The organism is Bacillus horti (assembly GCF_030813115.1).
In the GTDB taxonomy this organism is placed as follows: Bacteria; Bacillota; Bacilli; order Caldalkalibacillales; family JCM-10596; genus Bacillus_CH; species Bacillus_CH horti.
In genome coordinates this window covers 1-115,343 of the sequence record NZ_JAUSTY010000007.1, presented here as the reverse complement: position 1 = coordinate 115,343, position 115,343 = coordinate 1, and the positions used below count along the sequence as shown (strand labels likewise).

At 40.1% G+C, this 115,343-nt stretch carries 115 protein-coding genes, 2 tRNA genes, 1 rRNA gene and 2 other annotated features (1 of these 120 running past the window's edge); of the genes, 11 read left to right on the top strand and 107 right to left on the bottom strand.

Annotated features, from left to right (window positions below):
- On the top strand, window positions 1–2,129 hold the 3' portion of the coding sequence (locus J2S11_RS09965; RefSeq protein ID WP_307394124.1) for an nSTAND3 domain-containing NTPase. 1,300 nt of this gene lie to the left of the window's left edge; the window shows 2,129 of its 3,429 coding nt (coding positions 1,301–3,429); its start codon lies beyond the left edge, outside the window; it ends in the stop codon at window positions 2,127–2,129.
- A gap of 442 nt (window positions 2,130–2,571) precedes the next feature.
- Here the strand turns inward: J2S11_RS09965 and J2S11_RS09960 are convergent, their stop codons facing one another.
- The 24 genes from J2S11_RS09960 to cntE form a co-directional block, all read right to left on the bottom strand.
- On the bottom strand, window positions 2,572–4,038 hold the full coding sequence (locus J2S11_RS09960; RefSeq protein ID WP_307394122.1) for a hypothetical protein: 1,467 nt from the start codon (window positions 4,036–4,038) through the stop codon (window positions 2,572–2,574).
- A gap of 4 nt (window positions 4,039–4,042) precedes the next feature.
- The gene (locus tag J2S11_RS09955; protein ID WP_307394120.1) at window positions 4,043–5,110 is read right to left on the bottom strand and encodes a nucleoid-associated protein; all 1,068 of its coding nucleotides are present in this window, start codon (window positions 5,108–5,110) and stop codon (window positions 4,043–4,045) included.
- Window positions 5,111–5,143: 33 nt separating this feature from the next.
- Window positions 5,144–5,368: a hypothetical protein gene (locus J2S11_RS09950; RefSeq protein ID WP_307394118.1), complete on the bottom strand. Its 225-nt coding sequence runs from the start codon at window positions 5,366–5,368 to the stop codon at window positions 5,144–5,146.
- A gap of 557 nt (window positions 5,369–5,925) precedes the next feature.
- Window positions 5,926–7,527 carry a protein kinase family protein gene (locus J2S11_RS09945; protein ID WP_307394117.1) on the bottom strand — a complete coding sequence of 534 codons (1,602 nt, stop codon included), beginning with the start codon at window positions 7,525–7,527 and terminating at the stop codon, window positions 5,926–5,928.
- 91 nt (window positions 7,528–7,618) lie between these two features.
- A complete protein-coding gene (locus tag J2S11_RS09940) occupies window positions 7,619–9,667 on the bottom strand; it encodes an ATP-binding protein (protein WP_307394116.1) in 2,049 nt (682 codons plus the stop codon).
- 103 nt (window positions 9,668–9,770) lie between these two features.
- Complete coding sequence (locus tag J2S11_RS09935; RefSeq protein ID WP_307394114.1) at window positions 9,771–11,438, bottom strand: DNA adenine methylase; 1,668 nt, start codon at window positions 11,436–11,438, stop codon at window positions 9,771–9,773.
- A gap of 303 nt (window positions 11,439–11,741) precedes the next feature.
- The gene (locus tag J2S11_RS09930; protein ID WP_307394113.1) at window positions 11,742–14,495 is read right to left on the bottom strand and encodes an ATP-dependent DNA helicase; all 2,754 of its coding nucleotides are present in this window, start codon (window positions 14,493–14,495) and stop codon (window positions 11,742–11,744) included.
- Between the two features lie 482 nt (window positions 14,496–14,977).
- Window positions 14,978–16,786, bottom strand: a complete 1,809-nt coding sequence (gene glmS, locus J2S11_RS09925; RefSeq protein ID WP_307394111.1) for a glutamine--fructose-6-phosphate transaminase (isomerizing) — start codon at window positions 16,784–16,786, stop codon at window positions 14,978–14,980.
- 919 nt (window positions 16,787–17,705) lie between these two features.
- Window positions 17,706–17,897, bottom strand: coding sequence for a DUF6199 family natural product biosynthesis protein (locus tag J2S11_RS09920; protein ID WP_307394109.1), 192 nt, complete (start codon window positions 17,895–17,897; stop codon window positions 17,706–17,708).
- A gap of 258 nt (window positions 17,898–18,155) precedes the next feature.
- On the bottom strand, window positions 18,156–20,129 hold the full coding sequence (locus J2S11_RS09915; RefSeq protein ID WP_307394108.1) for a DNRLRE domain-containing protein: 1,974 nt from the start codon (window positions 20,127–20,129) through the stop codon (window positions 18,156–18,158).
- A gap of 20 nt (window positions 20,130–20,149) precedes the next feature.
- Complete coding sequence (locus J2S11_RS09910; protein WP_307394107.1) at window positions 20,150–21,460, bottom strand: hypothetical protein; 1,311 nt, start codon at window positions 21,458–21,460, stop codon at window positions 20,150–20,152.
- 93 nt (window positions 21,461–21,553) lie between these two features.
- On the bottom strand, window positions 21,554–24,037 hold the full coding sequence (locus J2S11_RS09905; protein ID WP_307394106.1) for a LamG-like jellyroll fold domain-containing protein: 2,484 nt from the start codon (window positions 24,035–24,037) through the stop codon (window positions 21,554–21,556).
- A gap of 24 nt (window positions 24,038–24,061) precedes the next feature.
- The gene (locus J2S11_RS09900) at window positions 24,062–28,015 is read right to left on the bottom strand and encodes a LamG domain-containing protein (RefSeq protein WP_307394105.1); all 3,954 of its coding nucleotides are present in this window, start codon (window positions 28,013–28,015) and stop codon (window positions 24,062–24,064) included.
- Window positions 28,016–28,366: 351 nt separating this feature from the next.
- A complete protein-coding gene (glmM, locus tag J2S11_RS09895) occupies window positions 28,367–29,716 on the bottom strand; it encodes a phosphoglucosamine mutase (RefSeq protein ID WP_307394103.1) in 1,350 nt (449 codons plus the stop codon).
- A gap of 2 nt (window positions 29,717–29,718) precedes the next feature.
- Window positions 29,719–31,008 (bottom strand): CdaR family protein, encoded by a 1,290-nt coding sequence (locus tag J2S11_RS09890; RefSeq protein WP_307394102.1) that lies wholly within the window; start codon window positions 31,006–31,008, stop codon window positions 29,719–29,721.
- Window positions 31,001–31,819 (bottom strand): diadenylate cyclase CdaA, encoded by an 819-nt coding sequence (gene cdaA / locus J2S11_RS09885; protein ID WP_307394100.1) that lies wholly within the window; start codon window positions 31,817–31,819, stop codon window positions 31,001–31,003. Before cdaA ends, J2S11_RS09890 begins: the two co-directional genes overlap by 8 nt.
- A gap of 335 nt (window positions 31,820–32,154) precedes the next feature.
- Window positions 32,155–32,784, bottom strand: a complete 630-nt coding sequence (locus J2S11_RS09880) for a zf-HC2 domain-containing protein (RefSeq protein WP_307394098.1) — start codon at window positions 32,782–32,784, stop codon at window positions 32,155–32,157.
- Between the two features lie 99 nt (window positions 32,785–32,883).
- A complete protein-coding gene (gene sigW / locus J2S11_RS09875; protein ID WP_307394097.1) occupies window positions 32,884–33,450 on the bottom strand; it encodes an RNA polymerase sigma factor SigW in 567 nt (188 codons plus the stop codon).
- 275 nt (window positions 33,451–33,725) lie between these two features.
- Entirely contained in the window at window positions 33,726–34,625 is a 900-nt protein-coding gene (gene rocF, locus J2S11_RS09870) for an arginase (protein ID WP_307394095.1), read from the bottom strand.
- A gap of 150 nt (window positions 34,626–34,775) precedes the next feature.
- Entirely contained in the window at window positions 34,776–36,317 is a 1,542-nt protein-coding gene (locus tag J2S11_RS09865; RefSeq protein ID WP_307394093.1) for an AbgT family transporter, read from the bottom strand.
- A 286-nt stretch (window positions 36,318–36,603) separates the two neighbouring features.
- Window positions 36,604–37,377 carry an ABC transporter ATP-binding protein gene (locus J2S11_RS09860; RefSeq protein WP_307394091.1) on the bottom strand — a complete coding sequence of 258 codons (774 nt, stop codon included), beginning with the start codon at window positions 37,375–37,377 and terminating at the stop codon, window positions 36,604–36,606.
- Between the two features lie 79 nt (window positions 37,378–37,456).
- Window positions 37,457–38,518 carry a FecCD family ABC transporter permease gene (locus tag J2S11_RS09855; RefSeq protein ID WP_307394089.1) on the bottom strand — a complete coding sequence of 354 codons (1,062 nt, stop codon included), beginning with the start codon at window positions 38,516–38,518 and terminating at the stop codon, window positions 37,457–37,459.
- 2 nt (window positions 38,519–38,520) lie between these two features.
- A complete protein-coding gene (locus J2S11_RS09850; protein WP_307394088.1) occupies window positions 38,521–39,540 on the bottom strand; it encodes an ABC transporter substrate-binding protein in 1,020 nt (339 codons plus the stop codon).
- 260 nt (window positions 39,541–39,800) lie between these two features.
- Window positions 39,801–40,988 carry a staphylopine family metallophore export MFS transporter CntE gene (gene cntE, locus J2S11_RS09845; RefSeq protein WP_307394086.1) on the bottom strand — a complete coding sequence of 396 codons (1,188 nt, stop codon included), beginning with the start codon at window positions 40,986–40,988 and terminating at the stop codon, window positions 39,801–39,803.
- A 253-nt stretch (window positions 40,989–41,241) separates the two neighbouring features.
- On the opposite strand from cntE, the gene J2S11_RS09840 reads away from it, so the two are divergent.
- The 3 genes from J2S11_RS09840 (at window position 41,242) to J2S11_RS09830 (ending at window position 45,330) form a co-directional block, all read left to right on the top strand.
- Window positions 41,242–41,592: a YjgN family protein gene (locus J2S11_RS09840; RefSeq protein ID WP_307394084.1), complete on the top strand. Its 351-nt coding sequence runs from the start codon at window positions 41,242–41,244 to the stop codon at window positions 41,590–41,592.
- 535 nt (window positions 41,593–42,127) lie between these two features.
- Complete coding sequence (locus tag J2S11_RS09835; RefSeq protein ID WP_307394082.1) at window positions 42,128–43,864, top strand: DEAD/DEAH box helicase; 1,737 nt, start codon at window positions 42,128–42,130, stop codon at window positions 43,862–43,864.
- Window positions 43,864–45,330 carry a hypothetical protein gene (locus J2S11_RS09830; RefSeq protein WP_307394080.1) on the top strand — a complete coding sequence of 489 codons (1,467 nt, stop codon included), beginning with the start codon at window positions 43,864–43,866 and terminating at the stop codon, window positions 45,328–45,330. Before J2S11_RS09835 ends, J2S11_RS09830 begins: the two co-directional genes overlap by 1 nt.
- Window positions 45,331–45,457: 127 nt before the next feature.
- Here J2S11_RS09830 and J2S11_RS09825 read toward each other — a convergent pair.
- From J2S11_RS09825 to J2S11_RS09810, 4 genes are all read right to left on the bottom strand, one after another.
- Window positions 45,458–45,532: transfer RNA gene (locus J2S11_RS09825), tRNA-Thr, on the bottom strand.
- 5 nt (window positions 45,533–45,537) lie between these two features.
- Window positions 45,538–45,612 (bottom strand) — tRNA-Asn (locus J2S11_RS09820).
- 271 nt (window positions 45,613–45,883) lie between these two features.
- The gene (locus tag J2S11_RS09815; RefSeq protein WP_307394078.1) at window positions 45,884–46,108 is read right to left on the bottom strand and encodes a hypothetical protein; all 225 of its coding nucleotides are present in this window, start codon (window positions 46,106–46,108) and stop codon (window positions 45,884–45,886) included.
- An 81-nt stretch (window positions 46,109–46,189) separates the two neighbouring features.
- Window positions 46,190–46,864, bottom strand: coding sequence for a stage II sporulation protein M (locus tag J2S11_RS09810; protein ID WP_307394077.1), 675 nt, complete (start codon window positions 46,862–46,864; stop codon window positions 46,190–46,192).
- Between the two features lie 184 nt (window positions 46,865–47,048).
- Here J2S11_RS09810 and pdaB point away from each other — a divergent pair, with 184 nt between their 5' ends.
- Window positions 47,049–47,819, top strand: coding sequence for a polysaccharide deacetylase family sporulation protein PdaB (gene pdaB, locus J2S11_RS09805; protein ID WP_307394075.1), 771 nt, complete (start codon window positions 47,049–47,051; stop codon window positions 47,817–47,819).
- 143 nt (window positions 47,820–47,962) lie between these two features.
- On the opposite strand, the gene J2S11_RS09800 is transcribed toward pdaB, so the two are convergent.
- Entirely contained in the window at window positions 47,963–48,577 is a 615-nt protein-coding gene (locus J2S11_RS09800; RefSeq protein ID WP_307394073.1) for a KinB-signaling pathway activation protein, read from the bottom strand.
- Window positions 48,578–48,784: 207 nt separating this feature from the next.
- Between J2S11_RS09800 and gerD the strand changes: the two genes are divergently transcribed.
- A complete protein-coding gene (gene gerD / locus J2S11_RS09795) occupies window positions 48,785–49,489 on the top strand; it encodes a spore germination lipoprotein GerD (protein WP_307394072.1) in 705 nt (234 codons plus the stop codon).
- Window positions 49,490–50,054: 565 nt separating this feature from the next.
- Here gerD and J2S11_RS09790 read toward each other — a convergent pair.
- Both J2S11_RS09790 and cwlD read right to left on the bottom strand, forming a co-directional pair.
- Window positions 50,055–51,125: an Mrp/NBP35 family ATP-binding protein gene (locus J2S11_RS09790; RefSeq protein ID WP_307394070.1), complete on the bottom strand. Its 1,071-nt coding sequence runs from the start codon at window positions 51,123–51,125 to the stop codon at window positions 50,055–50,057.
- A 256-nt stretch (window positions 51,126–51,381) separates the two neighbouring features.
- On the bottom strand, window positions 51,382–52,095 hold the full coding sequence (cwlD, locus tag J2S11_RS09785) for an N-acetylmuramoyl-L-alanine amidase CwlD (RefSeq protein ID WP_307394067.1): 714 nt from the start codon (window positions 52,093–52,095) through the stop codon (window positions 51,382–51,384).
- A 187-nt stretch (window positions 52,096–52,282) separates the two neighbouring features.
- Between cwlD and J2S11_RS09780 the strand changes: the two genes are divergently transcribed.
- Window positions 52,283–52,798, top strand: coding sequence for an SMI1/KNR4 family protein (locus tag J2S11_RS09780; protein ID WP_307394065.1), 516 nt, complete (start codon window positions 52,283–52,285; stop codon window positions 52,796–52,798).
- Between the two features lie 47 nt (window positions 52,799–52,845).
- Here J2S11_RS09780 and J2S11_RS09775 read toward each other — a convergent pair whose 3' ends face one another.
- Both J2S11_RS09775 and J2S11_RS09770 read right to left on the bottom strand, forming a co-directional pair.
- Entirely contained in the window at window positions 52,846–53,130 is a 285-nt protein-coding gene (locus J2S11_RS09775; protein WP_307394359.1) for a GNAT family N-acetyltransferase, read from the bottom strand.
- Between the two features lie 8 nt (window positions 53,131–53,138).
- Window positions 53,139–53,306, bottom strand: coding sequence for a histone acetyltransferase HPA2 (locus J2S11_RS09770; RefSeq protein ID WP_307394063.1), 168 nt, complete (start codon window positions 53,304–53,306; stop codon window positions 53,139–53,141).
- Between the two features lie 175 nt (window positions 53,307–53,481).
- On the opposite strand from J2S11_RS09770, the gene J2S11_RS22290 reads away from it, so the two are divergent.
- The 4 genes from J2S11_RS22290 (at window position 53,482) to J2S11_RS09755 (ending at window position 55,112) form a co-directional block, all read left to right on the top strand.
- Window positions 53,482–53,571, top strand: coding sequence for a putative holin-like toxin (locus tag J2S11_RS22290; protein ID WP_370875491.1), 90 nt, complete (start codon window positions 53,482–53,484; stop codon window positions 53,569–53,571).
- Between the two features lie 340 nt (window positions 53,572–53,911).
- The gene (locus tag J2S11_RS09765; RefSeq protein ID WP_307394061.1) at window positions 53,912–54,238 is read left to right on the top strand and encodes an ArsR/SmtB family transcription factor; all 327 of its coding nucleotides are present in this window, start codon (window positions 53,912–53,914) and stop codon (window positions 54,236–54,238) included.
- 35 nt (window positions 54,239–54,273) lie between these two features.
- Complete coding sequence (locus tag J2S11_RS09760; RefSeq protein ID WP_307394059.1) at window positions 54,274–54,939, top strand: aldo/keto reductase; 666 nt, start codon at window positions 54,274–54,276, stop codon at window positions 54,937–54,939.
- Window positions 54,924–55,112, top strand: coding sequence for an aldo/keto reductase (locus tag J2S11_RS09755; protein WP_307394057.1), 189 nt, complete (start codon window positions 54,924–54,926; stop codon window positions 55,110–55,112). The genes J2S11_RS09760 and J2S11_RS09755 overlap by 16 nt, the downstream gene beginning before the upstream one ends.
- Before the next feature lie 217 nt (window positions 55,113–55,329).
- On the opposite strand, the gene rpsI is transcribed toward J2S11_RS09755, so the two are convergent.
- The 74 genes from rpsI to rrf form a co-directional block, all read right to left on the bottom strand.
- Window positions 55,330–55,722: a 30S ribosomal protein S9 gene (gene rpsI / locus J2S11_RS09750; protein ID WP_307394055.1), complete on the bottom strand. Its 393-nt coding sequence runs from the start codon at window positions 55,720–55,722 to the stop codon at window positions 55,330–55,332.
- A gap of 29 nt (window positions 55,723–55,751) precedes the next feature.
- Window positions 55,752–56,189 carry a 50S ribosomal protein L13 gene (rplM, locus tag J2S11_RS09745; protein WP_307394053.1) on the bottom strand — a complete coding sequence of 146 codons (438 nt, stop codon included), beginning with the start codon at window positions 56,187–56,189 and terminating at the stop codon, window positions 55,752–55,754.
- Between the two features lie 343 nt (window positions 56,190–56,532).
- Entirely contained in the window at window positions 56,533–57,327 is a 795-nt protein-coding gene (truA, locus tag J2S11_RS09740; protein WP_307394051.1) for a tRNA pseudouridine(38-40) synthase TruA, read from the bottom strand.
- A 79-nt stretch (window positions 57,328–57,406) separates the two neighbouring features.
- The gene (locus J2S11_RS09735; protein ID WP_307394049.1) at window positions 57,407–58,213 is read right to left on the bottom strand and encodes an energy-coupling factor transporter transmembrane component T family protein; all 807 of its coding nucleotides are present in this window, start codon (window positions 58,211–58,213) and stop codon (window positions 57,407–57,409) included.
- The gene (locus J2S11_RS09730; protein WP_307394047.1) at window positions 58,210–59,124 is read right to left on the bottom strand and encodes an energy-coupling factor transporter ATPase; all 915 of its coding nucleotides are present in this window, start codon (window positions 59,122–59,124) and stop codon (window positions 58,210–58,212) included. Before J2S11_RS09730 ends, J2S11_RS09735 begins: the two co-directional genes overlap by 4 nt.
- Complete coding sequence (locus J2S11_RS09725) at window positions 59,100–59,990, bottom strand: energy-coupling factor transporter ATPase (RefSeq protein WP_307394046.1); 891 nt, start codon at window positions 59,988–59,990, stop codon at window positions 59,100–59,102. The genes J2S11_RS09730 and J2S11_RS09725 overlap by 25 nt, the downstream gene beginning before the upstream one ends.
- A 151-nt stretch (window positions 59,991–60,141) precedes the next feature.
- Window positions 60,142–60,507 (bottom strand): 50S ribosomal protein L17, encoded by a 366-nt coding sequence (rplQ, locus tag J2S11_RS09720; protein WP_307394044.1) that lies wholly within the window; start codon window positions 60,505–60,507, stop codon window positions 60,142–60,144.
- Window positions 60,508–60,543: 36 nt separating this feature from the next.
- Window positions 60,544–61,488 (bottom strand): DNA-directed RNA polymerase subunit alpha, encoded by a 945-nt coding sequence (locus J2S11_RS09715; RefSeq protein WP_307394042.1) that lies wholly within the window; start codon window positions 61,486–61,488, stop codon window positions 60,544–60,546.
- A 115-nt stretch (window positions 61,489–61,603) separates the two neighbouring features.
- A complete protein-coding gene (gene rpsK, locus J2S11_RS09710) occupies window positions 61,604–61,999 on the bottom strand; it encodes a 30S ribosomal protein S11 (RefSeq protein WP_307394040.1) in 396 nt (131 codons plus the stop codon).
- A 23-nt stretch (window positions 62,000–62,022) separates the two neighbouring features.
- A complete protein-coding gene (gene rpsM, locus J2S11_RS09705; RefSeq protein WP_307394039.1) occupies window positions 62,023–62,391 on the bottom strand; it encodes a 30S ribosomal protein S13 in 369 nt (122 codons plus the stop codon).
- Between the two features lie 134 nt (window positions 62,392–62,525).
- Window positions 62,526–62,639, bottom strand: coding sequence for a 50S ribosomal protein L36 (rpmJ, locus tag J2S11_RS09700; RefSeq protein WP_090842670.1), 114 nt, complete (start codon window positions 62,637–62,639; stop codon window positions 62,526–62,528).
- A 57-nt stretch (window positions 62,640–62,696) separates the two neighbouring features.
- Window positions 62,697–62,915 carry a translation initiation factor IF-1 gene (infA, locus tag J2S11_RS09695; protein WP_307394036.1) on the bottom strand — a complete coding sequence of 73 codons (219 nt, stop codon included), beginning with the start codon at window positions 62,913–62,915 and terminating at the stop codon, window positions 62,697–62,699.
- Between the two features lie 4 nt (window positions 62,916–62,919).
- Entirely contained in the window at window positions 62,920–63,234 is a 315-nt protein-coding gene (locus J2S11_RS09690; protein ID WP_307394035.1) for a KOW domain-containing RNA-binding protein, read from the bottom strand.
- A gap of 10 nt (window positions 63,235–63,244) precedes the next feature.
- Window positions 63,245–63,991: a type I methionyl aminopeptidase gene (map, locus tag J2S11_RS09685; RefSeq protein ID WP_307394034.1), complete on the bottom strand. Its 747-nt coding sequence runs from the start codon at window positions 63,989–63,991 to the stop codon at window positions 63,245–63,247.
- 1 nt (window position 63,992) lies between these two features.
- Window positions 63,993–64,643: an adenylate kinase gene (locus J2S11_RS09680; protein WP_307394032.1), complete on the bottom strand. Its 651-nt coding sequence runs from the start codon at window positions 64,641–64,643 to the stop codon at window positions 63,993–63,995.
- Window positions 64,644–64,658: 15 nt separating this feature from the next.
- Window positions 64,659–65,954, bottom strand: coding sequence for a preprotein translocase subunit SecY (gene secY, locus J2S11_RS09675; protein ID WP_307394030.1), 1,296 nt, complete (start codon window positions 65,952–65,954; stop codon window positions 64,659–64,661).
- The gene (gene rplO, locus J2S11_RS09670; RefSeq protein WP_307394029.1) at window positions 65,954–66,394 is read right to left on the bottom strand and encodes a 50S ribosomal protein L15; all 441 of its coding nucleotides are present in this window, start codon (window positions 66,392–66,394) and stop codon (window positions 65,954–65,956) included. Before rplO ends, secY begins: the two co-directional genes overlap by 1 nt.
- Before the next feature lie 28 nt (window positions 66,395–66,422).
- A complete protein-coding gene (gene rpmD / locus J2S11_RS09665; RefSeq protein WP_307394027.1) occupies window positions 66,423–66,611 on the bottom strand; it encodes a 50S ribosomal protein L30 in 189 nt (62 codons plus the stop codon).
- 60 nt (window positions 66,612–66,671) lie between these two features.
- Entirely contained in the window at window positions 66,672–67,169 is a 498-nt protein-coding gene (gene rpsE, locus J2S11_RS09660) for a 30S ribosomal protein S5 (protein ID WP_307394025.1), read from the bottom strand.
- An 18-nt stretch (window positions 67,170–67,187) separates the two neighbouring features.
- A complete protein-coding gene (gene rplR / locus J2S11_RS09655; protein ID WP_307394024.1) occupies window positions 67,188–67,556 on the bottom strand; it encodes a 50S ribosomal protein L18 in 369 nt (122 codons plus the stop codon).
- A gap of 33 nt (window positions 67,557–67,589) precedes the next feature.
- Entirely contained in the window at window positions 67,590–68,126 is a 537-nt protein-coding gene (gene rplF / locus J2S11_RS09650) for a 50S ribosomal protein L6 (RefSeq protein WP_307394022.1), read from the bottom strand.
- 31 nt (window positions 68,127–68,157) lie between these two features.
- Window positions 68,158–68,556: a 30S ribosomal protein S8 gene (gene rpsH / locus J2S11_RS09645; RefSeq protein WP_307394020.1), complete on the bottom strand. Its 399-nt coding sequence runs from the start codon at window positions 68,554–68,556 to the stop codon at window positions 68,158–68,160.
- A gap of 30 nt (window positions 68,557–68,586) precedes the next feature.
- Window positions 68,587–68,772 (bottom strand): type Z 30S ribosomal protein S14, encoded by a 186-nt coding sequence (locus J2S11_RS09640; RefSeq protein ID WP_307394018.1) that lies wholly within the window; start codon window positions 68,770–68,772, stop codon window positions 68,587–68,589.
- A gap of 267 nt (window positions 68,773–69,039) precedes the next feature.
- Window positions 69,040–69,582, bottom strand: coding sequence for a 50S ribosomal protein L5 (gene rplE, locus J2S11_RS09635; RefSeq protein ID WP_307394016.1), 543 nt, complete (start codon window positions 69,580–69,582; stop codon window positions 69,040–69,042).
- 22 nt (window positions 69,583–69,604) lie between these two features.
- Window positions 69,605–69,916 carry a 50S ribosomal protein L24 gene (gene rplX / locus J2S11_RS09630; RefSeq protein WP_307394014.1) on the bottom strand — a complete coding sequence of 104 codons (312 nt, stop codon included), beginning with the start codon at window positions 69,914–69,916 and terminating at the stop codon, window positions 69,605–69,607.
- A 53-nt stretch (window positions 69,917–69,969) separates the two neighbouring features.
- Window positions 69,970–70,338 carry a 50S ribosomal protein L14 gene (gene rplN, locus J2S11_RS09625; protein ID WP_307394012.1) on the bottom strand — a complete coding sequence of 123 codons (369 nt, stop codon included), beginning with the start codon at window positions 70,336–70,338 and terminating at the stop codon, window positions 69,970–69,972.
- Window positions 70,339–70,396: 58 nt separating this feature from the next.
- Window positions 70,397–70,660, bottom strand: a complete 264-nt coding sequence (gene rpsQ / locus J2S11_RS09620) for a 30S ribosomal protein S17 (RefSeq protein ID WP_307394010.1) — start codon at window positions 70,658–70,660, stop codon at window positions 70,397–70,399.
- A gap of 17 nt (window positions 70,661–70,677) precedes the next feature.
- The gene (rpmC, locus tag J2S11_RS09615; protein ID WP_307394008.1) at window positions 70,678–70,881 is read right to left on the bottom strand and encodes a 50S ribosomal protein L29; all 204 of its coding nucleotides are present in this window, start codon (window positions 70,879–70,881) and stop codon (window positions 70,678–70,680) included.
- Window positions 70,871–71,305, bottom strand: a complete 435-nt coding sequence (gene rplP / locus J2S11_RS09610; protein WP_307394007.1) for a 50S ribosomal protein L16 — start codon at window positions 71,303–71,305, stop codon at window positions 70,871–70,873. The genes rpmC and rplP overlap by 11 nt, the downstream gene beginning before the upstream one ends.
- Before the next feature lie 2 nt (window positions 71,306–71,307).
- Window positions 71,308–71,967, bottom strand: a complete 660-nt coding sequence (gene rpsC, locus J2S11_RS09605) for a 30S ribosomal protein S3 (protein WP_307394005.1) — start codon at window positions 71,965–71,967, stop codon at window positions 71,308–71,310.
- A gap of 3 nt (window positions 71,968–71,970) precedes the next feature.
- Complete coding sequence (gene rplV / locus J2S11_RS09600; protein ID WP_307394003.1) at window positions 71,971–72,312, bottom strand: 50S ribosomal protein L22; 342 nt, start codon at window positions 72,310–72,312, stop codon at window positions 71,971–71,973.
- 25 nt (window positions 72,313–72,337) lie between these two features.
- Window positions 72,338–72,616: a 30S ribosomal protein S19 gene (rpsS, locus tag J2S11_RS09595; protein ID WP_307394000.1), complete on the bottom strand. Its 279-nt coding sequence runs from the start codon at window positions 72,614–72,616 to the stop codon at window positions 72,338–72,340.
- An 87-nt stretch (window positions 72,617–72,703) separates the two neighbouring features.
- Window positions 72,704–73,534, bottom strand: a complete 831-nt coding sequence (gene rplB / locus J2S11_RS09590; RefSeq protein ID WP_307393998.1) for a 50S ribosomal protein L2 — start codon at window positions 73,532–73,534, stop codon at window positions 72,704–72,706.
- 27 nt (window positions 73,535–73,561) lie between these two features.
- Window positions 73,562–73,852 carry a 50S ribosomal protein L23 gene (rplW, locus tag J2S11_RS09585; protein ID WP_307393997.1) on the bottom strand — a complete coding sequence of 97 codons (291 nt, stop codon included), beginning with the start codon at window positions 73,850–73,852 and terminating at the stop codon, window positions 73,562–73,564.
- Entirely contained in the window at window positions 73,852–74,475 is a 624-nt protein-coding gene (gene rplD / locus J2S11_RS09580) for a 50S ribosomal protein L4 (RefSeq protein ID WP_307393995.1), read from the bottom strand. Before rplD ends, rplW begins: the two co-directional genes overlap by 1 nt.
- 24 nt (window positions 74,476–74,499) lie before the next feature.
- Window positions 74,500–75,126, bottom strand: coding sequence for a 50S ribosomal protein L3 (gene rplC / locus J2S11_RS09575; RefSeq protein WP_307393993.1), 627 nt, complete (start codon window positions 75,124–75,126; stop codon window positions 74,500–74,502).
- A gap of 54 nt (window positions 75,127–75,180) precedes the next feature.
- Window positions 75,181–75,489 (bottom strand): 30S ribosomal protein S10, encoded by a 309-nt coding sequence (gene rpsJ / locus J2S11_RS09570; protein WP_025028107.1) that lies wholly within the window; start codon window positions 75,487–75,489, stop codon window positions 75,181–75,183.
- Between the two features lie 384 nt (window positions 75,490–75,873).
- Complete coding sequence (tuf, locus tag J2S11_RS09565) at window positions 75,874–77,064, bottom strand: elongation factor Tu (protein ID WP_307393990.1); 1,191 nt, start codon at window positions 77,062–77,064, stop codon at window positions 75,874–75,876.
- A 130-nt stretch (window positions 77,065–77,194) separates the two neighbouring features.
- Window positions 77,195–79,273 carry an elongation factor G gene (gene fusA / locus J2S11_RS09560; RefSeq protein ID WP_307393988.1) on the bottom strand — a complete coding sequence of 693 codons (2,079 nt, stop codon included), beginning with the start codon at window positions 79,271–79,273 and terminating at the stop codon, window positions 77,195–77,197.
- A gap of 100 nt (window positions 79,274–79,373) precedes the next feature.
- Window positions 79,374–79,844, bottom strand: a complete 471-nt coding sequence (gene rpsG / locus J2S11_RS09555) for a 30S ribosomal protein S7 (RefSeq protein ID WP_307393986.1) — start codon at window positions 79,842–79,844, stop codon at window positions 79,374–79,376.
- 62 nt (window positions 79,845–79,906) lie between these two features.
- Window positions 79,907–80,329, bottom strand: a complete 423-nt coding sequence (rpsL, locus tag J2S11_RS09550) for a 30S ribosomal protein S12 (RefSeq protein WP_307393983.1) — start codon at window positions 80,327–80,329, stop codon at window positions 79,907–79,909.
- A gap of 108 nt (window positions 80,330–80,437) precedes the next feature.
- On the bottom strand, window positions 80,438–80,689 hold the full coding sequence (locus J2S11_RS09545) for a 50S ribosomal protein L7ae-like protein (RefSeq protein ID WP_307393982.1): 252 nt from the start codon (window positions 80,687–80,689) through the stop codon (window positions 80,438–80,440).
- A 237-nt stretch (window positions 80,690–80,926) separates the two neighbouring features.
- Window positions 80,927–84,559 carry a DNA-directed RNA polymerase subunit beta' gene (rpoC, locus tag J2S11_RS09540; protein WP_307393981.1) on the bottom strand — a complete coding sequence of 1,211 codons (3,633 nt, stop codon included), beginning with the start codon at window positions 84,557–84,559 and terminating at the stop codon, window positions 80,927–80,929.
- A 35-nt stretch (window positions 84,560–84,594) separates the two neighbouring features.
- Window positions 84,595–88,134 carry a DNA-directed RNA polymerase subunit beta gene (gene rpoB / locus J2S11_RS09535; RefSeq protein WP_307393978.1) on the bottom strand — a complete coding sequence of 1,180 codons (3,540 nt, stop codon included), beginning with the start codon at window positions 88,132–88,134 and terminating at the stop codon, window positions 84,595–84,597.
- Between the two features lie 227 nt (window positions 88,135–88,361).
- Complete coding sequence (locus tag J2S11_RS09530; RefSeq protein ID WP_307393976.1) at window positions 88,362–88,970, bottom strand: class I SAM-dependent methyltransferase; 609 nt, start codon at window positions 88,968–88,970, stop codon at window positions 88,362–88,364.
- A gap of 100 nt (window positions 88,971–89,070) precedes the next feature.
- On the bottom strand, window positions 89,071–89,433 hold the full coding sequence (gene rplL, locus J2S11_RS09525) for a 50S ribosomal protein L7/L12 (protein WP_370875490.1): 363 nt from the start codon (window positions 89,431–89,433) through the stop codon (window positions 89,071–89,073).
- Between the two features lie 65 nt (window positions 89,434–89,498).
- Window positions 89,499–89,987, bottom strand: coding sequence for a 50S ribosomal protein L10 (rplJ, locus tag J2S11_RS09520; protein ID WP_307393975.1), 489 nt, complete (start codon window positions 89,985–89,987; stop codon window positions 89,499–89,501).
- Between the two features lie 42 nt (window positions 89,988–90,029).
- Window positions 90,030–90,188 (bottom strand) — a sequence feature (ribosomal protein L10 leader region).
- Window positions 90,189–90,264: 76 nt separating this feature from the next.
- Window positions 90,265–90,960 (bottom strand): 50S ribosomal protein L1, encoded by a 696-nt coding sequence (rplA, locus tag J2S11_RS09515; protein ID WP_307393974.1) that lies wholly within the window; start codon window positions 90,958–90,960, stop codon window positions 90,265–90,267.
- 110 nt (window positions 90,961–91,070) lie between these two features.
- Window positions 91,071–91,496 carry a 50S ribosomal protein L11 gene (rplK, locus tag J2S11_RS09510; RefSeq protein ID WP_307393972.1) on the bottom strand — a complete coding sequence of 142 codons (426 nt, stop codon included), beginning with the start codon at window positions 91,494–91,496 and terminating at the stop codon, window positions 91,071–91,073.
- 238 nt (window positions 91,497–91,734) lie between these two features.
- Entirely contained in the window at window positions 91,735–92,268 is a 534-nt protein-coding gene (gene nusG / locus J2S11_RS09505; RefSeq protein ID WP_307393970.1) for a transcription termination/antitermination protein NusG, read from the bottom strand.
- A 53-nt stretch (window positions 92,269–92,321) separates the two neighbouring features.
- On the bottom strand, window positions 92,322–92,534 hold the full coding sequence (gene secE / locus J2S11_RS09500) for a preprotein translocase subunit SecE (protein WP_307393967.1): 213 nt from the start codon (window positions 92,532–92,534) through the stop codon (window positions 92,322–92,324).
- A gap of 78 nt (window positions 92,535–92,612) precedes the next feature.
- Window positions 92,613–92,762 carry a 50S ribosomal protein L33 gene (gene rpmG / locus J2S11_RS09495; RefSeq protein WP_307393965.1) on the bottom strand — a complete coding sequence of 50 codons (150 nt, stop codon included), beginning with the start codon at window positions 92,760–92,762 and terminating at the stop codon, window positions 92,613–92,615.
- 504 nt (window positions 92,763–93,266) lie between these two features.
- Window positions 93,267–93,917 carry an RNA polymerase sporulation sigma factor SigH gene (gene sigH, locus J2S11_RS09490; RefSeq protein WP_307393963.1) on the bottom strand — a complete coding sequence of 217 codons (651 nt, stop codon included), beginning with the start codon at window positions 93,915–93,917 and terminating at the stop codon, window positions 93,267–93,269.
- 74 nt (window positions 93,918–93,991) lie between these two features.
- Complete coding sequence (locus J2S11_RS09485; RefSeq protein WP_307393961.1) at window positions 93,992–94,501, bottom strand: NYN domain-containing protein; 510 nt, start codon at window positions 94,499–94,501, stop codon at window positions 93,992–93,994.
- A gap of 12 nt (window positions 94,502–94,513) precedes the next feature.
- Window positions 94,514–95,257 (bottom strand): 23S rRNA (guanosine(2251)-2'-O)-methyltransferase RlmB, encoded by a 744-nt coding sequence (gene rlmB / locus J2S11_RS09480; protein ID WP_307393959.1) that lies wholly within the window; start codon window positions 95,255–95,257, stop codon window positions 94,514–94,516.
- Window positions 95,250–95,684 (bottom strand): Mini-ribonuclease 3, encoded by a 435-nt coding sequence (locus J2S11_RS09475; protein WP_472924669.1) that lies wholly within the window; start codon window positions 95,682–95,684, stop codon window positions 95,250–95,252. Before J2S11_RS09475 ends, rlmB begins: the two co-directional genes overlap by 8 nt.
- Window positions 95,681–97,078 carry a cysteine--tRNA ligase gene (cysS, locus tag J2S11_RS09470; RefSeq protein WP_307393958.1) on the bottom strand — a complete coding sequence of 466 codons (1,398 nt, stop codon included), beginning with the start codon at window positions 97,076–97,078 and terminating at the stop codon, window positions 95,681–95,683. Before cysS ends, J2S11_RS09475 begins: the two co-directional genes overlap by 4 nt.
- Window positions 97,059–97,724, bottom strand: a complete 666-nt coding sequence (gene epsC, locus J2S11_RS09465; protein ID WP_307393956.1) for a serine O-acetyltransferase EpsC — start codon at window positions 97,722–97,724, stop codon at window positions 97,059–97,061. The genes cysS and epsC overlap by 20 nt, the downstream gene beginning before the upstream one ends.
- A gap of 80 nt (window positions 97,725–97,804) precedes the next feature.
- Window positions 97,805–98,082, bottom strand: a binding site (T-box leader).
- 57 nt (window positions 98,083–98,139) lie between these two features.
- Window positions 98,140–99,618: a glutamate--tRNA ligase gene (gene gltX / locus J2S11_RS09460; protein ID WP_307393954.1), complete on the bottom strand. Its 1,479-nt coding sequence runs from the start codon at window positions 99,616–99,618 to the stop codon at window positions 98,140–98,142.
- Between the two features lie 82 nt (window positions 99,619–99,700).
- A complete protein-coding gene (gene ispF, locus J2S11_RS09455; RefSeq protein WP_307394353.1) occupies window positions 99,701–100,177 on the bottom strand; it encodes a 2-C-methyl-D-erythritol 2,4-cyclodiphosphate synthase in 477 nt (158 codons plus the stop codon).
- A gap of 62 nt (window positions 100,178–100,239) precedes the next feature.
- Complete coding sequence (ispD, locus tag J2S11_RS09450; RefSeq protein WP_307393952.1) at window positions 100,240–100,935, bottom strand: 2-C-methyl-D-erythritol 4-phosphate cytidylyltransferase; 696 nt, start codon at window positions 100,933–100,935, stop codon at window positions 100,240–100,242.
- Between the two features lie 113 nt (window positions 100,936–101,048).
- Window positions 101,049–102,146 carry a PIN/TRAM domain-containing protein gene (locus J2S11_RS09445; protein WP_307393950.1) on the bottom strand — a complete coding sequence of 366 codons (1,098 nt, stop codon included), beginning with the start codon at window positions 102,144–102,146 and terminating at the stop codon, window positions 101,049–101,051.
- A 318-nt stretch (window positions 102,147–102,464) separates the two neighbouring features.
- Complete coding sequence (locus tag J2S11_RS09440) at window positions 102,465–102,959, bottom strand: CarD family transcriptional regulator (RefSeq protein ID WP_307393948.1); 495 nt, start codon at window positions 102,957–102,959, stop codon at window positions 102,465–102,467.
- 115 nt (window positions 102,960–103,074) lie between these two features.
- A complete protein-coding gene (gene pssA, locus J2S11_RS09435) occupies window positions 103,075–103,812 on the bottom strand; it encodes a CDP-diacylglycerol--serine O-phosphatidyltransferase (protein ID WP_307393947.1) in 738 nt (245 codons plus the stop codon).
- Between the two features lie 81 nt (window positions 103,813–103,893).
- Complete coding sequence (disA, locus tag J2S11_RS09430; RefSeq protein ID WP_307394351.1) at window positions 103,894–104,973, bottom strand: DNA integrity scanning diadenylate cyclase DisA; 1,080 nt, start codon at window positions 104,971–104,973, stop codon at window positions 103,894–103,896.
- Complete coding sequence (gene radA / locus J2S11_RS09425; RefSeq protein ID WP_307393945.1) at window positions 104,973–106,355, bottom strand: DNA repair protein RadA; 1,383 nt, start codon at window positions 106,353–106,355, stop codon at window positions 104,973–104,975. The genes disA and radA overlap by 1 nt, the downstream gene beginning before the upstream one ends.
- A gap of 244 nt (window positions 106,356–106,599) precedes the next feature.
- Window positions 106,600–109,047: an ATP-dependent protease ATP-binding subunit ClpC gene (gene clpC / locus J2S11_RS09420; RefSeq protein ID WP_307393943.1), complete on the bottom strand. Its 2,448-nt coding sequence runs from the start codon at window positions 109,045–109,047 to the stop codon at window positions 106,600–106,602.
- Window positions 109,044–110,153 (bottom strand): protein-arginine kinase McsB, encoded by a 1,110-nt coding sequence (locus J2S11_RS09415; protein ID WP_307393941.1) that lies wholly within the window; start codon window positions 110,151–110,153, stop codon window positions 109,044–109,046. Before J2S11_RS09415 ends, clpC begins: the two co-directional genes overlap by 4 nt.
- 14 nt (window positions 110,154–110,167) lie before the next feature.
- Complete coding sequence (locus tag J2S11_RS09410; protein WP_307393939.1) at window positions 110,168–110,683, bottom strand: protein-arginine kinase activator protein McsA; 516 nt, start codon at window positions 110,681–110,683, stop codon at window positions 110,168–110,170.
- A 106-nt stretch (window positions 110,684–110,789) separates the two neighbouring features.
- Window positions 110,790–111,251 carry a CtsR family transcriptional regulator gene (locus J2S11_RS09405; RefSeq protein ID WP_307393937.1) on the bottom strand — a complete coding sequence of 154 codons (462 nt, stop codon included), beginning with the start codon at window positions 111,249–111,251 and terminating at the stop codon, window positions 110,790–110,792.
- A 268-nt stretch (window positions 111,252–111,519) separates the two neighbouring features.
- Window positions 111,520–112,176: a TVP38/TMEM64 family protein gene (locus J2S11_RS09400; protein ID WP_307393935.1), complete on the bottom strand. Its 657-nt coding sequence runs from the start codon at window positions 112,174–112,176 to the stop codon at window positions 111,520–111,522.
- 111 nt (window positions 112,177–112,287) lie between these two features.
- On the bottom strand, window positions 112,288–113,010 hold the full coding sequence (locus J2S11_RS09395) for an MgtC/SapB family protein (protein WP_307393933.1): 723 nt from the start codon (window positions 113,008–113,010) through the stop codon (window positions 112,288–112,290).
- A gap of 431 nt (window positions 113,011–113,441) precedes the next feature.
- The gene (locus J2S11_RS09390) at window positions 113,442–114,800 is read right to left on the bottom strand and encodes a stalk domain-containing protein (protein ID WP_307393930.1); all 1,359 of its coding nucleotides are present in this window, start codon (window positions 114,798–114,800) and stop codon (window positions 113,442–113,444) included.
- Between the two features lie 448 nt (window positions 114,801–115,248).
- Window positions 115,249–115,343 (bottom strand): 5S ribosomal RNA (rrf, locus tag J2S11_RS09385); the annotation flags it as partial.

The following is a 115,343-nucleotide window of genomic DNA, read 5'->3' as shown; positions in this document are numbered from 1 at the left end:
AAAAGTATATTCATTTCTATTCTTCTCAAATGTCGGTTAAAAACCTTGGAGATTGTGTTATAGAACTTGAAAAAACCATGATTACGTCAGTTTACAGTGATGATTTTGAAGATATTTTACTAAAATTTAGTTTGCCAGCTGTACAAGACTTCTTATTTGCTCACTTAAAAGAGAATTGTGAACAATGGGTTCCAAAGCTATTAGCATGCTGCTCCTACTATAATCAACTTCAATTTCTACTAGAGTATTTATCAAAACATTGTAGTGACACAGTCAATGACTTAATTATTCAACAGTGTATCATGCATTATCACGATTATGCTGTAAGTCTTATAGAGTATGATGGCAGTTGGAACTGGGATTATGAATCAATTGAAGAAAGAGATGGACGCTTAGATCGATTCTTAAACTTACTTCGTATTTTTAATGCCAAAAGACACCCTAAATTATGTAATTTTCTAGAAGGTGAGATAAATCACTACTGTTTAACCATGGGGAAAGGCGATTTATTAGAAGAACAATATAATGACCTATATAATTTACCTGATATTATAGTTCGTTGTATAGAAATAGGCATGAATTTTAATGGACAAGAATTAATTATAAGTTATTACAAGAATGCATTTAGCGCACATCACTACTCAGCAATGCAAAAGTTCCAAAAAGTATTTCCTGATGAGTATGTTGTGTTTCATAAAAAATACTATCCTAAGATCAGAAAAGAATTAAAGAATATTATTCTTTCAGAGCTAGAATTACTTGTTGAAAACTATATGCCTATGGAATTAGATATGTTAATTGATAGTATTCCTGATTTACTTAAAGAATTCAATCTACGCTATACAAAAGAGTTCGGAAAAAAAGTATATTCTATGTGTGGAAGAGAACCCTCCTTAAAAAACAGTAATGTAAAGCCTTACAAACCTTTACACGGTGAACTTGATTGGGATGAAAAACCTCTTGAAATTGTCAAAGACGATGCTGGGAAGTGGCTTTTTGGACCTCAAGAGACTTACTTAGATGATGATGAAATTAATAATTTAATTTCAAAAAGTAATCTTCTTTTGGAAGTTAAAGAAAAGCTAATTAAGGCACTAGACAATACGACCATCCCACACATTAATAATTTGTTACAAACGCAAGAATCTATTGACTTATTTATTAGAACATTATATTCTTCTGAACCGCAAATTCTTGAAAAAGAAAGCCATATATACTTAAAAATGCTGTTTCATATCGTAGAAGGAGATTCAACTCTACTACAGAAGCTTATAGGCTTTTGTGCAGAGGGCTTATCCATTTTTATATACTACGATGAACCAGTAATACGTAAAAATCTATTCTTAAAGGACCCTGTCTATGAAACTTATTTAAAAAATGATGAGAAGCTTCGCGAAACCGTATTTCAATATTTAATTATGGAAGATGATCAATGGATATATTTCTCTCATGTACCTCTCTTCATCTTTTGTTTTGCTAGCGTTATTTGTTATAGTCCAGATGCTGAGGATTCAGAAGAGTTTTATCCAAGTATTTGGGGTGATAACTTTTATAAATTTAAAAAAGTTGTGTGGCATACTTCAAAGAAACAAACTAGTATTCTTTATGCAGATTTTGGTCCCTACAACTTCAAAAACTTTGAGTGGGAAGCATGCATGTACAGATTGTTCGAAGAACTAAACCCTAAACATTTCAATGAAATATATGTTGCTCCTGTAATCAAACGTTATCTCAATGAACTAGGTGATGGAGACAATTTGAGCAGATTACTTAAACATATCTCTCTTAGTGGACTGATATTTGAATATAAAAAATCTGGAGCTCCCGATTCTCTCATTTGCGAATTGAGTGATGAGCTCTCTATGATTGAACACCTAGGAATATCAGAAATTTGGGGTGATGTATTTCCAGTAAAAACAACAAAGGCAATGTTAGTTCAGTTAAAAAAAGACGGTATTGTACATCAATATAATAACAAGTGGAGTGTTGCAGTACACAAAATCACAGATGTTGAATTACTTAAGACATTCGGTGTTTATGATGCTGCAAGTGAATTTATAAGTAAAGTAACAGCAGTGCACAATCGATTTGAAACTGGTGATTATTCATTTATAAAGAGGCTTAGTTAAAGGATTTAGCTAAGAAGCTTGAGAATTTTTTACTAAAAACCCCTTTGACTATTAAACAAAGGGGTATATTTTCTAAGTTTCATTTTCAACTGTACGTTTTTTAACTTTTTAACAACAACTTGAAGAACCACCATTACTAAGTGCCTCTCATTACATTAGTAGCTATCATTGGTTTGAATTTAATTTAGTGCCTATTACTTCATAATGGCTCAAAAAACACGACACAAAAAGTGCAGGTTTTCTTTTCTCCCTTGAGCCTACTTTTACAGCCATTTTTGTCTTTTATTTTTAAAGGGAGTCATTTGAACTAGTTAAATAGGATGTATATGAAATTCAGGACTCAGGATATAAAGGTAACTCTCATAATTATAGGTTATTAAGCGAGCCCTCTTAGAAATAGAAAATTATTTAAAAATTATTTTTGTTCAAATTGAATTATGATTTAGGAAGTTGTTGTTATATTGAGGACCTCTAAAATGTATTCCAAGTTGACAAGACCGTATAGGAGTGCACAGATTATCATCAAGCTTAAGAGCAATGAAATTGTCCAAAATATATAAAATAAACATAGTCTATTTTTTATCACTGAACCTTTCAGTCTCTTTAAATCATTCTCTCCGAAAGTTCTCAAAAAATAACTAAAGGAATGTTCAATATTATTAGTAGTCTGTTTAATAAGCACCATAGTATAAGTCAAATAATAAAGACCAAATATACTCGATAAAATGAGATAGATAATTAGACTGAATTTAACAACATTAAGATTTGGAATAGTCACATAGGACACTATTGCTCCTAAGATTGTTAAAAGTAACCCTCCAAAATTCTTAGTAATATAATTAGTTACTGCATTTATTTCAGATGTAATTTCATTTAGTTTTAGTTGTATAAAATCCTCTACTTTTTTCCTTTCATCAAAATATAATTTTATATTATTCTCTAGATAAATCTTATAATTGGAAATCGATGCTTCCTGAATAATTGACGCTGAGTCACACAGTAAAAGTAGGTTTTTATTTGAGTTCTCACTTAAATTTAAACTTATTAAATTTCTTACTAGTCCAAGTTTATCAGGGGTTTTTTCTTCATATGACCATTTAAATAAGTCATACAAATCTCTACCGGATTCAAGGTTTATATTCCCTGACATATCTACTTTTACTGGTTTATATCCATGAAAGTGACAAATTATATTGCTGTTCTCATCTCGTTCTGAAATGTTTGATAAATATATTAATGATAGAATAATTAAATACCTGTCTAATATATCCTGTAAATCTCTATTTGTTTTTTGTTTAAACACAAACATATCTGGAGTGATGTTTGTGCTAAATCCTGTCCATTTACAATTATTATTACGTTTTTTTATAACATCAAGAGTATTACCATATACTTGCCTAACATATTTATCTAAGTGTTTAAGTGATGTTATAGTTATATACTCATTTTCAAGGGTGATGATATCTTCAAAAATTACAATAAATAATGTTGGTTTATCCTCTTGAAATAACTTGTTTGAGTGTATCACTCTATCTTCTCTTAAATAATCAATCAAGTAATTTAGCGTTGATGATACATGAACCCTAAAATCACTTAAATAACAGGGTGGTAAAAGGGATAGTTTATTTACATGGAGATTAATGTCTAATTTGTAGTTCTCTGAAAAGAATTTTAATTCAGATTTAATATTATCTTCCTTAAATGGTAACTCTATGATCCTATATGTTTCTTCTTGTGAAATATTTAAAACCGCTTTTCCAAGATTACATTTTAATGTCTTAATTTCATCTAATAATTCTAGCAGTTCGTTATAATACAAATTACCATTAATTGATAGACCTTCATCAGTTTCAAAAGGTTGTACTCCGAGCTTATCTGAAAACGAATTGAATAAAGACTTTATGTCCATAGCTTCACTCCACTTTTTTTATTCTAGCATTTTTAAGTGTGATATTAGCAATATGTGAACTTTCGTCTACCCAAGTTAATTCAAATCGACTTTCATCTTTATATGCAGTATAGTCAGTGAGGTCAAGGTTAAACCAAGTACCCTGTATCCTAACTTTTTTAGTTAATACTTCAGCATACTCGGTGTCTTTTGTAAAAGACATTCGTGTTAAACCTTTTGAAGATAAGAAATCCATGTATTCTATAACTTCTTGTGATCCTTCTCCAAAATGCATATTAGAAAATTCCTCTATATCTATTTCTTTTGCTGTAATAACTAAATTTCTTGCTGCATCTTTTATTTTTTGAGCCTTAACAGGAGGAATTTCATTTGCATCTACAAAATCCCTTGTGAAATTAATAAAGCCTTTAGTATGGATGAACTCATCAGCTATTAGTTGAATATTTAAGAATTGTTCTGCAAAAAATACTGCGATATCATCACTATCCCTCCTAGTTTGCCTATCTAATACATATAATTGAAACTCTTGATCTTGTATTTCTGGAAGAATGAACATAGCCTTTTGAAGCCTCGTACCAAGCTCAGGCCATCCAACCCCTCGATGTGATAATGTTAAAAATCTTTTTCCATTATCATCTACTTTTACTTCCGACATATAATGATCTTTATAATCAAGCTTCAGCATACCTAAGCATAAATTTCCACTTTCAATGAATAATAAGAAAACCAAATCAGCAGCAGAAATATTGCTGTTTCCTCTCATAAACTGAAACAATCGCCTTGTCAATATGTGGCTAACCTCAATAAAACTGACTTCGTTATTGAAGACAGAGCTAGAAGCGTTATATACCTCATTAATTTCCTTATCCAGAAAAAAAGCTTGTCTATTTTTTTTATCCTTCATTGCATTCATGGCATGACCTGTTACTACATCAAGTATTTGAATGGCTTGATCCTTATTTAGAGCCTCTAATAAACCAAGCTCAGAGAGAACAAGCTGTTCCTTCCCTTTTGTATTATCTGCACGATGAATAATAAGTTCTTTTATTTCGATGTTATTAAAATTCCTCAAAATATCCCCCCCTAATCATTAGATATCTCTAATTTATTCTCTATACTGGACATATTTCCCTTCCATTGTTTGCACTTCTTTATAATCAAGATTCAAAGAGCTGAGATCATCTACATTATCAGGACCAACAATCTCCTGTAACCTAATTAAGTATTTGCTTCGAAACATGTTCATTGCATCTGGTCCACCTTTAGCATAAACGAATCCAACGGAATGCCATCTCTCCTCAAATTGTACAAATACCTGAAATAGCAACATATATCTTACCTCCAATTAAAATATCCTAATAATATTGTATGTATTAAATTGGCTAACTATTATTAAAGATCCCCCCTTTACACGGGATTCCTATCATTATAATAGAACATGTGTTCTATTTTTTCAATATGATTCTTTATATTTTTTGATTAACTCTTATAATCTCTATCAATAGACCATATTTAATCAATAAGAATCTTTGTATAAGTGAATGAAGAGACAAAAGAGTGATCCTTTGTTTAGGATTGAATTGATAAAAAAAAGGGCTATTATGCTACCTTTTGAATTCTATTGTGAACCATAAATAAAGAAGCTATGCTATTCGTTAGCATAACTTCTTAACTTACAGAACAATAGGCATTTTTCCATTAGTCATTAAAATTAATCATGGTACAATATCTGAAGTTCATCTTATGTGTAGTAATAATAAAGTTGTTTAATTTCTCACCTAAAGAATTACGGTAACCGCCAGATAGTATGTTTAAAAGTTGTTTGGAAGTTGTTTAAAAATTATTCCATATACAATTTCACATCAATTTAATAAACAATAAAGTTGTTTAATTTTTTGTATCTTTTCCCAATTTATTTTCCAACTCTTCAGCCGTCATTGATATAGTTTGCCTTAATTCCACAAATAAATTTTCTTTGAAAGGATCCCTATTAGCTATATCCCAGAAATAACTTTTTAATATCTCGTGGTTATAAATATACTGTAAGATTTCCATATATTCTCTAAATTCTTCTGCCTTGAACTTAGAATGTCGTCCATCGTATGTGTTTTGAATACTATTATATATAGAATTTTTAGGTACTATTAAAAATGAGCCATTGAACCATCTAGTAACACTACACGATGTTATTTCATCATCCTCGCTATAAGCCTCATATTCTCCACTACTATTTACAATCAAATCCTCCGAAAACACTTTATTTACATTTTCGATCTTTTGATTTTTCATCCATTTTTCTAAATCTTGAACCGCACTTGGATATATAGGATTTACTCTATCGAATTCTAAACGAAAGTAGCTAAATTCGGGATCATTGTTTGGTAGTTCCCATATTAATTTGTTCAACTTAAATACATGCTTCATATTAAAACCAAAGCTAAGTACTATCATATCTTCCTCTATTTCTTCAAACAGGTCTGTGGCTATTAAGTCCATTCCTCCCCCCTCAGAAAGGAATGTATGATTAAAGTTTAATTTAGATAGATTCTTAAGAATATCTACTACTTGTAATTTATCTCTCCAAATGACTGTACTTGGATTTTTCTGTTTTACAATGGTTTGTTCTAAAAATCTCCATAGACTTTTATCTGCTGCTCGTTTATCTTGGGTAATACTTTCCCACTCAAGCAATCTATTTAAGAATTCTTCTATGGTGGGCCTTTTTTCTGGATTTTCAGCTGTCGAATCAGCTAATAGTTGATGCAATTCAACGAAATGTTGCTTATCGTATTTATTTTGTAACTTATTATTTTCATAGAAATTAAATTGACCATCAAACGCAAATTCCTCGTCACATAGTATAATCCATAATGTTTTAGCAAATGAATACACATCCGATGGGCGAGAATCCTCCACAGAAAACGCATTTCTCATTTCTGGTGCCATTGTTTTTCGATTTCCTACTGATTCTTTTATCTTTGTTAGATCACCTTTTTCTGGGAAATCGATCAACCCAAAGTCTCCAAAACAGTATTTATTTTCTAAGGATAAGATGTTCTCAGGTTTAATATCTCTATGAGTTATATTTTTGTTATGTAAATCAACTAATGTCTTAGCTAATTCCTTGAAGACTTCTATTTTCTCCTTTAAATTCATATTACTTTGTAACTTAGTTAAAGGTACTGCTTTAGGCATTACAAAAAAATATTTCCCACTTTTTTCACAAGGTAGTTCATAATGATAGACTGGAATTATCCCTTCCTGTCCACTCTCAGTCAATTCAAATATTTTTACAGCTTCAGTTTTAAATCTATCTAGTCTTAATTTACTAAATGGGTCATCTGGATTTTCTATTTTTGAAACTTTTACTGCAACACTATTCTTTTTAGAGTCTTTCATAAGAAGTACTCTGCCATTGCCTCCTTGACCCAATTTTTTTATATATTGATAATCTGAATAACTAATATTTATCTCCCTCCTTACTATCATAAAATATACGAGACTCTAAAATTGTTACTATTTTGAAGCTACCAATGCAATCATTTTACTAATATATTGTTGTTAAACACCTGCTATTAAATTAAGTATTATTTATAATTAGATTTATTAATGAGTACATACCCCCATTAGTTATTCCCTCTAGGGTAGAAGACGTTGCACGAATTAGCCCTGGATTATGAATATTAGAATTTAAAAAGTCTCGAGATCTGATAGATATTATATTACCAAAAGCTCTTCTCATGTCTTTGTCAGTAAATACCGATTTAATATTTTGCTTTATGTGAGTTTCTATGTTACTGAGCATTGGAAAGTTGTTTTGTTTTGTTAAAACATTCCATTGTCCAACCCTTTTTAAGTGAAGTATTAATGCTTGTTCATATGCTGTTCGAAGTAGCATCCCAGCACTCACAGGGAAAACACTGTAAAGCTTTTCTTCACGTTTATCCTCTTTAATTTTCTTTATGGACATCTTATGTAACTCATTCAATGCAATTATTAGACCTTTGTGATTATTGTCGTTTGGATTAAGTTTACCGTCCCACGAGATGTATTCAAAAAAAGTCCCGGGAGCATCCCCACTAGGAGTTGGCCCTCCTGTTTGGTTACTATTTGTTTGATTTGCATCAGAATGGTTCGATCCCGTTTGATTTGTATCAGTTTGTTCTGATTCCGTTTGGTTTGCATCAGTTTGTTCTGATTCCGTTTGATTTTGTCCAGTTTGGTTTGATTCCGTTTGGTTTGCATCAGTTTGTTCTGATTCCGTTTGATTTTGTCCAGTTTGGTTTGATCCAGTTTGACTTGCATCGGTTTGATCTGATGCAGTTCCGTTTTCTGATAAACCTTCGAATGTCGTACCTTTATTTAAACTTTGATCATAGTGTTTCAAATATTCTTCAGTAAAATATTTATCCCTATCGTTTTTGTTCCTTGCTGCAACATCAATATTAAAGGTTAACAAAGTTACTACGTTATAGACCATTTCATAGAAAGTTCTGTACGGGGTTTTATCATAAAAATGAGATCTCTCTTTAGAGATTTTCAATTCTTCATCCGGTTCTATAAAATGATTAAATGCAATGTACCCAATTGTATTGTTAGGTTTTATTCCACTGTTTTTCACATTTGCCGTTAAGTAAGAAAGCTTAAGCCAATCCTTTTCACGCTCTAAATAGTTGTACATTCCAAATCCATTGACATACATTCTTACAGCTGGTCCAAATTTAGATACTTCTTTAAATCCTTTATTACCTTCTCTTATGTAAAAAGCTCCTTCGAAATCACTCACTGTATTTGCTTCAAGAGGTAAAAACATAAAATCCTCTTTCCGTTCAACTCTTTTAATACTATAATGGTTGAGCAGTAAATCGCCTATTTCAAAATCTCTATCGAACTTAATTACAACTGGTTTAGAGTTAATAATAGTTTCATTTTTTCTTATATATTGATAAGTCAATTCTCTTTTGATTTTATTATATGAAAATTCTATTTTAGATTTAAAGTTACATGTATCCGAGTTATATAAATCTTCCACAAATGGGGATGTTAAATCTTGGGTTATGCCATCAACTTTAACATTTAGCTCAAACAAGTAGTATTCTTTATTGTAATTGCATAAAGAAATATGCTTTAATTTATCCATTTTAATATCTTCAATTAATACCTTAATATCTGATTTTCCGACATTTATTAAAGAAACTTTTGTTCCTTCTTCAATTCTATCAAAAACCCTATCATAAGATATTTTTTCTGGATCTCCAAAGATAATAAATTCTCCATCTTCCCCTTTGGTTATTATTTCAAACCTATCTGCTATTGAAAAGATTGAGAACAGACCTATCCCCATACTTCCAGCAAACACTTTATTGTGGGCATTCAAGTTCCTATTATTTCGCTTTTTATAAGATTGCCCTGGTTCAGCAAGCATTTTAATTGATTCTTCTGAGAATCCATAACCAGTATCTATAATCTCAATTTCATTGTTCACAGTATCTATTTCTACTGTTATTTCTTTTGCGCATTCATCAAAAGCATTTTTTATTAACTCTGTAATTACGACTAGTGGGCTCGCAACTTCACTTATGACTTCTAATTGTTTTTGATATGGTATTTTTATGTCCATTTCTACCATAATCTATATCCCCTTCCTAAAATCATTAATGAAAATTTTTCTAAAATTTACTTACTTTAATTCTAATAAAAAAAGAGAGATTTTTCACCTCTCTAATAAGAAATTATTTATTTTTTTGTACTATTAATATATATTCTTGTAACATAGTCTGAATTTCTTCATATCTAAGAATTGTAGAGTTTATACTTAACGGTAGACGTTTAAAGGAATACTCTCTACTGAGCGAAGTAATATTTTTGTAACCTAAGCCATCGAACCAGTCCGATAAAATCTTTTCAAAGTTTATATTTATATCGCCCATTACAGTCCTATGTCCCACTATCCATGCTTGGATTCCTTTATCTTTTAATACCTCATCTGTCCGTAAGACTACTTCATACAAGTCATCAAAAAAATGCATAACTTCTTCCAATCTTTTCTTAAAAGAAGCAATTTTTCTATTAATTGTTTCCCGAACCCTCGGAATAATATCACTGATAAAAGGTAAAGTTTCTAAAAACTGCTGATTGTCACCTCTATATAATACAATGGTTAATAAATATGTTGCCAAAAATGATATTCCTTTGACCTCTTTGTCACTTTTTTCATCCTCATGTCTCAATTTTTTAGAAATACTTAACCTTATTCTTTGCACTATTATCCCTGCGAGCAGCTCATTATCATTTAAGTATTCTAAAAATCTCTCTCGATCTATATCGACTAAACTTTTTTCTACTTCCCCAAGCTTTTCTAACGCTTGCCTATAATTACTTTCTTCTTCTCTAACCTTACTCTCCATTTCGTGATAAAGAGCCTGTAATGTTTGAGATCTTTCTAAAATTTCACTTCTATTTATAACAGCTTTTGATTTTTTTCCACCTAATAAGTGTTCATCACAATTATCTTCAATATAACTTATATTTAAATATTCCTTCATTAAATCAGAAAGCCATTGTATTGAGAGCCTAGAAAACTGCCCATATGCCACTGTACTCCTTGAATCACCGTATGGAGGTGAGGTTAATATTAGATCAACTTTTTTATCCTTTAAATAACTAAGGTCTTTAGCATTATTTATGTATATTTCTGGTGTGTTATCTGTAATTCCTTCAATATCAATTCTTTCTAATAAGTCTAAAATAACTTCTACGTTTTCTTTAAATAGTTGTATTGAATCAAGTTTTCCATGCTCTTTTATTTTATTTGGAGACATCCGAAATAATTTAAATTCACTGTTCCTAGTTAGAGATACTTGTCTAATAGTTGAACTTAGTGCCGTTAATAAAATTAATGTAAACTGTTCCCTATATTTAAATGGTGTATCTTTGATAAATTTCTTTACCTTTCCTTTTAAAAATGATAGTTCATGAATATGCTTCTGCAAGAACCAATAACTAATATTTTTAAAGTTTACGATATCCACCATGTTATTAATTTCTAAGTTGTCTTTAAGGAACTGATTTATCTCGTTAATGGTGTATTCAGTTTCCTCTACAGTAAGGACTTTAGTTTTAGATAAGAGAATGGATAATGGATTTAAATCAGATCCATAGAATTTTAAACCTAAATATTTTGATTCAAGTGCAACAGTACCACTGCCAACAAACGGATCTAACACCGTTTCTATACCATAAGTTTCACGTATCAAACCTAGGAGTGTTTGAACCATCTGAGGGACTGCTTTAGCAGGATAAGTATGAAAATTACCTTCTGTACTAAAAAATGATGAATACTCATTTTCACCCTTATAATCCAAATCTACATCCCATAAATTCACAATAGGGTTGTTCATAGTCATTCCACCCCTTCTATTTTAATTATGTATAAATTACTAAATATTCATTCTGTTCTTATAAAGTAATATTTCTTCTTCACGAGAGAACTGAGTGATTTTATTGAAAATTCTGCATGTTTCTATTTTCAGAAACTAGCTTTTTAATACTACATTCAAGGATTAGCAACTAAAGAAAGTTATTTCATAAAATTAATACTTATAGCTCGGAGTCCAGGAGTAAGCCGCACACAAAGATATGTTGTGTACGGCTTACTCTTCTATTAAATATATTATACTGTATTTGCCAAATGAATATCAATATTATTTAAGACATGCATCTTTAAAGTTACACCCTTTGCATATAGGGTTGTCCTTTCCATAGTCTTTAACTTTTTGGAACTGATATAATTCAATACTTTCCTTAACACCCATAATTTTTTTTTCAATATTCTCCAACAGGGCCTCATTAACTGTAATTTGTTTTGGATAGTTGTTCTCAAGAGTATATGACTCCACATAATTAGGAGACAAACCAGTTAATTTTTTATATCCTAATGCATAAATCGCTAATTGATCAACAATGAGCTCATCAGATTGGGTTGAAGTATCAGATTTAAAATCAATAATTGTTGTTGTATTTGTCTCAGTATTTCTTACTAAATCAATCCTACCATTTACAAATACTTCATCAGTTAGGCTTATCTCTATTTGTTTCTCTACATAGATAATCTGATTAAACTTATGTCTATTTAATCGAATGTAATTTGTCATATCCCTCCGTGCTCTAAGTTCCATAGAATCCTTAAGTTTTCTTGCAGCATATGGGATGTGAAAATGCTTATCTATTAATACATTAACTAATTCATCAACAGATTGTTTGCTATCTCTAAAATTTTTATGTAAATCCTCTAGCATATTATGCATTGATTTTCCAAATCCCATTCTATAACTTAGCGGTTGAATAAACCCATATATAGAAGAGTATTTAAACCTTAAAGAACATTCGAAATAGTCCTTTAAAGTAGAGAAATCTAAATTAATAACGTCTTTATTTATTTTATCAATTACCGGTGCGTTCTCTAATTTAGAATGGTCAAAATTTGGATCTTGATTAACATAATTAGAATGTAAAATTTCAATAAAAGCTTTAGCAGGCTTACTGTAAAATCTGGAACCATCACCTATTGGATGCGGAGATTGTGACATAAAAAGAAACTTTTTACTTCTTGTAACTCCCACATAAAAAAGTCTACGCAAATCCTCATCATTACTTTCATATTCAGTCTTATTTAATATATTCCCTATAATAGCCCACTTATTTTTTCCACCTTTTTTTGGAGGAAACATAAATGATTGTGTCAAAAAAGGCATTATGACAACCGGGAACTCTAAACCTTTAGCTTGGAAAAAGGTCATAATCTTTAATCCTTTTGTACTTCGATATGATGGCGATAACCATCCCTCTGGATAATAATCTGATGCAGCATACTTAAGAAAACTACAAAATCCAATCACTTTGTTTATTGGTGAATTTCTCATATGAATTGTCTCATAATCATTAATAACTTCGGTAAACTTAGCAAAATTATACAACGTCCTATCATATTCATTCTCATCAAGATTAAATATCCCCACTTGTTCAAGGAATTTTTTATAGATATCTTGTAATATGAAATCTTCCCATGCACTACTTTCCATTTTAACTTTTAAACTGATTAATTCTTGAACTGCCTTATCTAGGGAGGTTTTGTCAACTGAAAATGTTTGATTACTCCAATCATTTAATAAATCATTTAAACTATACTGATCTGCTAAAAAGTAAAATATATTAACACTTGCTTGGATTTCAGATGCCTCAAATAAATTCTTCATTCCTTCAACTACAAATTTAATATTTTCTTTAGATAATTGCTCAATAAGGTATTTAGGAATTTTTTTTACGGAATACACTAATATTGCAATATCACTGTAAGAAAGACCTCTACCTGGTTCTTTAGGATTGTCATTGAATTTCACACCTATAAGTTGTTTGATTTTTCTAACTATGAAGTCTATTTCATCCTTCTCTGAGTTAAAGCTATTTCCCAATACATCAAATTTATCATAATTTTGATTATTCGCACTAATCATTGTTTTTGCTAGTCTATCTTGGTTATGATTTATTAATAGTGCTGCTGTATTTACAATTCCTTTACTGCTCCTAAAATTTTCTAGCAACTCTATTTTTTCAACATTCTCATATCTGTTACTGAAATTTACTATATTTTCAGATTTACTACCCCTCCAATGATACAAAATTTGATCATCATCTCCTACTACACAAATGTTTGTTTTAAGAGAATAGATAGTATTAATCAATTTTTCTTGTATGGGATTAACATCTTGATACTCATCAATTATTAAGTGGTTCAATTCGTTCTTTACTTTTTCTTTAACCTCATTATTATTTTGAATTAAAGCAATTGCTTTTAACAATATAGATGTGTAATCAAAATAAAAATTGTTATCTAAAGCTTGTTCATACATTTTAACAGCTTTAAGAATATTAGCTGGTATACTAACATGAGGAATTTCTAATATATCAGCTTCTCTTATAGTATTCACGACTTCTAAGTACAAAGCAGTATCAATAAATCGCTTTAAGCTTGAAACATTCTTTTGCTTATCAGTATACTGGATTTCTTTAAACCCATTTATATTATAAGTCTTATCTACAAATAGTTTTGTTTGTATTTCATTTATTATTTCATATTTAGTATATTCACTACTATATTCCTGTAAGAGATTTAAGCAATATCCATGGATTGTCCCTATATAAATTTCTGCTAAGCCAGTAGTATTACCTAGTTTTTCATTTACAACTTTGTAAGCTCTTTCTTTTAATTCGTTAGCCGCTTTATCAGTAAAAGTAAACGCAACAACATTTTTGGGATTAATATCTGGTTCTTTTAATAAATTTATTATTCTTTCAACCATTGTTGTTGTTTTTCCGGAACCTGCACATGCAATTATCTGCACATTTTTTTCAATCTCTTGACTAGCTTTATTTTGAGGGCCTGTTAATGGATTAGACATGATTACCTCCATGTTTGGATTTTATAATTACCTTAATTATACTATATATACTTTTTAAAGGGCATATGTTTAGTTTGAGTAGTAATGTTTTGTAAAGAATACTTATTTCATAAGGTTTCTGCAATTTAAGATTAAGGATTTTTTGTATAGTTAATTGATCTTGAGTTTTTATTTTTTTCAGTTCTGAGTTTGAAATATTTATTAACTTTATTCCTGCACCCTCGTAAGATTTTCTTATTGTAGTAAATTTACCATTTCTCTGAAATCTCATTAATAATTTGTTCTCTTTTGGTTTCCTTTTGGTCATAAAGTCTCCTTTACAGACAAAGAGCTACACCAAGGTTTCTAATGAAAAACCTAAGGTGTAGCTCTAAGGCTATTGGTTAGTTGTCTAACAGTGCGAACAAACTTTTATTATTTAAACGACATTATTAACTTTTAAACTTTTTTATTACCAACTACCCAACTCCGGAATGAAAGGGTTACTCCACCGTAACAGACTTAGCCAAGTTACGAGGCTTATCAACATCACAGCCACGTTGAAGGGCTGCGTAATAAGAAATTAACTGTAGCGGGATAACAGACACAAGTGGTGTCAATAATGGATTCACTTTAGGCAGTACCCAAGCGTCTCCTTCTTCTTCACTGCCTTTAGCAGAAATGACACATGTATTAGCTCCACGAGCTTTAACCTCTTGGGCGTTGCTTCGTGTATTCTTAGCAACATTGTCATCTGTAATTACAACAAAGACCGGTGTTCCATCTTCAATAAGAGCAATCGGTCCGTGCTTAAGCTCTCCACCAGCATAGCCTTCAGCTTGAATATAGGAAATCTCCTTCAGCTTCAAAGCTCCCTCTAAGCAAACGTCGAAGTCAGATTGACGTCCAATAAAGAACGTAGTTTGGTGACCAGTCAGATAATCATCAACAATTTGCTTCGCCTGCTCCTTCATGTCCTTCAGCGACTCCATCGCAATAGAGATGGTACGAAGCTCTTGGAACATATCAATTGTTCCTTCTAGACCTTGCTGTTCAGAAAGGTAGATAGAGAACAGTGCTACAACAGCGATTTGAGCTGTATATGCTTTTGTAGAAGCTACGGCGATTTCAGGTCCAGCGTGAGTTAAGAGCTTGTAATCTGCCTCACGATATAGTGTGCTTCCTTGTACGTTTGTGATCGTTAGCGTACGGTAGCCTTGCTGCTTAATTTGATTTAGAACTCCACGAGAGTCTGCTGTTTCTCCAGATTGACTAAAGAAGATAAATAGGGAATCTTTTTCAATCAACGGATCTTTGGCATACAGATACTCAGAAGCGATGTGCACCTCAGTTGGAATGCGAGCGATGTTTTCAAGGAGCTTTTTCCCTACTAGTCCTGCATGGTAGCTCGTTCCACAAGCCACGATGTAAATGCGTTTAGGTACAGTAAGTCCTTCTAGCTCTTGACCAATATTTAATTGCCCTTGATCATCCTGATACTTACCGATAATGTTACGGATAACGGTAGGCTGTTCATCAATTTCTTTTAACATGAAGTGCTCATATTGTCCTGTCTCTACAGAGCTTACGTCCCAATCTACTGTATATGTTTCACGAGTTAGCTCTTTGCCTTCATAGTCTTTGATGACAAGCACATCACGATCAAACACGACATACTCATAATCCTTCAGCTCTTTAAACTGATTCGTAACATGAATCATAGCTGTAGCGTCACTAGCCACCATGTTTTCCCCTTCACCGATACCGGCTAATAGAGGGCTTTTATTTTTGGCAGCATACAAACGACTAGGATCCTCTGAATCCACTAAGGCAATAGCGAAAGAGCCTTCAAGCAGGTTCAACACATGACGGAACGCTTCCTCTGTGCTTTGACCATCCTGGCTGAAGTGATCCACTAAATGAACGATAATTTCTGTATCTGTTTCGCTTAAACGCTCGATTTGAGGGACATACGTCTCCATAAGCTCTTTATAGTTCTCAATAATTCCATTATGAACAAGGGTAAAACGTCCAGAATAACTACGATGAGGGTGAGCATTAATTTGTGTTGGTGCTCCGTGAGTGGCCCAGCGTGTATGTCCGATACCTACTGTCCCCTCTACTTTTGCGTCCCCAATTAGTTTTTCTAGCTCTACGATTTTTCCTTTTTCTTTATATATAGTAACCTGCTCTCCTTCAGGCACGACACAGATCCCCGCTGAATCGTATCCACGATACTCTAATCGTTTTAATCCTGTAAGGACAACATCCTTTGCTTGTTTCTCTCCAATATATCCAACAATTCCACACATAATTTACGTTCCTCCTATTATTAGAAGGGGACGCAAAACACGCTGCTACAATGCTATAGCTAAAAAAGCATACTAAAAAACCATAGCTTTCCTAACTATTTTGTAATACAGGGGATCACGTCCCCTATCATTCCGTATAATCCGTGCCATGGTATTGTCTAAAGGGTCACCCCTATGATTTGTCCCATGACTTTACTGTAGCGGTATCTACAGGAAGGTCCCCGCCGAAAATCCGAACACCTTCACCTCGTCAACTAAAGGTTTTTCCGTCCACCTTTAGTCCTGGCGCTTTTTGCTTTTTACAAAGCTAGTGTAACCTCGATCCACCTTTCTATTCTTGAGTAAGGTACTGCTCAGCTACAAGGATTAACTTCTAGCTGGAACGTAAATGAATCAAATCATAAATGTACCAAATCTGATCCAGTTACTTTTCCACTATACCACGAGAGATTTTCCATGTACATAGTCATCTATTTATGTGAACTAGTACACATCCAATATACCAAGCTTCTAGATATAGTTCTATGCTATACATCACTTAGCGAAATGAATTAGGCAACTAGTTATTCAATATAGTAAATGATATAACCCTCACGGCATGCCATATTTACTTATTTACGTACACAAGTATTCAGTACATGTCACCTTAAAGCTTTCGCTAGAAAAAGGCACATTTATGACTGTACCCGTTTTGTTGTTTGTTAAGCCTGCTGAACTAAGCCTTAGATATTTCAGATCACCATGATTGCATCTTATTCAGATAAGGTTCTTAAAGTGCTATAACTAGTCGACCCTTTTTCAAATCGAAACTTTTTTCATACCTCATGCAGGCTGTATAGATGCTGGTGGCAATATTCTTTATCTCGCTTGTAAGCACATTTGTCCTTGTCGTGGCAGAAGCCACCTAATTATGGACATGTTAACGTTGAAAAAACATAGAGATACTTACAACCAGAAAAACAAGTCCAGTAATACGATGCACAAATAATGAAACTTGACTTGGCTCTGCCTCGCCTTGAAATCTCCACCAATTGGATATGAACCAGGATGCCTTAGGATAGATGGCGCCAATTAAACCTAAGACGAAGAGGACAATGATGAATAACCACACAATAAATGACACTCCTCTCAAGTTCAAAATACTACTTTATTATACCAGAAATTTCCTACACCATCCAATATGCTACTTTAAAATTCCCTTTTTAATATTTCACTTGGCGTAAAAAGATGTTTTACTGTTTATCCGAAGCATTTCCAGAACATATAATCTGAAAATTTTATATTGCACTAACTTTTATACTATTTTATGATTTGAAAAGTTAGACACGAAAAAAAGCCTCTCCGTTTTATCAAACAGACTATTCTTCGTTTACATGATGAAAGCATATCCACCACTATCTGTAGGCAAGCCCTTAACTACAAGCACACAGGGTAGATTTCTTGGGTTTTGAATCAAGATAGTTGATGTCAGCTCATTAATCATTCTCACATTAACAACTATGTTTGCATGTAAACCATCGGAACCGTAACCCGCTATAGCTATTTTAGAAGGTAAGTAGGGAGAAACAACATTGATAATTGAAGGAAGGTAGCTAACTGGCTCAACTTTAAGCTTGGCTAGTAGTTTTCTTCTATGCTTTATGACGATTTCTGAATCAAGTCCTACCCTATTCTTTATAGTGATTTTCCCGTTAAAAGTTTGATACTCAGAACCTAGGATACCGACAATTCCTTTGAGATCAGCATTGGATATACCACGTACTCTTAGTCTAGAAAGCATATCAGGACGGCTTGTAACGATATTAGACAATAAAAACGATGCTTGGACCACTGTCATTCTTCCTGAAAGAGGCGGGGCTGTGTGTTTTGTAATCAGCTTTCCTGCCATCGTCCAAGTATCTTCCCTAGCGATCTTCAACTCAGCATACAATGATTTCTGCGCTCTAACCTCAACTCTACCTAATAAATGCTTCCTCATAACTTGGATCGTAAATGGGATTTGAGAATAAGCCTTGTTTGAAACTTGAAGTTGAGCACTGAGCTCTGTTTCGTAAGCTACCCTAATCATACCGTGTAAAAGTCTTCTATTAATTGCTATGGTACTTTCCTGCTCATCAAAATCTTTTCCAGGAATCGTAATTGTACCTGTGATCCCTAAATCATCAAGTTGTCTAGTATAAAGAACACCTTTTACTTTTCGCTGTGATATCGTAATTGTACCGACTCTGTAATTTGGATTTACTACAGTTATAGTGGAAGATAACCCATTAGAACCAAAAAAGCTTCTAATTTCAATTCTAGATCTAAGATCTCCGTTTACATGTTGGCGTACTACGATATTTCCTCTTAGAGGGACTCTTCCCAAACTGACAATCAAATTTCGATCATAATACCTTAAGTCAAGCTGCGGCCTTTTATCGGGCATGTGGTACTCTCTAGTAAAAAACGATTGCGTTATCATTTGGAGTTCTTCTTCCAATGATCTCAAGGCAAAGCCAAAGTTTGGCTCTTTCTCTTCCGTCCACTTTTGCACCAATTCTAGAACGTTAATCTCTAGTGTATCTGAACCTTTTATGGACTTGCCTGTAACAGAATCCTCACTGACATCTGGTTGGTTCACCCAGGCTACTGATGTTTCTGACCAATCACGTAGGTTGAGGAACACCTCATACATTTTTTCCCTAAGCTCTTCCGTGGCATGTAGAGTGTGTAGCCTTAAAACCGCTCTTTCTATTTCAACATTATCTGGAAGGTGTGAGAGATCGAATTGAAGCACGGAGCGTAAAGCTTCAAAGCCATCTTCCGTATAGGAGCTATCCACTAGTACTCCTACAGCCATCGCATGTTCTTTACCGTAGTTTATTCGTATAACTCCACTTCTAAAGAAAGCGTCTTTAGTAGGAGTTAGGATTTCCTCGACACGAGGTATGGGCTGAACGTCCAGCAAACCAAACATTCGATTTCTAGGGGATAATTTAATTCTCCCGCGGATGTCGTTGTGTATCCTTACAACTATGGTTCCCTTGATTATAGACTCTCCTACGCCATAAACATCTACCTCACCCTCCATACGATTATAGATAACTTCGTTTGAAGGGGTAGTGGTATGTAACTCATTTTCTCTAGGAACTTTACTATTTTGGATAAAGGTTTTGTTCTTAGGTACTATAGGTTTGTGGTGCAGATTATATTTAGTTGTAGTTGCCGGTTCAACGAAATAAGTGGAATTAGCAGAATGGTTTTGATTCGAAGGACTACACTCCTCTTGATTCTTTTTAGAGCAACCATGTTCAACTTGGAATCTAGATGTCCACAATATTAAGCTTTTGTTCTCTTCAGACACCTATACCACCTACCCCTTACCTATTTAGGTATAACGTTTACGTTTACTCGAAACGCCCCTCCTGTTTCTAAACCAATATCTGTATCTACCTGTGCATACAGCTTCATTTCATCAAAGTAATCTAACTCATCAATGATGGTTAGCCGATCTAAATCCTCAAACGGCTCTTCAGTACGACTGAGCTTAAGACGGGTTTTATCAGATATCCCTACGTTCCTTATCCAAGATATATCTATAACCCTTAATGCTACGAGGTATCTACTCCTTAACGTGATTTCCATTATTGAAGATCTAGACCCTGCCACTATATATCCAAAGTCTAAGGACGTTATTTCTGTGTTAGTTGGAACATCAATTAGTTGCATTCTATTTTGTATTTGGTGTGATAGCTTAGGAAAATACCCATTGACGGTTGTCCATGTCTTTATTAGGTTACCTTCATCATCCTCGTGATAAGCTGAATCCCATGCGGTAAAGTGCTTGGATTCCTGCATTTGTTCTGTTGTTAAAGGGGTTCCTGTTGTTTGATCAGGTCCACTTCCTGGATTTCCTGCGCTACTCTCTATACTACTATCCCAAAAACAATTTACAATTCTAGATGTGCTTGATATATCACCAACCAAAGCACCTGCATTGATCGAGTTGGAACCTAGAGAAATAAGCTTTACTCTAGCATAACAATTTTCCACAATATAACGGGAAGTCGTTCTTCCTATCACCCCGCCGACAAAATACTCACCTGTAGGATACACTATAGATCCTGCAGCATAACAGTTAGACACCACAGGATAATCTGAATTAGAAGCACCTAAGGTTCCTCCAGCTATGAGACTTATCCTAGATGAAGTTTGTACTGAATTAGATAATGAAGTATTTGCAACAGCGTTGATAACTCCCCCTTCTACTGCACACCTCTCTATTCTAGAGGTTGGATTTAAACTAGAGGATATTACAGCTATTCTGAAATGTCCTGATCCAGCTCCCGTTCTTGTATAATCTAATATAGGTTTAACAAATGTAAGACCTTTAATGACACCTGAAAGATTCGTCAAAAAGCCTACTTGATGGTTTGTTGCGGTCGCGCCCACCCTGTGTTGAATATATAAGTTGAAAATGTAGTGCCCATTACCATCTAGAACACCTTCAAAATTATCTATAGGTGACCAACTATCTACATTAGGATAATTGGAGAAATCTATATCTCTAACCATTTTGTAATGTGATCTACGCATTGCCGCATTGGAACGTATAGCATTCAAATCCCACAAATCCTCAATCAAATAAGGGTTTTCAGGAGTACCGTCCCCTCCCCCAAAATTTCCATTAGCCATGTAAATGCCCCCTGTCTACTCAATCTAAAAATATTATAAGTATTAGCGGTCGTAATATAACTAGAAAGTGTTAGATAGAAAAAAAGACAAACCCTACACAGGATCTGCCTTTGCCCAAACCTCAAATATCCCCCCTTGAGTAGTCGAGGCTCTTGTAGCTACACGCACATAAAATACAATCTCATCGTCGTAATTAAGCACTTTATCACCATATTCTAGTGAGTCGCTCGCAATGAAAGGTACTTCTTCATCACAAAGCTGTATAATTACACCACGCAGTTCTAACTCATCCTGCCAAACCCCTACATTTGTAATTTCAAAGGGATACTTATTTATCAATTTCACGGGATATATGAGTGAAGTAGTTCCTGCCAGCATAGGCTCCATTATTAAATAGGTAAGGAGCTCTCCTAAATCCGTCGAGTAGAAATTATTATGAATATCGGCAAACATCAAGCCCATATACTCAGCTTCAAAGAGAAGCTCTTCAACTGAGCCTCTGCCATATGAATCCTCGGCAATAACCTCAAGTTTGTTCTGCTCTCCTATTAGAACTTCATTGCTCAGGAATAGCCTAGAAATAATCGATTCCTCTTCAAGGAAATCAGTAAAGGATCCTTCCCCTAAAGGCAAAACCTGCTCACCATTCAGAAGTACTCGATACCTATAAGGATCATTCTCTAAATCAGATATGGACGCTTTTAACTCTAGGCCATTCATATCTATCTGAATTACAGGTGGACTGTTATATAAATAGAGAGTCCCTTCCTTTTCTACAGTATCTCCCAATCCATTTTCAACTGTTATTTTTATTACATGCTCAACATCTTGTCCAAACAAACTATCCCTAATCTCTATAGAGTAGCTTGCCCGAGCACCATCTACAAAATCTGTCCAATCTCTTAAGATGGTCTCATAAGGCTGTATCAGCTCTACTTTATACCTATGCTTTGGTATAGGGCTTACATCCATTTCAATAATAGGTATGGTCTCTCCATCAAAAATTCTTCTTCCCACGATCTCGAACTCGCTCGGAAGAAGATCAATGGGTCTTTCTCCCTCACTACCTTCAGTAAGTGAGCCTACTGGGTACAGGCCATAATCATTAAAAAAGTCTCTTGGAGGCAGGGAAGGTGAAACAATCTCCCATAAGCCATTGGTGTATGCCTTATACCCTTCTTTATCCCTAACTAAGAACTTAACAGGAGGACCTCCAATTAGTTCTATCTCATTTAGAGTTGCACCCCATGTTCCTTGCCTTGTCAGCTCGAATCGAATAAACCTAACTTGAAACGGTACGTTGATATCATGCTCTCTAGATATTCCGGGGGGTATATAGTTAGCATTTGAGGGGGTGTGATGGTTCATCACCCAACCCGTTATACTAGTCCAATTGACACCATTCTCAGAAACAGAGATACGATAGTTAGAAGAAGTATCTGAACGAGAATATGGAAAAATACGCAATCTTGTTAAATAAAACTCATCCATGACGGTTGATAAATTGAAAGTAAGTGTTCTGGTACTATTTCCAGTAGTGGTCATCCAATACTGTGAAGCTGTTGTTCCATAGCTTCGATTGAATAGATAGGCTAAGTAGTAGTAAGTACTGTTGACGTAAGTAGGATCAGATGATGTAACAACGACACCATTCACTGCCGTATAGACTGTACTCCTATCGAAATTCCCTCCACGTAAGTCTAGCATGCCTGTCTCTGATACATACTCTCCTTGATTCAGCCTAATCGCATGTATATCAGACCATTCATTCTTATTAATACTTACAGCAAACGTGTCTCCACTCTGCTGAAAATCTCGAGTTACAGTAAGTTGACCCAACCCATCGTGAATATCAAATTTGTAGTCATAGGGTTCACCTCTGTTAACAATCACAGGATTTTCATGTAGATGTATTCTTGTTTGGGACTTAATCGGGATCTCACCCTTCACCCAGCTTGGGGAAGTTATTTGACCATTATGCTTAAAAGGAGAGGAGTCAATGGCCACAGTACCTTGACCTTCATCAAAATTCCAATAACCAACCAATCCTTTTTCTGTCCCTAAAAGCTGATAATACATATTCTCTTTAATCTCTTCATGCGTTCTTGCAACTGACCAAATTCTAAATTCATCCATATCCCCTTGGAAATTGCTAACATATCCTGAGCCTATAGTTGCATTAAGATTGGAAGGAGCTGCTTGTGCATACAATGTATTTGCTTGATTGACTAGCTCTCCATCTCTGTACCAGAATAGTCTGCCTTCATCAACGTCTCTAACGACAGCAAGATGGGTCCACACACCTGCTCGAAGTGGGCTGTTCATGGAAAACCCTTGGTATGGGTTTCCGTTCACACCGCTTGTTCCCCAATAAAAATTCACAATACCAGTAGTTTCTATTGTTATAGTTCCTTCTCCGCCGTATGCCTTGGCATAAGGATTTCTTCTAGCACTTAGATTAGATACTTTGATCCACATCTCTATAGTCATGTTCCTAGTCAAGCTTAGGTGGGCAGGATTTCCTAGATTAATACTCGTACTCCCTGTAAACCTTAGCATATAAGGATTTTTTATCATACTCTAACCTCCTAACGAAAAGTGTCACTCCTCGCCCTCTCTTACAGGTGTCGCCATTGCTACAACACTAAAACGCCCCTTCCCCTTAGCTTCACTTGTGCTAAAAAATTGAACAAAAAAATCTACCTCATTCATATAATCAAGAACCCCGTCATAGAAAAGCTCATCCTGAGGCATAAAAGGTTCAGCTGATTTACTAAACTTAAGAATCGTATGAGGAATTTCCTCATCATAACCCAGCGACAAGCCTATATCTCTAACTTTAAAAGGCTGTTGATTAATAAGTCTAACTCTATAAATGTCCGATATCTGACCTGCCTTCAACGGTCCAATGATCAATCTTTTGAGGACACTACCTAATTCTGTTGAGTAGAAGCTACCTGCCTCATCGGCAAACATAATGCCGTAATAGACCCCTTCAAAGTGATAGGTCTTCGTTTCACTATCTCCCCACGAATCTGTCGCTGTCACCTCAATGACATTCTCTCCACCTATGTTAAAGAAGGAGCTGTCAAATCTACGTGTAAATATTACTTCAGTATCAGTCTCAGCCCACTCCCCATCAGTCGGTGAGGGTACTATGACTTGTCCATTAAGCTTAATCTGGTAAGTAAAAGGATCTTCTTCACTGTCTTTTATCGTAACCTCTAGATCATATTGATTCATGTTTATCGTCACGTTAGGTGGTGTGTTGACTAAGGTCATCACAATGCCACCCTCTTCCACAAAATCTCCATACTCACTCTCTGCGCGAATAGTAAAATGTTTAGGAACAGTATCAGCAAAAAAGTCATATGGAACCGTTAAACAGAATTCTCCATCACCTTTAACAAACTCTGAAACATACGAGTATTCCATTCCATATTTTTCAGAAATTGAATGCTTATGCGGAGCAGCTACTATACCTACCACCTCAACATAGATCTCCTCTTGTCGGGGAGACCAAAGCAGTATTTCAAAATCCTCAGAAATACTATTTATAGGAATATTAAAAAGAGTTTCCATACCTCTTAAAGCAAATTGATTGATGTCAGGTAGCTCAGTGGATAGCTTTTCCCAGCTTTTTTGGGATTGATTGTAGGTTTGGTAGTATCCATCAAAATATAGGAGTATTCTACCTAACTCCTCAAAAACGAGTTCAGTAGGAGCGGTAACAGGCTGAGGATACAAAATAGCCGGCGGAACAGTGTTAGATTGAATAATAATATGTCCTCCTGCTCCGCCACCACCTCCACCAACATGCCCTGAGTTAAAGGCTTTTCCTGCTTGGATTGGAGACCCACCCTCACCGACTTGTCCTTGGGTAGTCGTAGTAGAAGCTCCACCTCCACCCCCACCATTAGATTGGAAGGGGTAGCCACCTCTACTAAAATAGTTACCTCCAATAGTAAGACGGGCGGAATTAGTTACAGTACCACCCTGACCTGCCCCTTGGTTAGTTCCATCGTTTCCTAATGCTCGCGAGTCTCTAGCATAAATACCTCCCGAGCCCCCTCCTCCTGTAGCACCGAGACAGAAGTTCGTCAAGTTAACTATGCCATGGCAATCTAAGCGTATTGTTCCACCTGCACCACCACCTGCTCCGCCAGTAGTTGTCCTTGTCGAGGTTTGCCCTCCCCCAAAGCCATTGGCACATATTGTACCAAGGTGAAGTGTTCTAGCTGTAATGTGAACGATTCCACCCCCGTTGCCTCCTGGAGCCTCCCACCAAAATCCTGTGTTAGACCTGGAATCTCCTCCCTTTCCTCCAGCACCACCGAAATACATTTTCTTATCTTCAGCTAGGCTTTGAGAGGTACCCACAGATTCACCTCCATACGACTCTCTACTACCGTCATCCGGTGCTCCGTCCCCACCTCTAAACTGATTGCCTCCGCCTGCACCACCATTCTCAGCATTGTTATAACGGTGAGCCCATTCACCATTGTTAGGAGACAGGGAAGCATCCTCATCTCGATATCCGCGTCCACTTACATCAATCATGCCCTTGAGATTGAACTCTCTTTTGACATCAATAGCTACAATCCCACCACGTCTGCCGTTATATGGCTCAGCAACAATCTTTCCCCCAGCAGCCTCTACCGTTAGCCTGACAAACTCAGGAACTTTCACAGCTTGTACAATCCTATCTTTTAGAGAACTTTGGTTAATAAGCTGATTTACAGATCCATCTAGAGCTAGAAAATCTCCTTCGATCCCTGTTATTCTAAAATACTCGTACCTTCCAACTATTTCTGTGTCCACTCCACCAGAGACATGAATCATAACCTTATCACCAACAGCAAACTTGCCATATAAACCTTCAAAAACATCACTAATAACGATTCTATTTGATTCAAGGATTTCTATCACTTGCGCGTAAGAGTTTACACATACCTCTTGGTCTATAACATCTTCACTATACTTGTTCAGACTTACTCTAATAATTTCTGCCCAATTACTTTTATCGAAGTTTCCCCTATACAAACTTCCTGTATAAGGCCAATAGGAGGCAGTCAACGGATAGGTTTGAATATCTGTAGACACTCTTGAAGCCTTAACATCAATACAAACCGAGGGATTTGTGTTTCTAAGCACGGCAATATCCTTAGGCTCCTTTACTTTCATTTCTATTTTCGAAGCCATATGTAGCTCACCTTCAATCCATAAAGCGCCTACAGTTCTACCATGATGGCTATCTACATAGCTATTCCCTAACGTAGCTCCTAGACCTTCATCCATCTTCCAATGACCCACCATGTCCTGTTCATCCTCAAGAGACAGAAGAAATCTACTATTTTGTATAATCTCTTCTTGAGATAGAACCCTTCTCCACACTCTAAAGTCATCTATCTCCGCATGAAGCTGGTGGGCTAGCGTTAGATTCCCGTCCCCCCCATAGTTAGCATCATTAGAACTGACATTAGTTTCACCACAGAGTACCCCGTCCAAATAAAGCTTTAAAGTGAAGTTGCTTCCGTTACGGTGATGGGTAAGACATAGATGATACCATTTTCCTATTGTTAGATTTGTTGAATGAGTAATGGCTCCCGTATTATGTGTCCACCTAGCCCAAACACGATCTGACCTAAGCGCAATGAAACTCTCATTAAAGTTTCCATCACTGAAAACAAAGGAATCCTGTGTTGAAAGGGATAATGGCTTAACCCACAGCATCATTGTAGCGTGACCCCTATAGTTATTTTCACCAAACATATTTTGAAAAGTATTAATTAGTATAGTGGAATTGTTAACTCTCAGAGCATGTGGGTTATTTAGAGCTTTTAGAAAGGGGGGACGATCATATTCGATTGGAACATCCCCTTCTATTCTGAAGTCAACCTCTCCATTAACCCAAGCGGGACTATCGTTAATAAAGGTGAAGCTCTCTCCCGTTACATGACAAACAGTGTATTTACCTAGATCGTCGAATCTAAAAAGTCTCTGTAAACCTTCGCTTTGAGGATCTACGAGGACATTCATATTGCTCTTTATTTCTTGCTCTGTCCTCGCTCTCCCCCAGATACGAAGATCCTCATAAATGGCATTTCCTCTTGTGGCGGTATTGTTATTTGAAGCACTGTTTATACGCAAATACTGTCTAGTTGATTGATTTGCACCATTCCCTGTGCGCTCCAAAATCCCCACCATTTCTCCATCAACATAGAATTTTGCTTCCTGAGTATCCTGCTTCCATGTAAGAGCATAATGAGCCCATTCATTAGGCTTGAATAATGAGCCTGTTGGATTCAGAGAGTAATAGGCTGTTCTTGTTCTTACACCTACCAAATTACCACTTGCTGTTCTATAGGACATAAACATACCTGTATCAGTAGTCTGTGCCCCAGAGGACATAAAGTACTCACCCCCTCGAACATACATCCAGCATTCAACAGTGAAATCACCTAAATCAGGATCATCAATAGCTAAATCTTTCACATCAATATCAAAATAAGCTCCTGTACCCATACTAAGAGAACGAGGATTATTAATAGCCATACTCACTCACCATCCAATAAAATAAAATTTATGTACCTTCGAAGCTATCTTCTTAACCTTGAAAAACCCTCTGCCTTCTTATCTTTATAAGCATTATAAGTATCGACTTTTAGCACCTTAACAAGGAGATGTTTAGATAAAATCAGAAAGTTTAATATGGCATTAACATTTCGCGTATCTATGGGACAGAATTATGGGAAATATCATGAGGGTATGCTCTCTGGTTCACCTGCAGCAAATCTGGCTACAACAGGACCAAAAAAATTGAAATATAGACATAACTAAAAAGGTCATTGCCCTCAACTAAGAGGAACAATGACCTGAATGACCAACCATCATTTAGCAAAACACCTATACATCTAATCCCATTTCAGTCTGAACCACCTGAGCAATGCGATCCACCCACTCGTCGATACGGTTCGCATCCTCTGCCTCAGCCATCACCCGTACAAGAGGCTCCGTTCCAGATGGGCGAACTAGCACTCGTCCCTTGCCGTTCATTTCCGCTTCTACCTGCTTAATGACTTCATCTACGGCCGCATTCTCCGTCACTCTATGCTTATCGGTCACACGAATGTTGACCATTTTTTGAGGATAGATCACTAAATCCTTAACGAGCTCGGATAGGGATTTGCCTTTTTCCTGCATGATGTTCACTAGCTGTATCCCTGAAAGCATGCCATCGCCTGTAGTTATATAATCGAGGAATATGATGTGCCCCGACTGCTCACCTCCGAGGGTATAGCCAGCCTTTCTCATCTCCTCCATGACATAACGGTCCCCAACCTTTGTCGTTACGGCCTGAATATCCTTCGCTTCAATCGCCTTATAGAAGCCTAAATTACTCATAACGGTAGCCACAACGGTATTATTTTTAAGTGCTCCCTTATCCTTCATAGCTGCCGCGCATACGTACATGATTTGGTCGCCGTCCACAACGTTCCCTTTTTCATCCACAGCGATCAGTCTATCCGCATCCCCGTCGAAGGCCAGTCCAATGTTCGCCTTTTTATCAAGAACCGCTTGTTGTAGCTTTTCTACGTGTGTCGAGCCTACCCCGTCATTGATATTCAGCCCATTCGGATTTGTACCTATGGTAGAGATTTGAGCGCCAAGTGCTCCAAAAAGCTGAGGAGCTAAGGATGAAGCCGCACCATGAGCACAATCTAATACTACATGAAGTCCATCAAACTCCTCTGATACCGTAGACCTCAGGTAAGACAAATACCTCTGTCCTCCTTCTAGGTAATCACTGACAATCCCTACTTCCCCGCCAACTGGACGTGGAAGCTCATCCTTTTCGGCATCTAGAAGGCGTTCAATTTCCTCCTCCTGCTCATCCAATAGCTTAAAGCCATCTGGTCCAAAAAACTTAATGCCATTATCCTCTACAGGATTATGTGAAGCGGAAATCATAACTCCGGCCTGTGCACCTAGCGCTTTTGTAATATAGGCAACACCTGGTGTAGAAATGACGCCTAGACGCATCACTTCAATTCCCACAGAAAGAAGCCCTGTAATAAGAGCACCTTCAAGCATCTCACCAGATATTCTTGTATCTCTCCCCACGACAACCTTAGGTTGGCTCTGCCCTTGTGTGAGCACATGCCCTCCACAGCGTCCTAGCTTAAAAGCCAGCTCAGGGGTCAATTCTAAATTTGCGACACCACGTACCCCATCTGTACCAAAATACTTACCCATTCTTATGATCCTCCTTCTTCATTATCCTCTTCTTCTTCCTCTCCATCTTCAATCTCGTCCCCAATGGCTTCTTCCCCTTCATCCCGTTCGGTTATCCTAATGCGAAGCTGATTTGTTTCGGCTACTTCAAAGCCGTCTGGTACTTGAATAGTAAGGGATACTCTATGATTGCCTGGCCCAAGGCCTTCTACATTAATACTTATAGCAATATCCGCGTTCTGCAGGGCCCCAAGCTCATCCTGCAGGCCCAGAACACGGATATCATATCTTCCGCTTTGAGGATCTATAAATTCTAATTCAAGGTCATCCGTTAAGCCGTTAACCTGGATAGGAAGCTGGTTAAAGGTTCGAGATTCTATGGGTTCAACCTCGATTGTAATATTGACCACGCCTGGATCGACTGCAATCCAATCTCCATCCACTGGAATACGATATTCAATCGTTCCAGAGGAGGTGATTTCCGACAGATCTAGTGGCAGAACGATCTCCTGCAGCTCCTCCAGGTCCTCTAGTGGTGCAAACACTTCAACGGTATTTATATCTGTTGTTATAGCGTTTAGTTCAAAGCCATCTGGCAAATCACTTGTCGGATTGACCCGAATCGGTACCTGCTTACTAGGGCTTCTTATTGGAATATATACCTCTACAGACGCTGGACTAACCTCAGCATCAATTTCATTCCCTAGCTGGTCATATACCCTGAGCTCTACTGTTTCGGTGATCTCTTCATCGGCTCCATTAACATTCACAAAGCCTCTGACGAGAGCAACCTCGTCAATGACTGAGGACGGGGCTATGACATGAACCTCATCGGGACTCACAACTGGATTCCCTAATTCAAATCCTTCACGAGGAGCACCTGTCGTCTCGATCTGCACGTTAAACGCTCCTAGCTCCTTCTCCTCTAATACCACCTGGATATGGCTAGGAATAACGTCTACCTCAAGCTCCGACGGAAACCCCTCATACTGCACCGGAACGCGATGTGTCCCCGCTTCTAGGTTAGTTAAGTCCACATATAAGCGGTAGGGATCGGCTCGAAGCTGGTTCAAATTAAGCAATGCTCTTCGTCCGGTAAGTAAGATTTGCACCCGATCCTGAATATCAGCGACAGAATACAGCTCCTCATCATAAATCGCTTCAACGATGACATTATCTACAGTCAGCTCTCCTGTCTGCTGTCTGACTGGAGTATAAGGCTGATCATCCATACGAACGATAAGCCAAAGCATCAAGGCAAGTAGGATCGCTATAATTTTGGCAACGGTGTTATTCTGCAGAAATTTATCCATTGTTTTTCCCCCTTGTCCAGAAGGAAGAAGTGGCTTTGGTTTGCTGCACTAAGCTGACCTCAAGCTTCTCTGTCAGCTCTTCCTGAGTGAGCTCCCTGTGTACCTCTCCATTTTTGGAAAGCGAGATATTCCCCGTTTCCTCTGAGACAATGATACAGATGGAATCGGTCAGTTCACTTAGCCCTAAAGCGGCTCTGTGACGTGTTCCGAGCTCCTTGCTGATAAAGGGATTCTCAGACAACGGAAGATAACAGGCAGCAGCCACTACCTTTTCTTTACGTACAATCACCGCTCCGTCATGGAGGGGCGTATTCGGAATAAAGATATTAATCATCAGCTCAGAGGTTAGCTTTCCATCAATCGGAATTCCTGTTTCAATATAGTCTCCTAGACCTGTTTCTTTTTCAAAGACAATCAATGCCCCTATTCTACGCTTAGCCATATACTGCACAGCTTTGACTGTTTCCTCAATAACCCCACTCATCTTTTCTTCATCCTGATAGTTGCTACGTGCGAAAAACTTCCCTCTCCCAAGCTGCTCCAAAGCTCGCCTTAGCTCTGGCTGGAAAATAATCATCACAGCCAAAACCCCATAGGTCATCGCTTGGGACATGAGGAAGGAAAGTGTGTTTAGACCAAATGTAATACTTAATAGCCAGCCTGCCACAATGACGAGCATCCCCTTCAAAAGCTGAACTGCTCTCGTGCCACGTATTAGTGTAAATAATTTATAAATTACATAGCTGACTAGCAGAATATCTATAATTTCAATTATGTAGTCCATAAATGACAGCTCAGTTAACCAGCTCATGTCTTGATCCCTCGTTTCTGTGCCACACGCCCTACAAAAATAAGAGTTCGTCACGTGTCTCTATTTTGGTTACGGAGGCTACTATCTCACAGTTCTTATTTTCTTCTTAATAAGCATTACCCTTATCTTACTAAAGCTATTGATTGTAAAAATACTTCACTTATATTTTACCAGTACAAGAAAAATCATCATTTCTTTCTCTATTGTACAATGCTTTGTACGTAAAGAAAAGCACAGGCAGGTTCCCGTGCTTTTATCCCTTCATACCCTCTATTCTTTTCCAAGTAAACCCTTATATATGCCTTTCATGCCCCTCTAATACCCTTTACACACTACTAATTCGATGTATTAAAAAGCACGGCTTCCTTAAACCAACGCTGAATATGGTAAAAGCTCCACTTAAAAAATTGATCAATCTCTTCACTTTGTCCAATAATATTTGCTGTGGAAGCCATATATAATTGACCGTCAGCTACAATCACATCGCCCGTAACCTCACCTAATACGTTCACGTTTCCATTCCTGACAATTAGGTTACCATTTACTACAACATCCTCAGGCACGATGACACTGCGCTCATCCATATTCACGACAATCTGCTCCATCGCTGGGGCAGAAACGGAAAATTGCCCCTGTCCATCCTTCCAAATCTGTGATAGGCTGCCTCCCATTAATAGAAGGAAAACGGCTGCTGCCACAAGAAAAGGATGACCTTTTACAAAACGTAAAAGCTTCCCTGTAGGCTTCTCGACTGGAATTTGCTGCATGATCTTATCGGTAAAATCATCAGGCGCTAGTACGTGAGAGTGACTTTTCATAAGTAGCAACGACTTTTCCATCCGGTTGAAATATTCCTTACAAGCAGGACATTCCTTCAGGTGTTGCTTTAGCGTGGCCTGATCCGAAGAGCTAATCTCTTCATCTAGGTAATCATGCATGAGCTTTTTTGCGTCTTGGCAAGACATATCCTTACCCTTCCTTTCCAGTTCTCCGTGTTGGAAATACCTTTTTCGTTTTTTGATGTATCCTACTTATACCAATATCTTATAGCTATCAAACATCTCTTATACATGCTGTAAAAGCTTCTTCAGAGCTTCTCTCCCTCGGTGAACTCTTGTTTTAATCGTGGTTACCGGTAAATCGACGATGTCACTAATTTCCTGTAAACTGAGATCCTGCAAATAACGCAAAATCATAATCGATTTATATTGCGGAGGTAGCTGATCGATTGCTTTTTGAACCTGCTCTTGGATTTCTAGCGTGACCACTTCAGCTTCAGGTGTCCTCTGCTTTTCATCAGCCAACTGCGAGTACATATCCAAGCCCTCTGCTCCAACCACTTCTTGATCTAAGGAGTAGACTATCTTCCTTTTACGTAGTCGATCTATACATAGATTCGTAGCAATCCTATAAATCCATGTGGAGAACTTATGATTTTGGTCATATCGACCTATATTCGAATAGACTCTTAAAAAGGATTCTTGAGCAATTTCCTCTGCTTCCAAAGGATTGCCTAGCATTCTATAGCCTAGCTGATATAGCTTATGTTTATATAGTTCAACGATCTCGGCAAACGCTTCTCGATCGCCTTTTCGTATGCGTTTAACCAACTTCCATTCTATTTGCTCCATCCATGTACCTCCACCTTTATCAAGGGGGTTTAAAAACTGTTACGTATCACCTTTAACAAAGTTTCAATTATTTTTTACAATATATTTTATCATATTTATGGGGAAAGTGAATGGTCCTAAGGACTGTGCTATGTAAATTTAATAAGGCCTATTTTTGGCAAAAAGGCCGACCTAGATAACATAGAAACCCGTTACCCAGATCGACCTGTTAGAAAGGTTACTCCACTATTTGTGACCAACTAAATCGGCTCTTACCTTTCCTCTGTCCTTGAGCTTTACAGTAATTTTTCTCCAAAAAGTGAGCCGAGGAGGGCGACCGCCACATTAGCCGTCGTATTCCCATGATCTAAGATAGGGTTAACCTCCACAAACTCTGCCGAAGTGAGAATATCTGCCTCAGCTAAAATTTCCATCGCCAAATGGCTTTCCCTATACGAAATCCCACCTCTTACAGGGGTCCCTACCCCCGGTGCATCATGCGGATCTAGACCGTCTAAATCTAGGCTTAAATGAACACCGTCCGTCCCATTCGATACATGCTTAATCGCTTCCTCCATGACATAGGTCATCCCTAGTCGATCTATTTCATGCATCGTAAACACCTTAATGCCTAGCTTTTTGATTAGTTGCTTTTCTCCCTCGTCTAGATCTCTTGCTCCAATTATAACCACATGCTCTGGCTTGATTTTTGGAGAATAGCCTAGAATTTGAGTCAGTCTCTCATGACCATACCCCAAGCCTACCGCTAGAGACATCCCGTGTATATTTCCTGATGGAGAAGTCTCACCTGTATTAATATCCGCATGGGCATCATACCAAATGACACCTAGGTTTTTCTTGTGCTTGGCCACTCCCGCTAACGTACCTATAGCAATACTATGATCTCCTCCCAAAACAAGAGGAAAACGCCCCTCTTCAACAATAGTATGAACACGCTCTGCCAGTTCCGTATTAACCTGAGCCACTTCGTCTAAGCACTTTAGGTTCTCACCATTACGAGCTCTATCTTGCGGATTAGGAATCCCAAGGTCTCCTAAATCTATAACGTCGTAGTCCAGCTTTTCTAAGCGTTCAATCACATGAGCGTAACGGATCGCACTGGGTCCCATATCAACCCCTCTACGTCCTTGTCCTAAATCCATAGGGACTCCGATTAAGCTTACTTTCTTGTTCATCCTTCTCCTCCATTCCTGTGTCATTAGCTCCTATTGTATCCCGTTTGAAAAGGATGACTCAACTCAACAAAAAAGTGAATATATATACTGCGTATCCCTATATTTAGAAAAACATCGTTCTTACTTCAGCAGGATCGATTCCCCTAAGGGTTAATTAGCTGGGTAATGAATCGGCGAACCTGGTCCTAGATCAATACCAAGCAGGAGCCAAGCAATTAGCATAATGATCCACACGATAGAGAAAACGATGGAATATGGAAGCATGGTACTGATTAATGTTCCAATTCCTACTTTTTTATCGTATTTCTGTGCAAATGCAATCACAATGGCAAAATAAGGCATCAGTGGTGATATGACATTAGTTGTTGAATCAGCCACACGATAGGCAACCGTTGTCAGCTCTGGCGAATAACCTAAATGCATCATCATTGGCACAAAAATAGGTGCCATAATAGCCCACTTAGCCGAAGCACTTCCAATGAAAAGATTAATAAATCCTGCCACAAAAATAAAAGTCAGGATTAAAGGAATTCCCGTAAATCCTGTGGATTCAATGAAATTAGCCCCTTGAATAGCCAAAATAATTCCCATGTTCGATTCACCAAAGTAGGCTACAAATTGCCCCGCTGCAAAAGCTAAAACGATATATGCTCCCATCGTAGCCATCGTTTCAGACATCTGATTAGCAACATCTTTATCATTTCTAATGGACTTCGTTATTAGACCGTAAACCAGTCCAGGAATGAGAAACACAATCAAAATAATCGGAACTAAGGAAGTGAAAAATGGGGAATCAATAATCTCCCCTTCTGGTCCTCTCATAGGACCCCACTCAGGAACAATTAATAGGGCCAATGCTGAACAGGTTAAAACAAAAGCAATACCCGCTCCGACCAAGCCTCTTTTTTCCTCTACTTTTAATGCTGTGGCTTCTCCTTCTGAGCTTTGAATCCCACCCTCGTATTTTCCTAAGCGTGGTTCAACCATTTTTTCTGTTACATAAGTTCCCGCTAACGTTAAAACAAATACTGAGATGATCATAAAGTAATAGTTCATTGCTATATTAATACCTTCAGCATACTGCGGGTCATACGTAGCAGCCGCCATCTGGGTTAAGGAGGCGAGTAAGGGATCTAGGGAGGTGATGAGCAGGTTTGCACTATACCCTGCTGACACTCCAGCAAAGGCAGCAGCAAGTCCTGCCAGCGGATGTCGACCCAGAGCGGCAAATAATACGGCTCCAAGCGGTGTCAGCACCACATATCCAGCGTCTGCCGCCATACTTGACATGATACCTGCAAATACTAACGTTGCCGTTAAAAGCTGTTTAGGAACAGAGGTTACCAGACCCCTAAGCATCGTGCTAATCAGTCCTGAACGCTCAGCAATCCCAATTCCAATCATTGTCACAAGAACCGTTCCTAGTGGTGCAAACTCCGTAAAGTTAGTGACTGCACTAGTGAACATATATTGAATTCCCTCTGTGCTGAGGAGATTTTTGACCGCTAACATTTCTCCTGGATTAGTCGGATCCTCTGCCGTTACATTCAAAAGAGAAAGTATAGCAGAGAACACAACAACTAGCCCAGCAAAAATGAAAAATAAGGTGACTGGATGAGGAAGCTTATTCCCGACCCGTTCAATTGTATCAAGGCTTCGCATCACAAAGCCGTTGTTTTTTTGTTTTACCATAGCCTGTAAACTCCTTTCGTTGAATAACACATTTCATGAAATTTAAAAAAACATATCATGAATGTATACCCGTCGACTCCTTCTTAAAAACATAAAAACTCTGCCAGTTCATTCCTTTTGAGGATGCTACTATAGAAATGCTGTGGATAAGATATTAATAAAATGCATAAAATGCTGACATCTTTAGTGCTATGGATCTTATCTCTATTTCCCTAGTATGAACCAAAAAAGCAGAGGGTATGATACCCTTCTGCTTCCTATAAGTAGCTGTGTAAGCTTATTATATTTATTTAACCATAGCCGGAACCTTTGGACGAAACAAAAGCTGAAGACAGTCGCCATAGTCAAGAGTCTCAACATTCATTCTGTATACAGGCTCAATAACCTCTGGTATTAACACCTCTGCTGTTGTCCCTGAACAAACTACCTTCCCATGATTAAGCAAAACGAGCTGATCACAGTAACGCGCTGCCAGATTAAGATCATGGAGGACGACTACTGTGGTAATACCCAGGGTTCGAACGAGCTGGAGGAGCTCATGCTGATAGTGAATATCCAAATGATTCGTAGGCTCGTCAAGTAACAAATGGTCCGCCTGCTGAGCAAGAGCCCTAGCAATTAGGGTTCGCTGCTTCTCCCCTCCAGACAAAGTAACAAAGCTACGCTCAGCCAAGTCTCTCATTCCTACCCTGCTTAACGCTTGAGCTGCAATCTGATGATCTTCAGAGGAGTAAGACTGCAATGATGAGCGGTGAGGTGAACGACCAAGCAAAACCATTTCAGCTACGGAAATAGGCAGGCTAGTGGTAGCCTCTTGTGCTACGACGGCTATTCGGAGAGATAGCTCTCGCGCTGATAACGAACTCAACGATGCATCATCAAGCATGACCGCTCCTCCTAGAGCTGGAAGAGCAGAATAAAGAATACGTAAAAGTGTAGACTTTCCACTTCCATTTGGTCCAATAAGTCCTACTATATTCCCTGAGTTAGCTTCAAGCTTAACTCCGGCAAGCACCGGTGTACCATCATAAGCAAAGGATATGTTAGATGCACTTATCATATGTTCTCCTTTCCACCCAATAGGGTAACTGCTTCAATAAAAGAAAGAAAGTTTTACAAAATCTATTTATTGTTCAATACTAGGACTCCGCTCTTAGCTTACGAACCAAGAAAAATAAGAATGGTGCTCCGATAACTGCTGTTACAATGCCTAGTGGAAGCTCACGTGGAGCAAAAAGCATCCTTGCCGCCAAATCTGCCCAAACTAAAAAGGAGGCTCCTAACAACCCGGCAACTGGTAGTAACAGCCGATGGACACCACCGACACAAAGGCGCGCTACGTGAGGGACAACTAAACCAACAAAACCAATTCCACCAGAGACCGCTACTGCCGCCCCTACACACAAAGCAATGACTAGTAATGCCTGTAAGCGTACTTTTGAAGGCGGGCTTCCCAGGGCCTGAGCCGTGTCATCTCCAAGATTCAGTGCATCGAGTCTTCGTGACCACAGCCAAAGCATAACAAATGAGAGCAATATAAGGGGTGCAGCAACAGCAACAGAAGACCACGAGGCACGTGTGAGCGAACCTAGCAGCCAAAACAGCACAGCCCTCGCCCCTTCAGGTGCGTCTGAGGCAAAAATGAGAAAGCTAGTTGCGGCTTGAAGCACATATCCAACGGCTACCCCAGCAAGCAGCAGTCTTACTGAAGTAATTTTTCCACCACTTGAAGCCAAAGTAAACACCACAGCGGTGGCGCAAAGTGCACCAATAAAAGCACTACCCGTAAGAGCACTTGTCCCAAGAGAGGTTCCTATACCAAATAATATGGTAAGAGCAGCGCCGGTAGAAGCACCGGCACTAACACCGAGCAAATAAGGCTCAGCTAATACATTTCGTACTAAGGCTTGTAACGCTACTCCTGATATAGCTAGTGCCGCCCCTACTATGGCTGCTAATAGAACTCTAGGAGCTCGTACCTGCCAAATGATGCTAGCCTCAGAAGCACTCCATCCACCCTCTGCTCCTCCAAATATGTGGTAGGAGATAATTCTAGCTACCGTTCCTGGATCAATCGTAACCGGCCCCAAGCCGACTGTGATAGGAATACTAATTATCAACAGAAGGACAAGACCTCCTATCCATAAAACCGACTTTAGAATTCGCTTTCTATGACCAAGATCGTCAGTTGATGGAGCCACGATTACTCTACCCCTACAATCAAGTCAGCAATACGCTCCAAGCCGTCAATGGCTAGTGTACCGTGACCAGAGTAGAAGAAGTCTATCGCCAAAATATTTTCATTTACAATAGCAGGTACTTGACTAAGATCTGGACGCTCTAAGAGAATAGATTGAACTTCATCCTCCGTGGTACTGCCTGGCATATACAGGGCAATAATTCTATCAGGTGCGGCATCAATGAAGGATTCAATACTAGGTTCAAAATAACGTTCATTGGCGCCTTCAAAAATATTCGTTAGTCCTAAATACTCCATTTGTTGATGAAGCATACTTCGTCTACCGTATCCACCAATTCCACTATCAGGCCCATTCACGTATAGCGGAGCGGTCAGTAGCCCAGCTGGAGCTGATTGCTCCACACGCTCTTTTACTGCATCAATTCTTGTGCGAATATCTGTGATAGAAGCTTGAGCCTGTTCTTCCGTGCCCAAAACCTTTCCTAACAGTTGAATATCTTCTAGGATACCCTCAATAGGATCTTCGATCATTGACTGACCAGCCCCAAATCCACCACAATAGCCACTGATAACAATCGTAGGAATACCTACTGCCTCTAAATCCTCAGGATCAAAACCACTTAATCCAAACGTTACTAATAGATCTGGATCGGCACCAACAATCATCTCCCGAGACATTTCCGATGCCGTTCGAATAGGAGCCTGATTAGCTTCTCCTAAAGGACCTGTTGCTTCCCCAAGAGGCTCGTTAGGCAGTGGTGAAAATGTGTGCACTACATCAGCTCCTCCAGCAGCATGGACAATCGTCCCCGCCTCTCCCCCTATCACATACAAATTCTTTGGCTGCTCTTGAATGGTAATCTCACGACCACAATTGTCTATGGTCATTGGATAACTGTCGGAGGAGGAACCAGTCGTTGTCCCTCCAGAGCAAGCTGCGGTAACAAAAATAATGACAGCAGTAGCTAGAGCCAGTCCTGATCTCCGCCATAAGGATGGTTTCATTAAACGATTCATAATCATTAAATTCCCTTCTATTTATATATTTTCTTCTTTGAAGGTCTAGTTCCGTATACTAGAGCAGAATATATATGTCATATGTACCTAAGAGTGAGAACTATAACCTTCTATCAACCTTTTACAACTAAAATACTGTACTGCTTCATAACACACTCATTTGCTTCAGCTTGATACATAATCCTATCTCGTAAATAGGATTAATTACGATTTATACTCTAAAAAAATTTGCACACCCAATCACTTTCTTTTTCCTACTCACTAATCTAAATCTTAACTCTTAGTTTTTTTCCTCTCCAATAAGCAAACAAAGCTAGTCCTACAGCCATACCTGCACAGCAAGTGTACATAGTAGAGTAAGAGAATCGATCCGCAATTGGCCCCATCGCTATCCCTCCTAGTGAAATACCTAGATCAGCCATGGCAATAAACAGACCAATTAACACATTACGGTTTGCGGATGTTAACGTAAAGGTTAAAAAGGTCATTAATGTAGGATAGACGATCGCTTGAGCTAAACCCATGATGACGGCTGCTACATACATAACAAACGAGCCAAGGATAGACGTGCTGGCTAACAATTGAGCAGCTATCGCTATAAGAATGATGACACCTACAATGAGCTTCGGATGCCACTGACCATCTGAAGGGATTCGTTTGCGCAGGGTAAATCGAGCCAATACAATTGTCCCCGCCTGGAGCATAAGATAGATACCTGCATTACCATGCTCCATCTGATTCGCATACAATGGGATAAAGGTCGTAACCGCCCCAAAGACAACTGATGTCATCAGCATGATCAGACTACTTGTTGATAACTGCGGATTCGTCACTAATTGATGAAATGATGTGATAAAACCTGTGCCCGTATGCTTATCCTTTTCCTCCAATTGAGAAAGCTGCTGCTGTTGCATATCCGTACCATAGCCAAATAATGCCGTAGTGAGGGCAATCCCAACCATAGCTATCGTAAATGCATTCATTCCGCCCCATTCCCAGATACCTAAAGCGATCAACGGTCCAATAACCGTAGGTAAATAGGTAAATAAGGAATACAAAGATACACCCTGAGAGCGTTCCTTCTCTGGTAAGCTATCAATAATACCCATTTGCAAAGCCATAGAAAAGAATGCAGTAGCTACTCCTTGCAGTAAGCGAGCAGCAAAAAAGCCCTCTAACCCAGAAACGGTGTAAATCATCAGAGCCAAGCCATTCACAATCAACAAAGTACGTAAAACTTTAATAGGCCCATATTTATGCACAATATGCCCTGCCCATGGACGACAAAACATACATGTCAGCATATAGACACCCATAATGAAACCTATCTCTGTGTTGCTAGCTCCAAGAGTCTCACTTCGAAGGGGCACAATGACGTTAAGAATAGAGTTGGCAGAAAAAAATAAAAAGGCAAGCGCGTATAGGCGCAGAAACGGCCACGAGGTCGCCATCATGTATGCACCCCTTCCTTTTTCACTTTGTGCAGCTTGCACTTTTTATATTATAATCGTAACGATTACTATTTACAACATATTTTTGTTCGAAGATTTTCGTGTTGTTTAACGTGTGAATTGCTCTTGCTTAGGTATTTTTTTATTTGAAAATATTACAAAATCCAACAATTTATGAAGGGTTCTATGGAATAGTAGAGAAATAGAAGGTGTTAAGTTTTTAAATTTAACAAATATTCAGGTAGGAGGTATTATTATGGAAACAGTAGTTCAGACTACGGAACAAGCTCATTCAGCTCAGATTAAAACAGATTCTTATTTTGATGGAGGGCTATTACAATTTATTGGTTGGTGTATCCTTGGTTTTTTAGTTACCGTGTGTACTTTAGGGATTTGCTATCCTTGGGCCTTATGCATGGTTTATGGCTGGAAAATTAATCATACCGTTGTTGAAGGTAGAAGGCTAAAATTTCATGGGACAGCCATTGGATTGTTTGGGAACTGGATTAAGTGGTTCTTATTATGCTTAATTACTTTAGGTATTTATAGCTTTTGGTTATTTATTGCCTTAGAGAAATGGAAAGCTAAACACACTACGTTTGCCTAATGAAATCATTCCTAATTATTTGAATTATAATTATCCTAGAGTTTATTAGCTAATCTTAACTAAAAGACCCTTGGCTGACAACTCTATGGTCTTGGGTAAAACGAGCTGTGCCTGCCTCTTTGGGACTGTCTGAGTACAAAATGACCAAAGGTGTTACAGTACCTGTGGTCATTTTGTATGCTCTTAGATATATATAGGCTTTTAGAACGTGCTGTCACCAAGCTCTAACGCAAATTACTTATTACACAACTTCAAGCGACTTTACTAAATCTTATTGAAAGACTTTGGCTTTCACTCATGTTTAAGAACTCTTACCTCTCTCTTGTGTATTTAACCTTTAAATCAATTTTTTGATCTTTTTTAAATAATTATTGCGAAGGTATACAATACCTTGTACTCTAATGAAAGAAGGGATAAACTGCTTAATATATAACTTTATAACAAAGAAAAATTAAAAGATGTTTAATGAAATGATTGACACATACCATAAAAATAAAAAAAGAGACTAAGTTAAGTTCTCGATGGGGGCTAGCCTTTGAATATTATCCCTGTAACTGATGCTCAAAAATTCTACTTGACCAAAGAATTATCTCCTTTAAGAAATGTAAAGCTAGAATTGCAGTCTCAGGCAATTCGTTTACAGAAAGGCTTCGAACGATTAATTTGCTTATCAGAAATACATATCGAACCACGTCCTTGGCAGCTAGAGTCAGCCTTAAAAACATTACGCGATATGCAAGGAAGTGCAATATTAGCTGATGAGGTCGGGCTTGGAAAAACAATTGAAGCTGGACTTATTTTAAAAGAGTTGTTAACTAGAGGACTTATTAAATCTGTCCTGGTACTCACTCCAGCTCCTTTAGTTGAACAGTGGAAAGAAGAAATGCACGAAAAATTCGATATTCAGTTAAATGATTTAAAAGAAGAGGATTGGGAAAACAAACAACTTCTAATATCTTCTATGCCTTATTTAATTAGATCAGAAGAAAGAAAGGGCAAAATTAAGGAACGCTTCTTTGATCTTCTAATAGTTGATGAAGCTCATTCTCTGAAAAACCACAACACTGCCACTTACAAATATGTATACACCATTCAAAAGAACAATGCGCTTCTTATGTCCGCAACCCCAATCCAAAATGATATGAGAGAATTATATAATCTAGTTAATATTCTTAAACCAGGATATTTAAAAAGCAGGAAAAGTTTCCGGGACGAATATATTGTGAACCGTTATACTCCTAAAAATATAGAAAACCTAAAAACTCTGTTAAATGATGTCATGATTCGTCACAGGCGAGCTGATACACTTGTTGAACTCCCTAGAAGAATTGTCAAAACCTTAGAGATTGAACTTACAGATATAGAAAGAGAGTTCCATAATGGCGTGATTGATTTCTGTAGAGATATCTATAAGAAATATGTTGATGGACTAATACCAATAGGTTGGGATAAATCTGAAGTTCACCTTATTGTTATTTTATTAATGTCATTGTTAAAACAAAATTGTAGTAGTCCGCATTCGGCGCTAAAAACTCTAAAGAATAAAATGTATCCAAAATTAGTTGGAGAAAGTGACCAACAAATTTGCCAATACTTAATTTCTATTGGCGAAAAAATAACATATCCCTCTAAGGCGATAGAATTATTGAAACATATAAAAAACACTAAAGAACAGGTGATAATTTACTCGGAATATCGAGCTACTATTGAATTATTAGAGATTTTTTTAAGAGAAAATGAATTATCTGTTGTAACTTATCACGGAGGACTATCCACTGCACAAAAACAATTATCAATCCATAAATTTAAAAATCAAGATTCTCAAGTATTCTTATCCTCTGAGTCTGGTGGTCAGGGTTTAAATCTACAATTTTGCCATAGACTTTTCAACTATGATTTACCTTGGAACCCTATGCGTATTGAACAAAGAATTGGAAGAGTACACCGTTTTGGGCAAACGAAGAACGTTGAAATTTACACTATGCCTACTAAAGGAACTATAGACGAATATCTACTCTATATATTAACATCCAAAGTGAATTTATTTGAAATTGTAATTGGAGAGTTGGATACGATACTTTCCTATATGAAGAATGAAAATGAATCACTAGAGGTACGTATTGGAAAGATTATTTTGGATTCTTTAAATTCAAAAGATATTGAGCAAAAGTTACGCGCAATAGGCGATGAGCTATTATTAGCTAAAGAAGAATTTGAAGAAGACGTTGACCAATCCACCAAAATTTTAAATAAAATAGGAGTGGGCTGTTAATGGAACTCTATGAATTAAAACCATATATAATAGAGAGTTGTGATTATTTAGGAATAGACATTAAAGAAATTAGTTCTGATATCTTACTAATTCAAATTCCTGACAATCTAAAAGATGAACTTAATGGAATTAATAACACAAAAGTTAGTTTCGTTAAAACGTCTGACCCCAATATTACATATCTTACTTTCGAGTCGTTTTTTACTCAGAAAATTGCTCAACTTGTTGCCGATAGAAATACTGGGATTGGTACGGGAACCAAGCTCTTGAAGTTGGATGCACCTACAAACTACATAAAAGCTCAATTACCCTCATGTAATATTCAACTTCTCGATATAAGTCAAGAAAACACTGATTATTTATTTATCTGGTTTAAAACAACGGTGCGTGGAAATTTAGTTGAAGAGTACCTTAAGGGATTCAAATATAATCTCAAAGAAGATAAAGTTGAAACATACAACGAAGATATCAATTTTCTATTAGAAGATATTAAAGACGAACTCCTTCTAGATGTTAATGAAGCTCATCTGGATACAGTTCTGAGAGAAATGCTCTCACTGGCTAAAGAGGATGCTGAAATCTTTATTGAGAAGAAAAAAATAGAAAATAAAGAGATTTTAGATAAAGAGATAAAGAGAATCAATGATTACTACGACATGCTTTATTATGAAAACCAATTAGCTGAAAGCTCAAAAGGAGTAACCCCTAAAGAAGAATTAGAATTACTTCAACGGGAAAGAGAAGGACTCATTAGCCAGCAAATACATAAATACGAATATAAGTCTCATGATACTACAATTGAACCTATTGCTATTTTGATGTTAAGACAAACTGTAGAAACCGCCACTGTACATGCAGTAAACAATTATGGGCAAATAAGCTTACACATAAATGCAGAAAATACAATCTCTCTTGAATGTGCTTTAACAAATGATACAAATGGACCATTCACTATTACAAGCGACGATATGATTGTTCAAGTGGATAATGCTTTTAATTGTAGTGAGTGCAATAGACTGTTAGATAAATCTAAGGAAAGCTCTTGCAAAGTCTGTGATCAAAAAATTTGCAATGATTGCGAAGAAATTTCATCTTTATCTAGAGCAAGTTTGTGTCACGATCATACTCAACGTTGTCAATCATGCATAGAGGTAGTTGCTTCTGATGAGTTCCATTTGTGCGTCAACTGCAATCAATTTTATTGTTTAAAATGTAATGAATCATCTCTCTGTTCCCTTTGTAAAAGCTTACAGCCTATTCAAGGAGTCACGCCTCAAGTTAATCAAATTATTAATTTGCTGCCCAATGATTTCTCAGCAAAAAAATATGAGAGTTCTGAGAAGGGTAATAGGGTGAATTTATTGGGTAAAGGAACTTTATTCAAGAGTTTTCTTATCGTTTTTGACAAAAATACTAACACTATTATCGAGAAACAAAAATATGGTTTATTTAATAAGAAAAAATAAAACAATGTCTGTTGCCCTTATAGGACTTTTAAGAACTTTTGGTTCTTGGGAAGTTATCAAATTTGTTAGCATTTATAAGACCAAATAAAAAACCCTTATATATAAAGGGTTTAAACGCTAATATGTATGGAGCTAGCGGTGGGGATTGAACCCACGACCCCCACCTTACCATGGTGGTGCTCTGCCACTGAGCTACGCCAGCATAAATGGCTCCGCAGGTAGGACTCGAACCTACGACCGATCGGTTAACAGCCGATAGCTCTACCACTGAGCTACTGCGGAATATTGAGTTTGAGAATAGGCAACAATAGAATATCGTTGCAAACTCTCTAAATTTTAAAGAGACAAGATTTAGTATACAACGGATTACGTTTTTTTTCAATACGTTTCAGCTATCGTTTTTTACCAAGTAGCTCTCATTCTTGTCATAGCTTTCGTTCTTACCAAGACTCTAAGAAAAACCAGGAGGAAGATACATTATCATCAGGCTGCACTTCCCCCTCTCTTTCCCTTTATTGCCCTTCTTATCTTACCCTTTCAATTCTAGCTAAACCTAAACATGCTTTCTCGGACTGTTACGCACGTACTTTGAAAGCTCTTTAGGGTGTACAAAGCGACTATACATTTTAAAGATAATTTTGTAGCGCTCTTCCATCGCCTTCTTCACGATCCCATCAATACGATGGTCTCCTAGGTCAAGCAATAGCTCCTCCAGCTCTCGCTTCAACAGATACTCTAGTTCAACGGTTTCTTTGTTATTAAGTAGGATTCCAATCATTCGCTATATCCACACCCCTGTACAAATAGTTCCATGTTTCATTGTTATTTCCTAAATGAAGGGATTTTATAGCTCTTTTTATTAATTTTTTTGCCAGCTTAGACTAATCTGTTCCATTTGCTGCTCTAGCAAGCCCGGAGTGACATAGCCTTCAATGACTGCTGCAAAAAATAGGACAATGACAAGTCCCACCGTAAAAATAGCAAGTCCTTTTAGCCTAGTCTTTAGGACAGGCTGCGTTTCTTCCCTGAAGTGTTCTCCTGACCTACCATCTGGATTAATAGCTAAAGCAATCATTCTAAATATCCAGCGGACTAATCTCCAGCCCAGGAAAATCCCTATTCCTCCAGCCATAATAATCGCTGGAAGCTCAAGAATACCATGAGGCAGAATCCCATAGGTGAATAACGCTAGTGGAGAAATCCCCCCAATTGCTGATACCTTTAGAATAAAACCAACAGCTAATCCGTTAACAAATAGAGAAATAGCTGGAATGATAAAGATAATGGCACCTAAGCCCAACATCATTAAGGCCGCCCGCACATTGTTACCAAAGATCAAACCAGCCATAAATGCTGGAGAGTCGTTCTCTTCTGTCTGTTCTAAAAGCTCCTCTAGCTGGTCAAAGACCTGAGCAATTAATTCCATAAACATTTCGTGATTTGCATACCCCATCCATGCACCAAATAACATTAACAGTGCAGCAAGCAGCATAAAATTCTTACTCTCTGACAAAAGCTTCCTTAACGCACCCATCATATTCACCTCATTTTATGGACATTGGAAAAAACTGGCTTATCGCCAAGTATGATGGCGAAACCCTTCTTTTTTGTGCATAATCTCCTAACAAAAATTATAATTCCATACAATCTAATAGTATAAAAAGACAACCTCATACATATATATCAACTATGAACCGAATGGGACAGGAGTGACAAGTATGAATATCATTTGGACCATCAATGGCAGGAAGCTGAAGCGTTATGCCCTACTCATAGTAGCCGCATTATTTACGGCTGGGTTGTTCTATGTACAAGGAGATGCTTTCCCTGTGTTCCAGAGTACAGCAGATACCGAGGAGCCCAGAGCCATTTATAAAGTAGCTACCTCCGATAAAAAGATCGCCTTAACCTTTGACATATCCTGGGGAAATGAGAGACCAGGGCCAATTCTTGACGTTCTAGAAAGCAGGGGGGTCAAGGATGCTACCTTTTTTCTCTCATCTCCTTGGGCCGAGAATCACCCGGATATCGTTAAACGCATTCATGAACAAGGCTTCGAAATAGGCTCACATGGACATAAGCACGATAACTACAGTACATTTAAAGATGACGAAATCAGACAGCAGCTGGTCAAATCGAATAATATTTTGAGATCCTTAACAGGAAAAACTCCCACTTTACTACGTACCCCAAATGGGGATTATGATAAACGCGTTCTTAGGATTGCTCAGGAGTTAAATTTTACAGTGATTCAGTGGAACACAGACTCAAGGGATTGGCTCAACCCAGGTAGCGATAAAATCGTGCAAAACGTCGTAGAGCATGTCGTTCCGGGAGATATTATCCTGCTTCACGCTAGTGACTCCAGTAAACAAACGCATGAAGCATTACCTCAAATCATCGATCGACTACAACAGGATGGTTACCAGTTTGTTACCGTTTCTGAGCTTTTAGCAGGGGTCAAAACCAACATTAAAGAGCTACAATAATCCACTTATAAAATTCGTCACCTTTTTTTCAACTATGTCTATGTCCTGTAATAGCGCCTCTCCTGATCCTCTACCTTAATCATTAGTATATGCGCTCATTTAAAATTCATTAAGCACTTAGGTAATCCTAAGTGCTTTTTTGCTTAAGCCTTTTGTTCAATCGGTTTCGTTAAACGCTGTAAAATCAAGAGCTGATACAGATTACATACCAGAATCGTCGTTGTCATCATCGTCGTCCAATTTTGGTCGTTCTGAATAATAGCAGGCACAGCCTCAACGGTCGTAACCACTGTCAGAAAAAACAATGCAGGAATAAACGCCTTACTGTTTGTCAATTTCGCTTTAATGAAAGCGGCAATTAAACCTACAATAAGCAAAATGATTGGCAACGTCGTGAATTGTGTCCAAGTATCTAGCTCTGTACCAAATGCAATATACCTAAAGTAGACAAGATCAAATAAAACAAAAGCAATTAATAGAACTTGAATCCATGTCCACAGCTTCGGTTTAAATACCCCTAAGCCCAATCGATGCACCAACAGATAGGCAAAGAAGCCCATTTGACTGATCATACTAAACAGCAATCCAACGATAAACATCCAGATGATCGCAGCAACCAGCTCTGAAGCCTGGTCTCCACCACCTGTCATATCCCCCCAACCAATCGCTAACCCTGTTGCTAATATGGTTATCCCACCGAGCAGGAGCGTTGTTAAAAACATAAATAAAAATCTACGTATATTCAGTGTACTCACCACTTTCCATAATCTCCACTACGATTGTACCAAAAAGTATAATTTGAAGCCATGAAAAGCATATTAAAGGTACAAAGAAGTGAAAGATTAACCTGCCTAATGATCGGCATATGGAAAGGGGCTTCCTACCTAACGCTTTCCTATAACCATAGGACTAAAACGATCTAGCTCACCTAAAAGGGTACAACAGAAAGAAAGGAGTTATCCTACATGCTTCAACCACCTACTACAAAAAGGTTCATAATGTTGTCGAATTCATTCCTAAAAAAACCAAAAAAATCACATAAACTTCCCTGGACATTACTTGTTTTTATCCTTCTCACCATATTATGCAGCTGTTCTCCAAAGGATAACCAGAATTCTGCCGACTACAATGCCACAAAACAAATGGTCCTAGACATCCTGCATACCGATGAAGGGAAAAAAGCCGTTGAAGAAGCAATCGGAAACGAAGAAGCACAGAAGAAGATGATCCTAGAAGCTCCCGAGGTGAAAAAAGCCGTTCAAGAGTCTTTGCTTAGCGAAGACAACAAAAAGAAGCTAGAGGAGCTAATGGGTGACCCTGAGTTTATTAAAGAATATGCCAAGCAGCTTGAAGAAGAACATAAAAAGTGGCTTAAGGACTTAATGAAGGACCCCGAGTATCGGACGTCCATGCAGGAAATCCTCAAGGATCCGGAAATGGAAAAACAGTTTCTTGAGCTAACAAAATCTAAGGAATTTCGCCAGCAAACGATGACGGTTATGAAAGAAGCGATCCAATCCCCTTATTTCCGTCTCGAGCTTCTCCAGCTCATGAGCGAGGTTGCTAAAGACAGTTTGGGAGGAGAAAAGAAGGAGGGTGAAGGGGGCGAAGGTGGCCAAGAAAGTGAAGGACAAGGAGGCGGCGGAAGTGAAGACAGCGGTGGTGGTTAAAAAATAGTAAAGCCGTGCTGTGACCTCACAAGCGATATGCTCCCCATCCTGTGTAGAAGGTGAAATAATTAAACCTCATACTGTGACGGGTAGTGGAAGGCATCGTTTTTTCCTGTCTCCGACCTCTAACGGACAAATTTGACTCTTACAGCAATTTGACTTACTTTGATCTCTAACGGACATTTTCGACACTTAGCATAAAATTCATCGATTTTGGCTTCATTTACACGGCTAAGGTGCAAATATGTCCGTTAAAATTTGTAGATGTCCAAAAAACACTTCTAAGGTTCAATTTTGACCGTTAGAAGTTTAGGTTTGTGTGGTTGCGCGAAAAAGACGCCTGTCCATCCCTGAAAGCACCCTATTGTTCGTTACGTCTAACAATAGGAGTGCAGTTCAATGGAGTGGTGGCGTCTTTTTGTATGGAAGGAAATTTTCTATACTGACCTTCTTTCGGCACAGTGCGTAGCTCCCGGCGCACGGTGACGCACTGCATGATGGCAGTCGGTTGACCACATGGTTGTAGTAATCTTGATCAATTGAGTAAGTTGCATTTGCAACAACTCTAGTTCGTTGTTTTTTTAACCACAGTTTCCGCTAAGCTACTGTATAAGCCTCCAATTAATGAATCCGCAGGATATATTCCTGTCAAGAGCCTATCATCACTCTCTAGCTTATTAGGCTGACCAAGTGGAATCTGAGCGATAAGCTCTGATTTGAGATTTGCAGCAAGCTTTTCTCCACCGCCCTGTCCAAAGATATAATCCTTGCTTCCATCAGGCAATGGATAGTACGACATATTTTCAACGACACCCAAAATCTCATGATTCGTTTTTAAAGCCATAGCACCCGCTCTAGCCGCTACAAACGCTGCCGTAGTATGAGGAGTCGTCACAATGATCTCCTTGCTCTGAGGAAGCATTTGGTGGACGTCTAACGCCACATCCCCAGTTCCAGGAGGTAGATCAAGAACTAAATAATCTAATTCGCCCCACTCTACCTCAGTAAAGAAATTTTTCAGCATTTTACCAAGCATAGGACCACGCCAAATCACTGGTGAATTATCTTCAACAAAAAAGCCCATCGACATCACCTTCACTCCATCCTTCTCAACAGGATGAATCACTTCACCTTCAACCTCAGGACGCTCATCAATACCCATCATATCAGGAACACTAAAGCCATAGATGTCTGCATCAATGACGCCAACTCGCTTTCCTAATCGCTGCAAGGCTGTTGCTAAATTTACAGTAACCGTAGACTTCCCTACGCCACCCTTACCACTTGTGACAGCAATAAATACAGTCTTACTTTCTGGAGCTAATAAAGAAGGGAACTTGTTTTGCCCTTGATTCTGACCATTGCCCTGGCCACGCAGTGCAGCCAAATCCTGCTCGGATAACTCCTCAAAACGCAAGCCCACCGTTTCAGCACCAGCCTGCTTCAATGCCTGAACTATCTCCTGCTGCACCTGCATTTGCTCCTGGCTTCCAGCTTGAGCTACCGCTATTTTTAAGCTGACATTATCAGCCTGAATCTTTAAGTCACGCACTAAGCCTAAATCTACAATACTTTGTTCTAAATCAGGAGCTTTTATCTTCTTTAAAATATTCAATACCTGCTCTTCCGTTAACACAGCTACACACCTCTTTACCCTCATTAGTCTCGTTCGCTAAGGAAGGATACAGACTTCACCTGTTCTTTTTCGTCTATACGACTACACGACGTGCTATCCGCATCCATCATTTATTAACGTGCCATTAGCTAAAGTATACCATACAAGCCTAGCGTAACCTAACGAAAGGGAACGGTGTTTTGAAGGAAGTATGAACTTTTGAGTTTATATGAATAGAGCAAAGGCTGGTTTCATGATAACCACTCTTAGCAAAAAGTTAAGGTAGTTTTTCACCTGCTGCATGTCTTAGAACTCCTTGATAGATCGAGGCCGCCACCTTTTTCTGATACTCCACCGTACTTAACAAGGTTGACTCCTCAGGGTTAGATAGAAAGCCAACCTCCACTAACACACTTGGCAAAGTGGCCTGCCTCAAAATAAAAATATCCTGATTTTTCTTAGATTGACGATCTGTATTTTCAAGATTACGCTTTAGCTCATCCTGTACTAGTTTAGCCAGCTCCTGATTACTCTCAAGCTGAGGATGATAAAAAGTCTGTGCTCCTCTCCACTTAGGAGATGTAATGCTATTTAGATGTATGCTCACTAGGTAGTCTCCATCACTGGTATTAATGAAATGAGCTCGATTCTTCAGATCGGTCGCTTTCCTTCTGCCCCTCTCCTTATCCTCTTGCGTGGAAAGCTCTGTATCCGACTCCCTAGTCATTTTAACGAGGGCCCCTGATTCCTGCAAGAGATCTCTCAAATATATAGAAATGTTCAGAGCTATCTCCTTCTCAACCACTCCGTCCCTGCTTACCGCTCCCCCATCTAAGCCCCCATGTCCGGGATCAATGACAATAATTTTTCCCGAGAGCGGAAGACTCCAGGTAGAATCAGATATTGTATATGAGATTTGCAAATTAAAAATATAGATTAGTGCCGCACTCCCTAGACAAAACAGGATAACCTTTTTCATGCTCAGCTTCATCTCAACGCCTCCTTGTCCAACATCGTTACATGTATACGACGGACAGGACGCAGATATGCTTTTGTTCATAGAAAAACTTTGCTGATTACCTATAGAAACGGTATATACTATGAATATGTAATGTGCTGTTAAATCTAATTTAGAAGAGTTAACACGATTTTTGGGGATGGAGAATGGAGGATGAACAATGAAGGATGAGTTTCTTATTCACAGAACTTTGCACTCATTAAAAAGCACATTAGAAAAACAAAATAATATCATGAAAATCCTTGATACTACTGGACAACTATATGATACGTCCTGTACATTTTATGATTCAGCTACTGAAAACGACATTCAACTTTTAGAACATAACATTGGGAAACAGCTTCCTCTAGATTATCGACATTTCCTTAAAATATGCAATGGTTGCAGTCTCTTTGATATGCTTGACTATGGTGGAGAAAATCAATTATATTCATTTGAAAAAATCTTACTCTATCATGAAACCAATCTAGATTTTCCAGATAAATTAGCTATTGGGTATATTCTTGGCGATTCTATCCTTATTGACCTTAACAAAACCACTACTAATACAGGTAACTATTTACATAGAACTGTTGTTGGACAACCTCCATCTGAAAGTACTCCTTTTAACTCTAACTTTGAAACTTGGCTGACTCGTTTTATAGTAGCCCAAGGTAACAAGTATTGGGAATGGTGAACATAAAAAGGCCTTCCACTCATACAAGTTGAGGCCTTAGCTAAGCATTAAATATCCGTTTGTATACTCATTGTGTAATCGGTGACTGTAAAACCTAGTCTCTTATAGAATCTATAAGCACTTTCATTATGACCAAAAACATGAAGCCATATCTTGTCTACGCCTTGTGCCTTCGCCTCTTTCTTCATTAGCTCAATAGCCGCTTCTCCAATGCCCTGGCCACGTGCTTCTGGTAGGAGAAATATTTCATAGAGAAAGGCATACGGCCTTTCCGCCTCTTCTTCTTTAATAGCAAACCAAAGATAACCCACTTTAACTCCCTGTGAGTCCAGTATGCACTTTAAAAACTGATTTGAGGAAGCAAGCTAGAAAAAGCTTGTCTAGACTGATCTATAGCTGTTTCTTTGTCCCAGCTCCCATTCTCTACTTTATCTTGGGCAAAGTTATGAACAGCTTGTTCGATAAACCATTCAAAATCCTGATCATCCATTTCCTTAAGCTTACACATAAGCACCCTCCATTCTGCTTATTACTAAATTATGAATCCGTGTATGCAAATAGATGCTTTGATACATGATTTTCACTCTAAAAAACACCCTGCTGCAATAGGGCATATGGTATAATATTCCTACAATAGAATGGCTTTAAAAGGGCGGTCGGCTAATCTCCTGTAAAGGGAGGTGATGCCCATGGAAGTATTTCAAGCATTGTTGCTAATGATTTCATTTGCGACTTTAGTCGTGTTAATACTTTCCTTTGATAAAAAGAAATAGACCGCCCTCTCAAAGGTATGCGGTCTATTTCCCTGCTTTTGTAATAGCCTCCGCCCTTAAAAGCGGATATTGTACCGGACCGCAGATGTTAGCGCATCTGTGGTCTTTATTAGTATATACGTGACTATTTAAAATAGTCATAACTTACTCTTAGTATACCTTAGAAATAGGATATTTTCAAAGTAAATGTGCACATATGAGCAGAAGGAGGCCTCCAATTACCACTATATAGTGGTCAGTATATGATCTCTATTTTCTTTACCAATACCCCTTTAAGATAAACTCTGTGGTAAGCTGTCTGTAATGACCTAATGGTTTAAAGCGTTAGACTAAGGAGGAAATGATGGAACAAGACGTTAGCAGTCGTATTATGCATGAGTTTAAACAAAATCAAAACTTGCTTTTAGCCATAGGCAATGAAACCCGTCAAGCTATATTAATTACCTTGGCTCAGAGAGCACAGAACCTTGGCATGCGAGTGGGAGAAATCGGCAAGTACACCCATTTATCTCGTCCTGCCATTTCTCATCACCTTAAAATACTAAAGGATGCCGGACTGGTCAGCATGAATCGCGAGGGTACCAAAAATTATTATCTTTTGGATGCCAAAACTAAGGTAGAAGGCTTACAAACCCTGATTAATCAGTTCTTGTCATTGTGCAAATAGAGCTATACTCATAAACTACCTTAAAGGAGAATGTTATGGAATCATTCGTAATGGCAGCAAACGGTGTGAAAATCCCCCAGCTGGGATTTGGTGTTTATAAAATCAAACAAGGGAAAAACGGAGCTTTCGAACAGACAATCCGTGAAGCCATTAAAGTGGGCTATCGTCATTTTGATACAGCACGTATCTATGGAAATGAAGAGGCTTTAGGCCAGGCGATAGCAAATAGCGGTGTCTCTCGAGAAGATTTTTTTCTAACCTCTAAGGTGTGGACCACTGATCTGGGGTATGAAGAGACACATCAAGCTTTTAGGGAAAGTTGTAAGAGGATGAAGACTACTTATCTCGATATGTATCTCATTCATTTTGCTGCTCCACTTTATGTTGAAGCTTGGAAAGCGCTGGAGCAATTGTATGAGGAAGGTAAGATAAAAGTCATTGGTGTAGCTAACTTTGGGCCTGAGCATTTTGAACACTTGAAGAAATATGCCAAGATACAGCCAATGATTAATCAAGTAGAGACACATCCGCTATTTCAACAGAAATCACTACGTGAGTATATGTCTCGTCATCAAATATTGCATGAAGCATGGGGTCCTTTGGGTCAAGGGAATGCTTCCTTGTTTGATAATGAGGAACTGAATATCATTGCACGTCGACATAACAAGACAGTAGGCAAGTCATTTTGCGCTGGCATTTAAATCGTCATACCATCATCATCCCCAAGTCATCAAACGCGCAGCGGATTAAGGAGAATATCCAAGTATTCGACTTTAACTTGAATGAGGACGAGATGGAGAGCATTTCAAAGCTTGATACTGGCAAGCGATATTTTGTCAATCCAAAAGTATCTAGTGAACCCCATTTACGTTAAGCTAAATAAACTATTTTTAAGTAATATATGCCTTACAAATGGGTAATCTCTTTAAGGACGTCGGTAAAAGGTTCTTTTTTGTTACATACTAGACTCATTATTGCTCCTAACCTATATCTCGGTGGGTGGTTTGTGGGCGTCTGGTGGGCGCGATTACAAAAAAACAGCATAAAAAAGACCCCCAACCAAAGGTTGAGAGCCTTGAAACGTAAGTATATTAACGTTTTGAGAACTGAGGTGCACGACGTGCAGCTTTAAGACCGTATTTCTTACGCTCTTTCATACGTGGATCACGCGTTAAGAATCCTGCGCGCTTAAGAACGCTACGGAATTCAGGATCTGCTTTCAATAAAGCACGTGCGATACCATGACGGATCGCTCCCGCTTGACCTGTAAATCCACCACCGTTAACGTTTACTAATACGTCATATTGACCTTCTGTTTCAGTCAGACGTAGAGGTTGCTTAACGATCAGCTTTAACGTCTCTAATCCGAAAAATTCATCTATGCTACGTTTGTTAATTACAATGTTTCCATCACCAGGTACTAAACGTACGCGAGCTACAGAATGCTTACGACGACCTGTACCATAATAAGTTACTTGTGCCAAGGTAGATACCCTCCTTCTTCGTTCGATTATTATCCGCGAAGTTCGTAAACTTCAGGTTGTTGTGCTTGATGCTTGTGCTTGCTTCCAGCGTAAACGTGTAGCTTCATACCTTGCTGACGACCTAAAGTGTTCTTTGGAAGCATTCCTTTTACTGCAAATTCGATCAATCTTTCAGGGAACTTTTGTAGCAATTCTCCTGCAGACGTTTCTCTTAATCCACCTGGATGACCAGAGTGGCGATAGTATTTCTTATCTTGCAGCTTGTTTCCTGTTAATCTGATTTTCTCTGCGTTAATAACAATAACGAAGTCACCTGTATCAACATGTGGTGTGAATTCAGGTTTAGTTTTTCCACGTAAAATGCTAGCAACTTCACTCGCTAGACGACCAAGTGTTTGACCTTCAGCGTCTATTAAGTACCATTTACGTTCTACTTCATGCGGCTTTGCCATAAATGTGGTACGCATCTATAATCCCTCCAATATTCTCAAAATCAATGTGTTACGTTCATGATTTCAGTATTACGTTGTCATACGCTCTATTTGTTCTGTCATTCATGATATGCATAGTAAGCTTTAATAAAGCTTTGTTTTCTGCCTTATGACTCGGTCCGCCTTTAGAACACGAGAACATAGCGGGTCAAAAAACAATCATACAGGTGCTTCTACGCTCGGGGCTGTGAGTTTAGAAATACCAAAGAATATAATACTACAATGGGAAGCAACAGTCAAGGCATTTCCTAGATAAATTCTAGCTTTATATGCCTCTATAAAGTAGCTGAGATGATAATGTGCTAACTCTCAAATTTATTCAATCATATGCCACCCACCATAGGTTTAATCCATGTGCTGGGGCCGTCTTTCCTGCTAGTCTACGTTCTTTTAACTTGAGAGCCTGCTGTACCTGTTCAATAGAGCTTCTGCCCCGCCCCACATCGATCAGCGTTCCTGCAATAATCCGCACCATATTATATAAAAATCCATTTCCTTCACAAATCAGGACAATTTCTTCTCCGTCCTCCACCTTACGCTCTTCGATATCTAGACGTTTAATCGTTCTCACACGGTGATTAGCATCCGATTTTGCAGAGCTAAAGGCGGTGAAGTCATGCTCTCCTTCTAAAACCTTAGCTGCTGCTCGAATAGCGTCCATATCTAGCCCATAAGGCACATGAGCCCAGTATAATCGCCTGTTCGGATTTTCCAGCCTAGAACGATAGATATGATAACGATACTGCTTTCTGGTCACATCATGTCTAGCATGGAAATCAGCATGTATGGGCTCTGTAGACTGAATGCGAATATCCTTTGGTAAATAGGAGTTCAGCGCTAGCGTCCATTTGTCCATTCTGATCTCTAGAGGGCTATCAAAGTGAAAAACCTGCCCTCTTGCGTGAACACCAGCATCCGTTCTTCCTGAACCAACTACAGCAACAGGCTCATTGTGCATGCGTTTGAGAGCCTGCTCTAGCTTCTCCTGAACAGATAAAGCATTTGTTTGAATCTGAAAGCCATGATAATGGGTACCATCATACGATACGGTGCATTTAAAACGATTTAACTCTCTGGATGAACCCAAAAAGCCTTCTTCTTCGTGTTCATTCACTTCCTACCTTACCCCTTTCTCCTATCCTCTTAAGCCTATGAAGAATCTCTAGGCTTCTCACCTCTTACTGTCTATACGTCTACCATGCCCTTAAGAGTAAAAAGAGAGCTCCAAAAGCGATAACTACAGAAATAGCCATGTAATCAAGCTGAGTAACCCTCAGCTTTCTATATTGCGTTCGTCCCTCTCCCCCTCGATATCCCCTGGCTTCCATCGCTAAAGCTAATTCATCTGCTCGCTGAAAGGAGGCAATAAACAACGGGATTAGGATAGCCATAAAGGCAGTAGCTTTTTTCTTTAGACTTCTACTCTGAAAGGAAGCACCTCTAGCGCTTTGAGCCTTCATAATCTTATCCATCTCCTGAAGCAGGGTAGGAATAAAACGTAAGGATATGGAGATCATCAGAGCGATCTCATGAGCCGGAAATCTGAATACCTTTAGTGGACTCATCAGCTTTTCTAATCCATCCGTTAACACTAAGGGCTTTGTCGTTAGGGTAAGCAAAGAAGAGAGCAGGATAAGCAGTAGAATTCGTAATGTAACAACAATACCTTGTATAACTCCTTGCTCATACACACGAAGGATGCCCCATTCAATCAGAACAGTCCCTTCTCTATTTAGAAAAAGATGAAAGATAAACGTGATGATGAGTAAAATCCATAATGGCTTTAAGGCACGAAACATATAAATAATTGATATTTGAGCAGTAGCAAAAAGCAAAACAACAAATCCTATAGCTACAGTAAAGCTCAGAAAGCTATTTGCCATAAAAATTAAGCTCAGACACGCTAGCAACAGGACAATTTTGACTCTTGGGTCTAACTGATGGATAACTGAGGGCTTTGCAATATAATGACCAATGGGCAGTCTGCTTAGTGCACTCATCGGGTTTCATCCTCTATATCCTCTAGTGATCCAGCTATCTTCATATTCCCCTTTAAAAATGTCGCTATTTGTTCGTATAGCTTATTTTGGTTTAAAGAAGTAGGCACTAGTCGATGGGAGCTATCATACCCCTCATTTAGCTCTTTAATAAATTGAATAAGCTGTGGTAACTCCAAGCCCATTTGTTCAAGCTCAGAACCATAAGTAGTAAACAAAGTAAAAGGATCCATCTGCCATTTGACCCTTCCGTGCTCCATGACGACAACCTGATCAGCAAACTCCGCTACATCCTCCATCTGATGAGTGATGGTGATGACTGTACTCTGATGCTCCTCCTGCCATTGACGTATGACCTTTAGTATGTCTCGTTTTCCTTGCGGGTCCAGCCCAGCAGTAGGCTCATCTAAAATAATCACCTTGGGGTTCATCACGAGAATACCTGCTATAGCTACTCTTCTCTTTTGTCCACCACTTAGCTGAAAAGGAGAACGTTCGGCTAGGTCTCTAGGCAAGCCAAGCTTACCCATCACCTGCAGCACTCGTAGCTCGATCAGCTCCGTGGGCCATTCTAAGTTTCTAGGTCCGTAGCTAATATCCTTAAACACCGACTCCTCAAACAATTGGTGCTCCGGATATTGAAAGACCATCCCCACCTGATCATATAACGGCTTGTCTAATCTCTTCTTTTGATCTGACGCTATCACCGTCTGACCAATCTGAACAGACCCCTCTGTAGGCTTTGATAGACCATTCATGTGCTGAACTAAGGTAGACTTTCCTGACCCTGTACGTCCAATAATGGATACCCATAAGTTCTCCTTTATTTCCAGAGAAATATCCTTCAAGACCTGCTGTTCGAATGGAGTATGGGCATGATACGTGTAGCTCAAGTTTTTGATGACAATGTCCATAAGTGCGAAACCAGCTCTTTCTTAGAGTGAATTGTATCTGGAATAGGTAGACCTCTATCTTTTAGCTCTATAATCACTTGATAGCTGAAAGGAAGCTCAAGTCCGTGAGCCTTTAACCAATCCAAATCAGCAAAGAGCACTTTAGGGGACTCATCTCGAATCAACCGACCTTCTTTCATAAAAAGAACACGATCGGCCTCTGCCGCTTCATTCATATCATGTGTAATATGAATAATCATCAAGCCTTCTTCATGTAGCCCTCTCATAATAGCAAGAACCTCTTTTCTCCCCTCGGGATCAAGCATAGACGTTGCTTCATCAAAAATAATCGTGTCAGGTCTCATCGCCAATATGCCTGCTATAGCTACACGTTGTTTCTGCCCTCCAGAAAGTGTATGTGGCTCCCTTTCACGTAGCTCCCACATCCCAACCTGCTGCAGGGCTTCCCGAATGCGTTCATCCATTCGCTCCTGAGGCCATGCGATATTTTCCAAGCCAAAAGCTATATCATCAAAAATTGTAGTAGCTACCATCTGATTCTCTGGATTTTGAAAAACCAAACCAACCTGCTGTCGAATAGAGTATAGATCTTCTTTACTTTGTGTGGATTTATCTGCCACCGTAACGTCTCCATTTGTAGGAAGAAGTATACCATTCAGCAGCTTTGCTAATGTAGATTTTCCGCATCCATTGGGACCGATAATTGCTACATACTCACCATCTCTTATCCTAAGGTTTATATTCTTAAGCTCTCCTGTTTTATCCTTACTTCTATCACCCTCAAGATCAGGATTTAACTGGACAGAAGAATGAGAGGCTATGTGAGCGTTTGAATATGAAAAAAATACGTTATGACATTGAATCACATTTTTTCCTCCCCTTAAAGATATAACCCCCGCATTTTATGATATAGCCTTCAAGCTTTGAAAATAGAAAAAGCCAAATACGGCAAAAAAGGGTACTGACCAGGAATCTGGAAATCTCCAGATCCTGTCCCCACCCTTTTTGGAGCCGTTCTTATTTGACTAATTCAAGATATACCATTGGTGCTCCGTCTCCACGGCGAGGTCCAAGCTTTAAAATACGTGTATATCCACCTTGACGCTCTGCATAACGAGGAGCAATATCCGTAAATAGTTTTTGAATCGCATCCTGTCCAGTTGTAGCATCGGCTACTTCTGCACGAACAAATGCAGCTACTTGTCTACGAGCGTGAAGATCACCACGTTTACCTAATGTGATCATTTTTTCTGCGATTGAGCGAAGCTCTTTAGCTTTAGATTCAGTTGTTTCAATGCGTTCGTAGATGAATAAATCTGTCACTAAATCACGGAACAACGCTTTACGAGCAGAACTATTTCGCCCTAGTTTCTGATAAGCCATCTCTATATCCCTCCTTTAGCTGACGTACACTGATCGTTAGTCATCTTTGCGTAGACCAAGTCCTAGCTCAGCTAGTTTCTCCTGTACTTCCTCAAGAGATTTACGACCTAAATTACGTACTTTCATCATATCTTCTTCAGACTTATGCGTTAGCTCCTGTACCGTATTAATCCCGGCACGCTTTAAGCAATTATAGGAACGAACAGATAAATCAAGTTCTTCAATCGTCATTTCTAGGACTTTTTCTTTCTTATCTTCTTCTTTTTCTACCATAATCTCAGCTTCTTGAGCTTCATCAGTTAAGGTAATAAATAGATTAAGATGTTCAGAAAGAACCTTTGCTCCTAGACTGACTGCCTCTTCAGGACGAATGCTACCATTTGTCCATACTTCAAGGGTTAATTTATCGTAGTTTGTGACCTGACCAACACGGGTATTTGTCACTTGATAGTTGACTCGATCTACCGGAGTATAAATAGAATCTATTGCAATTACTCCAATAGGATGATCATCACGTTTGTTTCCTTCTGCTGGAATATAGCCACGGCCTCTTCCGGCAGAGATCTTCATGTGAAGTCTGGCACCCTCTGCTAGAGTTGCAATATGAAGGTCTGGGTTTAATATTTCAACATCACTGTCATGACGAAGGTCTGCGGCTGTAATGATCCCTTCTCCCTCAGCATCAATTTCTAACGTTTTTTCTTCGTCAGAATGAATTTTAAGAGAGAGCTTCTTCAGATTAAGAATAACTTCCGTTGTATCCTCGACAACACCTTCAATGGTTGAAAACTCATGCAGCACCCCATCAATCTGTACCGATCGAGTCGCAGCTCCTGGAAGGGAGGACAACAGAACACGACGCATAGAATTACCTAGTGTCGTCCCGTAGCCTCTCTCCAAAGGTTCTACTACAAATTTTCCGTACGTGCCATTTTCACTGATCTCAACCGTTTCAATACTCGGCTTTTCTATTTCAATCATCTACGAACCCTCCTTCAAAACGCCTACTTCGCACACGCATCCTAGTATACCACTCATTATAATCCAACTTTAGGAAATTTATACCATGACCACGTTTAACTGGTTTTCTGCGCTGTTATACTCGACGACGTTTTGGTGGGCGACAACCGTTATGTGGGATTGGCGTAACGTCTTTAATCATGTTCACTTCTAAGCCTGCAGCTTGAAGAGAACGAATTGCTGCTTCACGACCAGCTCCAGGACCTTTAACCATTACTTCCACTTCTTTTAAGCCGTGCTCCATTGCTGATTTTGCTGCTGTTTCGGCAGCCATTTGAGCAGCAAATGGTGTGCTTTTACGAGATCCTTTGAATCCAAGGTTCCCTGCACTTGCCCATGACAATGCATTTCCATGAGGATCTGTGATCGTAACAATTGTGTTATTGAACGTTGATCTGATATGAGCAACGCCAGTTTCAATATTTTTACGATCGCGACGTTTTGTACGAGTTTGTACTTTACGCTTAGCCATGCTTTTCCCTCCTTTACACTACCCTATTTTTTCTTATTCGCTACTGTACGACGAGGACCTTTACGAGTACGAGCATTCGTTTTTGAACGCTGACCACGTACTGGTAATCCACGACGATGACGGATTCCACGATAGCTTCCGATTTCGATCAGACGCTTAATGTTAAGAGAAACTTCACGACGAAGGTCTCCTTCTACTTTAAGAGTCTTGTCAATAAGCTCACGGATTTTACCCACTTCGTCTTCTGTAAGATCACGAACGCGAGTATCTGGATTAATATCAGCTTCACTGACTAAGTTTTGTGCCGTTGATTTACCAATTCCAAAAATATACGTTAACGCAATCTCAACTCGTTTGTCACGAGGTAAGTCAACACCTGCAATACGTGCCATATGTCTATCAGCACCTCCTTATTAGTTGACGCTACTACTTCGAGCAGCAATCTCTCGAGAAGTCAACATCCCGTGCATAGCGCAGCGGTCATGTACTTTCTACGATTTGCTTGTCAATCGACTACTTAACTTTATTATCCTTGCTTCTGCTTATGCTTAGGATTTTCGCAGATAACCATAACGGTTCTTTTGCGGCGAATCACTTTACATTTCTCACAGATAGGCTTAACGGATGGTCTTACCTTCATTTTTAAAACCTCCTTGCTTTATGGCTCACAGGCCTTTGAAGAAGGCAATGAGCAGTTCTATTTATAGCGATACGTGATACGCCCGCGTGTTAAATCGTATGGAGAAAGTTCAATTGTTACTCTATCTCCAGGTAAGATACGAATGAAGTTCATTCTTATTTTACCAGATACATGGGCTAGTATTTTATGTCCGTTCTCTAATTCAACCTTGAACATCGCATTAGGTAGAGGTTCAATCACAGTACCTTCTACTTCAATAACGTCTTCCTTGGCCATGAATTCACTCTCCTTTCTTCCTTTGTCCCTCTATCAACTCCGTAAACTTGTTCACTGCATAGCGAAGTTTACCATTCGTGACACGGTTCGTTTGCGCAATACTTGATAAAACTTCGGAAGAGATCGAATCGAAAGCTTGAAGATGAAGGACGTTTTTAATCTTCGGCCTATCAAACCTTCGTTTATCCCCATCAGCGATCCATACAAAACGTTCGTTTTCGATGCGTATGACGACGGCATAGTTACCGGCGTCTCGACCTCGACGAATCTTGACAAGCTGACCAATCTGTAGAATCGGTTCCGATTCTGCCACATTCATCACCTACACCTTAAGCTTTTGTTAAAATCTCGTAGCCATCTTCTGTTATCGCAATCGTATGCTCATAATGCGTACAATTACGTCGATCTTGAGTGATCACAGTCCAGTTATCAGCTAGCGTTTTGACGTACCTTGTTCCAGCATTGACCATCGGTTCAATAGCTAAAACCATGCCTGGCTTAAGGCGTGGACCACGCCCGGGTGGACCGAAGTTTGGGATCTGCGGGTCTTCATGCAAGGCTGTACCTACTCCATGTCCCACATATTCTCGTACGATGGAAAAACCTTCTTCCTCAACATACTTTTGAATAGCATGGGAGATGTTGGACAGTCTTGCCTGTGGCTTCGCTTCTGCTAAACCACGATATAATGATTCCTCTGTGACCTCCATTAAGCGTACATCCTCATCGCTTATGGCTCCAACTGCATACGTCCAAGCTGAATCACCATGGTACCCCTTGAAGTTTGCGCCAACGTCGATACTAATGATATCTCCATCTTTCAACTTCCGATCACTAGGTATCCCATGAACAAGTTCTTCATTGACTGAAGTACAAATGCTTCCAGGAAAGCCACCATAACCTTTAAAGGAAGGAGTTGCCCCATGCTGACGAATGATTTTCTCAGCAACGGCATCTAATTCCTTAGTCGTTATATTAGATTGTATCACTTTCTTCAACTCCTGATGAGTGAGAGCCACAATTCTACCAGCCTCTCTCATCAGCTCTAGCTCAGAGCTTGATTTACATATAATCATGTTACTCTTGCCCTTTAACCAGATTAGATATATTTGAAAAGACTTGATCGATGTGCTTTTCCCCATCAACCGTTCGTAGTAAACCACGATCCTGATAGAAATCAAGCAATGACTGCTGCTGTTTAATATTCACGTCAAGGCGCTTGCCTACGGTTTCCGCATTATCATCATGGCGTTGGTATAATTCTCCGCCACATTTATCACACACATCGCTTACCTTCGGTGGGTTAAACTCTGTATGATACGTAGAACCACAGTCCTTACAAATACGACGACCTGTAAGTCTAGCCAGCAGTAAATCTTTCTTAACGTTAATATAAATCACATGGTCAATTCCTCGATCGGATAAAGCAAGCATATTCTCCAACGCTTCAGCCTGAGCTACTGTACGAGGAAATCCATCTAGTAAAAAACCGTGCTTACAATCATCTTTAGCCAATCTTTCGTTCACAATACCTATTGTTACTTCATCGGGAACGAGTTCGCCACGATCCATGTAAGATTTTGCTTCTATTCCTAGAGGAGTCTCCTCTTTAATCGCACTTCGAAACATGTCTCCGGTCGAGATATGAGGAATTTCAAAGTGCTCGACAATTCGCTCTGCCTGTGTTCCCTTACCTGCACCGGGTAACCCCATGAAAACTAAATTCATCATATCCCTCCAGTATTACTTAATAAATCCTTTATAGTGACGCTTAATTAGCTGGCTGTTAATCTGTTTCATCGTATCAAGGGCAACCCCGACAACGATTAGTAATGCCGTTCCACCGATCTGAACTTGTGGAGGAAGCTCCCCAATTCTAGAGATAATAAATGGTAGAACAGATACAGCTGCTAAGAACAGAGCACCAGTTAAAGTAATACGGTTTAAGATACGAGTTAAATAGATAGACGTAGTTTTACCTGGGCGAATACCAGGAATATATCCACCGTTCTTCTTCATGTTCTCAGCCATTTGCATTGGGTTCATTTGTACAAATGTATAGAAGTACGTGAATCCAATGATCAGCAAGATGTAGAAGAACATACCAAAGGCGCTATCGTAACTAAAATTCGTTGTAATCCAATCCGCAAATCGATTTCCAGCCCAGAAGCTAGCAATCGTAGATGGGAACATGAGTAGAGACATCGCAAAGATTACCGGAATAACCCCAGCTGCATTCACTTTTAGTGGAATGTGAGTGGATTGACCACCATACATTTTGCGTCCTACTACACGCTTTGCATATTGTACAGGTATTTTACGAATACCTTGTTGAATAAAGATAACACCTACAATGATCGCAATAAGAACAAGAACAAGGATCACTCCATAGATAATGCTTAGGAATAACGGGCTACCTTCAGCAACCTTCTGTGCTTCTTGCATATAGAATTGGTTTGCACCTGATGGGAAAGCCGCTACAATTCCAGCGAAAATCAGGATGGAAATCCCGTTTCCGATTCCTTTTTCCGTGATCATTTCACCAAGCCACATTAAGAACGCTGTACCTGCTGTAAGAACAAGGGTAATGAATAAATACGTTCCGAAGGTAGCGTTTTGAATAAGACCTGGAAATAGGTTATTAAATCCGATAGACATACCGAATGCTTGGATAAAACCAAGAACAATTGTACCATAACGAGTGACCTGAGCTAGCTTACGCTTCCCAGCTTCACCCTCACGAGCCCATTGTGCAAACTTAGGAACGACATCCATCGTTAAAAGCTGCACAATAATGGAAGCTGTGATGTAAGGCATGATACCCATAGCGAAAATGGAGAAATTCTCTAGAGCTCCTCCACCAAATATACTAAGCATAGCAAATGCATTCGCTTGATCCTGAAAGTTCAGAGCATCAGCGTTAACGTTAGGTACCGGAATGAATGTACCAATACGGAAAACGACTAGCATCAACAAGGTGAAAACGATTTTTTGACGAAGATCTGCTACTTTGAAAATATTCGAGATCGTTGCAAACATTAGATCACCTCAGTTTTTCCACCGGCAGCTTCAATTTTCTCTACTGCCGCTTGAGAAAATTTATTTGCTTGAACAGTTAATTTTACTGTTAATTCGCCATTTCCCAAGATCTTGATGCCATCGCGAGAATTCTTCACGATACCCGTTTCAAGAAGCAATTCTGGAGTTACCGTTGTGTCTGCCTCGAAACGATTTAATGTGTCTAGGTTAATGATCGCATACTCTTTACGGTTAGGATTCGTAAATCCACGCTTCGGTAAACGACGAGCAAGTGGATTTTGTCCACCCTCAAATCCTGGACGAACGCCACCGCCAGAACGTGAATTTTGTCCTTTATGACCACGTCCAGAAGTTTTTCCGTTACCGGAACCAATACCACGACCTACACGATTACGTTCTTTGCGAGAGCCCTCTGCAGGTTTTAGTTCGTGTAATTTCACAGTTACACCTCCCCTGTTTTACAATTTCTTATGCTTCGATTTCTTTAACTTCAACTAGATGACTGACCTTGTTCACCATACCACGAATGGCAACATTGTCGTTATGCACAACAGTATGATGTAGCTTTCTTAAGCCAAGTGCTTCAACCGTTTTAATTTGATCCTGCTTACGGCCGATTGTGCTGCGCTTGAGGGTAATTTCTAATTTGTTAGCCATAGTCAAATCCCTCCTTTAATCATCGACCATTCAGCACCAGTTTTTACTGGCTAGCCTGAATTAGCCTAAAATTTCTTCTACAGATTTACCACGTAGCTTAGCTACGTCCTCTGCACGTTTTAAACGTCCTAAACCTTCAAAAGTTGCATTAATCATGTTAAGAGCGTTTGAAGTTCCAAGTGATTTTGTTAAAATATCACCAACTCCAGCTAACTCTAACACCGCACGTACAGGACCACCAGCGATAACCCCAGTACCTTCAGATGCAGGCTTTAATAATACTCGGCCAGCTCCAAAGTGTCCAAGAATCTGATGAGGAATTGTTGTTCCTACAAGTGGAACCTTCACTAAGTTCTTCTTAGCATCTTCAATTCCTTTACGAATCGCATCAGGTACCTCAGACGCTTTACCCATACCAAATCCTACATGACCATTACGGTCACCTACGATAACTAGTGAGCTAAAGCGGAAGCGACGTCCACCTTTTACCACTTTAGATACACGGTTAATTTGTACTACTTTTTCTTCTAATTCTAATGTATTTGGATCGATGCGCACTCTTTTTCCCTCCTTTTCTTAGAATTGTAAGCCAGCTTCACGAGCTGCGTCAGCTAGGGCTTTTACTCTTCCATGATATAAATATCCACCACGATCAAACACGATAGATTGATATCCTTTATCAACAGCACGTTTTGCTACTAATTGACCGACTTTTTGAGCCGCTTCAACGTTTCCACCGTTACCGATAGAACCAGCTAGCTCTTTGTCTTGAGTTGAAGCAGAAACGATCGTTTGACCTGCTACATCATCAATCAATTGTGCATAGATATGCTTAGAGGAACGGAACACGTTTAAACGAGGACGTTCAGCAGTTCCTGTTATCGTACGACGAACGCGAGCGTGTCTTTTCTTACGAACCTTGTTCTTATCGCCTTTATTAATCACGCAACATTCACTCCCTTCCGGACGTAACTAGCATTACTTACCAGTTTTTCCTTCTTTACGACGAATTCTTTCACCAGCGTATTTAATTCCTTTACCTTTGTAAGGCTCAGGCGCACGCACGGCACGAACGTTGGCAGCAAATTCTCCTACACGTTCTTTATCAATACCTTTAATTGTAATTTTGGTTTGCTCAGGTACTTCAACTTCAATACCTTTTTCAGGAACCATTTCTACTGGATGAGAGTATCCTACAGCTAAGACAAGCTTTTCACCGCTTTTAGAAGCACGGTATCCAACTCCTACTAGCTCTAACTTCTTCTCATATCCGTTAGTAACACCTTCCACCATGTTCGCTACGATTGAACGAGTTGTTCCATGTAGAGCACGGTGATTTTTATTATCTGATGGACGCTCAACTACGATTTCTTTTTCATCGATCTTAAGAATCATGTCTGGGTGAAGGTTACGAGTTAACTCACCCTTCGGTCCTTTTACTGTTAATGTATTATCATTTAAGTTAATTTGAACTCCAGCTGGTAGTTCAATAGGTTTTTTTCCTATACGGGACATGTGTGACACCTCCGTTTCCCTCTAAACTATATTACCAAACGTATGCTAGTACTTCTCCACCGATGTTTTGCTGACGAGCTTCTTTGTCCGTCACAACACCTTTTGATGTAGAAATCAAAGCAACTCCAAGTCCTCCTAATACACGAGGAACCTCATTGTTTTTTGCATAAACACGTAAACCAGGCTTACTGATACGCTTAAGACCAGTAATTACACGCTCATCATTAGCACCATACTTAAGGAAGATACGAATGATCCCCTGTTTGTTATCTTCGATGAATTCAGAGTCACGTACAAACCCTTCACGTTTTAGAATGTTTGCAATCTCTTTTTTAATGTTAGAAGCCGGAACCTCTAGAGAATCGTGACGTACTGCGTTAGCATTACGAATACGAGTTAGCATGTCTGCAATTGGATCTGTCATTACCATTTATATTAACCTCCTTCCCTCTTGCCGGGATTACCAACTTGCTTTTCTAACACCCGGAATTTGACCTTTGTAAGCCAGTTCACGGAAACAAATACGGCAAATTCCAAACTTCCGCATGACAGAGTGTGGACGTCCACAGCGCTCACAGCGAGTATACGCTTGAACAGCAAACTTTGGACTACGCTTCTGCTTTGCGATCATTGATTTTTTCGCCACTCAATTTCCCTCCTTATTAGTTGACGCTACTACCTTTGAGTATCATCTAAGTGAAGTCAACATCCCGTGCATAGCGCAGCGGTTGTGTGCCTCCTTATTAGTTGATGCTTCTACTTTGAGCAACATCATTCGGAAATCAACATCCCGTGCATAGCGCAGCGGTCATGTGCCTCCTTATTAGTTGTTGCTGTTTCGAGCAACATCGTCGAGAAGTCAGCATCCTGTGCATTTTGCAGCAGACTGTGTCTTCTTATTTATTAGGGACTTTTACTTTTGGAACGGCATTCCTAGTTCCGTTAATAGTTCTTTACACTCTTCATCCGTTTGTGAAGTCGTTACGATAACGATATCCATTCCACGAACTTTATCTACTTTATCATACTCAATCTCTGGGAAAATCAATTGTTCTTTGATTCCTAGTGTGTAGTTTCCACGTCCATCAAATGATTTGTTAGATATACCGCGGAAGTCACGTACACGAGGCAGAGAAACGTTAAATAGTTTATCTAAGAAGTGATACATTCTTTGCCCGCGAAGTGTTACTTTCACACCGATTGGCATACCCTCACGGATTTTAAAGCCGGCAATAGATTTCTTCGCACGAGTAATAACTGGCTTTTGACCTGTAATCGTTTGAATATCCTCAACAGCTCCATCAAGAGCTTTTGAATTTCCTACCGCTTCACCAACACCCATGTTGATGACTACTTTTTCCACTCTAGGAACTTGCATCACTGAGTCGTACTTAAATTTTTCTGCTAATGAAGAAACAACTTCACTTTTGTACTTTTCTTGTAATCTTGACGCCATAGCTAATGACCTCCTTTCTTACTTACTTATCTAATTGCTCGCCGGATTTTCCAACACGTACTTTTTTACCGCTGTCTAAAACCTTGTAACCAACACGAGTTGGGTTTCCAGTCTTAGGATCGATCGGCATAACGTTTGATACGTGGATTGGCGCTTCTTGATTCACAATTCCACCCTGTGGATTTGTTTGAGAAGGCTTAGCATGCTTTTTCACCATGTTAATTCCTTCTACAAGAACACGATTATCTTTTGGAAAAGAAGCGATAACACGTCCCTTTTTACCTTTGTCCTTGCCTGTAATCACCATTACTGTGTCATCCTTTTTGACGTGCACAGTCGCACCTCCTTGCGGAACTGAATTTTTGTTTGTTATCTTTTAGACCGCTCTTAGATTACCTCAGGAGCTAGAGAAACAATCTTCATAAAATCTTTTTCACGAAGCTCACGAGCAACTGGTCCAAAAATACGAGTTCCACGAGGGCTTCTATCGTCTTTTACGATAACAGCTGCGTTTTCATCAAAACGGATGTATGAACCATCTTGACGACGTCGGCCACTTTTCGTACGAACGATAACAGCTCTTACTACATCGCCCTTTTTGACAACGCCTCCTGGTGTTGCTTGCTTAACAGAAGCAACAATGATGTCTCCAACATTCGCGTATTTACGGCCAGATCCACCCAATACCTTGATACAAAGAAGTTCTCTTGCACCGGAATTATCAGCTACTTTTAAACGTGTTTCAACTTGAATCATATCGTTTACCTCCTCTCAGGTCTGGAAGTATATCTCATTTGTCATACTTAATTTTTACTTAGATAATTACTGATTCTTCTACAACTTCAACTAAACGCCAGCGCTTATCCTTAGATATTGGGCGAGTTTCCATGATTTTTACAACATCACCAATTTTGGCTTGGTTGTTCTCGTCATGGGCTTTGAATTTCTTTGTATACTTAACGCGTTTCCCATATAGAGAATGCTTTTTATACGTTTCAACACTTACCGTAATTGTTTTGTCCATTTTGTCGCTTACTACTTTACCAGTACGAACCTTACGATTATTACGTTCTGTCACGTATAGAACCTCCTTCCTTAACCGTTATTTATTCCAAGTTCTCTTTCACGCAAAACCGTCTTTGCACGAGCGATATTCTTACGAATGTCACGAATGTGAAGTGGGTTATCTAATTGTCCGGTTGCTAATTGAAAACGGAGGTTAAATAGTTCTTCTTTCAAAGATGTTACTTTTTGCTCAATTTCGGAAGTGGTTAGGTTACGAATTTCTTCAGCTTTCATTTGCTTCACCACCCAATCCTTCACGTTTTACGAATTTTGTTTTCACTGGCAGCTTATGAGCAGCAAGTCTCATAGCTTCACGAGCAACCTCTTCAGGTACTCCAGCTAGTTCAAACATCACCTTACCAGGCTTAACAACAGCTACCCAACCTTCAGGCGCCCCTTTACCAGAACCCATTCGAACTTCTAAAGGTTTTGATGTATATGGCTTTGAAGGGAAAATTTTAATCCAAACTTTACCACCACGTTTGATGTAACGAGTCATCGCGATACGAGCCGCTTCAATCTGGCGGTTTGTAATCCAAGAAGCCTCTAATGCTTGTAAACCGTACTCACCAAAAGTCACTTCAGTTCCGCCTTTAGCTTTACCTCTCATGCGACCACGATGTTCTTTACGGTGTTTGACACGTTTAGGCATTAACATGATTATTTACCTCCTTCTGCTGCTTTAGTCCTCTTAGCAGGGAGCACCTCACCACGGTAAATCCAGATTTTCACGCCGATTTTTCCGTACGTTGTATCAGCTTCAGCTGTTCCGTAGTCGATATCAGCACGCAAAGTGTGTAGAGGAACTGTTCCTTCATTGTAGCCTTCGCTACGTGCGATGTCAGCGCCACCTAAACGACCACTTACCATGGTTTTAATTCCTTTTGCTCCTGCACGCATAGTACGCTGAATCGCTTGTTTCATAGCACGTCTGAAAGATACACGATTTTCTAATTGACGAGCGATGTTTTCGGCTACTAGCTTAGCGTCTAAGTCAGCATTTTTGATTTCGTTAATGTTGATGTGAACTCTTTTATCTGTTAAGTCATTTAAAGCTTTACGTAAAGCTTCTACTTCAGATCCACCTTTACCGATAACCATTCCTGGCTTCGCTGTGTGAACCGTTACGTTGACACGATTTGCAGCACGCTCGATTTCAATCGTTGAAACGGCAGCGTCTACTAGGCGTTTTTCAATATACTCACGAATTTTTAAGTCTTCATGTAAAAGTTTAGCGTAATCCTTACCCGCGTACCATCTGGATTCCCAGTCGCGAATAACACCAACTCGAAGACCTTTAGGGTTAACCTTTTGACCCACGCATTATCCCTCCTTCTTTTCAGTAACCACTAACGTAATGTGGCTCGTACGTTTGTTTATACGGCTTGCGCGTCCTTGTGCACGTGGACGAAATCTTTTTAACGTTGGACCTTCATCACAAGTAACCTTTGAGATAATTAAGCTATCCGGATTCATTTCGTAATTATGCTCTGCATTCGCAACAGCGGATAGTAATACTTTCTCGATTACAGGTGAAGCACCTTTCGGTGTATGCTTTAAAATCGCAATGGCCTCGCCTACTTGTTTACCTCGAATTAAGTCGATCACTAAACGGACTTTACGAGGAGCAATGCGCACGTATCTGGCAACAGCTTTTGCTTCCATGTACTGTACCTCCTCTCGGCTTCAATTAACGTCTTGTTTTTTTATCATCAGCAACGTGACTTTTGTAGGTTCTTGTTGGAGCAAATTCGCCCAGCTTGTGACCTACCATGTCTTCGCTCACAAATACAGGCACATGCTTACGACCATCATAAACCGCAATGGTATGCCCAATAAAATCAGGGAAGATAGTAGAGCGTCTAGACCAAGTCTTGATCAACTTCTTCTCATTCGTTTCATTTAAGGCTTCCACTTTTTTCATCAAGTGGTCATCTACAAAAGGTCCCTTTTTTAAACTACGACCCATTGAAAGTACCTCCCTTCAAGTTTACAGTTCAATCGCCTACCCTCTCATTCCTATGAGTGGAAGCAATTTAGTTTCTAGCTACTTCGATTACTTTTTACGACGACGAACAATATACTTATCGGATTGGTTGTTCTTCTTACGAGTTTTGTAACCAAGTGTTGGTTTACCCCAAGGAGTCATTGGAGACTTACGTCCGATAGGAGCTTTACCTTCACCACCACCGTGTGGGTGATCTACTGGGTTCATTACAGAACCACGAACTGTTGGGCGGATACCCTTCCAACGATTACGTCCTGCTTTACCAATGTTGATTAACTCGTGATCAAGGTTTCCAACCTGACCGATCGTCGCACGACATTCCTTACGAATTAAGCGAGTCTCACCAGATTTAAGACGAATGATTGCATAATCGCCATCACGACCAAGCAATTGAGCCTCTGCACCAGCTGCACGAACTAATTGTCCACCTTTACCAGCCTTCATCTCAATGTTATGAATCGTTGTACCTACTGGAATATTTTCAAGTGGTAACGCATTACCTCTTTTAATATCAGCTTTTGGTCCAGACTCAATCACATCTCCAACCTTTAATCCGTTTGGATGTAAGATGTAACGCTTTTCTCCATCAGCATAGTGAATCAGAGCGATGTTAGCGGAACGGTTTGGATCATACTCGACTGTAGCAACGCGTCCAGGTATTCCATCTTTAGTCCGTTTGAAATCGATGATTCTGTATTTACGCTTGTGCCCACCACCTTGATGGCGAACTGTAATTCTACCGTTATTGTTACGACCAGCTTTACTATGAAGTGGCGCTAGTAACGATTTTTCTGGTTGATCTGTTGTAATTTCTTCAAATGTTGAAACAGACATTCCACGGCGACCAGCTGAGGTCGGTTTATACTTTTTAATAGCCATGGTGTGTTCCTCCTTTCAATTTAATTCTTATACACCCTCGAAGAACTCAAGAGGCTTGCTATCTGCTGTAAGTGTGATAAATGCTTTCTTTTTAGCAGCTGTAAACCCGTTATGACGACCAAATCTCTTTGGCTTCTTTCTAACGTTAAGTGTGTTTACGTTCGCTACCTTCACATCAAAGATTTGCTCTACAGCTTTTTTGATTTCAACTTTGTTGGCACGTACATCTACGTAAAATGCGTATTTGTTTTCAGCCATCATGTCCGTTGTTTTTTCTGTAACGATAGGGCGCTTAATGATATCGCGTGGATCCTTCATTATGCAAGCACCTCCTCTATCTTCGCAACAGCTTCTTTCGTTACAATGAACTGATCGTGATAGATCACGTCAAGTACATTGATTCCGTCTGCTGCTACTAATTTTACTCCTGGAATGTTACGTACGGATAACGCTAGGTTATCATCAAATGTTCCAGTTACGATTAATACTTTTCTTCCTGCGTTTAAGCCTGTTAATACCTGTACCATTTCCTTCGTCTTAGGAGCGGATAGCTCTAAGCCCTCTAGTACTTTAATTTCATCGTTTTGTACTTTAGAAGATAACGCTGATCTTAAAGCTAGACGACGAACTTTTTTAGGTAGTTTATAAGAATAGCTGCGAGGTGTTGGTCCAAATACAGTTCCACCACCTACCCATTGTGGAGAACGAATAGATCCTTGACGCGCACGTCCAGTTCCTTTTTGTTTCCACGGCTTACGTCCACCACCACGAACTTCAGAACGGTTTTTCACGTCATGAGTTCCTTGGCGCTGAGACGCTTGCTGCATCACGATAGCATCATGAAGTACATGTGTGTTAGGCTCAATGCCGAAAATGGAATCTGCTAATTCAATTTCCCCAACAGCTGATCCACTTTGGTTGTATAATGCTACTTTAGGCATTACATTTCCTCCTTTCTTCTACAGTTAGTTCTTCACTGAAGATTTCACAGTTACAAAGCTATTTTTCGCTCCAGGAATTGCACCTTTAACTAATAATAGATTGCGTTCTGCGTCTACTTTTACTACTTCTAAACCTTGGATCGTAATGTTTTCTCCACCCATACGACCAGGTAATGCTTTTCCTTTGAATACACGAGCCGCATCTACAGCTCCCATAGAACCAGGACGACGGTGGTAACGAGAACCGTGAGACATAGGTCCACGAGATTGACCATGGCGCTTGATAACACCTTGGAATCCTTTACCTTTACTCACACCTGATACGTCAACCTTTTCTCCTGCTTCAAACAAGCTTGCTTTGACTTCCTGACCAATTTCGTAGCCGCTTAAGTCTACGTTACGAATTTCTTTAATGAAGCGCTTAGGTGCAGTGTTTGCTTTTTTCGCATGTCCTGCTTCAGGTTTGTTAGCACGGTGCTCTTTCTTGTCGCCAAATCCTAATTGAACCGCTTCGTAGCCGTCCGTTTCTACATCCTTCTTTTGAAGAACAACGTTAGGACCTGCTTCAATAACAGTTACAGGAAGAACAATCCCGTTTTCACCGAACACTTGAGTCATACCTAGTTTTTTCCCTAAGATTCCTTTGGTCATGATAGCCACCTCCTATTAAATATGATCTTTTTGCCATTATTTTAATTTTTGTTCTTATAGTTTAATTTCGATGTCCACACCAGACGGCAAGTCTAAACGCATTAAAGCATCTACAGTTTGCGGTGTTGGATTCACGATATCGATTAGACGCTTGTGCGTTCTCATCTCAAATTGCTCACGAGAGTCCTTGTATTTGTGCACCGCACGTAAAATAGTGTAAACCGCTTTTTCTGTAGGTAGTGGAATAGGCCCAGAAACATTTGCTCCTGAACGTTTTGCAGTTTCAACGATCTTTTCTGCAGATTGATCCAAAACCCTGTGATCATAAGCCTTTAAACGAATGCGAATCTTTTGTTTTGCCATGTGTTTCCCTCCTTCTTCGCCCAATTTAGAATTAGACTTCTCCGTAGAAATTTTCCAACTCCCCCGCCATGGCAAAGGGGCCGGGTGTGTCGGTAACCTCCTACTTCAACGCAACCACATTCAACAGACACCATTTATAAAAATCGTGTTTTGTACGTTTCTATAAGATCTCTGTCAGATAGGCACTCAAATAGTTTATAACAAATATGTTTAAAATGCAAGCAATCTAGGAATTTTATTTTCAAGAATAACATGGTAGACGTATTGGTAGACTTTTTAATAGAGATTTCGATGAATTTGCTTGTGAATTCAAAAGAAAAGCTAAAAGAGCGCTCAAATAAGAGCGCTCTTTCTATTCATCAATTTACACTTTATAGTGTAAGATTAGCCGATGATTTTAGCAACTGCACCAGCACCAACTGTACGTCCGCCTTCACGGATCGCAAAACGAGTACCTTCTTCAATCGCGATAGGAGCGATTAGTTCTACAGTCATTTCGATGTTGTCCCCAGGCATAACCATTTCTACTCCTTCAGGAAGTTGAATGATTCCTGTAACGTCAGTTGTACGGAAGTAGAACTGTGGACGGTAGTTAGCGAAGAATGGAGTGTGACGTCCACCCTCTTCTTTACTTAATACGTATACTTGAGCCGTAAATTTTTGGTGAGCTTTCACTGTACCAGGCTTGATTAAAACTTGACCACGTTGGATTTCTTCACGGTCAACACCACGAAGTAATGCACCAATGTTGTCTCCAGCTTCAGCTTGGTCAAGAAGCTTACGGAACATTTCTACTCCAGTACAAGTTGATTGTTTTGGCTCTTCAGTTAAACCAAGGATCTCGATTGGGTCACCAACTTTGATCACACCACGCTCAACACGACCAGTAGCAACTGTACCACGACCAGTGATTGAGAATACGTCCTCAACAGGCATTAAGAAAGGCTTGTCAGTTTGACGCTCTGGAGTTGGGATGAAAGAGTCAACAGCTTCCATAAGCTCAAGAATTTTGTTACCCCACTCACTAGATGGATCTTGTAAAGCTTTAAGAGCAGATCCTTTGATTACTGGAGCGTCATCTCCTGGGAAATCGTACTCAGAAAGAAGGTCACGAACTTCCATTTCAACTAACTCAAGTAGTTCTTCGTCATCAACCATGTCACATTTGTTTAGGAACACAACGATGTGTGGAACCCCTACTTGACCAGAAAGTAGAATGTGCTCACGAGTTTGTGGCATTGGACCGTCAGCAGCAGATACTACTAGGATCGCTCCGTCCATTTGTGCAGCACCAGTGATCATGTTTTTAACATAGTCAGCGTGACCTGGGCAGTCAACGTGTGCATAGTGACGATTGTCAGTTTCATACTCAACGTGTGCTGTAGAGATTGTGATACCACGCTCACGCTCTTCTGGAGCACCATCGATTTGATCGTATGCACGTGCTTCTGCTTTACCAGATTGTGCAAGTACTGCTGTAATAGCAGCTGTTAAAGTTGTTTTACCGTGGTCAACGTGACCAATAGTACCAATATTAGCATGTGGCTTGGTACGTTCGAATTTTGCTTTACCCATTATTATTTCCTCCTTATAAATAAGAGAATCGTATTTTTATTTTTATCTAAAGGGAGTAACACTTCTCTACTAGAGAGTGAATCCTCCCTTAGCTTATAACATTGTTCGTTAAAAAACAATCTTTTCTAGCTTACTCGCCAGTAGATTTTTTCACGATTTCTTCCGTCACAGATTTAGGAGCTTCTTCATAGTGATCAAAGTGCATGGAGTATGTTCCACGACCTTGTGTTTTTGAACGAAGTGTTGTAGCGTATCCGAACATTTCTGCTAGTGGAACCATCGCACGAACGATCTGTGCATTACCACGAGCATCCATTCCTTCAATACGACCACGACGAGAGTTCACATCACCCATAACGTCTCCCATATACTCTTCAGGAACAATAACTTCTACTTTCATGATTGGCTCAAGAAGAACCGGGTTACATTTGCTCTTAGCCGCTTTAAGCGCCATAGAACCTGCAATTTTGAACGCCATTTCGTTGGAATCCACGTCATGATAGCTTCCATCAAAAACAGTAGCTTTTAAATCAATAACTTGGTAGCCAGCTAGCATCCCGTTTTGCATAGATTCTTCAATACCTTGTTGTACGGCTGGAATATATTCTCTTGGAATAGATCCACCAACTACTTTGTTTTCGAAGACAAATCCGCCACCTACTTCAAGAGGCTCGAATTCAACCCATACGTGACCATATTGTCCACGACCACCAGATTGACGTACGAATTTACCTTCTACTTTAGCAGAAGTTTTGATTGTTTCTTTGTAAGCAACCTGAGGCTTACCTACGTTCGCTTCAACCTTAAACTCACGACGCATACGGTCTACAAGGACGTCTAAGTGAAGCTCTCCCATACCCTCGATAACCGTTTGACCTGTTTCTTGGTCAGTTTGTGTACGGAAAGTAGGATCTTCTTCAGCAAGCTTAGATAAAGCGATACCCATTTTATCTTGGTCAGCTTTCGTTTTCGGCTCGATAGCAAGTTTGATAACCGGCTCTGGGAAGGTCATGGACTCAAGGATAACTGGGTCTTTCTCTCCACAAAGCGTATCTCCTGTAGTTGTATCTTTTAGACCAACTGCAGCAGCGATATCTCCTGCGTAAACCTGAGAAATTTCCTCACGAGAGTTGGCGTGCATTTGTAGGATACGACCTACACGCTCACGCTTGCCTTTCGTAGAGTTCAGGACATAAGATCCTGAATTCAAAATTCCAGAATATACGCGGAAGAATGTTAGCTTACCAACGTATGGATCCGTCATAATCTTAAATGCTAACGCAGAGAATGGTGCTTCATCGCTTGATTCACGAACAGTCTCCTCACCAGAATCAGGAAGAGTACCTTTAATAGCCGGTACATCGATTGGTGATGGTAGGAAATCGATAACAGCATCAAGCATGATTTGTACACCTTTGTTTTTAAAGGCTGATCCGCAAAGAACTGGGTAGAACTCTACGTTACAAGTCCCTTTACGAATTCCTGCTTTGATTTCCTCGTTCGTAAGCTCTTCTCCACCAAGATATTTCTCTAGTAAATCCTCATCAAGCTCAGCTACTGCTTCAATAAGCTTTTCACGATACTCTTGTGCCTGTTCCATATATTCTTCTGGAATATCACGCACTTGAATGTCTGTTCCAAGATCATTTCCGTAGAAAGTAGCTTTCATCTCAATAAGATCGATAATTCCTTCGAATTGATCCTCAGCACCAATAGGAAGCTGGATCGGATGAGCATTGGCTTGTAGACGATCATGAATCGTACCTACAGAGTACAAAAAGTCTGCTCCAAGCTTATCCATTTTGTTAACGAATACGACACGAGGTACTTTATACGTAGTAGCTTGACGCCAAACCGTTTCTGTTTGAGGCTCAACACCAGATTGAGCATCAAGAACAGCTACAGCACCATCAAGAACACGCAATGAACGTTCAACTTCAACAGTGAAGTCTACGTGGCCTGGTGTATCAATAATGTTAACACGGTGATTTTTCCATTGAGCTGTTGTCGCAGCAGATGTGATCGTGATTCCACGCTCTTGCTCCTGCTCCATCCAGTCCATTTGAGAAGCACCTTCATGTGTTTCACCAATTTTGTGAATACGTCCTGTATAGTAAAGAATACGTTCTGTTGTTGTCGTTTTACCCGCATCGATGTGGGCCATGATTCCAATGTTACGCGTATTCTTTAAGGAGAACTCTCTAGCCATTGGTTATGTCTCCTTCCATAAGTATGATTAGTTTTATATAAAACGTAACCCCTTCTGTCCAGCTGTACAAAATCTACAGCAGGACAATAGAGGGATCATCCTACCAACGGTAGTGAGCAAACGCTTTGTTTGCTTCTGCCATTTTGTGTACATCTTCACGCTTCTTCACAGCTGCACCAGTATTGTTAGATGCATCTAGGATTTCAGCAGCAAGACGCTCTTCCATCGTTTTTTCTCCACGAAGACGAGCATAGTTAACTAACCAACGCAGTCCTAGTGTCGTACGACGCTCAGGTCTTACTTCAACCGGTACTTGATAGTTGGAACCACCTACACGGCGAGCTCTAACCTCAAGAACTGGCATGATGTTTTTCAAGGCTTGATCAAAAACTTCCATTGGATCTTGTCCTGAACGCTCTTGAATCAAATCAAAGGAATTATATAGAATCGTTTGCGCTACTCCTCTTTTACCATCAAGCATGATACGATTAATTAAACGAGTTACTAGCTTGCTGTTGTGAACCGGATCAGGTAAAACGTCACGGCGCGTTACGGGTCCTTTACGAGGCATATGATTTCCCTCCTTTTCTTCATATTGTGACTCATCTTCTAGATGTAGCCCAAGTGTCAAGCTTATTTCTTAGCTTCTTTTGGTCTCTTCGTTCCGTACTTAGAACGAGCTTGCATACGGTTTTGTACACCCGCTGTATCTAAAGCACCACGGATAATATGGTAACGTACCCCCGGTAAGTCCTTAACACGTCCACCACGGATCAGTACCACGCTGTGCTCTTGTAGGTTGTGTCCAATTCCAGGAATGTAAGCTGTAACCTCGATTCCGTTAGATAGCTTAACACGCGCATATTTACGAAGCGCTGAGTTCGGCTTCTTCGGAGTCATCGTTCCCACACGTGTACAAACACCACGCTTTTGTGGAGAGCTTTGATCCGTTTGCTCCTTTTTAAAGCTGTTTAGGCCTTTTTGAAGAGCTGGTGAAGTAGATTTCTCAACCTTTGCTTTACGACCTTGTCTAACTAGCTGATTAATTGTAGGCATTCATCGCACCTCCTTCCAAAGTTTTTTATGCTCACAGATCCAGGTGGTTCATTCTAGTACAAAAGTAAAGTTTTTGCCCCGAATCTATTCCGGACAAAAACGTAAGGTCTACTCTTTTCTAAGAGCCACCGTAGCTGCTCCTACTTCAATTCCGCATATCCGCCCTAGCTTATTCATAGAGTCAACATACGAAACAAGAATCTGTTTGGCTTCACATTGCTGCAGGACCTTCTGAATAAGTTTAGGATCTGCATCTCGGGCCACAATCACTTCTGCTGCTTCATTTAATTCAATAGCCTTCAGTGTTTGCTTTAAACCGATTTTTCGTTCTTTAGCCTGTTTTACTTTATCATAAGACATTCAGAAATCCTCCAAAGTAGTTAGGCGTTAAGCACACTAAGATATAGTAGCATCTCCTTGTGTACCATGTCAATATTTTATTAAAGCTTTTTTATGGGTAAACAGGGCAGAAAGCACACATGAGAGATATTTCCTCATTAATCGTGTGCTTTCTGCTTGTTACCTTACATTACTTCTTCCTCTATCACTAACGTATCAAGAGTGAGATGGAACATATAGTTCCCTTCTACATGAAGGTTACTCAGCTACAACTGGATCAAGCTGATCCTCAGAAAGCTCTGAGCCTTCAGCACCTTGCTGTTCACCTTCAATCACTAGATCAACCTGTCTATAGCGACTCATTCCTGTTCCTGCAGGAATCAGTTTACCGATAATTACATTCTCCTTCAAGCCAAGAAGTTCATCACGTTTACCTTTAATAGCAGCGTCTGTAAGAACTCTTGTCGTTTCCTGGAAGGAAGCGGCTGATAAGAAGGAATCCGTTTCTAGGGATGCTTTGGTAATACCTAGCAATACTGGACGCGCGGTAGCAGGTACCCCTCCATCAATGAGCACACTACGGTTAGCTTCTTCGTAATCATGCATATCGATAAATGAACCTGGTAGCAGGTTTGTATTACCAGCGTCACCAACACGGATTTTACGGAGCATTTGACGCACCATAACCTCAACGTGCTTATCACCGATTTCTACCTCTTGCATACGGTATACCTTTTGTACTTCCTTCAATAGATATTCCTGTACTCCGCCGATTCCACGGATTTTGAGAAGCTCCTTCGGATCTACGGAGCCTTCCGTTAGCTCCTGTCCAGCTTCCACCTTATCTCCTTCTGCCACACGCAGCCTTGAACCATAAGGTACAGGGTAGTTCCGAGTTTCAACATCACCCTGAATCACAATTTCACGACGATCCTTCACTTCACGAACTTCAGCCACGATACCTTCAAGCTCAGAAATAACGGACTGACCTTTCGGGTTTCTAGCTTCAAAAAGCTCCTGGATACGCGGTAAACCTTGTGTAATATCGTCCCCGGCAACTCCACCTGTATGGAACGTACGCATCGTCAGCTGTGTTCCAGGTTCACCGATAGATTGAGCAGCAATGATTCCTACTGCTTCACCAATCTCAACCTGATTTCCTGTTGCTAGGTTACGTCCATAACATCTTTGACAAGCACCGTGTCTCGTACGACATGTAAAGACAGAACGAATACGTACCGTTTCAACTCCAGCAGACACAATCTCATTAGCTATGTCTTCGGTAATTAGCTCATTAGGTCGTATAATAACGGCTTTTGTCTCTGGATGCTTCACTGTTTCGAATGAATTACGCCCTACAAGACGATCGTAAAGATCCTCAATAACTTCACGGCCTTCTTTAATGGCAGCTACCGTCAGACCGCGGTCAGTACCACAATCATTTTCACGGATAATTACATCTTGCGCTACATCAACTAGACGACGTGTTAAATATCCTGAGTCAGCTGTTTTTAAAGCCGTATCCGCTAGTCCTTTACGAGCTCCGTGTGTAGAGATAAAGTACTCTAGTACCGTTAGCCCCTCACGGAAACTTGATGTGATTGGAATCTCAATAATTTTACCAGACGGGTTAGCCATTAATCCACGCATACCCGCAAGCTGTGTAAAGTTAGAGTCATTACCACGAGCACCTGAGTCTGACATCATGAAGATCGGATTTAAGCGGTCTAAGGATTTCTTCAGCTTCGCTTGAATGACATCCTTCGCTTTACTCCAGATAGAAATAACACGATCATAACGCTCTTCTTCAGTAATCAAACCACGACGATACTGACGTAAAACAACTTCAACTTCTTTTTCAGCCTGCTCTAGAATTTCCTTCTTCTCTGACAATACCACGATATCAGATACACCAACGGTAATCCCTGCTTTTGTGGAATAAGCAAAGCCTAGGTCCTTCAAGCGATCTAGCATTTTTGAGGTTTCCGTAATATGGAATCGTTTAAAGCATTCCGCAATCACGTCTCCAAGGAAGCCTTTCTTGCAAGGAGATACGATGTCTAGGTTCTTAATGAACTCTTTTACATCGGCTCCTTTGTCGAAAATAAAGTATTTATCAGGTGTTTGGACCTGTAGGTTTTCATTTGTAGGCTCATTAATGTACGGGAACGTTTCTGGTAAAATTTCATTAAAGATCATTTTACCAACGGTAGTCACCAATAAGGCTTCTTCCTGTTCCTTTGTAAACGTGAGCTTGTTTAATGATTTAGGACGTACAGCTACTCTTGTGTGTAAGTGTACATACCCATTTTGATAAGCCGAGATCGCTTCAGCTGGGTTGTTAAACGTACTTCCTTCACCAGGAGCACCCTCCTGCTCAAGTGTGATATAGTAGTTTCCTAATACCATATCCTGTGAAGGCGTAACAACTGGCTTTCCATCTTTCGGATTCAGAATGTTTTGTGCCGCTAGCATCAAGATACGAGCTTCAGCCTGTGCCTCAGCAGAAAGCGGTACGTGAACAGCCATTTGGTCTCCATCAAAGTCAGCGTTATAAGCTGTACATACTAATGGATGAAGCTTAATCGCACGTCCTTCAACTAGAGTCGGCTCAAACGCCTGAATTCCAAGTCTGTGAAGCGTAGGGGCACGGTTTAATAGCACCGGATGCTCCTTAATAACCTCTTCTAGCACATCCCATACCTCAGGGTTTACGCGCTCTACTTTTCTCTTGGCACTCTTAATATTATGAGCAACACCTTTAGCTACAAGCTCCTTCATCACGAAAGGCTTAAATAGCTCAAGAGCCATTTCCTTTGGTAATCCACACTGATACATTTTCAAATGTGGACCAACCACGATAACGGAACGACCAGAATAGTCAACACGCTTACCAAGAAGGTTTTGACGGAAGCGTCCTTGCTTTCCTTTTAGCATATGGCTCAAGGATTTCAATGGACGATTTCCTGGCCCTGTTACCGGACGACCACGACGGCCATTATCAATTAACGCATCAACAGCTTCCTGCAGCATTCTTTTTTCATTCTGAACAATAATCTCAGGAGCCCCTAAATCTAATAGACGCTTCAAGCGATTATTACGGTTAATCACACGACGATACAGGTCATTTAAATCAGACGTAGCAAAACGACCACCGTCAAGCTGAACCATTGGACGAAGCTCAGGAGGAATAACAGGTAGTACGTCAAGAATCATCCAAGAAGGCTCGTTTCCAGAGTGACGGAACGCTTCAATCACTTCAAGACGTTTGATCGCACGGTTACGACGTTGCCCCTGTGCTGTTTTTAGCTCTTCTTTCAGGGCGTTAACCTCTTTCTCAATATCAATATCAAGTAAAAGGGCTTTAATCGCTTCCGCACCCATTCCCGCTCTAAACGTTTGACCGTATTTCTCACGGTAGTTACGGTACTCTTTTTCAGAAAGTAGTTGTTTTTTCTCAAGTGGTGTTTCACCAGGATCAACCACGACATAAGAAGCAAAATAAATCACTTCTTCTAAAGAACGCGGACTCATGTCTAAGCATAGCCCCATACGGCTAGGAATCCCTTTGAAATACCAAATGTGAGAAACAGGGGCAGCAAGCTCAATATGCCCCATTCTTTCACGTCTCACCTTGGAGCGAGTAACCTCTACTCCACAACGGTCACACACTACACCTTTATAGCGAACACGCTTATATTTTCCGCAGTGACATTCCCAGTCCTTTTGCGGTCCAAAAATTTTCTCACAGAACAAGCCTTCCTTTTCCGGCTTGAGTGTACGATAGTTAATCGTTTCTGGCTTCTTGACCTCTCCACGTGACCAAGATCGAATCTTATTCGGCGATGCTAATCCAATCTGCATGTACTCAAAATTATTGACATCTATCAAGGAGCATACCTCCTACTTTTTCGCAATATGTTCTCTTATTCACTAGCTTCGTTGGCTTCAAGATTCAGGTTCAGCTTTTCGTTCGTCTGATCTTCCTCTTCGTCTGTCTCTCTCATGTCAATCTCTTCTTCATCAGAGGAAAGGATTTTCACATCCATTCCTAAGCTTTGAAGCTCTTTGATCAATACTTTAAAGGATTCAGGTACACCTGGCTCAGGGACGTTTTCTCCTTTAACGATCGCTTCATACGTCTTCACACGTCCAACAATATCATCCGATTTCACAGTCAGGATCTCCTGAAGCGTGTAAGCTGCTCCGTACGCTTCAAGTGCCCAAACCTCCATCTCTCCAAAACGCTGACCACCAAATTGAGCTTTACCACCCAATGGCTGCTGTGTAACTAGAGAGTAAGGTCCTGTAGAACGAGCGTGGATCTTATCATCGACCATGTGAGCCAGCTTAATCATATACATGATCCCTACAGACACGCGGTTATCAAACTGCTCCCCTGTTCGACCATCAAAGAGGGCTGTTTTTCCGTCTGGATCCATTCCCGCTTCCTCAACAGTAGACCAAATGTCTTCCTCACGCGCTCCATCAAAAACAGAAGTAGCCATGTGTTGACCAAGCTTTCTACCGGCCATACCTAAGTGAAGCTCAAGCACCTGACCGATGTTCATCCGTGAAGGAACCCCTAGAGGATTTAACATGACGTCAAGTGGCGTACCGTCTGGCATGTAAGGCATATCCTCTTCAGGCATAATCCGAGCGATAACCCCTTTATTACCGTGACGACCAGCCATCTTATCCCCTTCGGAAATCTTTCTCTTCTGTACGATATAGACACGCACAAGCTGATTAACTCCTGGCGGAAGCTCATCTCCATTTGCTCTAGTGAATACTTTAACGTCTAAGATAATTCCTGATCCACCGTGTGGAACTCTTAGTGATGTATCACGAACCTCTCTTGCTTTTTCACCGAAAATAGCGTGTAGCAAGCGCTCCTCAGCCGTTAATTCAGTTACTCCTTTTGGAGTTACTTTTCCAACTAAGATATCTCCATCATTAATCTCTGCACCGATACGGATAATGCCTCGCTCATCCAGGTTCTTCAGGGCATCTTCCCCTACATTTGGAATATCACGTGTGATTTCCTCTGGACCAAGCTTCGTATCACGGGCTTCAGACTCATACTCTTCGATATGGATTGATGTATACACATCATCCTTAACTAAACGTTCGCTAAGAATAATCGCATCCTCAAAGTTATAGCCTTCCCAGGTCATGAATCCAACAAGGACATTTTGACCTAAAGCAAGCTCACCCTTCTCCATGGAAGGTCCGTCGGCAAGGATTTCTCCTTTTTCAACTCTTTCACCCACACTTACGATAGGACGCTGATTATATGAAGTTCCTTGATTGGATCTTTGATATTTGAGCAAGCGATATTTATCTAACTCGCCTTGTACTTCTTTGCCATCTACTGTGGCGATACGACGCAACCAAATTTCCTTGGCCGTTACTCTTTCAATCACTCCAGCATGCTTTGAAACAACCGCAGCTCCAGAGTCCTTCGCCGCTTTATACTCCATCCCTGTTCCGACAATAGGAGAGCGCGGGATAAGAAGTGGGACTGCTTGACGTTGCATGTTCGCACCCATCAGAGCACGGTTGGAGTCATCATTCTCTAAGAACGGAATACACGCCGTCGCTACAGAAACAACCTGTTTAGGAGAAACGTCCATGTAATCAACACGTTCATTTGACACCGTTAGAATGTCATCCTTGAAACGTGATACAACTTGCTCATTCACAAAACGACCATCCTCTGTTAGTAGAGCATTAGCCTGAGCGATAATAAAATTATCCTCTTCATCAGCTGTCAAATAATCGATTTGTGCTGTAACTGTATTTGTATCATGATCTACCTTACGATAAGGCGTTTCGATAAACCCATATTCATTCACTCTAGCAAAGGATGAAAGGGAGTTAATTAAACCGATGTTTGGTCCCTCTGGAGTCTCAATCGGACACATACGACCATAGTGAGAGTGATGCACGTCACGCACTTCAAAACCAGCACGTTCACGCGTTAATCCACCAGGTCCTAAAGCAGACAAACGTCTCTTGTGCGTAAGCTCTGCTAATGGATTCGTTTGATCCATGAACTGAGATAATTGAGAGCTTCCGAAGAACTCTTTAATAGCCGCTATCACGGGACGTATATTAATCAAAGCCTGTGGTGTAATCGCATTGGCATCCTGAATGGACATACGCTCACGTACAACTCTTTCCATACGTGAAAGACCAATTCTAAATTGATTCTGCAGTAGCTCTCCTACAGAACGCAAACGACGATTTCCAAGGTGGTCAATATCATCCGTGCTTCCTACGCCATGCAATAAATTAATAAAATAATTAATTGAGGCAATAATATCAGCAGGTGTAATATGCTTTACCTTTTTATCGACAAGGGCATTCGAAATAACCTTAATGATCTCTTCATCATCCTGATCAGCTGGAGAATAGATATCAATGCTTTGTAAATCGATATCTCCTTCTAGTACACCTTCATTAGGGCGCGCTTTTTTCAGGTTAATTCCGTTTTCTAAATAAGGGATAAGCTTGTTTAAGACACGTCGATCTAAAGTCTGACCTGTCTCAGCTATAATTTCTCCTGTTTCAGGATCGGCAAGCGTCTCAGCTACACGCTGATTAAACAAGCGATTCTTAATATGGAGCTTTTTATTTATCTTATAACGCCCAACATTCGCTAAATCGTAGCGCTTCGGGTCGAAGAATCTTGATTCTAATAAACTTTTTGCATTATCTATCGTTGGTGGCTCTCCTGGACGTAATCTTTCATAGATTTCGATAAGAGCTTTGTCTGTAGAGTCGGTATTATCCTTCTCTAACGTGTTGCGCATATATTGATTTTCACCAAACAGATTAATAATTTCTTGATCACTACTAAAGCCTAAAGCACGAAGAAGAACGGTCACGGGTAGCTTTCTTGTCCGGTCAATACGCACATAGATGATATCCTTAGCATCCGTTTCAAGCTCTAACCAGGCACCACGGTTTGGAATAACAGTTGCTGTATATCCCATTTTACCGTTTTTATCCATCTTTTTACTAAAGTAAACACTTGGAGAACGAACAAGCTGACTGACAATAACACGCTCAGCACCATTAATAATAAATGTTCCTGTGTCTGTCATCAGTGGGAAATCTCCCATAAACACTTCTTGTTCCTTAACCTCACCTGTCTCCTTGTTAATGAGACGTACTTTCACTCGTAGAGGTGCAGCGTAAGTAACATCACGCTCCTTAGACTCTTCTACAGAGTATTTAGGCTCACCTAAGCTATAATCAATAAACTCAAGAACTAGATTTCCTGTGAAATCCTGAATAGGAGAGATTTCTTGGAACATCTCTCTTAGCCCCTCATCTAAAAACCATTGATAGGAAGCCTCTTGAATTTCGATAAGATTCGGTAAGTCTAATACCTCTTTAATTCTGGAGTAGCTTCTTCTTTGTCGGTATCTTCCATACTGAACAAGTTGACCTGCCACATCATTCACCCCTCGTACGTGGTATTGCGGAAAACAAAAAGAAAAAATGGGTTATAGTAACCTCATTTACAAACTAACGCTCTATTATTGTAGATTTACCGAAATTGAAACCTTTCATACCTTGCAATTTTCATAAATCTACTTGACAAACAGAGAAAAGGCATTCTAAAAATCTATCTATATTGGCATTTTATAAGGTTATCACAAATCCGAAATCCAGTCAATATTTATGTTTTTTGCCCCTTTTTTGCTCGAAAGATACGATATCCTTTCTTTTTTGTAACCTCTTCAACTTTTTCATATAACTCTTCTAGCTTGGCAAAAGCAGACGGCGAGCCTTGTTTTTTCTGAATCACAACCCATAGCTCTCCACCATCGTTCAACGCTTCATCCGCTTGCTCGAACAGCCCATGAACCACATCCTTGCCAGCGCGTATCGGCGGATTTGAAAGAATGATATCAAACGTTTGACCTTGAAGCTTTTCTAATAGATTACTTTCTAAAATCCTTACGTTTGACAGCTGGTTTAGTTCCGCGTTCTTTTGGCATAGGTGTAGAGCCCTTTCATTAATATCAACCATCGTTACCTGCCTTGCAGGAGATTCTTTGGCTAAGCTTAAACCTATTGGACCATACCCACAGCCTACATCTAAAATTCGCGCTGCTTCTCCTACCTCCGCATACTCGATTAAGAGCTGAGATCCAAAATCTACACCTTTCTTTGAAAACACTCCGCGATCTGTGTAAAAGCGTAGGTCTTGATCTCTCAAGCGGACATGAAGGAGGGCCTCCTGGCTTGAGGTTTGAGGTTGCTTAGAATAATAATGATCGGACATTCGTATCGCTCCTTACTGCTGAATAAAAAAGAAGAATCCTTCCACCTGAAATGAAAACCCGCTGTGCAATACAGCGGGTCAAATTGTAGGCTACGAAAAATTATTTTACTTCTACGTTAGCTCCAGCTTCTTCAAGCTTCGCTTTTACTTCTTCAGCTTCTTCTTTAGCTACTTTTTCTTTGATTGGTTTTGGTGCTTCGTCAACTAAAGCTTTAGCTTCTTTTAATCCTAGTCCAGTTACTTCACGAACAACTTTAATTACGTTGATTTTAGAAGCTCCAGCACTTGTAAGGATAACATCAAATTCAGATTGCTCTTCAGCAGCAGCAGCTCCGCCACCACCAGCTACAGCAACTGGTGCAGCAGCCGTTACGCCAAATTCTTCCTCAATAGCTTTAACTAAGTCATTTAATTCAAGAACAGTCATTTCTTTAATCGCGTCGATAATTTGCTCTTTAGACATGATAATCCTCCTGTAATATCGATATATATCGATTCATTTTTTTATTTAATCAAACCATTTGAAGCTTATTCTGCTTTTTGATCAGCAACAGCTTTTGTTGCCAACGCAAAGTTACGTACAGGTGCTTGAAGCACGCTAAGCAACATAGAAAGTAGACCTTCGCGAGATGGTAGATCAGCTAACGCTTTGATCTCATTCACATCTACAATTTTACCTTCAACGATCCCTGCTTTAATTTCAAGATCCTCGTTTTTCTTAGCGAATTGATGTAAAATCTTCGCTGGTGCAATGGCATCTTCAACAGAAGTAGCAATCGCTGTTGGTCCAACTAGAAATGCGTCTAGGTCTGTTAAATCCGCTTCTTGAGTAGCACGGCGAGAAAGTGTATTTTTGTAGACTTTCATCTCTACACCCGCTTCACGTAATTGCTTACGAAGCTCTGTCACCTGTCCTACGTCAAGTCCACGATAGTCAACAAGCACTGTGCTTTTGCTCTCACGAAGCTTTGCTGCAATTTCTTGTACGACCTGTTGTTTTTCTTCACGTACGCCCATTTTTTACACCTCCTACAATTTCATCTTCATCTATCCCGTATCGTTATCGTTAGAAAAAGCCTTCGACATAGACAGTCGAAGGCTGATCATCATCAAGTTCATCTGTGTCAAACACAGAACACTAGAATATGAAAACCTCGGAAGGATTTTAAGCTTTGTGACCAAAGCACCCTCTGTCTACGGTATAGTTGATATGCTATTTTAAACACAAAGCCTATACTATCATGAATTTACCCTGGCGTCAATGCAACCATAGAGAAAATCATAGTAGCTTTGCTTAGCCTGTATATTTCGCTGTTTGAAGACGCACACCAGGACCCATTGTAGAGCTGATGGATACATTACGCATGTAAACACCTTTTGCTGCTGGTGGCTTAGCTTTGATTAACGTATTCACGATTGTTGCTAGGTTATCAGCTAGCTTATCTGAGTCAAAGGAAACCTTCCCGATTGGAACGTGAATGTTTCCGTTACGGTCAACACGATATTCTACCTTACCAGCTTTAATCTCATTAATCGCTTTTGTGATATCGAATGTAACTGTTCCTGTTTTAGGGTTTGGCATTAAGCCTTTAGGTCCTAAAACACGTCCAAGCTTACCAACTTGAGCCATCATATCTGGAGTAGCTACAACAACATCAAAATCGAACCAGCCTTGATTAATTTTGTTGATTAAATCTTCGTCCCCAACGTGATCTGCACCAGCTGCTTCAGCTTCTTTAGCCTTTTCACCTTTTGCGAACACAAGCACGCGTTGAACTTTACCAGTACCATGTGGTAAAACGACTGCTCCACGAATCTGTTGATCCGCTTTCTTTGGGTCTACTCCTAAACGAGCAGCTACCTCAATCGTTTCATCAAAGTTAGCAGATGCTGCTTTTTTCACTAGCTCAATCGCTTCTGTTGGATCATAAGATGTTTCGCGATCAACTAGCTTGGCAGCTTCTTGATATTTTTTACCTTTTTTCGCCATTTCCTTTACCTCCTTGTGGTGTTAGCGGTTAAACCTCCCACGTTTTAGAGGTTAGATACTGGACACCGGGAGCCTTATCCCTTCACCAAACTAACCTCTTTGCTTGCTTCTTAGTCTTCAATAACGATTCCCATGCTACGAGCAGTACCTTCAACCATAAGCATCGCAGCTTCAACGCTGGCTGCATTTAGATCTGGCATTTTCGCTTCCGCGATTTCGCGTACTTTATCACGCTTTACCGTAGCAACCTTCTTTTTGTTTGGTTCACCAGAACCAGACTCAATACCAGCAGCCTTCTTTAATAAGACAGCAGCAGGCGGAGTCTTTAAGATAAATGTAAATGAACGGTCTTCAAATACGGTAATTTCAACCGGTATAATTAGACCCGCTTTGTCAGACGTTTGAGCGTTAAATTCTTTACAAAATCCCATGATATTAATACCAGCTTGACCTAGTGCAGGTCCTACTGGTGGAGCCGGATTCGCTTTCCCAGCTGGAATTTGAAGTTTTACGATTTTAATGACCTTTTTCGCCACGCGACACACCTCCTTAGTCCGTGATGTGGTTAACGGGTTTTACACCCTCCCACTCTATTCTTTAGCCGTTTGCTAAAGCCACTCTCATAATCTGTATCAAAGCGCCTTACAGCGCCAAATAAGCTTCCGAGAGATTAACATAATAAAGTTATCATAGTTTCAAATAACTTTCAAATCTTTTTTTACGAAAAACATGATGAATACTGACCTGGTAAAGATCAAACCGTGCTTCTATACGTTAGACTTTCTCAATTTTAGAAAAATCAAGCTCAACCGGGGTTTCGCGGCCAAACATATTGACTCGCACCTTCACCTTTTGCTTCTCATCAGAAATTTCCTCAATCATACCAATAAAGTTGGCAAAAGGGCCTTCCTTCACCTTCACGTTTTCGTGAAGAGCAAAATCAACCTTGATGCGGGCTTCTTCAACACCCATTTGCTTCAAGAGAGAAGTTACTTCTTCCGGTAATAGGGGAGTTGGCTTTGATCCGCCGCCATAGGAACCGATAAATCCAGTTACTCCTGGAGTGTTACGTACGACATACCATGAATCATCTGTCATGATCATTTCTACCAGCACGTAGCCAGGGAACTTCTTTTTCATAACGGTTTTCTTTTTGCCATCTTTGATTTCCGTCTCTTCATCCTGAGGGACGAGCACACGAAAGATCTTGTCCGTCATCTTCATCGATTCGACGCGCATCTCAAGGTTTGCTTTAACTTTGTTTTCATACCCAGAGTAAGTATGGACAACATACCATCTTTTTTCCATTATAAAATGGGACCGTTTGTCCCTTCCCCCCTAGCGTTAGTTTAAGACAAGATTTAACCTAAAATGACTCTTAAAAGCTCAGATAATCCACTATCAATGATCGTAAAGAAGATTGCTATAAGTACAACAGTTGTTAAAACGACGAGCGTATAGCTCACTAATTCCTTACGATTAGGCCAGCGGACTTTTTTCAACTCTAGCCATCCATCACGGAAGAAATGAGCTGATTTTCTAAATCCATTCCCAATCTTTGATAAGAATCCCATAACGCCACCTCCATACTAATACATACACGAGCAAACAGCTTCAATTGGTAGGCTTACTTTCTTTCAATAAGCTATAGACTATTTAGTTTCACGATGTAAAGTGTGACTGTTGCAGAATTTGCAATGCTTTTTCATTTCAATACGCTCTGTATTGTTTCGCTTGTTCTTGTCTGTAATGTAATTACGTTGTTTGCACTCTGTGCAAGCTAAAGTAACGTTCACGCGCATGTAGACACCCCCTCTATGTTGATTCTATCTTCCATTTCTATCATAGACAGTAGCTTTTTTTATACTATCAGAAGATGATTAAATCTACAGGTCGATAGTATAAGAAAAACTAAGCTTTCGCCATCCGTACTTGGCGACAAACCAAGTTTTTCAAACACAATGAAAAAAACTATGCGCAGTTGACGCATGGCTACCCACATACTTTATCACACCGCATACGCCCTGTCAATTCATCCAATAGAGGGTCATAGAGTTTATTCTAGCCAATTTACTACCATCACATACTTTCTTAAAATAGGGCCATCTCTCCTAAACGAGAAAAGGCAGCTAAAAGATGATCCCACTCCCATTTGGAGCACCTTTTACCTACCTTTTATTTTGTGTTCGTTCCAGATGATTATAGCCCGGTTCAAAGATATTCTCTTAATCTAGCAGCTCACCTTTTGTACAGAGTTTTAGAGTGAGCTTAGCCGCCCTATATATGCATCCATCGTTCATAAATCATTACAGGGAAACTTCTCGAATTTCTAAGTACCTCTCTAGCTTACGCTTCACTCTCTGCAGGGCATTATCAATCGATTTAACATGACGATTAAGGTCAAAAGCAATTTCCTGATAGGACCTGCCATCTAAATACAGCATCAGCACTTCTCTTTCTAGCTCACTTAGAATTTCACCCATCTTGATTTCAATGTCGTCGAATTCCTCCTGATTAATAATCAGTTCCTCAGGGTCTGTGACTTTCGTCCCACACAAAATATCGAGTAAGGTTCGATCTGATTCTTCATCATAAATTGGTTTATCTAGAGAAACGTAAGAGTTAAGAGGGATGTGCTTTTGCCTTGTAGCCGTCTTAATAGCGGTAATGATTTGACGCGTAATGCACAGTTCGGCAAATGCCTTGAAAGAAGAAAGCTTGTCCTCTTTAAAGTCACGAATGGATTTGTATAACCCAATCATTCCTTCCTGCACAATATCCTCTCGATCCGCACCTATTAGGAAATAAGATCTAGCTTTAGCCCGCACGAAATTCTTATATTTGTGAATCAAATACTCTAAGGCATCTAAATCTCCATCTCTCACAAGCTCCACAAGCTCTTCATCAGGCAAACGTTCAAACTCTACATGAGTTGCCACTTGGTAATCTAGATTCACCCTTATCCCCCCGAACTAAGCGACCAATAGTAAGGACATTATACATGAAGAGCCTCAAAAGCGTCAACAGCAGGTTATTTGCCTCTTCGCCATTTTTCGAAAAGTTCTGCCATCTCCGGATTAAGCGGAAATTTACTTTTAGGCTTATCCTTGTACTTCTCTTGCACCGTGTGCTTAATCTTTCCTTCTACTTGATTAAGCTCTATAAGTAGCTCTCTGGCCGACTTACGTAGCGCTCCTTGCCCGAATACAACCCACTGCTCAGTATGATCTGACGTAGCGACATAGATTCTACGCTGTACCCTTTTGATCTCTCTGACCAGTTTTTCTATCCGTTCATCAGCCGTCTCATTTTCCTTCGTAAAAATAATCTCTAGCCTCTTCTGCTTCAGCTTTTTCCCTATCCCCTGGACCATATGAGCATCAAAAATGAGATACACCTTCGTTCCCGTAAAGCCCTGATACTCAGCTAGCTTTTCAATCAGCCAGTCTCGGCCTTTTTCTAGGTCATTTTCTTCAAGGACACTGGTGCTGAACGCTTCCCCAATAATATTATAACCGTCAACCACTAGAACCTCTTCCAAGACGGCCCCCCCTTAGGCCACGGGATTCCGGCGGCGAAACACCTCATACATCAGAACTGATGCTGCCACAGAAGCATTTAAGGAGTTCACGTGACCAACGAGTGGAAGCTGAATGGTAAAGTCACATTTCTTTAAAATTAACCTTCCGATACCTTTTCCTTCACTTCCTATCACTAGAGCAATAGGCAGACCGAAAGTAGCCTGTCGATAATCCTCTTTCCCTTGCGCGTCTGTACCTGCAATCCATACCCCTCTGTCCTTCAGTTCATCTATCGTTTGGGCAATATTTGTTACACGTGCTACAGGGACATATTCAATCGCTCCAGCCGATGCCTTCGCCACCGTTGCCGTTAAGCCCACAGCTCTACGCTTAGGAATAATTACGCCATGCACTCCCGTTGCGTCTGCTGTACGCAGGATCGAACCAAGATTATGAGGATCCTCGATTTCGTCTAAGATTAAGAAAAACGGATCTTCATTCTTTTCCTTGGCCCGAGCAAAAAGATCATCAATCTCCGCATATTCATAAGCAGCCACCGAAGCGAGCACACCTTGATGAGTAATCTCTCCAGCCAATTGATCCAATTTCTTCTTAGGTGCGTTTTGAACCACAATATTTTGAGCTTTGGCAAGTTGCAACAGCTCCTTCATTGCTCCCTGAACCGAGTTTTCTGCGACCCAAATTTTATTGATTGGACGTTCTGCACGAAGCGCTTCTAATATGGGGTTCTTCCCCCCAATCCATTCCTCACTCATGTCCTGCCTCCCCTTTCCCTTCAAGTATTGAAAATGCCATGCTAATGATTTCCTCTAAACGATCGTTCTGATCCATTAAATAGAGATAGCCGATTAAACTTTCAAACGCTGTGCTTTGACGATAGATTTTTAGCTCCGTATTCTTTGGACTTGTCCCACTCTTGGCATTGCGACCACGCTTAACCACATCAAGCTCTCGTTCTGTTAAACAACCCCGTTCAAGAATATCAGCCAGAACATGGGCCTGAGCCTTTGCTGACACATAGCTTGTGGCCTGCACATGAAGCATATGAGCCTTTGTCCCTCCCAGATGCAGAAGATGCCTCCTAACATAAATCTCATAAACGGCATCTCCCATATAGGCCAGTGCTAAACCGTTATACTGAAACGGATCCTTTGGTAGCTTTTGGTTAATCATCTCACTCATTTTCTACGCCAGCGCATTCCCTGAGGAGTATCCTCTAAAATAATTCCCTGCTGACTCAATTGATCTCGAATTTCATCAGCTCGAGCAAAATTTCGCTCTCGGCGAGCTTGTTGACGCTCCTCGATAAGCTGTTCGATGTCCGCATCCAAAAGCTCCGGCTCTTCGGCAAGCACAATTCCTAGAACACCAGCAAGCGTAAGCAATGTTGTATGATACTGCTGCAATAGCTTTAATGGTGCACTTTCCTCCTGCAACACGGTATTGATTTCTCTTGTTAATTCAAAGAGCACACTAATGGCCGCCGCCGTGTTAAAATCATCATTCATCGCTTCCTCAAACGCTGCCTTCCACTTCCCAAGCTGCTCTAGCTGTTCCTCGGATACGTCTGTATCTAATGCCGTTTTAAAACGATGTGCGAGATTAGCAACCACTGTCTTTAGCCGGTCAAAGCCGTTACTTGCTTGATCTAATAGCAGGTCGCTAAAATTAATCGGACTACGATATTGTCCACTTAGCATAAAAAACCGAACCACCTGCGGATCATGCTGAGCAAGCACATCATTTACTCGCACAAAATTCCCTAACGACTTAGACATTTTCTGATTATCTATGTTAAGCATCGCGTTGTGCATCCAATAGTTAGCTAAGGGCTTTTCGGTTAACGCTTCCGTCTGAGCAATTTCGTTTTCATGATGAGGAAAAACTAGATCAATTCCTCCCCCATGAATATCAATCGTATCACCAAGGTATTTACGAATCATGGATGAGCACTCAATATGCCAGCCAGGGCGTCCTTGCCCCCATGGGCTATCCCAAGAAACCTCCTGTGGCTTTGCTTTTTTCCAAAGCGTAAAATCCGTAGGTGATTCCTTTGCCTCTCCAACACCTATTCGTACACCTTCAAAAAGCTCTGACGTCTTCTGATGAGATAGCTTGCCATAATCGTCAAAGTGGTTCGTACGGTAATACACGTCTCCATTCGCTTCATAAGCGATCCCTTTCTGAACAAGCTGATCAATAAAATCAACAATTTCATTCATGTTTTCTGTCACTCTAGGATGCTCATCCGCTTTTTGTACGCCAAGCTTCGACGTATATGAGTGGTAAGAGTCAATATAAAGCTCTGCCACCTCCTGAGCACTAATGCCTTGCTCAATTCCAGCTTGTATGATGCGATCATCCACATCCGTAAAATTAGAGACAAATTGAACATCATATCCTTTATAAATCAGGTAACGTCTAACCGTATCAAAAAAGATAGCTGGTCTCGTATTCCCTATATGGATATGGTTATAAACCGTTGGGCCACAGACGTACATTTTGACCTTCCCAGGCTCTAAGGGAACAAACTCCTCTTTTTTTCGTGTTAATGTGTTATAAATCCTTATGGACATCTTTTTCTATTCCTTTCCGCCATTGATTAAGCTCTTGCTTTAGCTCATTTATTTCTTCTTGCATCTGTCTCAGCTTATCCGCCAGAGGATCAGGCAGGTTTACTTGGTCTAAATCTGAAGCCACACGATGTCCATCCTGCGCAACCACTCTCCCTGGAATACCAACCACTGTCGAGTTGGGAGGAACCTCCCTAAGAACCACAGATCCGGCTCCAATTTTCGAATTCTTACCAATCGTAAAGGAGCCTAATACCTTTGCTCCTGAAGCAATCAACACATTATCCTCTATCGTAGGATGCCGCTTGCCTTTTTCCTTCCCTGTTCCTCCGAGGGTTACTCCTTGAAAAAGGGTGACGTAATCCCCAATTTCACACGTTTCCCCGATGACAACTCCCATTCCATGATCTATGAAAAGACCTCTACCAATCCTAGCTCCAGGATGAATTTCAATTCCCGTTAAAAACCTGCTGATTTGTGACAGGCAACGAGCTAGAAAGAACAGTCTACGTTTGTACAAAGCATGGGCTACTCGATGAAACCATACGGCATGTAGTCCAGAATAAGTTAAAATTACTTCCAAAGTGCTCCTAGCCGCTGGATCTCGGTCGAAAACAGCTTGAATGTCCTGTTTCATCTTCTTCCACATCATCTAGCCTCCTTACCTTATCTATATCCTTCCCATGAACGAAATAACCGCAAACAAAAAGACCGCCTCCATACATTATGCACAGAGACGGTCTATTCCCGCGGTTCCACTCTGATTAAACAAACAGAATGACTGTTTGTTTCCCTCATTTTCTGATAACGGGATCATCCCGTATGAGCCTAGCCTTCAACAAGTCTTTATGATCAAGACTGTGAACAATTCGGCTCATCTCCTCAGAGGTGCACTTTCTGATCCTCCTGACTCAAGCTGCTTTCAGCCTCACCTGCAAATGAAACAGGTCCTGACAACTCTCTCTGTCGAACAGTTAGGTCATACTCTTCCTCGTCAATGGTGATTTTCTATATTCTGTTTTGATCATCTATCTTTCATTCTATTCGTTTTTCATCAATCTAAACTACTGCACCATATTATGATAGTCGTTCGTGAATGGTGTCACTCTTGCGATCACTTTATCCTGCCCCAGTAGGAAAAGAGTCTGCATTAGATCCGGTCCATGAATCTGTCCTGAGCCCATCACTCGAATCGGCATGAAAAGCTGCTTGCCTTTATAGCCCGTTTCCTTTTGCACAGTCTTCACAGCTGCTTTAATAGATTCAGCTGAGTACTCCTCTAATTGCTCTAGCTGCGTTAAAAAGGCCTTGGCCACCTCTGGCACCTGCTCTTCACGCAGAACCTCCTTCGCCTCCTCCGAATAAACAAGCTCATCGGAGAAAAAGAGCTCCGTATGCTCCACAATCTCAGCCCCATAACGTAGCTTTTCTTGATGCAGGACGATGAGCTGTGACGCCCACTCTAATTCCTCTGCTGTAGGCTGCTCGGCTACAAGGCCAGCTTTCTGTAGAAATGGTAGCACTAGCTCCACCAAAGCTTCAGGTGATAATTGCTTGATATAATGATTATTCATCCAAGCTAGTTTGTCTGTATCGAACAACGCTGGACTTTTTGATAAACGAGATTCTTTAAAGATCTCAATCAGCTCTGCTTTAGAAAAGACCTCTTCTTCTCCCTCTGGAGACCAGCCTAGTAGGGCAATAAAATTGAACAACGCTTCCGGTACGTACCCTAAGTTGTCATATTGCTCAATAAATTGAATGATCGACTCATCTCGCTTGCTCAGCTTCTTACGCTGTTCATTGACGATCAGTGTCATATGACCAAACGTAGGAGGCTCCCACTTCAATGCTTCATAAATCATAAGCTGCCTTGGTGTGTTAGAAATATGATCATCCCCACGTAGTACATGGGATATCTCCATCAAGTGGTCATCCAATACAACAGCAAAGTTGTATGTTGGAATTCCATCCTTCTTAACAATAACAAAGTCTCCTGTTCCATTTGAATCAAAGGAAACCTCCCCTTTGATCATGTCCACGAACGTATACGTGCGATCCTCAGGAACACGGAATCGAATGCTTGGCACTCTTCCTTCTGCTTCAAAGGCCTGCTGCTGCTCTGGTGTTAGGTCACGGTGCTTACCAGAATAGCGCGGCATTTCCCCACGAGCTGTTTGCTCCTCGCGCTCCTGCTCAAGCTCTTCCTCTGTGCAGTAGCATTTATACGCTAGACCTTGCTCAAGTAGCTCTGTCCAATACTTTTTATAAATCTCTAGACGTTCTGTTTGACGATAAGGACCGTACCCTCCGTCTTTGTCTATACTTTCATCCCAATCAATACCTAGCCATTTCAAATACTCTAGCTGATTTTCTTCCCCACCTGCTACATTTCGCTTTGTATCTGTATCCTCAACACGAATAATCATCTTGCCTTGATGATGACGTGCGAATAAGTAATTAAATAGCGCTGTTCGCGCATTCCCAATGTGTAAATGCCCTGTCGGACTTGGTGCGTAACGCACTCGAATGTCTTTGGTCATGTTTCCACCTTCCGTTTTTCAAACTAGCCTTCCTGTATTGTAAACATTCCCAAGAGGATGGTCAAGATGGAAAGCCTCTCGTTTATTTGGTTAGTAAAACAACAGCTTGTGAGGCGATGCCCTCTCCACGTCCAGGAAAGCCTAGCTTCTCTGTTGTGGTTGCCTTTACATTAACTTGATCAATCTCACATTCTACTGCTTCTGCTATTCTCTCAACCATTTGGGGAATATAAGCAGCCATTTTCGGTTTTTGAGCGATAATGGTGGCGTCTATGTTCCCTAAAGAATAGCCTTTTTGTACAGCTAGCTCCCAAACCTTTTGAAGAAGAACAAAGGAATCCGCATCCTTAAACTCCTCCGACGTATCAGGGAAATGCCTGCCTATGTCCCCTTCCCCAATAGCTCCTAAGATTGCATCACTTATTGTATGCAGTAAAACATCAGCATCAGAATGACCTAGCAGCCCCTTTTCATAAGGAATCGTTACTCCTCCAATAATCAACGGACGATCCGCTACCAATTGATGCACGTCAAATCCTTGTCCAACCCGTACATTCATCATTTTTGCGCTCCTTCTCTAGTGCTTATTTCCTCATTTACGTTTTCTTATTGTAAATCCCTTCAGCCTTTTTCCTGAGAACTAAGAATAAACGCAGCTAGCTGAATATCCTGTGGTGTAGTCAGCTTAATGTTAAGCTCATCCCCTTGCACAACGCTTACCTGATGACCTAACAGCTCAACAAGTGCTGCATCATCCGTTGCTAGAACTCGCTGTTCTAAGGCCGTCTCATGTGCCTCTAAAATCAAAGAATAGCTAAACCCTTGAGGGGTCTGCATGGCCCATAGCTCGTCCCGTTTTAATGTTTCCGTAATATGCTGCTGGTCATCTACTCTCTTAATCGTATCCTTAACAGGCACAGCTACTACAGCTGCCTCCCTTTCTTTAACTGCTTCAATTAATTCCGCCACATGTTTTTCACGAATAAACGGTCTAGCCCCATCATGGATTAAGACAACATTCGGGGATGTCTCCTTTAGCGCCAATAAGCCCTGATACACACTATCCTGCCTCTCAGCTCCTCCTGCTACAACCTGCGAAACATGATTGAGTTGATAGGCTTGGATAAGCTCTTGAACCTCTCCCACTTCGGCTGCTCCTACAACGACAACAAGCTCATCAATGAAGGAAAAGCTTTTCCAACGCTCTAGTGTATGGATCAGTAAAGGCTTTCCCTTAAGCTCTAAAAACTGCTTGTTTCTTCCTAACCCCATACGCTTTCCTTGCCCTGCTGCACAGATAACTGCTGCTATTCGCACAATATCCCTCCATTAAAACAAACCTATATACCTATAATAAAAATACCTCTCAAAAAGGATATACGCAAGTAGCGTATAGCAAGCTTTTCGAGAGGTATCGCTCGTTTTTTGCTTTATAGGGCTTTTTCTAGTAATTTAGGCTTAGCGAATATCATGCGACCTGCTGAAGTTTGTAGCACACTTGTAACTAAAACATCAATTTCAGATCCAATGTATTCACGTCCTCCTTCTACCACAATCATTGTCCCATCATCTAAGTAAGCTACACCCTGATTATGTTCCTTACCATCCTTAATGACCTGCACCCTTAGCTCTTCACCTGGTAAAACCACTGGCTTCACAGCATTCGCTAAATCATTGATATTAAGCACGGGAACACGCTGTAGCTCACAGACCTTGTTTAGATTGAAGTCGTTCGTGACGACCTTCCCATTTAATACTTTAGCTAGCTTCACTAGCTTGCTATCTACTTCCTGAATATCCTCAAAATCGCCCTCATAAATATGAACCTTCATCTCAAGCTCTTTCTGAATACGATTTAGAATATCTAATCCTCTTCTCCCTCGATTCCTTTTGAGCACATCTGATGAATCAGCAATATGCTGTAGCTCCTCAAGGACAAAGCTAGGTATAACCATTGTCCCTTCAATAAACCCAGTTTTACAAATATCAGCGATACGCCCGTCAATAATGACACTAGTATCTAAAATTTTATGCTCATAATGAGATTGTTGCTCTCCCTTTTTGTCCTTACCCATACGCCCAAGGGTAAAGAGAGAAATCAACTCTTCACGCTTTTTGAAGCCTACCTGGAAGCCGATATATCCAAACAATACAGAGACAAACACAGGTATAATTTGACCGACTATGGGAATTAACAAAATAGGTTGTATAAGTAAAAAAGCAACAATAAGACCAACAATTAAGCCTAACGCCCCCATTACAACGTCTGTAATTGGTAGCTTTAATAAAATGTCTTCACCCCAGCGAATCATACGGACAATATAATCCGTTAACCAATACGTTACTAATACAAACAATACCGCTCCAACTAGAGCATAAATTAACGGATATAAGGGACCTTCCCCCGTCAAAGAATCCAAGCCTAAATTTAAGAGTTCATTTAATCCTTGGACAGCAAGTGCCCCATATTGAAAGCCCAGTACAGCTCCTAATACGGCAAAAAATATTTGAATGATTCTTTTTAACACTGCTTCACCACCTCCCTCCTCAGTATGGACAACTTTCTATATAATCAAACCTATTATCTAAACATTGCTTCAACAGTTACTTACATAGGTCTTTTGTGGGGAAGAGGAACAAGGCTTCATTACCAAGTCAGATTGGCGTAAAGCCCTAATTTTCTCCCTCCACTACTTATTAAAAAATAGGGTGCTGATCATATAAAAAACCTGCGTATTCTTATATAACGTATTTAGGCAAAGTTTGTTTCACTATTTCCCTAATTTGCAGAATATTAAACCTGTTTTTTACAATCCTATACCCTTTTTTTGATGAAAAAAAACGCGTCACAAGGACGCATCTTTCTCATATACGATACCATCTAGCATGGAGAAAAGCTCATCCGATGTTCTGTCCTCGACTAATGCTAATTCGCTAATTAAAATCTGCTTAGCTTGATCCAGCATCTTTCTTTCCCCTGTGGAAAGACCCTTTGCTCGATCTCTGACCATTAAACTTCTAACCACATCTGCTATTTCGTATATGTCTCCGCTTTTCATTTTATCCATATTGGCTCGATATCTTTGATTCCAATTTGCTTCTTCATCTGACGTGTCTGTTCCTAAGATGTCCATGACTCGATTGACAGCATCCAACCCCACTACCTGACGCAAACCAATGTGCGACACGTTTTCCATGGGTATCATGACCTTCATTTCTCCTATAGGCATTCGCATAATAAAGTACTTTTTCTTCTGGCCAAGAATCTCTTTTTCTTCGATTCCTTCAATAATTCCAGCCCCATGCATAGGGTATACGACCTTATCACCTACATCGAACAATCATGTCACCTCCAGAGCAATATCCAATTTAAGGATATCACAAATAAAGGGCAGTGTCAAATTTTTTAAAATAATTTATCTTAGCATATTCAAAAGAGTTTCGTCAATAGGTTTTTTACGTTTTTTTACCAAAATTGCGCTTTTTTCTCCTTCTCCTTCTGCGTAATGCTCCGTCCATGCTTTTCTTAATTCCGTATAACGCATACAACACCAAAGGAATAAAGGCGATTTTGGGGAATCCGCTAGGAAACTGATAGGCCAATACAGCGAATAAACCAATAATAAGAGGTGTAATCCAAAAAGCTGTTCTAGGTATACCCACTTTCTTTGGCTTCGGATATTTAAAGTTAGAGACCATCAGTAATGATAACAAAACAACACCCATAATAAGAATAAGGGGATGAAAGACTTCATGATACAAAGCTAGAGTCGCTAAGATTCCCCCTGCAGCTGTAATCGGAAGACCTGTAAAGAAACCTGGCTCTCCAGGCTTCACATTGAATCTAGCTAACCTAAGCGCTCCACAAATAGGGAACATGGCAGTAACGACAATCCCCCAAGCTCCATAACCATTTAAAAAGACAAGATTCATAATAATAGCTGGTGCTACGCCAAAGGTAACCACATCTGATAGTGAATCTAGCTCCTTACCAAATTCACTTGTCGCATTCAGCATTCTAGCCATATGTCCATCAAGACCGTCTAAAAGCATGCCGATAATCACTAGAATAGAAGCGTAATCCAAATAACGTGATTCGCCCTCAACAATGCCTTGAACCCCAAGGATAATAGCCATTACACCTAAGAATAAGTTCCCAACAGTAAACATACTGGGTATACTTTTTGTAATCATAATTTGCTCTACCACCTAACACATATACTATATAAAAGGCATAGATACTGGAGATTATCGTCCAAGCCTTACCTATGCAAGCTATATATGTCGATCTACAAACATTTGCTCCTGAATTCTCATTAAGCCATCTTTAATTGCTCTAGCCCGCACCTCTCCGATACCGTCGACCTCATCTAACTCTTCGATGGTGGCCATCATCACCTGTGGTAAATCGGAAAATTGCTGGACTAAGTTCTGCACAATAGAGGATGGGAGTCTAGGAATTTTATTTAACATGCGGTATCCTCTAGGCGAAACAGATTCCTCTTGGACATTAATATTACCAGTATAACCCAAAAGGCGTACAATTGTATTGTTTTCTAATAGCTCATCAGAGGATAGTTTTTTAAGCTCTAGAAGAACAAAGCTAGGATCACATTCCTCATCCTTGCAATAATCCTTAATCAGTAAGTACGTTTCTTCCTCCACATTGGTTACAAGCTCTTCAAGCTGCATACTGATCAATCGACCCTCAGTACCTAATTCATGAATATAGCGCTTGATCTCAGCTTTAATGCGTAGTACAAGCTCAACCCGATGAATAACTAAAGAAACCTCCTGTAGGGTTACTAACTCCTCAAACTCAAGGGCCCCCAAGTTCGTTAAGGCCTGATCTAAAACCGATTTATACTTCTCTAGTGTTTGGATTGCTTGGTTCGCTTTTGTTAAAATGACACCAATATCCCTTAGGGAATATCGCACGTTCCCTTGATATAAGGTGATCACATTTCTTCTTTGAGAAATAGAAACAACCAAGTGACCCGTCTGCCTAGCTACACGCTCAGCTGTACGATGACGGATTCCTGTCTCATTCGATGGGACGCTGGAGTCTGGTATAAGTTGGGCATTAGCAAACACAATCTTCTTCCCATCATCACTTAAAATAATAGCTCCGTCCATCTTCGCTAGCTCATACAAATAGGCGGGGGAAAAATCGCAATTGATGGAAAATCCACCACTTACTATCTTTAAAATTTCATCACTATAACCTACGACAATAAGTCCTCCCGTTTTGGCTCGCAAAACATTTTCAAGACCATCACGTAAAGCTGTTCCAGGTGCTACAAAACGCAGCAACTCACTCATCTGATCCTTCTTTGTTACTACTTCAGCTGTCATCACTCATTCGCCTCCATCACAACCCTAAGAGCTTCGCTAATAGATGAGACACCGATAATTTTCATATCCTGGGGGTGCTCCCATCCAGACGTATTTTTCTCAGGTATGATTGCTCTTTTAAATCCTAGCTTGCGAGCTTCTAAAACCCGCTGCTCAATCCGTGAAACTCCTCTTACTTCTCCCGTTAATCCAATTTCACCTATAATAATATCATAGGGACTTGTTGGTTTATCTCTAAAGCTAGACGCTATGCTGACGGCAATCCCTAAATCTAGTGCAGGTTCATTTAAGCGTACTCCTCCAGCTACATTGATATACGCATCTTGATTCTGCAATAGAAGTCCTACCCTCTTTTCTAATACAGCCATGATTAAGGATACCCGATGATGATCCACCCCTGTTGCCATTCGGCGCGGTGTTCCAAAGCTTGTTGGAGATACTAACGCTTGCAATTCTACAAGGACTGGCCTTGTTCCTTCTATACTAGCAATAACGGTAGAGCCCGCTGCCCCCATCGCTCGCTGTTCCAAAAACATTTCTGAGGGGTTTTGCACCTCGGTTAACCCTATATCCTTCATCTCAAAAATCCCTATTTCATTCGTTGAACCGAACCTATTTTTAACGGCTCTTAATATCCGATATGTATGGTGCCTTTCTCCTTCTAAGTACAGGACGGCATCAACCATATGCTCCAGCAATCTTGGACCTGCAATTGAGCCTTCCTTTGTCACATGCCCTACCAAAAAGATTGCTATTCCTTTGGTTTTTGCTATTCTCATAAAAGCTGCCGTACATTCCCTGACCTGAGCTACACTGCCTGGAGCCGATGTTATTTCTTCCTGATAAACGGTTTGAATCGAGTCGATAATCACCACTTTAGGCTGCTGTTCTTCGATTTGCTTTTCTATGTGAGTGACGTCCGTTTCCGCTAAAACATGAAGCTGCTTAGAGCTCATATGTAAACGATCGGCTCTCATCTTCGTCTGCCTCAGGGATTCCTCACCTGATACGTATAACACCTTGTGCTCTTGCTGGGCTAGGATACCAGATAACTGCAAGAGTAATGTTGATTTTCCAATTCCCGGATCACCACCAACTAATACTAAAGATCCTGGAACGATTCCTCCTCCAAGCACTCGGTTAATTTCTTGAATGGAGGTCAGTATTCTCGCTTCATCCTCTGTCTGAATATCAGTAATTGGAACAGACTTAGAGGATAGAGCGGCCCCTGTTCTGAAGGCTCCCTTTCCTGCCGCCGTTCGAGTAGGCTCAAGCTCCTCCACCATCGTATTCCAGGTGTTACAGCCCGGGCATTTACCCATCCACTTTGGAGATTCATAGCCACATTCTTGACATACGTATTTTGTCTTCCTTTTACTCATAAGATCACCTACTTCAAATGTATCACTTTCCCGCATTAAATAAAAGTATATTAAAAGACCCCTATTCCAATCATACCGTTTTAGGCATTTTTTGGAGTAGAGGTCTCTTGCTTTTTTCCGTGTGTTCTTTTTTGAGGTACTTTTGACTTGCTTCCTGCGTTACCTTGGACTTATTTTTACAGCCACGTGCAGCTATGCTTCTAAACTTTAAAAGTCATTCACCCTTCTAGACATGCACTAGTTATTATTTCTGAGCTACTTTCTTCGTCTTGTTCGTTACCTTTAGCTCTCCCTTTTTCTCATCGATAACGACCGTATCACCTTTTTTCACCGTTCCTTGGAGCAGTTCTTCGGAAAGCTTATCCTCCACCTGACGCTGTAACGCCCTTCTAAGTGGTCTAGCTCCATATTGTGGGTCAAAGCCTTCTTTAGCAATAAACTTTAGGGCACTATCCGTTAAGCTAAACTCGATTTCCTGCTCTTTTAAGCGATCCTGAAGCTGCTGAGCCATAAGCTTCACAATTTCTTGGATATGCTCTTCTTCAAGAGAATGGAACACGATCAATTCATCCACACGATTCAAAAATTCTGGACGGAACGTACGCTTCAGCTCACCCATAACTTTATCCTTCATGTTGTTATATGTTTGCTCCATGGAAGCCGCTTGGAATCCTAGGGAGGTTCCCTTCTTAATCATCTCTGCTCCCACGTTTGAAGTCATAATAATAACAGTATTTCTGAAATCGACCGTTCTACCTTTAGAGTCTGTTAGACGTCCATCCTCTAGTACTTGTAGGAGGATGTTAAACACATCTGGATGAGCTTTTTCTATCTCATCTAGTAGAATAACGGAATATGGCTTGCGTCTAACTTTTTCCGTCAATTGACCACCTTCATCAAAGCCTACATACCCTGGAGGCGCTCCTACTAATCTAGACGTAGAATGCTTTTCCATATACTCGGACATATCGATGCGGATCGTAGCATTCTCATCACCAAACAAGCTCTCTGCAACAGCCCTAGCAAGCTCTGTTTTACCTACTCCCGTTGGCCCTAGGAAGATGAAGGAGCCGATTGGTCGTTTAGGGTCCTTCAAACCTGCTCTAGCTCTACGTATCGCTCTAGAAACCGCCTTAACAGCTTCCTCCTGACCAATGACACGCTTATGCAGAATCCCTTCCATTTTCAGCAGTCGCTCTGTTTCTTCCTCTTCTAGCTTACTTACCGGAACTCCTGTCCAGCTTCCAACGATTTGAGCGATATCTTCACCATTCACCTCGGAATCTGTCTGTCCTTGCTTCTCTTTCCATTCATTTTTCGTTTGCTCAAGCTCTTCGCGTAGCTTTTGCTCTGTATCTCTTAAGGAAGCTGCCTTTTCAAACTCCTGACTTTGGACAGCCGCATCCTTTTCCTTCTTAATCGTTTCTAGCTTCTGCTCCATTTCTTTCAAATTCGGTGGAGCCGTGTAGGATTTCAAACGCACCTTGGAGGCCGCTTCATCAATCAAGTCAATCGCTTTATCTGGAAGGAAGCGATCCGTAATATACCGATCTGACAGCTTCACCGCTTGCTCAATTGCTTCATCTGTAATCTTCACACGGTGATGAGCTTCATAACGATCACGCAGTCCTTGGAGGATCAAGATCGCTTCTTCTGTAGATGGCTGATCAACGGTGATTGGCTGGAAGCGCCTTTCTAGCGCCGCATCTTTTTCAATATATTTGCGATACTCATCTAACGTTGTTGCCCCGATACATTGTAATTCGCCACGAGCTAACGCTGGTTTTAAGATGTTTGAAGCGTCAATCGCTCCTTCAGCTCCACCTGCTCCAATCAAGGTATGAAGCTCATCAATGAACAGGATGATGTTCCCCGCTTGGCGGATTTCGTCCATGATCTTCTTCAAGCGATCCTCAAATTCACCACGATATTTAGTCCCCGCGACGACAGTTCCCATATCAAGAGTCATGACTCGCTTATCTCTTAACGTTTCAGGAATCTCATTGTTTACAATACTCTGAGCTAAGCCCTCTGCAATAGCTGTCTTACCAACACCTGGCTCACCAATTAGCACAGGATTGTTTTTCGTACGACGACTGAGAACCTGGATCACTCTCTCAATCTCTTTACTTCTACCAATTACCGGATCCAGCCCTTCGTCTCTAGCTACTGCTGTTAAATCACGAGCCAAGCTGTCTAAAGTAGGAGTGTTCGCAGACGCTGATGAACTGCTCTGATTGCTATGATTAGAGGATTCATTCGAACCTAGCAGTTGCAAGACTTGCTGTCTAGCTTTGTTCAAACTAACTCCTAGATTATTTAGCACTCTTGCTGCTACACCTTCACCCTCACGAATCAAGCCTAGTAAAATATGCTCTGTTCCTACGTAAGTATGGCCAAGCTTTCTAGCCTCATCCATAGACAACTCAATAACCTTTTTTGCTCTAGGTGTATAGTGAATATTTTGATTCCCTTCTTCACCCTTCCCAATTAGCGTTTCAACCTCTGTTTGGATTTTTTCTAAGTCTAGATTCAGAGCCAGTAAAGCCTTCGCTGCGATTCCTTCCCCTTCACGAATCAGTCCTAATAGAATATGCTCTGTTCCAATATTATTATGGTTTAATCTCATTGCTTCCTCTTGTGCCAAAGCTAAAACCTTCTGAGCTCTCTCTGTAAAACGTCCAAACATCATTTCTCAACACCTCCACCTTCATTTGTTTTATCTTCATCTAATCTTAATCTTTCTCGAATCAGCTTCGCTCTGCGTTCATCACGCTGTTCAGCAGAGAGCATTTCACCTGCATACTGCTGCAAAAAGCCCGGCTGAGTTAAAACAATTAATTCATTAAGTATCGTTCCTGATGTTCCTTTTATTAAGCCCATATCTATACCTAAACGTACATCGGATAAACGCTGTGTTGCCTCTGTAGACTCTATCGTTCGGGCGTTCGATAAAATCCCATAAGAGCGATAAATCCGATCCTCTAGCCGTAAGCGGGAGGATTCTAACAAGGAATGACGCGCTTGGCGTTCTTGTTCAATCAACTGTTTGGCTACATTGCCAAGGTCCTCAATTATCTCTCTTTCCGAGCGCCCTAATGTGATCTGATTTGAAATTTGAAAAATGTTCCCCAATGCGTCACTGCCTTCACCGTAAATACCACGCACTACTAGGCCAAGCTGGTTAATAGCCGGAAGCATCCGGTTAATTTGCTGTGTCATCACTAACGCGGGAAGGTGCATCATCACAGATGCCCTGAGCCCTGTTCCAACGTTTGTTGGACAGCTTGTAAGATAACCACGCTTTTCATCAAACGCTACGTCTAAGTGAATCTCAAACCAATCATCTATACTGTTCGCCTGCTCCCAGGCTCGTTCTAATTGAAAGCCTGGAAATAAACACTGAATGCGAATATGGTCCTCTTCATTAAGCATGATACTTATGGACTCATTTTCACTTAATACAACAGCTCCTGGAGAGGACTCCTCTGCCAAATGAGGACTAATCAGGTGCTTTTCAACTAATACACGCTTCTCAAGCCCTTTTAACTGGTCCATACGTAGTAACTCTAAGGACCCCATTGAATAGTCAGATTGATCCTGCTGTACGTTCTGAACCACTTTAGATACGTCAGCAATGACCTGCTCTAGCTGTTCCTCTGTAGCTACTAGCGGGAAAGGAATGGCGTTTTCATTTCGAGCTAAGCGTATCCTGCTGCTAATGACAATATCTGAGTCAGGTCCCTCTCCCTTCATCCAGTCGCTCACCGCATGATTGATAAACTTCTCCAATGACATTCCTTCCACCTCCTCTATGTCTCAAGCTTATGCTCTAGTTCTCTGATTTGATCCCTTAGTTTAGCTGACTGCTCAAACTCTTCATTCGTGATGGATTGCTGCAGCTTTTTCTTGAGATCTTGAATCTCTCTTTTTGTCTGAATCAGGTTACCAGATCTCTTAGGGATTTTCCCAAAGTGGGATACATTCCCGCTGTGAACCTTGCGCAGCATCGGCTCCAGGCGATCACCAAACTCCTTATAGCAATCGGCACAGCCAAAGCGACCACTTCTTGAAAATTGGCTAAACGTAAGGCCACAGGTTGGACATTGAAGCTTTTGAGTAGGGCTTTGATTCACCGTACCAGCTGTGTCAAAGCTTAGTAAACCAGATAGCAGATTATGAATAGAAAAACTGTTATTCATCCCAGGTAAGGCATCACCCTTCTCCTTGGCACACACTTCACAAATGTGAAACTCTGTTTTCTGTCCGTTAACAATCTTAGTGAAATGCAACGTTGCTTGTCTTTCCTGACATTCCTGACAAAGCATACCTTGATCCCCTCCTATCTCAATCCATTCTTATCCATAATATAAATTCATCCATAAAATAAAATGGCTACTTATTGATAAAACTGTCGTCTTCATCTATCCTTTACTATTTATAAAGGAGAGATACCAGCATCGCCTGCATCATTTTCGCTCTTAGCTGATCACGCACCTGAACCTGAAAGGATAGCACATTGCGATGAATCACTGCCTTCATTAGTCTATTCTCACGCTCTGAGATAATGCGTGAATCAAACAGACGATCAAGCATATCCTCCGCTGTGGCCTGACTAATATGATCCCCAATCAATTCAAGAATCGTTTGAAGCAGATCTTGATTCTGAATCAGTTGAACCTTACGTATGCGAATAAAGCCACCACCACCACGTTTACTTTCCACTAAATAGCCTTTCTCGACAGTGAAACGGGTATTGATGACATAATTAATTTGGGATGGTACACATTGAAACTGATCCGCTAATTCACTTCTCTGTATTTCAATATACCCCTTTTGGCTTTTTTCTAAATTCTGTTTGAGATGATATTCAATAATATCTGAAATATTTCTCATCACAACCCCCCACTTTAACTTACACAAGCTTGCTGATGACCTTGATGAACCATGGAACCATGCAAATAGTAGGTAAGTCTTGTTGTTTTGTAGGTTAGTCTACTGCTTATTTGACTTTGACTATCTTTGACTTTAAGTAGATTATACTCTCATTTATTTTTTTTGGCAAGTATTAGAACTAAAAAAGCTGACGAATTCTTCGTACCCTGTATTAGTCTGAGGTCAAACGTCATCTTTTATACGTTTTCTTTAGCTTTTTAACCAAATTCTATTCCTGTGCCTGCTCCTTACGTTTAAAGCCCTTCTTCCAATAGACATACGCTCCCCAAGCCATGAGCACGACTAGCACTAAGCCCCAGTAAAGAAATTGCTGATTATTTTCTTCCACAAACCCTGTTCCAATCAAGGATAGAATAAAAACAAATATCATATTTCCAAAAATAGTTCCAATAAAAAATTCTCTTAATCCAATTCCACTAAGCCCTGAAGCAATATTAATTAAGTTTGAAGGAAAAATAGGAATTAACCGTGCGATAAAAACGGCCATGATCCCATGTCTTCTAATCCTTGTAAATAACTCTTGAATCCGCTTATTCTTGATCAGTGAGTTGAACCAATTTTTCGAAAACATAAACACAATAATCGAACCGATCACCGTTCCTGCCCAAGACCAAAAAAAGCCTAACCAAAAGTCAAACAGCCACTGATTAAGTAGCACTAAGATCACTACAGGAAAGACAGTCAATAGGTTTTGTACAATCATCAAGCTTAAGGTAAGTAATAAAACGAAGAAAATACCACCATGTATCTTTTCATAAAAAAGTTCAATATCATTAGAAAACAGCAGATCTATCCCACCGAATAATATAACGCTTCCAATAACAATTAAAAGCAATAAGGAAATAAGCCATTTTTTCCAGTCCATAGGTTTATCCTCTTTCTAGTCTCATTCCTCCCTGTTCTCAGGGACTAAGCTTATTTTATCATACTTTCAACTTCTTGAAAGAAATAAAGCCTCCCTCAGGAGACTTTAAAATTACTTCCCTATAGACACATCTGTAATACCATCTATCTGCCGAAGCTCATCAACAATTTGAAATAAAATCGCTTTGTTTGGTAGCCTAACGTCTACTGTGAGCTTCACATAACCTTCCTGCTCTTTCCCCTCTTCAATACTCAAACGCCTTATACTTATCTTCCGGTCACCAATTTTCGTGGCGATTTCTCCGAGCTTTCCTGGAGAGTCTTTAACCGTAATTTGAATGAGTTGTGACTTGCCTTTACGAATAAAGGCTTCCTCTATTTTATTTAAAACGACAAGGCTAACTAATACAAGAACAGTGGCTAAAGCAGCCCCATAATAAAATCCTGTTCCAAGCGCTAGCCCTATCCCTGCAACAACCCATAAGGAAGCCGCCGTTGTTAATCCTCTAATCGTACCACCATGAACCAAAATCGTTCCCGCACCAAGAAAACCAATCCCACTTACCACTTGAGCAGCTAAACGAGCTGGATCTTGAATCGTATTTATCTGCGGATTATTATAAATAAATTCCTCGAAGCCATACATTGAAATTAACATGATCAGAGTTGAACCGACACAAACTAAAATATGAGTCCTAAAACCTGCCGGATGATTATTCTGCTCTCGTTCAATCCCCACAAGTCCACCTAAAAAAGTGGCTAGTAGTAGCCGTATAGTAATCTCATAATAATGTGTTCCTGTAAACGCTTGCCAAGCATCTTGAAGCCATTCCATCTATGCATCCTCCCTCGGTCAAAAGCTTGCTGCTTTGCTTGCCTTGTTAGTAATCCTGTTCCAGGTAAACTTATTGAATAGTTAAAATAAAGAAATTCTAATAAGAGCAATCATATCTAATGAAGCTAAATAAATCCTAAAATGAAAAAAGTTCTGTACAATTTTCATTTTACTCTCTGTCTCTTATGAAAAGAGAGTCCTTACTAGAAGTGAGAAGGTCATAATCTCCAATGGTTGAAACATTTATCGGGGAATAATAATGAAGAAATATATAAAGAAGAAGGTTAGGTATCGCTTACCCAACCCTCTCCTGTGCACAAAGGCTATGAAGTCTATCTTATTCATATCATGTTTTTTTTATTCCGTCAAATTATTATACAATTTATCCCATTTTATGGTGTTACTACATCAACTGTTTCTTCTCATTAACATTACTTCTCAAGATAGATACTTTTGCCCATTTGATTCATATAATCAACGTTTACACCTCTTAGAATCCACAGACCCATACCTTTTAAACCATGTCTCTTCGCTAATCCAATTTTGTCTACCGTCGTTTCCGGTGTTTCATAAATAGCATTTATACCTAGTACAATCTTGGATGCTGGAATAGTCTCAAGTGTTTGTTCTATACCTTGGTTCACCAATAGCATCGGTTCAGGTAATTGATGATTGATCCCCGCTCCACGAGGATTGTAATCATACGCCATTAAGAAAATAAAATCAGCAGCCTCACCAATGAGCTCATACTCATAGCCGTTAAAATGATTGTTTGGTGGAGGAAGTGCTACTCCTATCTTCAGTCCATGCTGCTTAGCTTGCTGTGTCAGATCCTGTATGAAGCGTGTAAAAGCTTTCTTCAAAGCTTGATGCTCCTCTGTGCTGCGAATCCCTTCAAAATCAATGAGGATTCCATCCATATTCTCCTCTTGCACCTTATCTAGCATCTGCTGTAACGCTGTATTTCTTTTACCTTGATCTAGTAAAACAGCACTAACCTCACCTCTAGATTCAAAGGCTGCCACCATCAGAAATGCTTCACCTCCGCCTTGTTGCCCTGAGACAATTAAGTCCTGAGTAGTAGCATCTGGATGATCCTGTGGCCAATTATATTCATTTCCATTAGCCGCTGAAATTGTCCACTCTCCTTGCTGATTGATTCTTGACCATGTATAACCGATTCCATCAAAATTCGGGATATACTGACGCTGAGAAAAAGAACCTAATCCATAGAAAGCAAAAGTATACATATTTGTTTTTGGTGATGTGATACGAATCACTTTTTGCTGCTGGTTCCAGTTAACATCGGCTCCAAACACTTCGGAGAAGAACCTTAATGGAATTAAAGTATGACCCTTATCTACAAAAGGCGCCACACCAAGAGCATACGGTTGACCATCTACTTGAGCGGCTTGGCGATTAATGGTAAGCACAACCTCCCGATCAAATCCTACTGCCTTGATTGTCTGGTTGGCTTGATTCCATGTGACCTGCACACCTAATGACTCAGCCAGCTTTCTAAATGGAACAACGGTATGTCCGCCCTCACTTGTTGGAATAATTCTCGGTTCTACATCAAAAGCAAGGGTAAAACGATCAAGGTAAACCTGAATTCTATCTGTACCCACCGCTCTATCTGTAGCGTTTGCTTCTACCTGTGTCGATAATCCACCTAACATTACGAATATAAGCATTACAGGTATCCCTATTTTTAACCAACTTCTTTTCACGTTAAACGTTCCCCTTTGCTCTTCACTCTGATTTTTCTTAACCCTTTGCAGAATCTGCATGTAAAAGCCCCCTCCTCATTCTGCTTTTATTTCTAATTTATCTATTCTACATGTATGCTTACTCGCTACTTAGCAAAAAGTCGCGTAAATAGCTTAATTTTTGGCAAATTTCTTGATCTCTATATAAAAAGCCCTAGGATAAACTCCTAAGAGACCAAATAAAAAAGACTTCTCAATTAAAAAACGACTTCTCAATTGAAGTTGTTTGGTTTGCCCGGCAACGTCCTCCGCAACGAGCGACACTTCCCCTGCCCACGCTCCGAGGTCGGCATCGGAACCTTCCTCTAATCATGGATGCCCTTCTCCGAGTTGGCTGCGATTCAGGTTCCGCATACTCTCTCAGCGAATGTTGAAAGTGGACGTTTTCTCCATAAAAAAGTCCCTAGGATCCACCCCTAGAGGTTTCTGTCCAACAAAAAAACGACTCCATCAGAAGTCGTTTTAGCTTGCCCGGCAACGTCCTACTCTCCCAGGGGTAAAACCCCAAGTACCATCGGCGCTGGAAGGCTTAACGGTCGTGTTCGGTATGGGAACGCGTGTGAC

Bases quoted from the DNA above. Each gene is read 5' to 3' on its own strand.
- J2S11_RS09960 (WP_307394122.1), bottom strand. From the start codon at position 4,038: ATGGACATAAAGTCTTTATTCAATTCGTTTTCAGATAAGCTCGGAGTA.
- J2S11_RS09950 (WP_307394118.1), bottom strand. From the start codon at position 5,368: ATGTTGCTATTTCAGGTATTTGTACAATTTGAGGAGAGATGGCATTCC.
- J2S11_RS09945 (WP_307394117.1), bottom strand. From the start codon at position 7,527: ATGATAGTAAGGAGGGAGATAAATATTAGTTATTCAGATTATCAATAT.
- J2S11_RS09940 (WP_307394116.1), bottom strand. From the start codon at position 9,667: ATGGTAGAAATGGACATAAAAATACCATATCAAAAACAATTAGAAGTC.
- J2S11_RS09935 (WP_307394114.1), bottom strand. From the start codon at position 11,438: ATGAACAACCCTATTGTGAATTTATGGGATGTAGATTTGGATTATAAG.
- J2S11_RS09930 (WP_307394113.1), bottom strand. From the start codon at position 14,495: ATGTCTAATCCATTAACAGGCCCTCAAAATAAAGCTAGTCAAGAGATT.
- glmS (WP_307394111.1), bottom strand. From the start codon at position 16,786: ATGTGTGGAATTGTTGGATATATTGGAGAGAAACAAGCAAAGGATGTT.
- J2S11_RS09910 (WP_307394107.1), bottom strand. From the start codon at position 21,460: ATGGCTAATGGAAATTTTGGGGGAGGGGACGGTACTCCTGAAAACCCT.
- J2S11_RS09905 (WP_307394106.1), bottom strand. From the start codon at position 24,037: ATGATAAAAAATCCTTATATGCTAAGGTTTACAGGGAGTACGAGTATT.
- J2S11_RS09900 (WP_307394105.1), bottom strand. From the start codon at position 28,015: ATGGCTATTAATAATCCTCGTTCTCTTAGTATGGGTACAGGAGCTTAT.
- glmM (WP_307394103.1), bottom strand. From the start codon at position 29,716: ATGGGTAAGTATTTTGGTACAGATGGGGTACGTGGTGTCGCAAATTTA.
- J2S11_RS09890 (WP_307394102.1), bottom strand. From the start codon at position 31,008: ATGGATAAATTTCTGCAGAATAACACCGTTGCCAAAATTATAGCGATC.
- cdaA (WP_307394100.1), bottom strand. From the start codon at position 31,819: ATGAGCTGGTTAACTGAGCTGTCATTTATGGACTACATAATTGAAATT.
- J2S11_RS09880 (WP_307394098.1), bottom strand. From the start codon at position 32,784: ATGTCTTGCCAAGACGCAAAAAAGCTCATGCATGATTACCTAGATGAA.
- sigW (WP_307394097.1), bottom strand. From the start codon at position 33,450: ATGGAGCAAATAGAATGGAAGTTGGTTAAACGCATACGAAAAGGCGAT.
- rocF (WP_307394095.1), bottom strand. From the start codon at position 34,625: ATGAACAAGAAAGTAAGCTTAATCGGAGTCCCTATGGATTTAGGACAA.
- J2S11_RS09865 (WP_307394093.1), bottom strand. From the start codon at position 36,317: ATGGTAAAACAAAAAAACAACGGCTTTGTGATGCGAAGCCTTGATACA.
- J2S11_RS09860 (WP_307394091.1), bottom strand. From the start codon at position 37,377: ATGATAAGTGCATCTAACATATCCTTTGCTTATGATGGTACACCGGTG.
- J2S11_RS09850 (WP_307394088.1), bottom strand. From the start codon at position 39,540: ATGATTATGAATCGTTTAATGAAACCATCCTTATGGCGGAGATCAGGA.
- cntE (WP_307394086.1), bottom strand. From the start codon at position 40,988: ATGATGGCGACCTCGTGGCCGTTTCTGCGCCTATACGCGCTTGCCTTT.
- J2S11_RS09840 (WP_307394084.1), top strand. From the start codon at position 41,242: ATGGAAACAGTAGTTCAGACTACGGAACAAGCTCATTCAGCTCAGATT.
- J2S11_RS09830 (WP_307394080.1), top strand. From the start codon at position 43,864: ATGGAACTCTATGAATTAAAACCATATATAATAGAGAGTTGTGATTAT.
- J2S11_RS09815 (WP_307394078.1), bottom strand. From the start codon at position 46,108: ATGATTGGAATCCTACTTAATAACAAAGAAACCGTTGAACTAGAGTAT.
- J2S11_RS09810 (WP_307394077.1), bottom strand. From the start codon at position 46,864: ATGGGTGCGTTAAGGAAGCTTTTGTCAGAGAGTAAGAATTTTATGCTG.
- pdaB (WP_307394075.1), top strand. From the start codon at position 47,049: ATGAATATCATTTGGACCATCAATGGCAGGAAGCTGAAGCGTTATGCC.
- gerD (WP_307394072.1), top strand. From the start codon at position 48,785: ATGCTTCAACCACCTACTACAAAAAGGTTCATAATGTTGTCGAATTCA.
- cwlD (WP_307394067.1), bottom strand. From the start codon at position 52,095: ATGAAGCTGAGCATGAAAAAGGTTATCCTGTTTTGTCTAGGGAGTGCG.
- J2S11_RS09780 (WP_307394065.1), top strand. From the start codon at position 52,283: ATGAAGGATGAGTTTCTTATTCACAGAACTTTGCACTCATTAAAAAGC.
- J2S11_RS09770 (WP_307394063.1), bottom strand. From the start codon at position 53,306: ATGTGTAAGCTTAAGGAAATGGATGATCAGGATTTTGAATGGTTTATC.
- J2S11_RS22290 (WP_370875491.1), top strand. From the start codon at position 53,482: ATGCCCATGGAAGTATTTCAAGCATTGTTGCTAATGATTTCATTTGCG.
- J2S11_RS09765 (WP_307394061.1), top strand. From the start codon at position 53,912: ATGATGGAACAAGACGTTAGCAGTCGTATTATGCATGAGTTTAAACAA.
- J2S11_RS09760 (WP_307394059.1), top strand. From the start codon at position 54,274: ATGGAATCATTCGTAATGGCAGCAAACGGTGTGAAAATCCCCCAGCTG.
- rplM (WP_307394053.1), bottom strand. From the start codon at position 56,189: ATGCGTACCACATTTATGGCAAAGCCGCATGAAGTAGAACGTAAATGG.
- J2S11_RS09735 (WP_307394049.1), bottom strand. From the start codon at position 58,213: ATGAGTGCACTAAGCAGACTGCCCATTGGTCATTATATTGCAAAGCCC.
- J2S11_RS09730 (WP_307394047.1), bottom strand. From the start codon at position 59,124: ATGGACATTGTCATCAAAAACTTGAGCTACACGTATCATGCCCATACT.
- rplQ (WP_307394044.1), bottom strand. From the start codon at position 60,507: ATGGCTTATCAGAAACTAGGGCGAAATAGTTCTGCTCGTAAAGCGTTG.
- J2S11_RS09715 (WP_307394042.1), bottom strand. From the start codon at position 61,488: ATGATTGAAATAGAAAAGCCGAGTATTGAAACGGTTGAGATCAGTGAA.
- rpsK (WP_307394040.1), bottom strand. From the start codon at position 61,999: ATGGCTAAGCGTAAAGTACAAACTCGTACAAAACGTCGCGATCGTAAA.
- rpsM (WP_307394039.1), bottom strand. From the start codon at position 62,391: ATGGCACGTATTGCAGGTGTTGACTTACCTCGTGACAAACGAGTTGAG.
- rpmJ (WP_090842670.1), bottom strand. From the start codon at position 62,639: ATGAAGGTAAGACCATCCGTTAAGCCTATCTGTGAGAAATGTAAAGTG.
- infA (WP_307394036.1), bottom strand. From the start codon at position 62,915: ATGGCCAAGGAAGACGTTATTGAAGTAGAAGGTACTGTGATTGAACCT.
- J2S11_RS09690 (WP_307394035.1), bottom strand. From the start codon at position 63,234: ATGAATGTGGCAGAATCGGAACCGATTCTACAGATTGGTCAGCTTGTC.
- map (WP_307394034.1), bottom strand. From the start codon at position 63,991: ATGATTATATGTAAATCAAGCTCTGAGCTAGAGCTGATGAGAGAGGCT.
- J2S11_RS09680 (WP_307394032.1), bottom strand. From the start codon at position 64,643: ATGAATTTAGTTTTCATGGGGTTACCCGGTGCAGGTAAGGGAACACAG.
- secY (WP_307394030.1), bottom strand. From the start codon at position 65,954: ATGTTTGCAACGATCTCGAATATTTTCAAAGTAGCAGATCTTCGTCAA.
- rpmD (WP_307394027.1), bottom strand. From the start codon at position 66,611: ATGGCTAACAAATTAGAAATTACCCTCAAGCGCAGCACAATCGGCCGT.
- rplF (WP_307394022.1), bottom strand. From the start codon at position 68,126: ATGTCCCGTATAGGAAAAAAACCTATTGAACTACCAGCTGGAGTTCAA.
- rpsH (WP_307394020.1), bottom strand. From the start codon at position 68,556: ATGGTAATGACAGATCCAATTGCAGACATGCTAACTCGTATTCGTAAT.
- rplE (WP_307394016.1), bottom strand. From the start codon at position 69,582: ATGGCGTCAAGATTACAAGAAAAGTACAAAAGTGAAGTTGTTTCTTCA.
- rplN (WP_307394012.1), bottom strand. From the start codon at position 70,338: ATGATTCAAGTTGAAACACGTTTAAAAGTAGCTGATAATTCCGGTGCA.
- rpmC (WP_307394008.1), bottom strand. From the start codon at position 70,881: ATGAAAGCTGAAGAAATTCGTAACCTAACCACTTCCGAAATTGAGCAA.
- rplP (WP_307394007.1), bottom strand. From the start codon at position 71,305: ATGTTAATGCCTAAACGTGTCAAACACCGTAAAGAACATCGTGGTCGC.
- rplV (WP_307394003.1), bottom strand. From the start codon at position 72,312: ATGGAAGCAAAAGCTGTTGCCAGATACGTGCGCATTGCTCCTCGTAAA.
- rpsS (WP_307394000.1), bottom strand. From the start codon at position 72,616: ATGGGTCGTAGTTTAAAAAAGGGACCTTTTGTAGATGACCACTTGATG.
- rplB (WP_307393998.1), bottom strand. From the start codon at position 73,534: ATGGCTATTAAAAAGTATAAACCGACCTCAGCTGGTCGCCGTGGAATG.
- rplW (WP_307393997.1), bottom strand. From the start codon at position 73,852: ATGAAGGATCCACGCGATATCATTAAGCGCCCTATCGTTACAGAAAAA.
- rplD (WP_307393995.1), bottom strand. From the start codon at position 74,475: ATGCCTAAAGTAGCATTATACAACCAAAGTGGATCAGCTGTTGGGGAA.
- rplC (WP_307393993.1), bottom strand. From the start codon at position 75,126: ATGACCAAAGGAATCTTAGGGAAAAAACTAGGTATGACTCAAGTGTTC.
- rpsJ (WP_025028107.1), bottom strand. From the start codon at position 75,489: ATGGCAAAACAAAAGATTCGCATTCGTTTAAAGGCTTATGATCACAGG.
- tuf (WP_307393990.1), bottom strand. From the start codon at position 77,064: ATGGGTAAAGCAAAATTCGAACGTACCAAGCCACATGCTAATATTGGT.
- fusA (WP_307393988.1), bottom strand. From the start codon at position 79,273: ATGGCTAGAGAGTTCTCCTTAAAGAATACGCGTAACATTGGAATCATG.
- rpsG (WP_307393986.1), bottom strand. From the start codon at position 79,844: ATGCCTCGTAAAGGACCCGTAACGCGCCGTGACGTTTTACCTGATCCG.
- rpsL (WP_307393983.1), bottom strand. From the start codon at position 80,329: ATGCCTACAATTAATCAGCTAGTTAGACAAGGTCGTAAAGCAAAGGTT.
- J2S11_RS09545 (WP_307393982.1), bottom strand. From the start codon at position 80,689: ATGTCTTATGATAAAGTAAAACAGGCTAAAGAACGAAAAATCGGTTTA.
- J2S11_RS09530 (WP_307393976.1), bottom strand. From the start codon at position 88,970: ATGTCCGATCATTATTATTCTAAGCAACCTCAAACCTCAAGCCAGGAG.
- rplL (WP_370875490.1), bottom strand. From the start codon at position 89,433: ATGTCTAAAGAGCAAATTATCGACGCGATTAAAGAAATGACTGTTCTT.
- rplJ (WP_307393975.1), bottom strand. From the start codon at position 89,987: ATGGGCGTACGTGAAGAAAAACAACAGGTCGTACAAGAAATTGCAGCA.
- rplA (WP_307393974.1), bottom strand. From the start codon at position 90,960: ATGGCGAAAAAAGGTAAAAAATATCAAGAAGCTGCCAAGCTAGTTGAT.
- nusG (WP_307393970.1), bottom strand. From the start codon at position 92,268: ATGGAAAAAAGATGGTATGTTGTCCATACTTACTCTGGGTATGAAAAC.
- secE (WP_307393967.1), bottom strand. From the start codon at position 92,534: ATGGGATTCTTATCAAAGATTGGGAATGGATTTAGAAAATCAGCTCAT.
- rpmG (WP_307393965.1), bottom strand. From the start codon at position 92,762: ATGCGCGTGAACGTTACTTTAGCTTGCACAGAGTGCAAACAACGTAAT.
- rlmB (WP_307393959.1), bottom strand. From the start codon at position 95,257: ATGAGTGAGGAATGGATTGGGGGGAAGAACCCCATATTAGAAGCGCTT.
- J2S11_RS09475 (WP_472924669.1), bottom strand. From the start codon at position 95,684: ATGAGTGAGATGATTAACCAAAAGCTACCAAAGGATCCGTTTCAGTAT.
- cysS (WP_307393958.1), bottom strand. From the start codon at position 97,078: ATGTCCATAAGGATTTATAACACATTAACACGAAAAAAAGAGGAGTTT.
- epsC (WP_307393956.1), bottom strand. From the start codon at position 97,724: ATGTGGAAGAAGATGAAACAGGACATTCAAGCTGTTTTCGACCGAGAT.
- gltX (WP_307393954.1), bottom strand. From the start codon at position 99,618: ATGACCAAAGACATTCGAGTGCGTTACGCACCAAGTCCGACAGGGCAT.
- ispF (WP_307394353.1), bottom strand. From the start codon at position 100,177: ATGAATGTACGGGTTGGACAAGGATTTGACGTGCATCAATTGGTAGCG.
- pssA (WP_307393947.1), bottom strand. From the start codon at position 103,812: ATGATTACAAAAAGTATACCCAGTATGTTTACTGTTGGGAACTTATTC.
- disA (WP_307394351.1), bottom strand. From the start codon at position 104,973: ATGACAGCTGAAGTAGTAACAAAGAAGGATCAGATGAGTGAGTTGCTG.
- radA (WP_307393945.1), bottom strand. From the start codon at position 106,355: ATGAGTAAAAGGAAGACAAAATACGTATGTCAAGAATGTGGCTATGAA.
- clpC (WP_307393943.1), bottom strand. From the start codon at position 109,047: ATGATGTTTGGACGTTTTACAGAGAGAGCTCAGAAGGTTTTAGCTTTG.
- J2S11_RS09415 (WP_307393941.1), bottom strand. From the start codon at position 110,153: ATGTCATTGGAGAAGTTTATCAATCATGCGGTGAGCGACTGGATGAAG.
- J2S11_RS09410 (WP_307393939.1), bottom strand. From the start codon at position 110,683: ATGCTTTGTCAGGAATGTCAGGAAAGACAAGCAACGTTGCATTTCACT.
- J2S11_RS09405 (WP_307393937.1), bottom strand. From the start codon at position 111,251: ATGAGAAATATTTCAGATATTATTGAATATCATCTCAAACAGAATTTA.
- J2S11_RS09400 (WP_307393935.1), bottom strand. From the start codon at position 112,176: ATGGACTGGAAAAAATGGCTTATTTCCTTATTGCTTTTAATTGTTATT.
- J2S11_RS09395 (WP_307393933.1), bottom strand. From the start codon at position 113,010: ATGGAATGGCTTCAAGATGCTTGGCAAGCGTTTACAGGAACACATTAT.
- J2S11_RS09390 (WP_307393930.1), bottom strand. From the start codon at position 114,800: ATGCAGATTCTGCAAAGGGTTAAGAAAAATCAGAGTGAAGAGCAAAGG.